Annotated in this window: 114 protein-coding genes, 6 tRNA genes and 2 riboswitches (1 of these 122 only partly in view); of the genes, 34 read left to right on the forward strand and 86 right to left on the reverse strand. The window is 47.6% G+C overall.

Translation table 11 applies throughout. The features are described 5' to 3' along the window. The first annotated feature begins 23 nt into the window (after nt 1-23). Together MHI14_RS23580 and MHI14_RS23585 are read left to right on the forward strand one after the other, a co-directional pair. Nucleotides 24-785: a threonine/serine exporter family protein gene (locus MHI14_RS23580; RefSeq protein ID WP_091035078.1), complete on the forward strand. Its 762-nt coding sequence runs from the start codon at nt 24-26 to the stop codon at nt 783-785. An 18-nt stretch (nt 786-803) separates the two neighbouring features. Next, nucleotides 804-1,262 carry a threonine/serine exporter family protein gene (locus MHI14_RS23585; protein ID WP_036610676.1) on the forward strand — a complete coding sequence of 153 codons (459 nt, stop codon included), beginning with the start codon at nt 804-806 and terminating at the stop codon, nt 1,260-1,262. A 130-nt stretch (nt 1,263-1,392) separates the two neighbouring features. Here MHI14_RS23585 and MHI14_RS23590 read toward each other — a convergent pair whose 3' ends face one another. The 10 genes from MHI14_RS23590 to MHI14_RS23635 form a co-directional block, all read right to left on the reverse strand. After that, nucleotides 1,393-1,944 (reverse strand): DUF2569 domain-containing protein, encoded by a 552-nt coding sequence (locus MHI14_RS23590; RefSeq protein WP_091033454.1) that lies wholly within the window; start codon nt 1,942-1,944, stop codon nt 1,393-1,395. A gap of 112 nt (nt 1,945-2,056) precedes the next feature. Continuing rightward, nucleotides 2,057-3,898 (reverse strand): transglycosylase domain-containing protein, encoded by a 1,842-nt coding sequence (locus MHI14_RS23595; protein ID WP_341131356.1) that lies wholly within the window; start codon nt 3,896-3,898, stop codon nt 2,057-2,059. 20 nt (nt 3,899-3,918) lie between these two features. Continuing rightward, nucleotides 3,919-4,659 (reverse strand): HAMP domain-containing protein, encoded by a 741-nt coding sequence (locus MHI14_RS23600; RefSeq protein WP_341131357.1) that lies wholly within the window; start codon nt 4,657-4,659, stop codon nt 3,919-3,921. 99 nt (nt 4,660-4,758) lie between these two features. Then, nucleotides 4,759-5,892, reverse strand: coding sequence for a sensor histidine kinase (locus tag MHI14_RS23605; protein WP_341131358.1), 1,134 nt, complete (start codon nt 5,890-5,892; stop codon nt 4,759-4,761). A 55-nt stretch (nt 5,893-5,947) separates the two neighbouring features. Continuing rightward, nucleotides 5,948-6,682 carry a response regulator transcription factor gene (locus tag MHI14_RS23610; RefSeq protein WP_341131748.1) on the reverse strand — a complete coding sequence of 245 codons (735 nt, stop codon included), beginning with the start codon at nt 6,680-6,682 and terminating at the stop codon, nt 5,948-5,950. Then, nucleotides 6,679-7,635 (reverse strand): aminoglycoside phosphotransferase family protein, encoded by a 957-nt coding sequence (locus MHI14_RS23615; protein WP_341131359.1) that lies wholly within the window; start codon nt 7,633-7,635, stop codon nt 6,679-6,681. Before MHI14_RS23615 ends, MHI14_RS23610 begins: the two co-directional genes overlap by 4 nt. 106 nt (nt 7,636-7,741) lie before the next feature. Further along, the gene (locus MHI14_RS23620) at nt 7,742-8,200 is read right to left on the reverse strand and encodes a DinB family protein (RefSeq protein ID WP_091033466.1); all 459 of its coding nucleotides are present in this window, start codon (nt 8,198-8,200) and stop codon (nt 7,742-7,744) included. A 362-nt stretch (nt 8,201-8,562) separates the two neighbouring features. Continuing rightward, nucleotides 8,563-9,504, reverse strand: coding sequence for a DUF1963 domain-containing protein (locus MHI14_RS23625; RefSeq protein WP_091033469.1), 942 nt, complete (start codon nt 9,502-9,504; stop codon nt 8,563-8,565). A 341-nt stretch (nt 9,505-9,845) separates the two neighbouring features. Beyond that, nucleotides 9,846-11,135, reverse strand: coding sequence for an ammonium transporter (locus MHI14_RS23630; protein WP_341131360.1), 1,290 nt, complete (start codon nt 11,133-11,135; stop codon nt 9,846-9,848). Further along, nucleotides 11,132-11,551 carry a hypothetical protein gene (locus MHI14_RS23635; protein ID WP_341131361.1) on the reverse strand — a complete coding sequence of 140 codons (420 nt, stop codon included), beginning with the start codon at nt 11,549-11,551 and terminating at the stop codon, nt 11,132-11,134. Before MHI14_RS23635 ends, MHI14_RS23630 begins: the two co-directional genes overlap by 4 nt. Before the next feature lie 287 nt (nt 11,552-11,838). Here MHI14_RS23635 and MHI14_RS23640 point away from each other — a divergent pair, with 287 nt between their 5' ends. Further along, nucleotides 11,839-12,330: a DinB family protein gene (locus MHI14_RS23640; protein WP_091033474.1), complete on the forward strand. Its 492-nt coding sequence runs from the start codon at nt 11,839-11,841 to the stop codon at nt 12,328-12,330. Between the two features lie 114 nt (nt 12,331-12,444). On the opposite strand, the gene MHI14_RS23645 is transcribed toward MHI14_RS23640, so the two are convergent. Both MHI14_RS23645 and MHI14_RS23650 read right to left on the reverse strand, forming a co-directional pair. Further along, a complete protein-coding gene (locus MHI14_RS23645) occupies nt 12,445-12,948 on the reverse strand; it encodes a GNAT family N-acetyltransferase (protein WP_289391572.1) in 504 nt (167 codons plus the stop codon). 107 nt (nt 12,949-13,055) lie between these two features. After that, entirely contained in the window at nt 13,056-14,156 is a 1,101-nt protein-coding gene (locus MHI14_RS23650; protein WP_341131362.1) for a peptidoglycan DD-metalloendopeptidase family protein, read from the reverse strand. Between the two features lie 220 nt (nt 14,157-14,376). Between MHI14_RS23650 and MHI14_RS23655 the strand changes: the two genes are divergently transcribed. From MHI14_RS23655 to thrS, 3 genes are all read left to right on the forward strand, one after another. After that, complete coding sequence (locus MHI14_RS23655) at nt 14,377-15,138, forward strand: response regulator transcription factor (RefSeq protein WP_341131363.1); 762 nt, start codon at nt 14,377-14,379, stop codon at nt 15,136-15,138. After that, entirely contained in the window at nt 15,135-16,895 is a 1,761-nt protein-coding gene (locus MHI14_RS23660) for a sensor histidine kinase (RefSeq protein WP_341131364.1), read from the forward strand. The genes MHI14_RS23655 and MHI14_RS23660 overlap by 4 nt, the downstream gene beginning before the upstream one ends. A gap of 472 nt (nt 16,896-17,367) precedes the next feature. Next, nucleotides 17,368-19,368, forward strand: a complete 2,001-nt coding sequence (gene thrS, locus MHI14_RS23665) for a threonine--tRNA ligase (RefSeq protein WP_341131365.1) — start codon at nt 17,368-17,370, stop codon at nt 19,366-19,368. Between the two features lie 47 nt (nt 19,369-19,415). On the opposite strand, the gene MHI14_RS23670 is transcribed toward thrS, so the two are convergent. Beyond that, on the reverse strand, nt 19,416-20,279 hold the full coding sequence (locus MHI14_RS23670) for an SDR family oxidoreductase (RefSeq protein ID WP_091033492.1): 864 nt from the start codon (nt 20,277-20,279) through the stop codon (nt 19,416-19,418). A 104-nt stretch (nt 20,280-20,383) separates the two neighbouring features. Between MHI14_RS23670 and MHI14_RS23675 the strand changes: the two genes are divergently transcribed. Together MHI14_RS23675 and MHI14_RS23680 are read left to right on the forward strand one after the other, a co-directional pair. After that, nucleotides 20,384-20,926: a hypothetical protein gene (locus tag MHI14_RS23675; protein ID WP_133386809.1), complete on the forward strand. Its 543-nt coding sequence runs from the start codon at nt 20,384-20,386 to the stop codon at nt 20,924-20,926. Between the two features lie 56 nt (nt 20,927-20,982). Beyond that, nucleotides 20,983-21,714 (forward strand): MBL fold metallo-hydrolase, encoded by a 732-nt coding sequence (locus tag MHI14_RS23680; protein WP_339312780.1) that lies wholly within the window; start codon nt 20,983-20,985, stop codon nt 21,712-21,714. Nucleotides 21,715-22,488: 774 nt separating this feature from the next. Here the strand turns inward: MHI14_RS23680 and MHI14_RS23685 are convergent. Further along, the gene (locus MHI14_RS23685; RefSeq protein ID WP_341131366.1) at nt 22,489-23,700 is read right to left on the reverse strand and encodes a PQQ-dependent sugar dehydrogenase; all 1,212 of its coding nucleotides are present in this window, start codon (nt 23,698-23,700) and stop codon (nt 22,489-22,491) included. Nucleotides 23,701-23,961: 261 nt separating this feature from the next. On the opposite strand from MHI14_RS23685, the gene MHI14_RS23690 reads away from it, so the two are divergent. After that, nucleotides 23,962-25,050: a M24 family metallopeptidase gene (locus MHI14_RS23690; protein ID WP_091015224.1), complete on the forward strand. Its 1,089-nt coding sequence runs from the start codon at nt 23,962-23,964 to the stop codon at nt 25,048-25,050. A gap of 246 nt (nt 25,051-25,296) precedes the next feature. Here MHI14_RS23690 and MHI14_RS23695 read toward each other — a convergent pair whose 3' ends face one another. The 3 genes from MHI14_RS23695 to MHI14_RS23705 all read right to left on the reverse strand — a co-directional run bounded on the left by MHI14_RS23695 (nt 25,297) and on the right by MHI14_RS23705 (nt 28,311). Then, nucleotides 25,297-25,650: a hypothetical protein gene (locus tag MHI14_RS23695; RefSeq protein ID WP_249911471.1), complete on the reverse strand. Its 354-nt coding sequence runs from the start codon at nt 25,648-25,650 to the stop codon at nt 25,297-25,299. Nucleotides 25,651-25,853: 203 nt separating this feature from the next. Continuing rightward, nucleotides 25,854-26,537, reverse strand: coding sequence for a queuosine precursor transporter (locus tag MHI14_RS23700; protein ID WP_341131367.1), 684 nt, complete (start codon nt 26,535-26,537; stop codon nt 25,854-25,856). Nucleotides 26,538-26,913: 376 nt separating this feature from the next. Next, nucleotides 26,914-28,311 carry an L-cystine transporter gene (locus MHI14_RS23705; RefSeq protein ID WP_091033512.1) on the reverse strand — a complete coding sequence of 466 codons (1,398 nt, stop codon included), beginning with the start codon at nt 28,309-28,311 and terminating at the stop codon, nt 26,914-26,916. 352 nt (nt 28,312-28,663) lie between these two features. Here MHI14_RS23705 and MHI14_RS23710 point away from each other — a divergent pair, with 352 nt between their 5' ends. Further along, nucleotides 28,664-30,364: a methyl-accepting chemotaxis protein gene (locus MHI14_RS23710; RefSeq protein ID WP_341131368.1), complete on the forward strand. Its 1,701-nt coding sequence runs from the start codon at nt 28,664-28,666 to the stop codon at nt 30,362-30,364. Between the two features lie 126 nt (nt 30,365-30,490). On the opposite strand, the gene MHI14_RS23715 is transcribed toward MHI14_RS23710, so the two are convergent. The 11 genes from MHI14_RS23715 to cobD form a co-directional block, all read right to left on the reverse strand. Next, the gene (locus MHI14_RS23715) at nt 30,491-32,035 is read right to left on the reverse strand and encodes a cobyric acid synthase (RefSeq protein ID WP_341131749.1); all 1,545 of its coding nucleotides are present in this window, start codon (nt 32,033-32,035) and stop codon (nt 30,491-30,493) included. Between the two features lie 126 nt (nt 32,036-32,161). Then, nucleotides 32,162-33,052, reverse strand: coding sequence for an adenosylcobinamide-GDP ribazoletransferase (cobS, locus tag MHI14_RS23720; RefSeq protein WP_289391559.1), 891 nt, complete (start codon nt 33,050-33,052; stop codon nt 32,162-32,164). Next, nucleotides 33,049-33,609 (reverse strand): bifunctional adenosylcobinamide kinase/adenosylcobinamide-phosphate guanylyltransferase, encoded by a 561-nt coding sequence (gene cobU, locus MHI14_RS23725; RefSeq protein ID WP_289391558.1) that lies wholly within the window; start codon nt 33,607-33,609, stop codon nt 33,049-33,051. Before cobU ends, cobS begins: the two co-directional genes overlap by 4 nt. Continuing rightward, entirely contained in the window at nt 33,606-34,727 is a 1,122-nt protein-coding gene (gene cobT / locus MHI14_RS23730) for a nicotinate-nucleotide--dimethylbenzimidazole phosphoribosyltransferase (RefSeq protein ID WP_341131369.1), read from the reverse strand. Before cobT ends, cobU begins: the two co-directional genes overlap by 4 nt. Nucleotides 34,728-34,771: 44 nt before the next feature. After that, on the reverse strand, nt 34,772-35,584 hold the full coding sequence (locus MHI14_RS23735; protein ID WP_341131370.1) for an ABC transporter ATP-binding protein: 813 nt from the start codon (nt 35,582-35,584) through the stop codon (nt 34,772-34,774). Continuing rightward, nucleotides 35,581-36,627: a FecCD family ABC transporter permease gene (locus MHI14_RS23740; RefSeq protein WP_133386799.1), complete on the reverse strand. Its 1,047-nt coding sequence runs from the start codon at nt 36,625-36,627 to the stop codon at nt 35,581-35,583. The genes MHI14_RS23735 and MHI14_RS23740 overlap by 4 nt, the downstream gene beginning before the upstream one ends. Next, the gene (locus MHI14_RS23745; protein WP_074094019.1) at nt 36,624-37,622 is read right to left on the reverse strand and encodes an ABC transporter substrate-binding protein; all 999 of its coding nucleotides are present in this window, start codon (nt 37,620-37,622) and stop codon (nt 36,624-36,626) included. Before MHI14_RS23745 ends, MHI14_RS23740 begins: the two co-directional genes overlap by 4 nt. 409 nt (nt 37,623-38,031) lie before the next feature. Beyond that, nucleotides 38,032-38,181, reverse strand: a riboswitch (cobalamin riboswitch). Between the two features lie 146 nt (nt 38,182-38,327). Then, nucleotides 38,328-39,014 carry a histidine phosphatase family protein gene (locus tag MHI14_RS23750; protein WP_341131371.1) on the reverse strand — a complete coding sequence of 229 codons (687 nt, stop codon included), beginning with the start codon at nt 39,012-39,014 and terminating at the stop codon, nt 38,328-38,330. After that, nucleotides 39,005-39,985, reverse strand: a complete 981-nt coding sequence (gene cbiB, locus MHI14_RS23755; protein ID WP_341131750.1) for an adenosylcobinamide-phosphate synthase CbiB — start codon at nt 39,983-39,985, stop codon at nt 39,005-39,007. The genes MHI14_RS23750 and cbiB overlap by 10 nt, the downstream gene beginning before the upstream one ends. 44 nt (nt 39,986-40,029) lie before the next feature. Next, nucleotides 40,030-40,860: an adenosylcobinamide amidohydrolase gene (locus MHI14_RS23760; protein WP_341131372.1), complete on the reverse strand. Its 831-nt coding sequence runs from the start codon at nt 40,858-40,860 to the stop codon at nt 40,030-40,032. Continuing rightward, on the reverse strand, nt 40,857-42,047 hold the full coding sequence (cobD, locus tag MHI14_RS23765) for a threonine-phosphate decarboxylase CobD (RefSeq protein WP_341131373.1): 1,191 nt from the start codon (nt 42,045-42,047) through the stop codon (nt 40,857-40,859). The genes MHI14_RS23760 and cobD overlap by 4 nt, the downstream gene beginning before the upstream one ends. A gap of 189 nt (nt 42,048-42,236) precedes the next feature. On the opposite strand from cobD, the gene MHI14_RS23770 reads away from it, so the two are divergent. Further along, nucleotides 42,237-43,241: a lipoate--protein ligase gene (locus MHI14_RS23770; protein WP_341131374.1), complete on the forward strand. Its 1,005-nt coding sequence runs from the start codon at nt 42,237-42,239 to the stop codon at nt 43,239-43,241. Nucleotides 43,242-43,493: 252 nt separating this feature from the next. Further along, nucleotides 43,494-44,297 (forward strand): Cof-type HAD-IIB family hydrolase, encoded by an 804-nt coding sequence (locus MHI14_RS23775; protein ID WP_062833159.1) that lies wholly within the window; start codon nt 43,494-43,496, stop codon nt 44,295-44,297. A 210-nt stretch (nt 44,298-44,507) separates the two neighbouring features. Here MHI14_RS23775 and MHI14_RS23780 read toward each other — a convergent pair whose 3' ends face one another. Continuing rightward, complete coding sequence (locus MHI14_RS23780; RefSeq protein WP_341131375.1) at nt 44,508-46,034, reverse strand: NAD(P)/FAD-dependent oxidoreductase; 1,527 nt, start codon at nt 46,032-46,034, stop codon at nt 44,508-44,510. Between the two features lie 156 nt (nt 46,035-46,190). On the opposite strand from MHI14_RS23780, the gene MHI14_RS23785 reads away from it, so the two are divergent. After that, a complete protein-coding gene (locus tag MHI14_RS23785) occupies nt 46,191-46,760 on the forward strand; it encodes a TetR/AcrR family transcriptional regulator (protein WP_091033555.1) in 570 nt (189 codons plus the stop codon). A 64-nt stretch (nt 46,761-46,824) separates the two neighbouring features. Here the strand turns inward: MHI14_RS23785 and MHI14_RS23790 are convergent, their stop codons facing one another. After that, nucleotides 46,825-47,763, reverse strand: a complete 939-nt coding sequence (locus MHI14_RS23790) for a DMT family transporter (RefSeq protein ID WP_341131376.1) — start codon at nt 47,761-47,763, stop codon at nt 46,825-46,827. A gap of 120 nt (nt 47,764-47,883) precedes the next feature. On the opposite strand from MHI14_RS23790, the gene MHI14_RS23795 reads away from it, so the two are divergent. After that, the gene (locus tag MHI14_RS23795) at nt 47,884-49,305 is read left to right on the forward strand and encodes an aminotransferase-like domain-containing protein (protein WP_341131377.1); all 1,422 of its coding nucleotides are present in this window, start codon (nt 47,884-47,886) and stop codon (nt 49,303-49,305) included. A gap of 140 nt (nt 49,306-49,445) precedes the next feature. On the opposite strand, the gene MHI14_RS23800 is transcribed toward MHI14_RS23795, so the two are convergent. From MHI14_RS23800 to cysT, 11 genes are all read right to left on the reverse strand, one after another. Beyond that, nucleotides 49,446-50,072 (reverse strand): ABC-2 transporter permease, encoded by a 627-nt coding sequence (locus MHI14_RS23800; RefSeq protein WP_249911480.1) that lies wholly within the window; start codon nt 50,070-50,072, stop codon nt 49,446-49,448. Beyond that, nucleotides 50,065-50,931, reverse strand: a complete 867-nt coding sequence (locus MHI14_RS23805; protein WP_249911481.1) for an ABC transporter ATP-binding protein — start codon at nt 50,929-50,931, stop codon at nt 50,065-50,067. The genes MHI14_RS23800 and MHI14_RS23805 overlap by 8 nt, the downstream gene beginning before the upstream one ends. Nucleotides 50,932-50,936: 5 nt before the next feature. Further along, nucleotides 50,937-51,311 carry a GntR family transcriptional regulator gene (locus tag MHI14_RS23810; RefSeq protein WP_249911847.1) on the reverse strand — a complete coding sequence of 125 codons (375 nt, stop codon included), beginning with the start codon at nt 51,309-51,311 and terminating at the stop codon, nt 50,937-50,939. A gap of 229 nt (nt 51,312-51,540) precedes the next feature. After that, entirely contained in the window at nt 51,541-52,122 is a 582-nt protein-coding gene (gene clpP / locus MHI14_RS23815; protein ID WP_289391545.1) for an ATP-dependent Clp endopeptidase proteolytic subunit ClpP, read from the reverse strand. A gap of 18 nt (nt 52,123-52,140) precedes the next feature. Then, nucleotides 52,141-53,013 carry an RNA polymerase sigma factor gene (locus MHI14_RS23820; RefSeq protein ID WP_339308911.1) on the reverse strand — a complete coding sequence of 291 codons (873 nt, stop codon included), beginning with the start codon at nt 53,011-53,013 and terminating at the stop codon, nt 52,141-52,143. 117 nt (nt 53,014-53,130) lie between these two features. After that, entirely contained in the window at nt 53,131-53,940 is an 810-nt protein-coding gene (locus MHI14_RS23825) for an MBL fold metallo-hydrolase (RefSeq protein WP_133386789.1), read from the reverse strand. 285 nt (nt 53,941-54,225) lie between these two features. Continuing rightward, nucleotides 54,226-54,672 carry a hypothetical protein gene (locus MHI14_RS23830; RefSeq protein ID WP_091033569.1) on the reverse strand — a complete coding sequence of 149 codons (447 nt, stop codon included), beginning with the start codon at nt 54,670-54,672 and terminating at the stop codon, nt 54,226-54,228. A gap of 157 nt (nt 54,673-54,829) precedes the next feature. After that, nucleotides 54,830-55,894: a sulfate ABC transporter substrate-binding protein gene (locus tag MHI14_RS23835; protein WP_289391542.1), complete on the reverse strand. Its 1,065-nt coding sequence runs from the start codon at nt 55,892-55,894 to the stop codon at nt 54,830-54,832. Nucleotides 55,895-55,919: 25 nt separating this feature from the next. Continuing rightward, entirely contained in the window at nt 55,920-56,984 is a 1,065-nt protein-coding gene (locus MHI14_RS23840; RefSeq protein ID WP_036610770.1) for a sulfate/molybdate ABC transporter ATP-binding protein, read from the reverse strand. A 1-nt stretch (nt 56,985) separates the two neighbouring features. Further along, a complete protein-coding gene (locus tag MHI14_RS23845; protein WP_017689977.1) occupies nt 56,986-57,783 on the reverse strand; it encodes a sulfate ABC transporter permease subunit in 798 nt (265 codons plus the stop codon). Beyond that, on the reverse strand, nt 57,780-58,595 hold the full coding sequence (gene cysT / locus MHI14_RS23850) for a sulfate ABC transporter permease subunit CysT (protein ID WP_017689978.1): 816 nt from the start codon (nt 58,593-58,595) through the stop codon (nt 57,780-57,782). Before cysT ends, MHI14_RS23845 begins: the two co-directional genes overlap by 4 nt. 346 nt (nt 58,596-58,941) lie before the next feature. Between cysT and MHI14_RS23855 the strand changes: the two genes are divergently transcribed. Beyond that, nucleotides 58,942-59,343: a secondary thiamine-phosphate synthase enzyme YjbQ gene (locus tag MHI14_RS23855; RefSeq protein WP_341131378.1), complete on the forward strand. Its 402-nt coding sequence runs from the start codon at nt 58,942-58,944 to the stop codon at nt 59,341-59,343. 189 nt (nt 59,344-59,532) lie between these two features. On the opposite strand, the gene MHI14_RS23860 is transcribed toward MHI14_RS23855, so the two are convergent. The 5 genes from MHI14_RS23860 to tkt all read right to left on the reverse strand — a co-directional run bounded on the left by MHI14_RS23860 (nt 59,533) and on the right by tkt (nt 65,272). Then, the gene (locus MHI14_RS23860) at nt 59,533-60,135 is read right to left on the reverse strand and encodes a TetR/AcrR family transcriptional regulator (RefSeq protein ID WP_133386786.1); all 603 of its coding nucleotides are present in this window, start codon (nt 60,133-60,135) and stop codon (nt 59,533-59,535) included. Nucleotides 60,136-60,140: 5 nt separating this feature from the next. Further along, nucleotides 60,141-60,773, reverse strand: coding sequence for a YigZ family protein (locus MHI14_RS23865; RefSeq protein WP_036669098.1), 633 nt, complete (start codon nt 60,771-60,773; stop codon nt 60,141-60,143). A 176-nt stretch (nt 60,774-60,949) separates the two neighbouring features. Next, nucleotides 60,950-62,305: a glucose-6-phosphate isomerase gene (locus tag MHI14_RS23870; protein ID WP_017689982.1), complete on the reverse strand. Its 1,356-nt coding sequence runs from the start codon at nt 62,303-62,305 to the stop codon at nt 60,950-60,952. Between the two features lie 236 nt (nt 62,306-62,541). Further along, nucleotides 62,542-62,859, reverse strand: a complete 318-nt coding sequence (gene ppnP, locus MHI14_RS23875; protein WP_017689983.1) for a pyrimidine/purine nucleoside phosphorylase — start codon at nt 62,857-62,859, stop codon at nt 62,542-62,544. 370 nt (nt 62,860-63,229) lie between these two features. Further along, nucleotides 63,230-65,272: a transketolase gene (gene tkt, locus MHI14_RS23880; RefSeq protein ID WP_036610788.1), complete on the reverse strand. Its 2,043-nt coding sequence runs from the start codon at nt 65,270-65,272 to the stop codon at nt 63,230-63,232. A 434-nt stretch (nt 65,273-65,706) separates the two neighbouring features. Between tkt and MHI14_RS23885 the strand changes: the two genes are divergently transcribed. Next, nucleotides 65,707-66,186 carry a hypothetical protein gene (locus tag MHI14_RS23885; protein WP_341131379.1) on the forward strand — a complete coding sequence of 160 codons (480 nt, stop codon included), beginning with the start codon at nt 65,707-65,709 and terminating at the stop codon, nt 66,184-66,186. A gap of 74 nt (nt 66,187-66,260) precedes the next feature. On the opposite strand, the gene purU is transcribed toward MHI14_RS23885, so the two are convergent. Further along, nucleotides 66,261-67,154: a formyltetrahydrofolate deformylase gene (purU, locus tag MHI14_RS23890; protein WP_076209449.1), complete on the reverse strand. Its 894-nt coding sequence runs from the start codon at nt 67,152-67,154 to the stop codon at nt 66,261-66,263. A gap of 42 nt (nt 67,155-67,196) precedes the next feature. Next, on the reverse strand, nt 67,197-68,303 hold the full coding sequence (locus MHI14_RS23895) for a deoxyribonuclease IV (RefSeq protein WP_341131380.1): 1,107 nt from the start codon (nt 68,301-68,303) through the stop codon (nt 67,197-67,199). A 169-nt stretch (nt 68,304-68,472) separates the two neighbouring features. Here MHI14_RS23895 and MHI14_RS23900 point away from each other — a divergent pair, with 169 nt between their 5' ends. Next, nucleotides 68,473-68,940 carry a DUF2621 domain-containing protein gene (locus MHI14_RS23900; protein ID WP_176872741.1) on the forward strand — a complete coding sequence of 156 codons (468 nt, stop codon included), beginning with the start codon at nt 68,473-68,475 and terminating at the stop codon, nt 68,938-68,940. Between the two features lie 157 nt (nt 68,941-69,097). Next, the gene (locus MHI14_RS23905; protein ID WP_249911488.1) at nt 69,098-70,009 is read left to right on the forward strand and encodes a TIGR01777 family oxidoreductase; all 912 of its coding nucleotides are present in this window, start codon (nt 69,098-69,100) and stop codon (nt 70,007-70,009) included. Nucleotides 70,010-70,021: 12 nt separating this feature from the next. Here MHI14_RS23905 and MHI14_RS23910 read toward each other — a convergent pair whose 3' ends face one another. From MHI14_RS23910 to MHI14_RS23985, 16 genes are all read right to left on the reverse strand, one after another. Then, nucleotides 70,022-71,794 carry a DUF6382 domain-containing protein gene (locus tag MHI14_RS23910; protein ID WP_341131381.1) on the reverse strand — a complete coding sequence of 591 codons (1,773 nt, stop codon included), beginning with the start codon at nt 71,792-71,794 and terminating at the stop codon, nt 70,022-70,024. Between the two features lie 338 nt (nt 71,795-72,132). Beyond that, complete coding sequence (locus tag MHI14_RS23915; RefSeq protein WP_091033592.1) at nt 72,133-72,648, reverse strand: A24 family peptidase; 516 nt, start codon at nt 72,646-72,648, stop codon at nt 72,133-72,135. 11 nt (nt 72,649-72,659) lie between these two features. Further along, nucleotides 72,660-73,691, reverse strand: a complete 1,032-nt coding sequence (locus MHI14_RS23920; protein ID WP_091035091.1) for a hypothetical protein — start codon at nt 73,689-73,691, stop codon at nt 72,660-72,662. Between the two features lie 29 nt (nt 73,692-73,720). Then, a complete protein-coding gene (locus MHI14_RS23925; protein WP_341131383.1) occupies nt 73,721-75,838 on the reverse strand; it encodes a hypothetical protein in 2,118 nt (705 codons plus the stop codon). Nucleotides 75,839-75,929: 91 nt separating this feature from the next. Beyond that, complete coding sequence (locus MHI14_RS23930; protein WP_341131384.1) at nt 75,930-76,604, reverse strand: TadE/TadG family type IV pilus assembly protein; 675 nt, start codon at nt 76,602-76,604, stop codon at nt 75,930-75,932. Continuing rightward, a complete protein-coding gene (locus MHI14_RS23935; protein WP_091033599.1) occupies nt 76,588-76,776 on the reverse strand; it encodes a Flp1 family type IVb pilin in 189 nt (62 codons plus the stop codon). Before MHI14_RS23935 ends, MHI14_RS23930 begins: the two co-directional genes overlap by 17 nt. Nucleotides 76,777-76,787: 11 nt before the next feature. After that, on the reverse strand, nt 76,788-77,657 hold the full coding sequence (locus MHI14_RS23940) for a type II secretion system F family protein (protein WP_091033600.1): 870 nt from the start codon (nt 77,655-77,657) through the stop codon (nt 76,788-76,790). Nucleotides 77,658-77,669: 12 nt separating this feature from the next. Further along, nucleotides 77,670-78,413 (reverse strand): type II secretion system F family protein, encoded by a 744-nt coding sequence (locus MHI14_RS23945; RefSeq protein ID WP_341131751.1) that lies wholly within the window; start codon nt 78,411-78,413, stop codon nt 77,670-77,672. Between the two features lie 40 nt (nt 78,414-78,453). Beyond that, complete coding sequence (locus tag MHI14_RS23950) at nt 78,454-79,758, reverse strand: CpaF family protein (protein ID WP_341131752.1); 1,305 nt, start codon at nt 79,756-79,758, stop codon at nt 78,454-78,456. Next, the gene (locus tag MHI14_RS23955) at nt 79,755-80,972 is read right to left on the reverse strand and encodes a nucleotide-binding protein (RefSeq protein WP_341131385.1); all 1,218 of its coding nucleotides are present in this window, start codon (nt 80,970-80,972) and stop codon (nt 79,755-79,757) included. Before MHI14_RS23955 ends, MHI14_RS23950 begins: the two co-directional genes overlap by 4 nt. Nucleotides 80,973-81,134: 162 nt before the next feature. After that, the gene (locus MHI14_RS23960; protein ID WP_091033607.1) at nt 81,135-81,518 is read right to left on the reverse strand and encodes a VOC family protein; all 384 of its coding nucleotides are present in this window, start codon (nt 81,516-81,518) and stop codon (nt 81,135-81,137) included. Nucleotides 81,519-81,662: 144 nt separating this feature from the next. Continuing rightward, nucleotides 81,663-82,526, reverse strand: a complete 864-nt coding sequence (locus MHI14_RS23965; RefSeq protein ID WP_091033609.1) for a DUF6612 family protein — start codon at nt 82,524-82,526, stop codon at nt 81,663-81,665. Between the two features lie 67 nt (nt 82,527-82,593). After that, nucleotides 82,594-83,016, reverse strand: coding sequence for a thiol-disulfide oxidoreductase DCC family protein (locus MHI14_RS23970; RefSeq protein ID WP_091033612.1), 423 nt, complete (start codon nt 83,014-83,016; stop codon nt 82,594-82,596). A 188-nt stretch (nt 83,017-83,204) separates the two neighbouring features. After that, entirely contained in the window at nt 83,205-83,483 is a 279-nt protein-coding gene (locus MHI14_RS23975) for a hypothetical protein (protein WP_017690003.1), read from the reverse strand. A 99-nt stretch (nt 83,484-83,582) separates the two neighbouring features. Beyond that, complete coding sequence (locus MHI14_RS23980; protein WP_036610816.1) at nt 83,583-83,828, reverse strand: zinc ribbon domain-containing protein; 246 nt, start codon at nt 83,826-83,828, stop codon at nt 83,583-83,585. Between the two features lie 213 nt (nt 83,829-84,041). After that, entirely contained in the window at nt 84,042-84,461 is a 420-nt protein-coding gene (locus MHI14_RS23985; RefSeq protein WP_036610819.1) for an organic hydroperoxide resistance protein, read from the reverse strand. Between the two features lie 399 nt (nt 84,462-84,860). On the opposite strand from MHI14_RS23985, the gene MHI14_RS23990 reads away from it, so the two are divergent. Continuing rightward, nucleotides 84,861-86,156, forward strand: coding sequence for an Nramp family divalent metal transporter (locus MHI14_RS23990; protein ID WP_341131753.1), 1,296 nt, complete (start codon nt 84,861-84,863; stop codon nt 86,154-86,156). Nucleotides 86,157-86,293: 137 nt separating this feature from the next. Here MHI14_RS23990 and MHI14_RS23995 read toward each other — a convergent pair whose 3' ends face one another. Both MHI14_RS23995 and MHI14_RS24000 read right to left on the reverse strand, forming a co-directional pair. After that, nucleotides 86,294-86,977: an HAD family hydrolase gene (locus tag MHI14_RS23995; RefSeq protein ID WP_165980370.1), complete on the reverse strand. Its 684-nt coding sequence runs from the start codon at nt 86,975-86,977 to the stop codon at nt 86,294-86,296. A 192-nt stretch (nt 86,978-87,169) separates the two neighbouring features. Further along, nucleotides 87,170-87,565 carry a hypothetical protein gene (locus MHI14_RS24000; RefSeq protein WP_017690008.1) on the reverse strand — a complete coding sequence of 132 codons (396 nt, stop codon included), beginning with the start codon at nt 87,563-87,565 and terminating at the stop codon, nt 87,170-87,172. Between the two features lie 118 nt (nt 87,566-87,683). Further along, nucleotides 87,684-87,859: riboswitch (cyclic di-AMP (ydaO/yuaA leader) on the reverse strand. A 370-nt stretch (nt 87,860-88,229) separates the two neighbouring features. Here MHI14_RS24000 and MHI14_RS24005 point away from each other — a divergent pair. Next, on the forward strand, nt 88,230-88,709 hold the full coding sequence (locus MHI14_RS24005) for a glutathione peroxidase (protein ID WP_091033621.1): 480 nt from the start codon (nt 88,230-88,232) through the stop codon (nt 88,707-88,709). Between the two features lie 146 nt (nt 88,710-88,855). On the opposite strand, the gene MHI14_RS24010 is transcribed toward MHI14_RS24005, so the two are convergent. Continuing rightward, nucleotides 88,856-88,938, reverse strand: a tRNA-Leu gene (locus tag MHI14_RS24010). A 426-nt stretch (nt 88,939-89,364) separates the two neighbouring features. Here MHI14_RS24010 and MHI14_RS24015 point away from each other — a divergent pair. The 3 genes from MHI14_RS24015 (at nt 89,365) to MHI14_RS24025 (ending at nt 91,199) form a co-directional block, all read left to right on the forward strand. Next, nucleotides 89,365-90,066 (forward strand): urease accessory protein UreF, encoded by a 702-nt coding sequence (locus tag MHI14_RS24015; protein ID WP_162158974.1) that lies wholly within the window; start codon nt 89,365-89,367, stop codon nt 90,064-90,066. Between the two features lie 266 nt (nt 90,067-90,332). After that, nucleotides 90,333-90,536 carry a hypothetical protein gene (locus tag MHI14_RS24020; protein ID WP_017690011.1) on the forward strand — a complete coding sequence of 68 codons (204 nt, stop codon included), beginning with the start codon at nt 90,333-90,335 and terminating at the stop codon, nt 90,534-90,536. Nucleotides 90,537-90,563: 27 nt separating this feature from the next. Then, entirely contained in the window at nt 90,564-91,199 is a 636-nt protein-coding gene (locus MHI14_RS24025) for a hypothetical protein (RefSeq protein ID WP_341131386.1), read from the forward strand. Between the two features lie 30 nt (nt 91,200-91,229). Here the strand turns inward: MHI14_RS24025 and urtE are convergent, their stop codons facing one another. The 5 genes from urtE to urtA all read right to left on the reverse strand — a co-directional run bounded on the left by urtE (nt 91,230) and on the right by urtA (nt 96,126). Next, nucleotides 91,230-91,925 carry an urea ABC transporter ATP-binding subunit UrtE gene (gene urtE, locus MHI14_RS24030; protein ID WP_341131387.1) on the reverse strand — a complete coding sequence of 232 codons (696 nt, stop codon included), beginning with the start codon at nt 91,923-91,925 and terminating at the stop codon, nt 91,230-91,232. Beyond that, entirely contained in the window at nt 91,903-92,712 is an 810-nt protein-coding gene (gene urtD, locus MHI14_RS24035; RefSeq protein ID WP_341131388.1) for an urea ABC transporter ATP-binding protein UrtD, read from the reverse strand. Before urtD ends, urtE begins: the two co-directional genes overlap by 23 nt. After that, nucleotides 92,675-93,766: an urea ABC transporter permease subunit UrtC gene (gene urtC / locus MHI14_RS24040; RefSeq protein ID WP_341131389.1), complete on the reverse strand. Its 1,092-nt coding sequence runs from the start codon at nt 93,764-93,766 to the stop codon at nt 92,675-92,677. The genes urtD and urtC overlap by 38 nt, the downstream gene beginning before the upstream one ends. A 21-nt stretch (nt 93,767-93,787) precedes the next feature. Next, nucleotides 93,788-94,693 carry an urea ABC transporter permease subunit UrtB gene (gene urtB, locus MHI14_RS24045; RefSeq protein ID WP_341131390.1) on the reverse strand — a complete coding sequence of 302 codons (906 nt, stop codon included), beginning with the start codon at nt 94,691-94,693 and terminating at the stop codon, nt 93,788-93,790. A gap of 182 nt (nt 94,694-94,875) precedes the next feature. Next, a complete protein-coding gene (gene urtA / locus MHI14_RS24050; RefSeq protein ID WP_341131391.1) occupies nt 94,876-96,126 on the reverse strand; it encodes an urea ABC transporter substrate-binding protein in 1,251 nt (416 codons plus the stop codon). A 261-nt stretch (nt 96,127-96,387) separates the two neighbouring features. On the opposite strand from urtA, the gene MHI14_RS24055 reads away from it, so the two are divergent. From MHI14_RS24055 to MHI14_RS24080, 6 genes are read left to right on the forward strand one after another with little or no spacing between them, the layout of a single operon-like run. Then, the gene (locus tag MHI14_RS24055) at nt 96,388-96,690 is read left to right on the forward strand and encodes an urease subunit gamma (protein WP_076209470.1); all 303 of its coding nucleotides are present in this window, start codon (nt 96,388-96,390) and stop codon (nt 96,688-96,690) included. A 17-nt stretch (nt 96,691-96,707) separates the two neighbouring features. Beyond that, a complete protein-coding gene (locus MHI14_RS24060) occupies nt 96,708-97,097 on the forward strand; it encodes an urease subunit beta (protein WP_091033638.1) in 390 nt (129 codons plus the stop codon). Continuing rightward, the gene (gene ureC / locus MHI14_RS24065) at nt 97,094-98,812 is read left to right on the forward strand and encodes an urease subunit alpha (protein WP_341131392.1); all 1,719 of its coding nucleotides are present in this window, start codon (nt 97,094-97,096) and stop codon (nt 98,810-98,812) included. Before MHI14_RS24060 ends, ureC begins: the two co-directional genes overlap by 4 nt. Nucleotides 98,813-98,848: 36 nt before the next feature. Next, nucleotides 98,849-99,541, forward strand: a complete 693-nt coding sequence (locus tag MHI14_RS24070; RefSeq protein WP_165980369.1) for an urease accessory protein UreF — start codon at nt 98,849-98,851, stop codon at nt 99,539-99,541. Between the two features lie 33 nt (nt 99,542-99,574). Further along, on the forward strand, nt 99,575-100,294 hold the full coding sequence (gene ureG, locus MHI14_RS24075) for an urease accessory protein UreG (RefSeq protein ID WP_017690021.1): 720 nt from the start codon (nt 99,575-99,577) through the stop codon (nt 100,292-100,294). Then, nucleotides 100,269-101,171, forward strand: a complete 903-nt coding sequence (locus MHI14_RS24080; RefSeq protein ID WP_341131393.1) for an urease accessory protein UreD — start codon at nt 100,269-100,271, stop codon at nt 101,169-101,171. The genes ureG and MHI14_RS24080 overlap by 26 nt, the downstream gene beginning before the upstream one ends. A gap of 112 nt (nt 101,172-101,283) precedes the next feature. On the opposite strand, the gene MHI14_RS24085 is transcribed toward MHI14_RS24080, so the two are convergent. The 4 genes from MHI14_RS24085 to MHI14_RS24100 form a co-directional block, all read right to left on the reverse strand. Next, nucleotides 101,284-101,709 (reverse strand): helix-turn-helix domain-containing protein, encoded by a 426-nt coding sequence (locus tag MHI14_RS24085; RefSeq protein WP_036610863.1) that lies wholly within the window; start codon nt 101,707-101,709, stop codon nt 101,284-101,286. Between the two features lie 169 nt (nt 101,710-101,878). Further along, nucleotides 101,879-101,961: transfer RNA gene (locus tag MHI14_RS24090), tRNA-Leu, on the reverse strand. A 17-nt stretch (nt 101,962-101,978) separates the two neighbouring features. After that, nucleotides 101,979-102,054 (reverse strand) — tRNA-Lys (locus MHI14_RS24095). A 106-nt stretch (nt 102,055-102,160) separates the two neighbouring features. Next, nucleotides 102,161-102,232, reverse strand: a tRNA-Glu gene (locus MHI14_RS24100). Between the two features lie 313 nt (nt 102,233-102,545). Here MHI14_RS24100 and MHI14_RS24105 point away from each other — a divergent pair. Continuing rightward, nucleotides 102,546-103,322 (forward strand): DeoR/GlpR family DNA-binding transcription regulator, encoded by a 777-nt coding sequence (locus MHI14_RS24105; RefSeq protein WP_076251528.1) that lies wholly within the window; start codon nt 102,546-102,548, stop codon nt 103,320-103,322. A gap of 4 nt (nt 103,323-103,326) precedes the next feature. Further along, nucleotides 103,327-104,223, forward strand: coding sequence for a Cof-type HAD-IIB family hydrolase (locus tag MHI14_RS24110; protein WP_249911500.1), 897 nt, complete (start codon nt 103,327-103,329; stop codon nt 104,221-104,223). Nucleotides 104,224-104,287: 64 nt separating this feature from the next. On the opposite strand, the gene MHI14_RS24115 is transcribed toward MHI14_RS24110, so the two are convergent. Then, nucleotides 104,288-104,959, reverse strand: coding sequence for an MgtC/SapB family protein (locus MHI14_RS24115; protein ID WP_341131394.1), 672 nt, complete (start codon nt 104,957-104,959; stop codon nt 104,288-104,290). 93 nt (nt 104,960-105,052) lie between these two features. Beyond that, the gene (locus tag MHI14_RS24120; protein ID WP_341131395.1) at nt 105,053-105,712 is read right to left on the reverse strand and encodes a flavin reductase family protein; all 660 of its coding nucleotides are present in this window, start codon (nt 105,710-105,712) and stop codon (nt 105,053-105,055) included. A gap of 107 nt (nt 105,713-105,819) precedes the next feature. On the opposite strand from MHI14_RS24120, the gene MHI14_RS24125 reads away from it, so the two are divergent. Beyond that, complete coding sequence (locus MHI14_RS24125) at nt 105,820-106,518, forward strand: ArsR/SmtB family transcription factor (protein WP_341131396.1); 699 nt, start codon at nt 105,820-105,822, stop codon at nt 106,516-106,518. Between the two features lie 222 nt (nt 106,519-106,740). Here MHI14_RS24125 and MHI14_RS24130 read toward each other — a convergent pair. From MHI14_RS24130 to MHI14_RS24140, 3 genes are all read right to left on the reverse strand, one after another. Then, nucleotides 106,741-106,829: transfer RNA gene (locus MHI14_RS24130), tRNA-Ser, on the reverse strand. 6 nt (nt 106,830-106,835) lie between these two features. Continuing rightward, a tRNA-Asn gene (locus MHI14_RS24135) sits at nt 106,836-106,911 on the reverse strand. Nucleotides 106,912-107,004: 93 nt separating this feature from the next. Further along, nucleotides 107,005-107,466 carry a SprT family protein gene (locus tag MHI14_RS24140; protein ID WP_036669054.1) on the reverse strand — a complete coding sequence of 154 codons (462 nt, stop codon included), beginning with the start codon at nt 107,464-107,466 and terminating at the stop codon, nt 107,005-107,007. A 118-nt stretch (nt 107,467-107,584) separates the two neighbouring features. Here MHI14_RS24140 and MHI14_RS24145 point away from each other — a divergent pair, with 118 nt between their 5' ends. Then, nucleotides 107,585-107,941: a hydrolase/acyltransferase gene (locus tag MHI14_RS24145; RefSeq protein WP_341131397.1), complete on the forward strand. Its 357-nt coding sequence runs from the start codon at nt 107,585-107,587 to the stop codon at nt 107,939-107,941. A 184-nt stretch (nt 107,942-108,125) separates the two neighbouring features. Beyond that, the gene (cmpA, locus tag MHI14_RS24150; protein WP_017690033.1) at nt 108,126-108,269 is read left to right on the forward strand and encodes a cortex morphogenetic protein CmpA; all 144 of its coding nucleotides are present in this window, start codon (nt 108,126-108,128) and stop codon (nt 108,267-108,269) included. Nucleotides 108,270-108,449: 180 nt separating this feature from the next. Here cmpA and MHI14_RS24155 read toward each other — a convergent pair whose 3' ends face one another. The 5 genes from MHI14_RS24155 to alr all read right to left on the reverse strand — a co-directional run. Then, nucleotides 108,450-110,672, reverse strand: a complete 2,223-nt coding sequence (locus tag MHI14_RS24155; protein ID WP_341131398.1) for a Tex family protein — start codon at nt 110,670-110,672, stop codon at nt 108,450-108,452. A gap of 538 nt (nt 110,673-111,210) precedes the next feature. Beyond that, a complete protein-coding gene (locus MHI14_RS24160; protein ID WP_341131399.1) occupies nt 111,211-113,400 on the reverse strand; it encodes an alpha-galactosidase in 2,190 nt (729 codons plus the stop codon). A 235-nt stretch (nt 113,401-113,635) separates the two neighbouring features. Then, nucleotides 113,636-113,986, reverse strand: coding sequence for a type II toxin-antitoxin system PemK/MazF family toxin (locus MHI14_RS24165; RefSeq protein WP_024630714.1), 351 nt, complete (start codon nt 113,984-113,986; stop codon nt 113,636-113,638). Between the two features lie 3 nt (nt 113,987-113,989). Beyond that, nucleotides 113,990-114,271, reverse strand: a complete 282-nt coding sequence (locus tag MHI14_RS24170) for a CopG family ribbon-helix-helix protein (RefSeq protein WP_017690037.1) — start codon at nt 114,269-114,271, stop codon at nt 113,990-113,992. Nucleotides 114,272-114,531: 260 nt separating this feature from the next. After that, on the reverse strand, nt 114,532-115,343 hold the 3' portion of the coding sequence (alr, locus tag MHI14_RS24175) for an alanine racemase (protein WP_133386767.1). It continues 376 nt past the right edge of the window; only the last 812 of its 1,188 coding nucleotides appear in the window; its start codon lies off the right edge, out of view; the stop codon is at nt 114,532-114,534.

Genomic DNA, 115,343 nt, shown 5'->3' on the forward strand with positions numbered 1-115,343 from the left:
CCGTATCACAAGCCGAGACGGGTATGATTGGCAGCAACCCTACTGAACAATCCCGCGTGATTGCAATCTGTCTGCTCGCAGGCAAAATCATGCTGCAAAGCGGTGGTGAAACCTACCGTGTGGAAGATACGATGAAACGTATGGCGGCTGCGCTGGGTTTACCCCATTCACACAGTTACGTTGTTCCGACAGGCATCTTTTTCTCTGTTGATGCAACCGAACCTGCCAAGCTGATTCGTATCTCCGAGCGTACGACGGATTTGGACAAGGTGTCCGAGGTGAATGCGGTCTCCCGCCGCATCGGACAAGGTGATCTATCCGCTCAGGAAGCCCATGATCTGTTGGTACAGATCGAAGGCAAGCCCTCCTCCTATTCAACGGCTGTGCAGCTTACGGCCGCGGCGTTATCCAGTGGTTGTTTTACCATTATGTTTGGCGGAGGTTGGAGCGACTTTCTTCCGGCGCTGATCTGTGGGGGCATAGGTTATGCAGCCGTTATTGCCTTTCACCGGTTGGTGCGGGTTAAATTCTTTGCCGAGCTTACGGCATCCTTTGTTATTGGCTTACTTGCTTTTCTCCTGATCTATATGGGAGTGGGTCATGAACGGGACAAAATAATTATTGGTTCGGTTATGCCGCTGGTTCCGGGGCTGCTGATTACCAATGCTGTACGCGACCTGATGGCCGGACATCTCGTATCCGGATTATCCAAGGGAGCCGAGGCATTTCTGACTGCTTTTGCCATAGGTACCGGCATTGCAGTTGTATTTTCACTTTTTATGTAAGACGGAGGAATGCAGGATATGCTCCATTTTATTGAACAAGCCTTAACCAGTTTTGTCGCTTCAGCCGCGTTTGGGATCATCTTCAATGCACCAAGGCGCATGCTGCTCCACGGTGGATTTGTCGGCATGATTGGCTGGATTATCTATATCGTGCTTGAATATGCAGCGGATGCGGTTCCTGCTACACTTGCAGCGACCATAGCCGTAGGTGTCATCAGCCAGGTATTCTCTCGCATGTTTCGCGCACCCGTCATCATCTTTAGCGTCGCAGGCATCATCCCTCTCGTTCCTGGTGGACTGGCGTATAATGCGATGCGAAGTTTTGTGCAAAATGACTACAGTGCCGCTATGGAGATGGCCGCCAAGGCACTCATGTTATCCGGCGCCATTGCCGTAGGCCTGGTGTTATCCGAGGTATTAAACCAGATGATACGCCGAATTCCCGCCTCACTTCGGGCAAAATCATCATCGAAATGATCGTAGTTCTCAATATATTCAACACGTGGAAGGCCCGTTAGGCATACAGGATGAAATCTTGTATACTAACGGGCCTTCCTTATCGCTTTTCATAGAGCATTATAGAGCAGCAGATCAATCAATATTCTGTTTATTTCACAAACGTATTCTTCACACGTACCGACTTCAGGAAATATGGAATGAAGATACAGCACGTCAGAATGGATCGTACAATCAACTGAAAAGCCGGAGTTGCATCAAGCACATGCTGTTCTCTTGGGATTTCATTGCGCGCAATCAGAATCCACGTCACGATGCTTATGATCACATTCATCAGGTACATCACCATCATCATACGTGGAAACTGTCTCTTCCGTTTATATAAAAGAATGAGATTCACGATAACGATCATCAATAGAATGGTACTGCTTATGAAACCAAACCACAGGAGTGGACGGATCATCTCTCTGTAAATCTGAGGATCGACACCACGGCCTGCTTCCCATCTGGCAGGGTCCATGATAACATTCACCTGCGATACATCCGAGATGAGAAACACCAGCGCAAGCCAAAGACTGATCTGGATTAAAATAAGCCATCCGCCCAATCCGGAGATACCAGGCCGTTCCGGTCTGATACCGGTTTTGGGTTGCAGCGAGTTCATATCCGTATCTGTATCCGAGTTACTGTATTTATAGTTCATTTCATCCTCCTTTTACGATAGATAAGATACATATTATATATTAGAAGCTATATGCTGTGTTATCCAAAAGAAGGAAAGAACCGTCTGGACTCCGTTCTCTCTCTCTTGCATTCTATTGGGTAGCACGTCTCATCACTGTTGCGAACAACTCCGCTGCAACACCACTTCCTGACCTCATATAATGTTCTGTATCTGTATGATCAAATCCCATCCAAACCGCCGCAGTCCAGTTACTCGTATAGCCCACAAACCACAGATCCCGATTGCCCTCTCTTCCCACACCAGGTAATGCAGCCTGTGTTGTTCCCGTTTTCCCTGCTACCTTGTGCTGACCGAGTTGTGCACGGCTTCCCGTCCCCTGACTGACTACATTTTGCAGCATTCTGGTCATGGCATTCGCCGTACTGTAGGAGATTACCTGCTTATTTTCCAACTTATGAGCAAATATTGTCCGTCCTTGCGAATCTGTAATCTCGCGTATCAGATGGGCTGTATTCAACTTGCCATTATTCGCAAACACCGTGTAGGCCTGAGCCATCTTCATTGGAGACACCCCCTGATACACACCGCCCAGAGCAACCGAGAGATTCATATCCTCTTTCCCCAGTTCAATACCAAGTCTTGCCGCAAATTGATGTGCATAGTTCAGTCCTGTCTCATGAAGCAACCATACGGCTGGGGCATTGATGGACTTTTGCAGGGCTTGGGACATGGCAATTGAACCACTGTAACGCCCACCGAGATTGGAAGGTTGATAGCTGCCATATTGCATGCGTTTATCCGGTAGTATGCTCTCTGGCTTGAACTTCCCCGACTCCAACGCAGGGCCATATGCAATAATCGGTTTAAAAGAAGAGCCTGGCTGCCTTGCATCCATAATCGCCCGGTTGATGCCCCCTTTTAAGGGATTACGTCCACCCATCATCGCTTTCACTTCACCGTTGTGCTGGTCGATAATAACCATACTTGCCTGGACCAGCTCGTCTTGGTGATCATCGGGGAATCGGGTAGTATCTGCAAATGTTTCTTCCATCGCCAGTTGTGCCTGCTGGTCTAGCCCGGTTTGAATAACCCAGCCTGCCGCTTGAATCTCTACTTCACTCTTGCCTGTGAGCCGAGAAGCCTCCTGAATCACAGCATCCACCGCAGACACATACGAGGGTTCGCTCAAGCCCGGTGTAGCTGTTACGCTCAACACAGTATCAGGCGGCGTGTAATCGACGTCACGGGCTTGGAGCATCTGCTTTCGTGTAATTAGTCCCTGTTCATGCATTAGTCCAAGGATAACGGCACGTCTTTGTTTGGAAAGTTCAGGATGATCTACTGGATTGTATATGGATGGACCTTTAGGCATTCCCGCCAATGTAGCAATCTGCCATAGTTCTAACTGATGCATATCCTTAATTCCAAAATACCGCCTGGCTGCCGCTTTTACACCATACTGCTGGCGTCCCATGTAGATCTGATTCAGATACATTTCCAGAATTTCATCCTTGCTGTACTTCTTCTCCAGGGCCATCGCAATCGATATCTCATTCACCTTTCGACTCAACGTTTTATCCCCATTCAAATACAGATTTCTTGCCAGTTGCTGTGTAATGGAGCTTCCTCCCTGACTCAAATTCATATGTATAATGTCTTGCACAATGGCCCTGCCGAGTCCGATGAAATCCAGTCCATCATGGTTGTAGAAACGTCGATCTTCTGTAGCCAAAAAAGCCATCTTTAATAAATCCGGCATGGCGTTCAGATCAGCATATTCGGAATACCCTTTGGTCTGCGTATGCAACCTCGAAATTTCGGTCCCCTCTGCATTCGTAATAATGGTTGAGGAGGCCACCTGCATGGCCTCAGGACGATTGCGAAGCAATCCTTCGCCATAAGTAATCAGATAGAGATAGAAAAAGGCCAAGATCAAAACGACAACCACTGCTCCATCAAATACGTGATACATCCATCGCTTGCCCCTGTGCTTCAACATTCAGGCTCCTTGTGTACCTGTTCCATTGAAACTCCGCGTTCCTGTCCATTCCGTTGTGTAATCTCTAGAGCATGTTGAAGCAGCAATGTCTGTTCATATGCCAACTTGGCCCAATGCTGAACTTCCACCTCATTCTGACAGCGCCCTTGGATGATCTCATCCAGAGAAGATTCAATACCGTAGAGAGTAAGTTTTATCGGCAAGTCAACCTGTGTAGAAGTAGTTTGAGCGTTCTCCTTGTCTTCTTCCACATGTTGCTGAAGTCCGGGTTGCTCATGCTTAATAGAAGCTCCCTGTATCTCTCTTTTCTCCTGTTTCGGTTCTGATCTGCTCCGCCCTTCCTCATGCAGGAGAATAGCAATCCTATTCAGATTGGCAGCAATTTGTCGTAGTTCACCACCACTTAGAACATCAATTCTTCCAGGATTGTGGCCCAATGCAAGTTCGGCTGTTCCACGCGCAAGTTGACTGAGATCTTCCGCAATCTTCTGGGATCGAATCCAGAAAAAGATCGCAAACACGGCTCCACCAATGAAGATGAAGAACGGCTTTGTTCCAATATGGTTGATTCCCCAGTTCATCATACGCGTTATCCATGCTGTATCAGGAAGGACGTGGTGATGCGCAAATCGCAGCACGTGATAAACGACAAAAAGGAGCGCTGCGCTCAGTAACGCGCTTGCTCCTCCAATGTATATGTATCTTAGTCTTACAGTACTGAATCGGGACTTCATATTCGGTATCCTCCTCTATACAACAATAGGGTAATAGAGGTAGCATACCGAATATTTCTTAATGAGAAAGTAGTTAACTTCTTACCAAATTCTTAATTATTACGCCTCTGAGTAATTACTTGGCGGAGCAGCAGTTACAGGGAATCGGGTGACAAAATCCGTTCTGCCATTTTCACTGTAGACAACGATACTTCCTCGATGTAATTCAATCATCGATTTGGCAATCGCCAGGCCAAGACCCGTACCTCCCGTTTCACGGGAACGCGATTTATCCACACGATAGAATCGATCAAATAGATGTGGCAGATCTTGTGCCGGAATCGGTTCACCATAATTACTGATGCGGACTACAGCCTCTTTACCTTCAAGGGCCAGCCCAATCTCCATTAGTTTACCCTGCGAACCATACCGAATGGCATTGCTGAACAGATTCTCATATGCTCGTACAAGCTCCCCCGGAGCAGCTTGTATCCATAGTGGATCTTGCCCGCCGATGATCTTGTAGGTCATGCCAGCATCCTCCAGCATGGGAGTAAACTCTTCAGCCAGCTGCATCAGAAACGAATTCAGGTTCAACGCTTGCAGAGATAACGGAAGACTCCCGCCACTCACACGCGTATATTCGAACAAGTCATCGATTAACTTACGAAGGGTCAAGGATTTCTCATAGGCAATGCTAACGTAATAGCGCATCTCAATCTCATCCTGGTAGCGATCCTTCTCGATGTACTCCAGAAATCCCAGAATAGAAGTGAGTGGTGTTCTCAGATCATGTGATATCCCCGTAATCAGATCGTTTTTGGCAGCGACCGCACTACGCTCTTCCTGAAGCGATAACTGCAATTGTTCAGCCATCTGATTAATGCTTGCAGCAACCACTCCGAATTCATCCGAGGTCTTCACTTCGATGCGATGGGATAACTCTCCTTTGGCAACTTCCTGAATTCCCGCCGTAATTTCATCCAGAACCCGCATCACCTTACGAGAGAACAGGAAAAAAAACAGCACAAAACCAAGCACGCCCACCACAATCATCAAAGGCACCGAACCGATATTATTCACCAACCACCTGATCCCTTGGGCCGGAATGGAATAATCCGGATACGCCTGAGCTTCCAGGATGGTCTGCCCCACCTGGCTGCCCCCGTACAAAATAACTGCAGTTAATATGCCGCTCAGCAGAAATGCATAGATAAATTTCCAACGGACTGTATTAATCAACTTTGAATTCATAGTAGGAACTCCCTGAATGTGTTCATGTCACATGACATCCTGTGGATGTACATGTTTATTGCGGTTTGATCATCTTGTAACCAACACCCCATACGGTCTGAATGAACTTGGGATGTTTGCTATCGAGTTCAATCTTCTCACGAATCTTGCGAATATGTACCATGACGGTATTATTCGACTCCATGAATTCTTCCTTCCAGACCTGACGATAGATCTGTTCCATACTGAGTACTGAACCTTGGTGGCGAGCCAGTAATTCAAGAACAGCAAATTCACGCGGAGTCAGACGAACCGGCTGCTCATCAACCCAAACTTCATGTGTATCTGTATTAATGACTAGATCATCAATAACCCACTCGTGCTCTTTGTTCTCCCGACCTTCATTGAAGGTATGATACCTGCGCAGCTGGGATTTCACCCGTGCGACAAGTTCAAGCGGGTTAAATGGTTTGGTCACATAATCATCAGCACCGATGCTTAGCCCTGTGATTTTATCCATATCCATACTTTTGGCGGACAGCATGATAATCGGCATTTTCTGCTCTTCCCGAATTTTCATACAAGCTTCGATTCCGTCCATATTTGGCATCATAACATCTAGAATAATGAGATCGATCGACTCTTTTTTCAATTGTTCCAGTGCTTCAAGCCCATCATTCGCGGTGAGAATCCGATAACCCTCGTTGCCAAAATAAATTTCCATCAGTTTAATAATCTCCTGCTCATCATCCACAAGCAGAATGGTTGCTGGCTGTGCCACGGCATTATTCCTTTCCCTTCCATAATTCATGATCTGTTCAAAGTATACCACCGAGGGATGAAACTGCGAAAATCATCGTGATCTTCACGGACACGTTCGATCTTGGTCATCATCTCATGTGTCTCTTCCGGCTTCACCTGCTGAATCCACACCACAGAAGACACCAGCGCCATAGCCGTATACAGTGAATACAATCTCCAGAATAACTCATCCGGTTCATTGCCATCGAAATAGCCCTGAATCTGACCTATGGAATATGGAATACTGATCTCCGAAGCAAACAAACCCAGCTTCAAAAATTCATGGATGGGATCCCCTTGATCATAACGATTAAAATCAATCACTCCTGCGAGTTTATCCTGCTTAATGACAAGATTGCTCGGGTGAAAGTCATCATGCTGAAATCCATCTGGACGATTTTTCATCCAACCGAGATGGTCTGCAATAAACGTTAGAATAGCCTGATCCTCATTCATCACGATCGGGCACTGTTTATAGCGCTCCATGTAACGTTGATGCTTGGTGCTCTTGCGTATGTACCATGATTCGGTCTGTTCCTCCATCGGCAACTGGTGAATCAGCTGTAGCTGCGCTCCTGCTTCAAAGCCAACCGCCCACTGTTGCTGTTCACTCAGTTGAGGCAGTCTCTCGGAAGCATCTTCGCCTTCAATGTAGCTAAGAATCATATATTCGTTCTTCTCATCCAATCTACCTGTGCCCAACGTTGAAGGACACAGTACACCTAATTGTTGCATGCTCTTCAAACATTGATATTCCCTTTGCTTCATCCATTCCTCAGCAACATCATATACCCTCACCAACACATGGCCTTGGTCAGGGACAAACATTTTGAATTTAGCATCCGCTGAATAACCCTTCATAACGGGTTCAATCCGTGTAGCCTTATCAAGTTCAGGAATCTGTTTTAACCTGTCAATCAACGTATTGTCCATCGATGCATTCCATGTATTATGTCGTTCCATACCAGGATCCTCCGTTATTTCACGTATAACGTGTAGTATCGTCGGTCTACTACCACTTTATCCCATGATGTTTCCTATAACATGCTTATATGTATTCTATCTGTTTCTATTTAAAAAGTACTGATTCGGGTTCTTTGCCCGTTAGGGTCAGCATCGTATACAATTGTCCTCTGTGATGATATACATGCCCCATAATCTCAAGTAACCACTCCAGCCGACTATAGGAAGCTCCCCAGTACGAATCCGTCACATGTAATAACTCTTCCGTGTTAAACTGCCTGTACCGTTGGTATAGATACATCTGGTTATCAATTAAAGCCTGCTTGATCTCATCGAGCGAATGCACCTGGTTCTCTGCATAGAATTGAGCCATCTCTTCCTCCGTTGCACCTTCGGAAATATAAACATCCGCTCGGCAGATCACAGACAGATGGGCTAGTAATTCTCCAACAGGCCGTTTACCTTCAATTGGAGTCAAAGCCAAATCTTCTTCCGACAACTGATCACATATATCAATCAACGATGTTACAGCCACGTCAATATGTTTGAACGCAGATTGAATCAACAGATACACTTCCTTTTTATCCCATTATACAGAACATATGATCGGTTATCAACCAAGATATCCCTCCCTAATATATACCCCAAATCTATATAAATTGAACAAAACATTTACACAAAACGTAGAAGACAGAAAGGACCTGAAGAAGCAACGCGTTCGCCTTTATCCCCGGATTTCCCCTTTATAAAAGGAATCAAAAAAATCTGGGGATAACAGCGATCGGAAGGTTGTTCTGTCATCGGAGTGTGCAGTGTAAATATTCTTTAGTTCAATTTATATAAACATCTACGAACAAAAAAGTCCTTCCTCCTTCTTATAGACGGGATTCAGGACATTTTGTTGCCTATTTGATTTCAAATCTTTGCTCAACTTGAGTATAACGAACAATACGTATGCTCGAATCGTCCAGCCTCCAAGTCAGACTTGCGAATGAAAAATTGTAATTCCCCGCAATCCCACCATTGGAAACCAATAGCATCATGTGTATCTATCTTTAACAGCAGCAGCGTATCGGATAGTTCCTGCCATGTCCGATCCTCATCACCGCCGTAATGCTTGGTCAGCTTCTTCTCACACTCCTGCTCATTATAATCATACTCTTCTCCCAGTGCGATCTGTAATAAGGCACGATGCTCGGCATCTGGATGCTGCCCGTCAGGATATCCAAACATACCACCCCAATTCAGCATACTCGGATGATTCCAGCTCGACTCGAATTCAAGGTATCGGTCATACAGACTCACTTCCGCTTCGGCCTCATCGCTCTCAAGCTGAGACGGCGAGAGCTCATTCAGCGCGTTGACGTCAATATATGCATATGTAGGAAACTCAAGATTAGGCAGTACAGTCACCGAATGTGCAACAAACGGGGCTCCATCCAGCGCGGTATCTCCCTCAGGCTCTCGCCTTATCAGGTTATGAGAACTCGGCTCAAAAATCACACGATGTTCAATGGGACAAGCAGATTCATCCGTGCCAACGAAAAAGTATAACATGCCACGTTCAGGCAAAGTCCCGCGCCCATCATTCGGCGTATACGGCGACAAATCCACCAGGTTCAGTTGGGCCAGGAAAGTCATTGGAATTCCTTCTTGTGTTACGGGCCATTCCATGCGACTCGGCAAATCCGGATGTCCACCCACACGTGAGTTTCCTGTTCTGCGATATTCGTCCAGTGTGGATACATCGAGGCGAATTCCCCAGCGGCTTGAAGATAACAACAGATCGGCAGCAACTCCCAAACCATATTCCTCAAGTGTTTTACGGGCTTTTCTGGTCAGACGTTCACATTGTTCTGGCTTAATCATATAGATCCTCCCCTTTTGACAATACACCTATGCTGAGACATATTCAGGTTCACACCTGTATATTCTTCCGCCCAGACGTCTTTCCCTGCTTCTGTATAAATTGAACTTAAGAATATTTTACACTTACCACTCCGATGACAGAACAACCTTCCGATCGCTGTTATCCCCAGAATTTTTTTGATTCACCTTTGCAAAGGTAAAAATCCGGGGATAAAGGCGAACTCTTTGTTTCTTCAGGTTCTTTCTGTCCTCTACGTTCTCGTGTAAATGTGTATTTCAATTTATATAGAAAAAAGAGACTGACATTCCTTGTCAGTCTACTTCTTTATCCTATATTGCATTTAACGATTCGGATCAGAGGACTTTTCCTGGTAAGCACGCATATGCTCCTCACCGTCCAGGAATTCATGGGCCTGATGGGCTGCCATCACACCATGATAGCTGATATCCAGACCCAGATCTTCCTCTTCTTCTGTCGAACGTACAGGCACAATTTTGCCAATCAACTTTAACCCGATCCAGGTCATGGCGAATCCCCAGATAACCAGAGCTGTAAGGCCAAGTGCCTGAACACCCAGCAACCTCCAGCCGCCACCCATGAATAATCCACCATCCGTGGCAAACAGACCTACAGCAATCGTGCCCCACATCCCTGATGCGGCATGCACCGGGAAAGCACCAACTGGATCATCAATCTGCCGACGGTCCAGCCAGTTGGTGGCAGCCATCATCAATAAGCCGGATACTGCCCCAATGAATATCGCTGCTACATCGCCAACAAAAGCACAGCCTGCCGTAATGCCGACCAGTCCCGCAAGCGAACCGTTAATGACCGAGGGTGCATCTGAACGATTGAAGCGGAATAACGTATACAGTAACGTAACCGCACCACCCGAAGCCGCAGATAACATCGTGACAATCGCAATGTGACCAATTCTTACATCCGTCGCGCTGAGTGTGCTCCCAGCATTGAAGCCAAACCAGCCGAACCATAACAGAAATGCACCTACAGATGCCAGTGGCAGATTGCTCGGGAGTGCGATGGCACTTACGCCAAGTGGCGTGTACTTCCCTTTACGCGGACCAATGATAATCGCAGCAGCCAGTGCCGAGAATCCGCCGAGTGCATGGATGACAGCCGAACCGGCAAAGTCCTGCATCCCCAGCTGACTAAGCCAGCCGCCGCCCCATGCCCAGTGTCCACCAATTGGATAGATGATCGCCGTCATCAATATGATATACAACAGGTAGGCACGGAAGTTGATCCGCTCTGCTACCGCTCCTGAAACGATGGAAATAACGGCAATGGTAAAGGCAGCCTGGAACAACCAGAATGTCTCCAGAGATACCGGTACGTCCAGATGAGACAAATCCCCATTCAGGAAAAATCCCGTTACTCCCGCAAAACCGCCAACGTCCGAACCATACATCAGTCCAAAACCGATGGCATAGAACAGTAACGTTCCAATCGTAATGTCAGCAAATACCTTCATAATAATGTTCACACTATTTTTATAACGCACAAAGCCAGCCTCGAGCAGGGCGAAACCACCCTCCATCAATAAAATCATCGCTGCACTCAGTACGACCCAGACCGTATCAATCCCGGTGCCTAACGTCTCCAAAGTCATGCTTGTACATCCTCCGTTTCACTAAGCTGTCTGAGCTCACGGATTGTATCGGGCGCAAGCTCAATCTCGTCCCGCTCAATGCTGTCCGGATGCTTAATTCGTTCTTGGATCTGATCCAATTCACGTATGCGTCTGCGAATCTGTTCCATCTTGCGAAAACGTTCCTTCACCTGCACCATATACTCCACCGCCTGATGATGGGATGCTGGACGTCCCGCAAACCATTTGCGTACGGGCGACAACGATTGATAAGCGATCTCTTCCGCTCGACGCTTTTGTTCGAACTGTTCGATCTTCTGCTTGAGCGTTTGGATCTCATTTTCTTTTTTGACCTTCAGCCGTTCGATAAGGTACAATAAATCGGACGATGATATTTGCAATGCTGTATGGTGATACACCTCGTCGATTACTAACATATCATGTCAGGACTCCTTACATATCAAGTTACTTGTACCGATTATAGTTTGCCGGGGTCTGCCCGTCAATCTTTTTTTGGACTTGAGATGGATTGAAACGAACCGTTCATTAGAGAACGACTTTTTTTATTGGGCACAAATTACATCTAACAAGGCTAATCTTACCTATGATTCGCATTCATTCTTTCCATTCTTTAGGCTTATAGGATAAGCATCCATATTTGGGGTAATGAACATACACAGACTGCCCGCATCACAGAACCCATATATAAGGAGAGGATTATACGATGTTTACTCGTAATGACGATATACGCAACCAAATCTGGGAAGCCGTCTCGGGACTCGAAGAAGAACAATTGAACCAAAAACCTTCACCCGCGCAATGGAGTATTATGCAAGTACTACGTCATCTGAACCTGATGGAAAATGTAATTGGAAAACAAGCCCGCCTGGCTCTCGAAAAGGAACAGACGGTGTCTGTGGACAAAAAACCATATGAATTATCGTTGGACCGCAGCCGCTCCGTCGAGGCACCACCCCATCTTCAGCCTCCAGCAGCGCCTGAAGCACTTGCAGATGTACGCGGTGATCTTGACGAATCTCACCAAGCGTTAAACAACTTTGCATTGGATCATGATCCTGACCTGCTGCGCAGCAAGTCCTTTCCTCATCCCGTATTTGGTGAGATGGATCTTACCCAATGGATTGACTTTACAAGTTATCATGAGGAACGTCATCTGGGACAGATTCAAGAGATTAAACATCAGCTTGGCGTGTAAGCACAACCTACACTTTCACATAGCGACGAATATAGTTGAACGACAAAAAACCTCCAATCCTATCATTTAGGTTGGAGGTTTTCAATGTTCTTATCTCACGAACAAGAACGACACTTATATTTTTTTGCCCAAAATCGCCAGATCTCTATTCACACCATCCAACACGGCCACTTCGGGATAATAACCCCACTGTTCAAAACCATGCTTGCGCAATAACCCCAGACTCGGTTCGTTATGCCCGAAAACAAATCCGAGAATGGTCGTAATCCCAAGTGCAGGACATGCTGCAAATACCGTTTCGAGCAAACGTCCACCAGCCCCAATTCCGCGGCATTGCTGATCCACGTATACACTGACTTCCACCGTTCCATTATACGCAGGACGTCCATAGAATGAACTGAGACTCGCCCAAGCGACCACCTGTCCTGCCTGCTTCATCACCCAAAGCGGACGATGTTCCGGTGTATGTTCCTCAAACCAAGGCAAACGTTGCTCCACCGTCACCGGCTCCAAATCGGCTGTTGCCATACGGCCCTCAATGGTAGAATTATAAATTTCCACAATCCTCGGCAAGTCCTCCAGGCGCGCATATTCAATCTGCACATCTTCCAGTTTCATCGCTATTCCTCCATCATTCCAGATCGTTCTATTATCATAGAGGATATTATAACGGAGAAGAGAAGTTTTCGTCACCTCTAACATTCTGACAGAGAATTACTCCATCATTACTCTGGAAGTCCCTGTATTGTGTTCCCACGAGTTAACTGCTGACTCTGGTCTGCCCAACGAATGTTAATTGAGCGAGATGTGAACAGATCCGGGCCATCCGACACCTGGAAATGCAGATGAGCTTCACTGGAGTTCCCCGAATTACCAAGCTCACCGATAGGGTCTCCCTGCTTGAGCTTATCTCCTTTTTTGACCGAAACACTGCCTTCCTTGATGTGTCCCGTGATGCTGTATTCACTGTTGCCATGGTCGATCACCACATAGTTACCCGCCGGCTCTTCTGGATTCATCACACCCGGTACATTGTCCGGTATATCGTTCTTGATATCGACGACAGTACCATCGGCAGCTGCATAGAGTGGTTCACCAAAAGCATAATAGTTTTCGTTTGCCGTTGCATCACCATGATAACTGGATTGTTCTTTGGTCCGTACGATATCCAGTGCATAACGCTGCGTTTCGTGCTCATAATGATAGTTTGACAAGGCATTATTGCCTCCCCAGAATACGTACCATTCCCCCTTCATCGGCAATTGAAATTCCGTTTTGGTGAATTTGGCATCGTTGTCCTCATAAGCTTGCAGCGGTTGGATCAAGAGGCCTTCAATTTGATTTTCTTCGGAAAAATAGGCTCGAATCCCTTTGGTCCCAGTCTGATCCTTCCAGGCAACCTCGGTTAATTGATTCATTTTGGCGTCTACCACTTGCTCCCACGATTCAACACCCTCCAGAAAAGGATCAGCGGTCGTTTTGAACTGTTCAAGCGTTAACGTCCCCTTAAACTCGGGAGAGAACTGATTATAGATTGCATCCTTTGAACCGTTCATCAACGTATCTATGAAATTGTCCGGTGTAACCATCGCGCTCACCTCTGAACTTGAGTTCTGCTCCTGATTAGAGTTCTCGCTCGTTTCATTATTGGATGCCTGTTCGGCTGACTGCTGCTCTGCCTGGTCGGAAGTAATGGAATTGCTGTTGCCGCAAGCAGACAATATCACGCAAGCTCCAAGGGTAATCGCAAGCACCTTCCAGCCCTTTCTATGCTGTAATTTTGAATGTGTATGATGTTCTGATTTCAGATGACCTTCTCTGTTCATTCTCAACATCCCTTCTGTTAATCGTTATACTTTCCAGTTAAGTGTACAGAATGAGTCTTATCCTTCGTCTAACCCCATCTTACATGTAGTTAAACTTGCAACACCTTTTGAGGCTGTATAATTAAGATTCCGTTAAGATAGCTCATACGCTATACAGCCTTCTTGGATGGTATGATTAGCAATACACACAACGGAAGGATCAGGAGGTCATTTTTAAACTATGGATAACGTCTCATTACTGCTTGTGGATGATGAACAGGCCATTCTGCATATGCTCAAAACCGTTCTGCTCAAAGAGCAGTTTCTCGATATTGATACCGTTACAACAGGCGAAGCTGCCATTGAGGCATGCAACAACAAGACCTATCAATGCATCGTGCTCGACATCATGCTTCCTGGCAAAAGCGGACTGGAAATCTGTCCTTTTCTACGGCAGGTTACCGATGCGCCAATCCTGTTTCTGACGGCCAAAACAACCGATTATGACAAATTAACCGGATTCGCCGTTGGTGGCGACGATTATGTGGTCAAACCCTTTAATCCTCTGGAAGTCGTTGCTCGAATTAAATCATTGCTTAAGCGTTATTTACCTTCTAAAACCGCAGCGATCTCGGAACCCTTCCCATCCAACGTAAATACGTCATCTCCCAGCATGCCGGAAGGCGTGTACGACTTTGGACGATTCCAGGTGCTGGAATGGGCTGGTGAGCTTCGGGTTGAAGGAGAATCCGTATCCTGTCCGGCACTTGTGTTTCAACTACTGCTCTTTTTCTGCAAGCATCCCAATCGAATCTTCACCAAATCAGATCTATATGAACGGGTCTGGGGCTCTGAATCCATTAGTGATGACAATACCGTGATGGTTCATATTCACCGCATTCGGGAGCGCATTGAAGCCGATCCTTCCAATCCGGTGTTTCTCGTCAACGTCCGGGGTCTGGGTTACAAACTGATTCAGCCGGAACATGTGTCACGCCCATGAGTATTCGTCGCAGGTTAATGACCCGGTTTATCGGGATGCTTGCCGGTGCAGTCGTTCTGATCATCCTGCTTGGGTCTGTAGCCACCTACTGGGTTGTGCAAAAGGTAAATGAAGTGAATCTGGTGGATGATTTTGCTGTTAATGGTCTGGACCAATTGATTAATACAGCAGAGATTCTGCCAGATAATACGATCCAATATGACCCCGAATTGCTGAAACAAGTGGATAAAAATCAAGGCTGGCTCCAGGTTCTGGATGAACAAGGTTACGCCATTGATGAATATCACACACCTGCCGATGTTCCTACTCACTATAAACCGGGGGAATTGATTGCATACTGGGAAAGCCAGAAGCCGTTCCCTTATCAGATTGTCATGCTGATCCGGGAGAAAAACGGGAAGGAATTCACCTTGTTATATGGTGAGAGTAACCCGGCCAAGTCCTTAATGAATAAGATTCGTTCAGACCTTGCTTTCACCAACGGGAAGCTTGATCTTCAGCCCGACCAACAGGAGGCCCTCCGTGCCGCCAATGCTTATCTTCAAGTATTGGACGCGTCAGGAAGCGAACTCTCCTCCTATAACAAACCGGCCATGGGCGTACCTAGCGAATACACCATTCAGGAACTCGTTCTGCAAGTTCGCTATCCGAGTCGATCAGGTATGTCTGTTGCCACGTGGTACGACGAACAGAATGAAACTACCTGGCTGATTAGCATACCTAGTGATCCATTGGCGACCGGAAACCAAAACCCCTACAGTTTTATTCTGGAACCGGCATTGGTTGTATTGATTGTGTCCATCATCATTTTGCTCATTTTGCTTGCCTTCTGGTATGCCAACCGATTTGGCTCACCCATGCTGCATATGCTCCAATGGTTACAGCGTCTGGAACGAGGACATTACGAGGAACCTACCGGAGCCTTTGGAGTGCCTCGCAGTCAGCGTCGTAACGGAAAGTGGAAGCGAAAATACAACGTGTATGCTGAAGTGCTTCGCTCCATGCAGGCCTTGTCTCACACTTTGAAGCAAGATGAAGAACTTCGGAAACAGACCGATTCTCTGCGGGAGGAGTGGATTGCTGGCATAACACATGACCTGAAGACCCCCCTCTCCTCCATTCAGGGATATGCTCATATGCTTGAGGCAGATAAGTATAGCTGGACGGCGGAAGAAGTCAGGGAATTCGCAGGCATAATGCTTGATAAGTCCATGTATATGGACAGGCTTGTCAACGACCTTGCCATGACCTATCGATTACGCAGTGGAGGATATCAACCTGTGGTGGAAGAGACTGACGTAAATACGTTGCTCCGTGATCTGATCCAGCGCGCTGAACGGAATCCGGCATACGGGGAAGGTCGCATCCTATTCCAACCTTCTGAAGTGCCAGTGTATGGCCTTGTCCATATTCCGTCGTTTGAACGAATTGTGGATAATCTGACCGCCAATGCCCTTCTGCATAATCCGCCCGAGTCCATCCTGGTTGTCAGTGTGCATTCTGGTACGCAGGCAGATGAATTCAGCATTCAGTTTGCCGATAATGGAAGAGGCATGGACCCCGAGACGGTATGGAAGTTATTTGAACGATACTATCGCGGTACAGATACAGGTACATCGGATGTTGGATCAGGGCTGGGCATGGCGGTAACCAAAGGTTTGATCGAAGCCATGAATGGTCGTATTGAGGTACAGTCCACCCCTGGTGAAGGAACGATCATTTGCTTAATATGGGATGGGCCGTCCAAAACCAATTAAAATGTTCCGCTTGACCTTTCCATTTTCAGTCTATATAATCGACACTCAATAACACCTGTTCCAATATATTGATATTGAATGCAACACATTTCAGGATAACTTCAATGAGTTGATCTAACATATTTGGCGATGACCAGAGACATGATTTCGTTTGCGTGCTGCCCAGAGAGAGAGGGGATTGGTGAAACCTTCTTCAGCGAACGGACCGGAATTACCCCTCTGCAGCCGTGACCTCGAACCTCATCATTTCGAACCTCTCTAGGATGTTCGGCTTGTTGCCAGTAGAGTTCACCGCCTGATCCCCGATAACGGATTCCAATGAGGGTTATGATGTTTTCTGTTCCGGCGGCTGGCCGAGAGCAGGGTGCACCATAACCAAAATTAGGGTGGAACCACGAGCCAAGCGCACTCGTCCCTTTTCCGGGACGGGTGTTTTTTGCGCTTTCATTTTAAGAAATGGAGAGTGGTTCACATGAGCAAACAAGAAAAAAGTAACTCAGCAAGCAACAATTCAGGTAACGAAATAAACAGCCAAGCAAATGATCTACAACCATCCAGTCAATCCATTGAGGTCCGTCTGCAAGGTGGCATGGTACGTTCTTACGAAGCAGGCATCACTGTAGGTGCGGTTGCCTCATCTATCAGCACAAGCCTGGGAAAACAGGCCATTGGCGGTATTGTAGATGGCCAAAATGTCGATCTCGATTGGGTGCTCAAGCAAGATTGCGAACTTGTTATCGTTACTTTGGACAGCGCGGAAGGTCTGTATCGTTATCGTCACAGCGCAGCACATGTGCTGGCACAGGCGCTTAAACGCATCTACGGTGCAGAGCAAGTGAAACTGGGTATCGGCCCAGTCATTGAAGATGGATTCTATTACGATGTTGATCTGGAGCATGCCTTGTCCATCAGTGATCTGGCTGCCATCGAGCGGGAAATGAACAGAATCATTCAGGAGAATCATAAGATCAGTCGCCGGGTCGTTAACCGGGAGGAAGCCCTCCGTATCTTCGGAGAGATCCAGGACCCCTACAAGCTTGAACTCATTCAGGATTTGCCAGAGGATGCCGAACTTTCAATCTATGATCAAGGAGAGTTTTTCGATCTGTGTCGCGGTCCCCATCTTCCATCCACTGGTCGGATCAAAGCGTTTAAGCTGCTGAATGTGGCTGGTGCGTACTGGCGGGGGAACTCGGATAATAAGATGCTGCAACGCATCTACGGCACTGCTTTCCCGAACAAAGCACAGCTGGATGAACATCTGCACATGCTCGAAGAAGCGAAGAAACGGGATCACCGTAAACTTGGCAAAGAGCTTGAACTGTTCATGTTCTCCGAAGAAGCGCCCGGCATGCCCTTTTATCTGCCTAAAGGCATGACTGTTCGCACTGAACTGGAGCAGTTCTCCCGTGAGCTGCAGTTACAGGAAGGTTATCAGGAAGTTCGGACTCCTCTCATGATGAACAACCGACTGTGGGAGCAATCCGGCCATTGGGAGCATTACAAGGACAACATGTATTTCTCGGAAGTGGACGATGCCACTTTTGCACTGAAACCGATGAACTGTCCTGGGCACATGCTGATCTTCAAAAACACACTCCATTCCTACCGCGAATTGCCGATTCGCATGATGGAATTTGGTCAGGTTCACCGTCATGAATTCTCAGGTGCCCTGAACGGCATGATGCGTGTGCGGACATTCTGCCAGGATGATGCTCATCTCTACGTCATGCCAGAGCAGATCGAGGACGAGATTAATCAGGCGATCTCACTGATCGGACGTATGTACGATATCTTTGGGTTCGAATATAAGATCGAATTGTCCACTCGTCCGGAAGATTCCATGGGATCGGAAGAACTGTGGGATCAGGCGGAACGTGCATTGCAAAATGTACTAGATCGCCGGGGCGTGGAGTATCGCATTAACGAAGGAGACGGTGCCTTTTATGGACCGAAAATTGACTTTCATATCCTCGATGCGTTGAAGCGCAGCTGGCAGTGCGGAACAATCCAGCTTGATTTTCAAATGCCGGAGAAGTTCGACCTCACTTACATTGGCGAGGATAGCCTGAAACACCGTCCGGTCGTGATTCACCGTGCCATCTACGGTTCCATTGATCGTTTCATCGGCATCCTGACTGAGCACTATGCGGGAGCGTTCCCACTCTGGCTCGCACCTGTGCAAGTGAAGCTGCTGCCTGTATCAGATCATTACGCAGACTACGCACTCCAAGTACAGAGCCAGCTCCGAGCTGCGGGCATTCGGGTAGAAACAGATCTGCGTAGCGAAAAGCTCGGGTACAAAATCCGTGAAGCCCAGATGGAAAAAGTGCCTTATTCGCTCGTACTTGGAGAGAATGAGAAAAATGCCTCATCCGCCTCTGTCCGTGCATACGGTCAGGGAGATCAAGGCATCCAACGCATTGAAGCTGTTATTGAAATGATCCAACAGGCTGTGAAGGCAAAAGTATAAAAGAAGTAACGACCCTATCTATTGGTCACTTATCAGCTTGTGCTGAATTACAACTTCTCATCAGGTTTCAGCCCAACTTGTTCTTCGCTCCATATCCAGAAACGCTCAGCTGAAGCATCATCAACGGCATGTTTCTTCAGCTGCTGCTCTTTCTGTTGATAGAAGTAACGCCCGGTGATGCCGACAACTTCAGGGCTTGTGGCCAGATAAACAGCCGTTCGCGCTCCTTCTTCAGGGGACAAAAAGAATGGAAGCTTGCCCACAAACGCCATAATGCGTGTGCCAAATCCAGTATTGCGATCTACGCCAATACTCGTTCCCACCGCACCAGGGTGTAGACAGTTCACCGTGACAGATGTACCTGACAGTTTGCGGGCCAGCGCACGAGTGAACAACACGTTAGCCAATTTGGATTGGGCGTAGCTTTTGATCGGATTATAACCTTTGTGCAGATGTGGATCTTCGAAGTGGATTTTGCCGGCCTTGTAAGCACCTGACGAAACGTTCACAACCCGTCCCTGCTTCGCAGCTTTCAGAGGTTCTATCAAAAGTAAGGTCAACAGGAAATGCCCCAGATGGTTAATACCGATACTTTGTTCGAACCCGTCTGAGGTTTCCTTCCGCTTGACCATCACCACCCCCGCATTATTAACCAGAACGTCAAGGCGATCATGACGCTCGCGGAATGTGCGGGCAAACTGGCGTATACTTTCGAGTGAACCCAGGTCACACAGCATCAATTCAATCGCAGAAGAGCCGGACTGACGCACAGCTTCCTGAAGAGCCTCCTGTCCGCGCTTCTCACTGCGGCACGCCATGATTACGTGATATCCTTGTCTTGCAAGTTCAATGGTGGTTGCCAACCCCATACCTGAGTTAGCTCCTGTTACAATTGCTGTCTGATTGGACATGAGGTACTTCCCTTCTGAACCTGAGGTTCCGAAATTAGAGGCGCAACGACGGACAATATGAGATAATGATAGGATCACATCTCGGTTTCCATGGGAGGACAAGTATGCTGACCAAAGAAGATTTTAAAAAAGTTAAAAAACAAGCCAAACTTGAAATCGCACTACTCGAACAGGAATATCAGGAAATCTTGCAGAACGTTGATTCTACGCTGTATGAAAAATACGGTATTTTGGACAAAGAAGAAACACGTGAGCTCACCCGAAAACGCAAAAACCGAAGATATGCTTCACTGGTCATCGAACTATGCGCCATTATTGAACAAATGTTACATCAACTGTACAAAGACGTATATCAGAAAAAGTTTAATTCGACCCAGCTGATGAAAACTCCTGCCTACCGTGCACGCTCCAATATGGAGATTATTCAGTCCGAACTCAGTAAAGAGTTCATTGCTCTGGAATCCGAAAAGGAACACTTCGCTGAAGCCCTTAGCCTGGTGTTTCAGACGAGGAACAAACTTGTTCATGATAACTTCTCGTTTGTCTCCATCGTTAAGGACGGCAGTAATGAAGAAGAAACGTTCGAAACATTACTCCATACGGTAAAAAAATATAGAAAACACTTAAAATATAATCGCCCTGAATAACAACAATCATCGCTAAAAAAGAAAAGGAGGTGTACCGGACTACGGTCCGGATCACCATGAGCCATCCAACAACTTCAATTACTGTGCTAAATCTTCAGATTCCTACACCTTCCGGGAACAGCCCCATATTCCCCGTCATGCTTCGTGATTTAGATGGCGTTACCTTGGTGGATACCGGCATGATTGGACAATTTGCAGAACTTCAATCCGCATTGGAACATGAGGGTGTACAGCTCTCGGACGTCAAACGTGTGATTATTACCCATCAGGACATTGATCATATCGGTAACCTGGGCGCTCTGCTGGATGCCATCCCCGATCTGGAAATCTGGGCACATGCCGATGAGATTCCATATCTAACAGGTGAGAAACCTTTGATCAAATTCACGCCTGAACGTCGTGCGCTGTTGCCCGCGCCCGTTTTGGCACTGGCAGATCAACTGCTCTTGCAGCTGCCTGAAGTGAACATCAGCAGAACTCTGTCGGACGGAGACTTATTACCCCTTCAAGGAGGTACACAGGTCATTCATACACCGGGACATACGCCAGGCCACATCTGCCTGTATTTCGGAGAGCAGCAATTCCTGCTCGCTGCCGATGAACTTCGTGTGGTCGATGATGAACTGGTTGGCCCAGCGCCACCCGCGACACCGGACATGCCGGAAGCGCTGCGAAGCCTGAAGAAACTGACCAACCTTAAGCTCAATAAGGTTCTCTGTTATCACGGTGGAGAGTACACGAATGATCCCGCTCAGCGCATTGCCACACTTGTGGAGAGCGCAGAGTAGGTAAAGAACGCGGAGCTGTGAATGCTTTGGGAACGATAACGCATCCTCTTAACGCCGTTTCTCTTCGTGCAGCATTGTGCGTTGTAGCTCATTCAAGGTGAGGATGAAACATACATTACAATCAAGGAGCTGTCCCATAAGTCATGAATTTGACGGGGACAGCTCCTTTAATTAATTAACCACGCACTTCTACCACTCTACTGCACTGGTGTTGACCGTATGCTAGCTCCTATTGCACACGCTATGCATACAGTATGCACGCAGTATCTTATATTGAACTACGACATGTGCACAGTATCTTTCCCTGCCCGGTTGGCAAATCAATTCACCGGAAAATCCGTAACGTAAGTGCCTACTTCTTCACAGAGTTTCACCTTTAATGAATTAGGCACAGTCTAAACGCTATAGTTGTTTTGTAACGAATCTCAGACACCCTATACGCAGTATTTTGAGTATCAGTATTTTCTAACGAACTCCAGATACCTTAGTTACTCATTTCATTGGTTTTTCGGCAGGTTTCTAGTGAATTTTGGCGATATAACGTGACTGAGGTTCGTTATATACTATGAACGCCACCAAACCTCTATTTAAGGTGCGTCAGGTTCGTTAGAGAAATTTTATTTAGAGCGATTCAGATTCAGGGCACTTCAGGGCTTTGGCTCAAGATAAGCGGCAACCGTTCGTTTTAAACTTACTCCATCCACTACCTTACGGCGAGACGAGTTCGGTTCGACGCTTTCCTGTAACACTGATTTTATCTCCTTTGACCCCGACTTAGCTCTCCGGAGTAAGTACAATCAGCTTGTCATCTCCATCACGTGGCGATCCTCGTCCATCCCGATTGTTCGTAAGCACATACAACTTTCCGTCCTCGCCAGCACTCACATTGCGAATTCGACCCCATTCATCTTCGAAGATGGGTTCCACCTTCTCCACCTGTGTGCCATCTTCCGAAAGAGTAACCTTCAGCAACTGCTCTCCACGCAGATTTGCAGCAATCAGCGATCCGGCCCATGGTCCTTCTTCAACAAAAGCTACACCGGACGGCGCCCATGTATCATTCCCACTATGTGCGAGCGGAGCCTGATATGCGCCATTGTCATCGTTGTCTCCCTCCACCTCAGGCCAGCCATAATTCTCACCAGCTACAATCCGGTTAATCTCATCATGATTACGCTGACCATGCTCAGTGGCATAGAGATAACCGTTGTCCGGGTTCCAGGCCAGTCCCTGTGCGTTGCGGTGTCCCATACTGTACACAGGTGAATTCGGCCATGGGTTGTCTGTAGGGATCGATCCGTCGAGACTAATCCGCAATATTTTACCCCCAAGGCTATCTTCGTTCTGTGATAGTTCCGGTTCATACCGCTCACCTGTCGTGATATAGAGCAACTTGTCCGGGCCAATCTTGATCCGCCCACCGTTATGATTTGTCCCGCCTGGAATGTTACCAAGCAGCTCTTGATCTATAACGGCTTTGCCATCATTCACCTTGAGGCGTAACACCCGATTGGCAATGTCGTCGCCTTCCAGATAGGAGTGGTATGCATACAAGTAACCGTTCTCCTCAAAGTCCGGATCAGCTTCAAGACCCAACAGACCTCCTTCGCCTTCTTCATTAAACGGAGCTGAGAATTCAATCAGTGGTTCAGGGGCCAGTTTTCCATCCTCAATGATCCGAATCGCACCAGGGCGTTCCGTTACAAACATCCGACCATCAGGCACACTCACAATCTCCCATGGTGCATTCAATCCTTCAACCAGAACAGAAGCCTGATACGGAATAACCGTCTCTCCCTGCGCCCCACTCTCATTTCCACTTGCACCGGTATTGCCTCCATTGGCTGTCTGTCCCTGACCTGTTCCCTGTCCCTGAGACGTCTGCTCTGTTCCTCCCGTAGAGGGTTCGCCTGAAGAACATGACGCTGTTAACAGTGCCACACTTAATAATGAAGCATACAGCGGAGCGTTTACTCGATTATTCATGATTACATCTCCCTTCGTATATCGTTCTTTTGTATAAATAACTAAGCCAAGATTCAACGTATTGTTAACGTATTACTATCTATAGTTGTGGTGTTATTATTCATGTGTAAAGCGGTTTCGCCCTGTATTACCCTTCATAACAGCCGCTTAAACCGAGAATTCAAGGGATTCCGAGGATATGAAATCACCCCAGTTTGGAATTCCATCATAATCTTTTATAATAGAAGGATAGTATGAATGGAAAGGTGGACAACTACACTTATGAATCAAAACCCTTTATCTCGTCTTGAAGCCGATCTGTCCGGGCAAGGATTGGACGCCATGCTGATCACAGATCCAAAACATATCTACTATTTAACTGGATTTGCAAGCAATCCGCATGAACGTTTCCTCGGTCTGGTTCTTGCACGTGGCGAAGAACCCTTATTGATTGTACCCGCACTGGACGCTGAAGCTGCCGCAGCCGCTTCCTCGGTATCCAACATTGCCACTCACACGGATACAGATAATCCATACGCTTTGTTTGATCGTTATCAGGGGCGCTTGGGCCGAGTAGGTCTCGAAAAAGAATACGTGACAGTCGCACGTTATGAGCAACTGACCGCCGCGCTGGGTGCTGCCAGCTTTGAAGATGTTGGCCCCCTGCTTCGCACATTACGTGTAAAAAAAACACCTGATGAGGTAGCCCGCATTCGCCACGCTATTCATCTAATTGAAGAAACTCTTCGTCAAGGCCTCTCTCATGTTCGCACAGGCGTAACCGAGATCGAACTTGTCGCCGAGATGGAGTATCAGATGAAAAAGCTGGGTGCTGACGGCCCTTCCTTTGATACCATGGTGCTCACGGGACCCAAAACAGGTCTGCCACACGGTACACCGGGTGAACGGAAACTGCAACATGGTGACCTGTTGATGTTTGACATGGGTGTGTATGCTGGAGGATATGCCTCGGATATCACACGTACATTCGCCTTTGGTGACATCTCACCTGAACTCAAAACCATCTATAACACTGTGCTCGCAGCGAACGAAGCTGCTATCCAAATCGTGAAACCAGGCATCACCTGCGCCGAAGTGGATCGTGCAGCACGCCAGGTCACGGAAGAAGCGGGATACGGCGAACGTTTTATGCATAGAGTAGGCCATGGATTGGGTATTGACGTGCATGAGTATCCTTCTCTCCATGGAGAGAATATGGACATCCTGAATGAAGGTACCGTATTCACGATTGAACCAGGCATCTATACCGCAGCAGGCGGCGTCCGCATCGAGGATGATGTAATTGTGACCGAGACTGGTGTGGAAGTTCTGACGACATATCCAAAAGAACTGCAAATCCTTACCGACTAATTCAATTGGATCTATGTCAAAAATAGCCCAGATACATCAATGCTTAGCCGATATTATGTATCATGAACTAAACTGCACGCAACTGTGCTGAACTGTATCTTCAATAATATAAAGTACACACGCGAACGCAAAAATCCCGCAAATCCATGAATATCATGGGTTGCGGGATTTTAATTAATACAAAGCATATCCTAAATTACTCCGTCTGCATTCTACGTAATCTTATTCCTGCTCACTCATTTACCATTAGTCAAACTCATGCGTGATATCCTGCCAAGACTCTAGCTGTGGCAACTGTTGCTTCCCCCAGTAATCCAGAAACCATTGAATAATCCCAGTTGTATCTGTTGTGCTGTAGCTGTAATGCAGGAAACCGTCCTCGCCTTCCTGCAAACGAATCTCCGCCACCATTTGCCCTGGTTCCTCAAGCGCAGCAGCCTGCATATACATACTTCCCTCCACCAGCTCCGAAGGTTTAAGTACTACGTATTCATGCAATTCCAGATTGGAGATCAACTCCACCAATAATGAGGCATTAATGTTATCATTCTCGTAGGTTGTGCCATTGCTTTCCAGTGTATAACGCAGTGTAGAGTACATGTGCGATTCCCCTTTGGTTGAAATCATCGTTGGCTAATGATACACGCTCATAACGACAGGTCGTTTATATTATAACTTTTTCATAAAAATGTAAAAAGGATTTTTCTTGTTTCGGGTCTTTTCTATGAAAAAAACCCTTGCAGAGTCCGAATTACAATGGACTGCGCAGAGGGTAATTTTAAGTGATACTCTTTGAATATTCTCTAAGCTTCATCCTTAAACTTAAAGCTGCGTGCAACATACAGAAACGGCGTTCCGACTGCAGTTAATACAAATTTGATAATATACGTAGTCAGGAAGATTTCCAGCCAAACATCCCAAGGATAGATGAACGCAAATGCGATCGTGCAGAACACCAGTGTATCCACGAATGAACTGATGATCGAACTACCGTTGGTGCGTATCCACAACTGATTGCGCCCTGGGGCCACCTTGCGCAGCCAGGAGTATAATCGAACATCCAGGAACTGACTGATGAAGTACGCCGTCAGACTTCCGAGTGCCAGACGTGGCAGCAGACCGAACAACTTCGCCATGGATTCCTGTGCAAAGTCCGTTGGTGCCGGGTCAAAGAACAACACCATCTGCATCAGAACCGTCGTCATGATGAGCGTGAAGAATCCGAACCATACGGCTTTGCGTGCCTCACCTGGTCCATATTTCTCATTGAGCAGATCACTGGTCAGATACATGCTGACATACATCGTGTTGCCTAACGTCAGTACGATACCCATGATATCTATCGTTTTGGTCACCTGAATGTTGGCTATAACCGTAGCCACACCAATCCAGGCATAGAGACCTTTTTTACCGAACAAGCGGTAACACAACAGGAAAAATCCATAAGTTACGAGAACAAAAACTGCTCCCCACCCTAAGTTAAACATAAATACATACACTGCCTTCCTAGTTTTGATTACGCGGGATGGTTACGAACCGCGGTTTGGCTCAGGGCCAAAACATGAATACTCTATCACATTTCTCGTCCCATGAACAGAACTAAATAACCCCGAGTCTGCCTGAGTGACTACGATCCCTGCTATATTCCTCCCGTGTCCTCTCGACCATACGACTGTTTTTGTACTTCCTTGCCTTACACCGTGTATCGAAAAAGAAGACGGCTTCACACACCGTGCACAGCATAGTTTGATTTCCGCAAAAAAAAAACCGCCCTCCAGATTCCTCCGAAGGACGGCTTTTCTCACTTGATTTGAAGACGGCTCTAGCTATCTTAATGTGAGCTTCTATCTAATCCATTCTGTATTAAGCCTGAGCCGCAGAATCCAGCTCACGGCTCTGATCGTTAAACGTGTCCCGATCGTTTTCCTTCAAAATTCTGCTCGTCACGAGTCCTGATGTCATTGACCCGTTCACGTTAAGCGCTGTACGACCCATGTCGATCAGCGGCTCCACGGAAATGAGCAGTCCAACCAGAGCCACAGGCAGATTCATGGTGGACAATACGATCAGGGAAGCGAAGGTTGCCCCGCCGCCAACGCCAGCCACACCAAACGAACTGATCATGACTACGAGGATCAAAGTCACAATGAAGTCCCAGCTCAGCGGGTCGATGCCGACCGTCGGAGCAATCATTACCGCCAGCATGGCCGGATAGATCCCGGCGCAGCCGTTTTGCCCAATCGTAGCCCCAAAGCTTGCAGACAGGTTCGCAATACCGTCCGATACGCCGAGTTTCTTCGTCTGTGTCTCCACATTCAGCGGGATCGCCGCTGCACTTGAACGGGACGTAAAGGCAAATACCAGTGTTGGCAGCACCTTCTTCAAATACGTAACCGGGTTGAAGCCGGACAGAGAGATAATAATCAGATGAATAATAAACATGATCGCCAGCGCGATATAAGACGCAATCACGAATTTGATGAGCTTTAATATCTCTTCCGCATTCGTTGTCGCCGTTACCTTTGTAATCAGTGCTAAAATCCCGTAAGGCGTAAGCCTCAGCACCAGTGTAACAATTCGCATAACCACCGCATATACCGCATTAACCATACCGCGGAACGTCTCCGCCTGCTGAGGTTTTTTGCGATCCAGTCCAAGTACGGCTACACCGATAAACGCGGAGAAGATAACCACCGCCAGTGTGGATGTACGACGTTCTCCTGTCATATCTGCAAATGGATTCGAAGGAATGAATTCCAGCACTTGCTGCGGGATGGTCTGATCCTTCACATCAACAAGCCGTTCCTCCACCTTCTGAATCTGCGCATTCTCCCGGTCTCCTCCTTGAATCTCAATGGAAGTCAGGTTGAAGCCCAGACTGGTCACAATGCTGACCCCGGCAGCAATGGCTGTGGTGATCAACAGAATGGCAATAATGGAAACACTCATCTTGCCGAGATTTTGCTTGCCCTTCAGATTCATAATGGCCGAGATGATCGACACCATGATCAATGGGATCACGACCATTTGCAACAAACGAACATATCCTGAACCGACCAGATTGAACCAATCGACTGATTTCGTAACTACATCAGAACCTGATGTGTACACCAATTGGAGAATAACCCCGTAAACAACCCCCAGTCCCAGACCCGCAAATACGCGTTTCGTAAAGGAGATATGTTTTTTCTGCATCCAGTAGAGGATGCCAAGTAAGGCAAGCATAACCACTACATTCAATATGACTAGAAAAGTATCCATTTCTTTAAATCCTCCTCAGGCATGTGTGTAACCGGAACATATCCGGTTTTCTCTTCTATCTTTTGTACTTCCAACAAAGACATTTTACAATATACCATATAACAAACTATTCTGGTAGGTATTAATTGATATTATGTAATATGCATGTAACAGATTCATGTATTTCTGAAAAAAATACACCAAATCGTGAAAATTGTTCTATTCAACCTCCGGTTAATTTTGTAATATAGGTATATCCGCTTATTCCCAAGTTTTCTCAACGTTTAATTTAGGTCTTTCTTCATTGGTAGATAGGTCTTATGATTACGGAAAAGCGACAATGTTAATGAACTTGACGTGAAAGGATGATCATATGTTTCGTAATCGCACCGTCGCCGGTAAAATCAGAGGCACCTTATTCCTCGTTCTGCTGGTTGCTTCCCTGTTGTTCAGTATTAGTTTTTACGCCGTATCGATGAATATTATTCAAAGCTACGTGCTGCCGCAGTTTGACAAAGTCCTAAACACGTCCATTCAGGATATATACAAGAATACTTCAGCATCCAAAATCCTACAGGTACAGAGTGGCGGAGCCGGTTCTGAAGGTGCTGCCATGACCGTGGAATCGTATCTGGCAGATAAAGCAAAAGAACATAATCTGGATGCTGCTTACGTTGTTGCTATTCAAGATGGCTCAGCCAAAGTCGTTGTGGCCAACCCTTCCTCAAACATGAAAGCGCAGGATGAGATCAGTGTAGAACCCGCAATGAATGCAGCTATTGAGAACAAAGAGATGGTAATCAGTGAGGTCTACTCCGATTCCTTTGGTGTACATAAAGCAGCCTTTATCCCCATTGCAGGAAGTAACATGATTATGGCTGTGAGCATGGATGCCCAGTTCATTCAAGACAAGATTACCCAGATTTTCTGGTTATGTCTTGGGATTACAGCATTAGTGTTTGTGCTCGGCTGGCTTATCTCCACTAGTATGATCAAAAGAGTTACCAAACCGATCATCAAGCTCGTCCAACATAGCAAACAAATATCCCAAGGTGATCTGACCGCTGAACTAGAGATCAAAGGTAAAGATGAAATTGCCCAGCTTGCCGCAAGCTTCCAGACGATGACGCATAACCTGAAAGAAATGATTAGCCGTGCCTTGTCCACGTCCAATGAAGTTGTATCAGGCTCCAATGACCTGCTTCAGCGGGTTGAATCGATGTCTGGTATGGTTCGAAACTCCAGCCGCTCCGCAGAAGATGCAGAAAAAGGCAGCATCAGCATTGCGTCAAGCGCATCCGAGAACGCCAGAGCTATGGAAGAAATTACGCAAGGTATTATGCATATTGCTTCTTCTTCCGCTGAAGTGTCTGACCAGATTGGTGAAGCAGCCAACGAGGCAGTTAACGGTAACCGACTGGCTCAGAATGCCATTGAGCAGATGGAGCGTGTAGGCCAGACAGCAAGCGAATCGTTGCGTTATGTCGAAACTATGAATGAACGTTCGGTAGCCATCGGCACCATTGTTGCTTCCATTTTTGAAATCACCAAACAGATTAACATGCTGTCACTCAACGCCTCCATTGAAGCAGCACGTGCCGGAGAGCATGGCCGCGGATTCGCTGTTGTTGCTGGAGAAGTTCGCAAACTTGCCGAGCAATCCAAGACAGCCACCGAAGAAATTTCGGATTATCTGGGTACCATTCGTGAAGATGCTGAGCGCTCGGTTGATGCAATGAACCGTGTAACCCGGGAGATTGGTTCAGGCACAACTGTTGTTCAACAAGCAGGCTCAGCCTTCCAGCAACTGAATGAATTGATTCAGAACGTGAATCTGACCATTCAGACCGTCTCTGCTTCTACACAACAAGTATCCGCTGGTGCTGAAGAAGTGAGTGCATCCGTTGAAGAAACGGCACAGATTACGACCAAATCCCGTGAAAGTATGCTACAGATTGCTTCAACAGCAGATCTTCAGCTCAGCGAGATGGATTCACATTCGAATACAGTTCGTCATCTGCATGAACAAGCTGTAGAGCTGCAATCCGCTATGAAAAATTTCAAAATAAACTAACAGGTTAACCATTAACCTATCATCACCTGTTTTAAACTTCATTTAATCATAGGATATACAATACCCCCATGCCGCTAACATGCCGTTTTTAGAGAACGGTTTGTCGGACATGGGGGTATTGTTGTTTCACTCGGGTGCCTGAACACCCATAATCTCGTACACATGCTTCATATCCAATGCCGAACGCAACGATTCGGCTACCCGATCAAACTCCATCTCCTTACGCTCATGCGCACTATATGTCTCCTTAAGTGGAGCCAGTCCTTTTCCTGCACGCAAGGCATTTAGCCACGAACGTCGGAATTGATCACTTTCAAACAATCCATGCAGGTAGGTTCCCCACACACCGCCATCTACAGAGCCCCAGCCTTCTTGGAAAGGTTGACCACCTGGATGTGAGATTTCAAACAACGCGGTTACACGTTCAGGCTCGTGGCACTCCGTAACGCCCATATGAATCTCATATCCATTCACAGGTAATGAAGCCTCTGTTACATCTTGCTCACCATACAGACGAATCGGGTTATTAGGCTGCACCCGTCCGGAAGCTCTGACGGTCTGCTTTTCCTGAAGAAACGTTGTCGATAGCGGGAGCCAGCCAAGCCCTTTTGCTTCCTGAATCTGATCCGCCTCCACAGCAAAGGGGTCCTTCAGATGTCTTCCAAGCATCTGGTATCCACCACATATCCCTACGAGCTGAACGTTATCACGTTCGGTCTGACTGGCAATCGCCTGCTCCAGCCCAGACTCACGCAGATATGCCAGGTCACCTATGGTATCCTTCGTACCCGGTAGAAGAATGGCATCAGGACTGCCCAATTCCTCTGGCGAGGTCACGTAACGCACATTCACATCCGGTTCACGGGAAAGTGCGTCAAAGTCTGTAAAGTTGGAGATTCGCGGATATCGGATCACCGCCAGATCCAGCTCGGTTTTGCCGGATTTCCCATGACGCATGGAGTCCAGCACCACTGAATCCTCTGCTTCAATCTGAATATCTCTTATGTAAGGCAATACACCTAATACTGGAATGCCTGTCCGTTCTTCGAGCCAGTCGAGTCCCGGCTGCAACAGGGACAGATCACCGCGGAACTTGTTGATAATGAACCCTTTGACTCGCGCCACCTCATGGGGTTCCAGCAGCTCCAGCGTACCTACAATGGAAGCAAACACTCCGCCCCGATCAATATCGGAGATCAGAATCACCGGCGCATCGGCCCAGCCTGCCAGATTCATGTTGACGATATCCCGGTCCTTCAGATTGATCTCGGCCGGACTGCCCGCTCCTTCCATCAGCACAATATCATAGGTATCCCGTAGCCGATTCAACGCATCCATCACCGTCTGCTTTGCTTCAGGCAGAAACTTCTGGCGATAATCTGATGCACTCATCTGGGCAAAAGGTACACCATGTACCACGATCTGCGAATGCATGTCCCGCACCGGCTTGATCAGGATTGGATTCATATCGGTTGTCGCCTCAATACCGCAGGCCTCGGCCTGTGCTCCCTGAGCCCGACCAATCTCCTTGCCATCTTCCGTCACATAGGAATTCAGTGCCATGTTCTGTGATTTAAACGGGGCTGGCTTGAAACCATCCTGCTTAAAAATCCGGCACAATGCCGTTGTGATGACACTTTTGCCTACATCAGAAGCCGTTCCTTGCAGCATCAGTACCGCCGCTGGTTGTGATGGCCTATCTTCCACGCTCTCTCCCCCTGTCTCCGTGTTATATCCAGATCACCTTGCTCCCAACCTCATGCGTAACACTTTCTATACTGCTTCTTACTTCAAAAGTTACAGCCAGAACAGTCCTTGAAGCACGCTCAGCACGGTCAACAAAGCCGCCTCCAGCAGCTCATTCATGGCACCATACGTATCCCCGGTTAAACCGCCGAGCCGTTCACTGATCCGGGCAGCCACGAATCGGCCGATATAATAACACGCCACAGGCAGTATAATAACTGCCGTCACCGGGTATAGCCACCATGGCAGTGTTCCCAGCCCACTCACCATCGCATCTGCAATCCCCATATCCGGCTTGAAAAGCCACACCGCGGCAAACGTAACCGCCCCTGCGATCAGGGTCAGCCCCACGGCTGAGCTGCGTGCACGCTGGACTTCCTTCCGCTCACCGAGACCTTTGAACAATACCGCAAGTCCATCATCTCCGCGTGCATTCGGCCAGGCCGACATTGCATACACCATGAACCAACGGCTCCAGATCATGGGCAGGATCAGCAGCGCACCGTACACCCAGTGGCCCTGGGCAATAAAATCGGCGATCAGCGCCGCTTTCATCATGAGCAGCAGCACACAGGCAATTACTCCCATGGCCCCGACACGGCTGTCCTTCATAATCTCCAGCATTCGTTCACGGGTACGATAACTGAGCAAACCATCCGCCGTATCCATCCATCCGTCAAGATGGAGCCCTCCGGTGAGCCATACCCATAACGTCAAAGTTAGGATGGCAGCCGGAAATGCGGGAAGCACTGCACCACTTAAGGCTCCCAAGAGCCAGACACACAGACCAATTGCAGCACCGACCAGCGGGTAAAAGACTACACTTTCCCGCAGCAGCGGCGGGACAAAATCGATTTGCATTTTGACAGGGAAACGGGACAAAAATTGAAAAGCGGCGGCCGCCGCATGTTTGCGCTGAGGAGCAGGCGTGCCCTCCTTCATAAGCGGTACTCCTTGCTTTTTAGTTCAATCGCAATGCCCACGGTCACCAGAAATACTTCACCACATATCGCTGCAATGCGCTGATTCAGTACACCGGCCAAATCCCGATATTTCCTGCCAAGGGCATATTCCGGTACGATCCCGTCCCCCACTTCATTCGTAACCAGAACAAGTAAACCGGGATAGGTTCGAATCGCTTCAACCAGCTCGTCCAAATGTCCCTGTAACACCTGCTTCTCGTCATGCTCATGCGCTAACAGAACATTTGTCAGCCACAGCGTCAGGCAATCCACCAGAACGGTGGGTGCAGAAGTCCCTGTATGCCCTTCACCCATGCGGCTTATCAAAGCAGGCAGATGTATCGGCTCTTCCGTTGTATGCCACAGATACCCCGATGCCTCGCGCTGATGCTGATGCATGGCGATACGCTCACGCATTTCATCATCGTAGGCCTGAGCTGTCGCCACATACCAGGCCTCCGAGGAACGTTGCATGCAGAGACGCTCGGCAAAGGAACTTTTGCCACTGCGTGCGCCGCCTGTCACCAGTACGCTCATCGGGAACTCTCTCCTTGCAGGGATGAATCAACCGACGCAGCAGAGTCCGAAGCATGGCTTGCCCCGTCCGAGACACCCGCGCTTGCAAAGGTTGCCATCTCGTTCAGAATGAGACATGCTGCGTCAATCAGATGAAGACTAAGTACACCGCCTGTGCCTTCACCCAGACGCATGTCCAGATCCAGCATCGATTTCAGGTCCAGTTCACGCAGCAGCGCTCCATGCCCATTTTCATGTGAAGTATGAGAAGCGATCATATAAGCCGTACTCAGAGGTGCAAGTTGTCTTGCAACCAGCGCTGCCGCGGTAGAGATGAACCCGTCTACAACGACCGGACACCGATGAGCAGCTGCTGCGAGGATAACCCCCGTGAGTCCAGCAATCTCCAGTCCACCCACCTTGCACAGAACATCCAGTGCATCATCCGGGTTCGGTGCGTTTACAATAAGCGCCTGGCTGACTACAGCAGCCTTGCGCTGCAAGCCTGCATCATCAATCCCTGTACCTCTCCCCACAGCGGCAGCTGGTGCAACTCCGGTTAACGCGCTCATTACCGCAGCACTTGCAGTTGTGTTGCCAATTCCCATCTCCCCGGTGACAAACAGCTGTGTTCCCTTCGCCACCTCTGCCGATACAACTTCGGCTCCTGCAAGGATAGCCCGAACTGCCTCATCCCGGGTCATCGCTGCCCCTCGGGCCATGTTGGCCGTGCCTTTGCGAATTTTGCGGGAGAGCAGGTCCGGATGTTCAAGATCGGCATTCACCCCGATATCCACACAGATCACATCAGCTCCGGCGTGACGTGCAAGCACATTCACCGCAGCACCTCCAGCGAGGAAATTCAGGACCATCTGCGGGGTCACTTCAGCAGGAAAGGCACTGATGCCTTCTTCCACTACGCCGTGATCTGCGGCCATGACAATGACCGCCCTGTGATCAAAACGCGGACGTGCATTGCCCGTCATGCCTGCCAAACGGATCACCAGCTCTTCCAATTTGCCCAGACTCCCCGGCGGCTTCGTCAACGAATCCACATGCGCAGAGGTTTCTGCCGCCACTTCCTGGTCAGGAGCAGTAATCTTACTTATTAAATGCTCCAACACCTGTTCATTATTCATACAACCAGCACTTCCTTCATCAAAATATGGTTGCCCCGCTTCATTTAATCGATGTCCCGCCGCAGCAGCAGTTGAGGTATGGCATGGTCGGGATGGGAGACAATCGCGGGTTTGACGCGAAATATATCCTGGATATTCTCATCGTTGATCAACGTATGAGGTGTGCCCTTTCCAACCGCCATACCCTCACGGAGCGCCAGAATGTGATCGCAAAATAACGCGGCCAGATTCAAATCATGCAGCACAGCCACAATTGTAATGTTATTTCTCTGTCGCCATGCCGATAATAATTCCATGAATTGCAATTGATATTTAATATCCAGAAACGTGGTCGGCTCGTCCAGCAGCAGTAACCGCGGCTCCTGAGCCATAACTTTGGCTAGTGCGACTCGCTGCCGTTGCCCGCCGCTGAGTGCATCCAGCGGTCTGTCCGCCAGCTCTGTCAATCCTAGATCTTCAAGCACCTTGTCCACTACAAGTGCCCCATCACCCGTTTCCCGCCCCAGCCAGTTCTGGTATGGATATCTCCCCATCTCCACCACGTCTCGCACGGGATAGGAGATGGCTGGCAAGCCATCCTGCTGCAATACAGCGATCATGCGCGACAGATCCTTACGGCTGTAAGAGCCGATGTCTCGACCATCGATACGAATCTGACCTTCGTTTAACTGTTCCGTTCCGGCAATTAGCTGGATCAGGGTGGACTTGCCACTGCCGTTTGGTCCGACAACTCCCCACCAGTCACCTTCGCCAACATGCCAGTCTACATTGCGCAGGGCCTGATGATTGCCATATGACTTCCCTGCTCCCTTAATGGAGATAAGTGAAGTCGAGTTGGAACTGGTACTGGAATTCATGGCATCATCCCCTTCTGCAACTTTTTGTTCCGGTGCAGCAGGTAAGCAAAGAACGGAGCACCAACAAAGGCGGTGACAACACCGAGCGGAATTTCAGTTGGCGCCAGCAACGACCTTGCTATGGTATCTGCCCACACCATGAAGATCGCTCCACCAATGGCAGACAAAGGTACCAGCAGTCGGTAATCCGGTCCCACCACCAGCCGCAACATATGCGGGATCACCAATCCAACGAATCCGATGACACCTGATACTGAGACAGCCCCTGCGGTCAGCAGAGTGCCAACTGCCAGCACGGACAGCTTGAGTCTGTCCACTCCGATCCCGATATGTGCCGCTTGACGTTCTCCCAGCGCAAGCACATTCAACGAGCGTGCGCGGCTCCAGAGAAAGACCAGCCCTAATAGAAAATACGGGAAAAGGATGGCCGTATACGACCACCCACGCAGAGCCAGACTTCCCATCGTCCAGTATATAATTTCATTAATCGTCTGTTTCGACATGGTCGACAGGAAGGAAACAACTGCGCCCAGGAAACTTTGCATGACCACACCAGCGAGAATGAGGCTGTGTGTAGGTATTTTACGCCCTTCACGAGCCAGTGCCATAACAAACCATAACGTGATTACACCCGTCAAAAACGCCACCAGTGGTAACGTCCAGATTCCGATCAGTGCATACTGCAATCCGAAGAAAATCAGGAAAGCAGCCCCCACCGACGCACCGGATGATACGCCCAAGGTGAACGGGTCTGCCAGCGGGTTCCGAAGAACCCCCTGGAATCCCGCACCGGCAATCGCCAACGATGCGCCCACGAGCACGGCAAGCAGTACACGTGGGAATCTGACTTTCCAGATAATCTGTTCGGCTGCCTTATTCCAATCCGGTGTAATCCAGTCGCCCACCCAGGGGATTTTGTGAATCAGGATACCTGCAATATCCCGGATCGGCAAAGCTACTGAACCAATGCCCGTGCAGATGAGCACGGTGAGCACCAGCAGCACCATGCCCGTCGTTCCGAACAGGATCAGCTTTTTACTCATTGGAACAAGTCAGGGTAGATCGCTTTGGCTACTTCTTTCAACCCTTGAGTTACCCGTGGACCCGGACGACTCAACAGGTTGGCATCCAGGCCAATAACCGCGTCATTTTTTACAGCCGTAATTTGATCCCAGCCGCTGCGCGCCTTGATGATCTGATCCAGTGTTTTGGAGTTTTCATCAATTACATCGTTGGCATACAGGATCACATCCGGATTGGAGGCAATCACGTTCTCTTCATTGATTTCATACCAACCCTCTTTGTCCGAAGCAATATTGCTGCCACCGGCTACAGTGATGAGTTCATCCATAAATTCGCCTTTACCCACAGTCCAGCCTGGGGAGAATTCAACGTATACTTTTTTCTTATCTTCCGGTTTAACTGCCTTCACTGCTTCCGTTACATCCGTAACGTCCTGTTTCATCTGAGTGATGATTTCTTGTGCTTTTTCCTGATGATCGGTGATTTTACCGAAGGTTTCGATATTATTCATCACATCGTCAATGGATTTAGGATCCGTTTTAAAAATGGTAATGCCCAGTTCACGCAGTTTCTTCACCGCATCCTCACTCATGGAGATACCTGTGAAGACAATGTCGGCTTCAGCTGCAATAATGGACTCTTCATTGGGCTTGGTGATACCGCCCATTTTAGCTTTGGTTGTTGCTGCTTCCGGATAATCGTCATAGTCGGATACACCAACGATCTGATCGTCCAATCCAAGGGCAAACAGGGATTCCGTCTCAGCCGGAGACACGGATACAATTTTGGCCGGTGCCTTTTCAAAGGTGAACGATTCACCCGTTGCATCCGTAACGGTAAGTGGATATTGTGTTTTGAGGTCCGTCTGAGCCTGGCCTTGGGACTGCTCCTGTGCCGGTTGCTGTGAAGTACCTGTGCCCTCGTTTGTTGTTGCATTGCCACATCCGGCCAAAGCCAGTGCAAGTGCCGCTGCACTTAACAGGGACGCTACGCTTTTCCAATTCTTGAAATTCATTCTGTTATTCTCCCCTTCTCTATTTGTACTATTTTCTTGCATCGTGCTCGAACTCTTATTCCCCATGTCTTGGTGTTCCTGTGTAAGGTTTGAACTGCAACATTTACACGCTAACGGAGAGTGCAGAACCAATCTGAAGAAACGAAGTGTTCGCCTTTATCACCAGATTTTCCATTTCAAAAAGGGAATCAAAAAATCTGGGGATAACAGCGATCGGAAGATGGTACTGCAATCGGAGTGACCTCGTGTAAAATTGGTCTCGGTTCATCTTACATGACAATAAAAAATCCCCAATCCATGGACAAGGATCAGGGATGACGTCTCGCATATGGCGATCTGTACATGTTCAACCAAGGGTTGTCCATGCGCATAGAATAGCCCGAAACGCTGTCCTTTCCTCGAAGGAACACCGGTTTGTACGTCCAGGGCAGGTAACCTGACTTACAGGAATCATCCTGTTTTACAGTGGCGGGACCGTGCCGGATTTGCACCGGCTTCCCCATTTCACCCTTGTGTGTTTCGTGACTCGTACTAATCTGCCATGAAAACAGCCTTCACACGCGGGACCCTTGGTCGCTGATATGGTAAACCATTGCAGTGTAATTTCTGCATGTTGCATACTCGTTCAGGCTTCACAACCTGAAGCGTATCTGTACCATGCTGAAGTCACACTTCTGTTGTGATTATAGGGTATATTGTACATCCTTACAACCCGATTGGCGGAAAAGTCATTCTGCTGCCAAACCACTCATTCCCCTGTTGTTCAAGCTGAACCTGAATCGCCTGTCCCGGTACGACATGTGTATCCCAGAACCCAAGCCCGGCAATCAGACGGGACAAGGCATATCGGATGACACCACCATGCGTAACCACAACTATGGTTGGCACTTGACCCTCATTAACGTGCGTCGAAGGACGGCCCTCCAATAACATCTCTTGGAGAAAGGAGTCCAACCGTCCGGTAAACTCCTGCCACGATTCCCCCTCAGGCGGAGTGACCTCCTGCGGGGCATCTATCCAGTTTCGGTACACAGAATTATCCTTGAGCTGCTCATACGTCAGCCCTTCCCACTGTCCAAAATCATTCTCGCGCAGGCGTGAGTCGAACTTCACCTGTCCGCTGGCATCAGGAAGAATCTGTTCCAGCGTCTGCCGGCAGCGAAGCAGATCACTGCAATATACCTCGTGCCACGAAACACGGCTCAATTGTTCATGAAGCGGAGCCAGTTCTTCTTTGGCATTTGGCAGCAGACCGATGTCGGTATGCCCCAGGTATCTTTTTTCCACATTCCACAGCGTTGTCCCGTGACGGATCCACAGAATGTTTCGTTTCAGTGAGCCGGGTTGATCCGTATGTACTTCACTGCCTGCATTCCCTTTATTTACGGCCATAACAGCGTCCCTCCTGCCAGCCACACGCCCAACGTTATGAACACGCATAGTACCACAAAAGCACCTGCCGACCAGAACATCAGACGTGATGTTTGCACAATATCTTCGGCTTCCATCGGCCTTGTGGCCTCGCCCATGTAGGCACGAAATGAAGCAACTCCGTGATACACGTTATGTCCGCCAAGCCGGATGCCCAGTGCTCCAGCCACCGCAGATTCGGGAAAACCGCTATTCGGACTTGGATGCAGTCTTGCATCCCGTGTGACCATGCGTGCTGCTCCTTTGGCGTCCAGCTTCATGACCCAGGCACCCACGATTAACAGAATTGCGGTCAGCCGGGCAGGTATCCAGTTCACCACATCATCCAGACGGGCCGAGGCCCAGCCAAGATGCAGATACTTGTCATTTTTATATCCGACCATGGAATCCAGCGTGTTGACGGCCCGATAAGCCATAGCTAGTGGAGCGCCTCCAATGAGTGCATAGAATAACGGCGATACAATGGCATCAACGATATTTTCAGCAACCGTCTCCACCGTTCCCCGCACAACCTCCGGTTCATCCAGATGCGCCGTATCACGTCCAACAATCATGCCCAGTGAAGTTCTGGCCGCTGGCCAATCCTGCTGCTTCAGATGACGATACACTTCCATACCTGCATCCTTCAGCCCTTTTGAAGCAATGGTCGTTGCAATGAGCACCACTTCAGCTGCCGCTGCAATGACAGGATGAATCAGCCCAAGCACATATACGAGTCCCCAGGTGATGGCAAAAGAACCCCCTGCAATCACAATCGGGAACAACAGCCCTGCTCTCTTCAGCCCCGAATCTGTGCGTACACGCGAGCGAATGACACGCTCCAACGCTGAGATGCCTTTTCCCATGCCAATCACCGGGTGGGGAATCCAGCGCGGATCTCCGATACATCGGTCCAACAGGTACGCCAGTATAATAATCCAGGCTCCCGCCATGCCTGTCCAGAACGGCCAAGTCCATAGATGCTCCACGTCAAAAGTCATTTGTACCTGATCCTCTCTTTCCATAACAGTCCGGCCTGAAGGCTCTCCGTCACCGTGTCGTATACCAATCTGCCAATCGCCGCCCCTGCCGTAGTTGCTGTCCCGGCATAAGTGATCATTGGCGGAGGTTCTTCCACTGCCTGACGTACCGCCAACACAATGGCATCGGTTGTGGTGCCGGTGGCGGGCAACCCGTTCTCCGAATCCAGAACACCCGCATCCGCCAGCGCGGCCGCTTTGGCTTCCACCGCCGTCTGTACCGCATTCACCATCGCCCCGGTGGTCATGCGTCCATTCAACCAGAGCATGATGTTAATTGTACCCGGGACATAGGGGTGAATCGTTAGATTCCGTGCTGAAGGAGCAGAGCGCTCCCTGCCGGAAGACATCTTCTTATTTCCCGCCGTATCAAATACCGTTCTCTCCGACCCCGCACGTGCTGCATTCGATACACCCGCAGTGGTGCAGCACAGAAGACCAAATTCATCACTTGTATATTCCTGAATGGAGGTATGCTCCAGCCTTACGGCCGTCAATAATCCGGCACATTGATCCCGCGGCTCATGCCATTCGTTCAGTGCTTGTTCGATATCACGCGGCGGATCATCACAGCGGTAATGCCTGTCCACATAGATGTTAAATATGCGATCCAGTTCAAGCATCCCACCGCCATATACCGCACTCGACAGCGCTTGGGCAGCCCTTGAGCTCTGTGCTTTGATATGTCGTTCATATGCGGATATGTTCAGTCCGGGCCAGGAAGAGGAAGCATATTCATTCTCGCCTGTTTCTCCATTCGCAAAGTAGTTATAAAACGGGAGTGTCACGACCGCCTCCCTCCCTGTGCCTGTTCCGAATCTTTCGTCTGCTCCTGCTGACTTGATTCATGAATGGAGGACTGATCGACATTTGGATATCCCTTGGTTTCCAGCACGCCGCCCAGCACTTTGAGTAATGTAGCATTGGCGTCTGCATCCTTGACTGCAAAACGTACATGACCTTCGTCAAGCCCCGGATACATGGCACAGCTGCGAATCAGGATGCCCCTTCGGCCCAGCGCCTCCTGCATTGATGCTGCTGTCCAAGGGGCCGGCACACGTACCAAAATAAAATTCGCCTCTCCCGGTGTCACCGCACATCCGTACGCCTTCAGTCCTTCGATGAGACGCTCCCGTTCCCGCGTGATCTGTGCTATGGTCTCCTGTTCGTACCGTTCTCCGCTGCGCAGACAGGCTTCCCCTGCCATGAGCGCCAGACCGTTGACACTCCAGGTCACCTGTTTCTTCGTCATCGCCTGAATGTATTCGGCACGGCCCAAAGCATATCCGAGACGCAAGCCCGGAATGGCATAAAACTTCGTCATCGAGCGAATGATGATCACATTTGGATAGTCATTCAGATGTGCTGCCAGGGACTGGCGCCGGGCTACCGGAATAAAATCCATAAATGCCTCATCAATAACGATTACAGTTCCCGTTTCTTCCGCTTTGCTGGCAAGCCTTTGCAATACCTCAAGCGGATATTGTACACCGTTTGGATTGTTGGGCTGGCCAAGGAAGAGCAAGTCTACCTTTTCCATGAGCTGCTCGATCTCCTCGGGTTCCGCTCGCCACGCCAGCTCTTCTCTGCCCTCCGTATGCACAACCTCGGCACCGAATTGTCGTGCCAACGCGCGGTACTCCGAGAATCCAGGTTCCACCGTACCCACCTTGCGCGGGGCAAGCCCCAGCAGAATGAGCGCCATACTTTCGGCTGCACCGTTGCCCACAGAAATCTGCTCCTGCATCACACCAAGACGCTCGCTCAGCAGTGCTTTGAATCCCCGATGCCCCGGATCGGGATACCGAATCACCGACTGTAATCCTTGCTGTATAGCCTCCAGCACCCCTCTGGGCGGACCGAGCGGATTAATGTTGGCACTGAAATCCAGAAAATCAGCAGCTTCCCTCCCAAATCGTGACGCAGCCGTCTCCACGTCCCCGCCATGTCCGAACACTTCGATATAACCGGTCATTCTTCCGTCATCCTTTCTGTATGTCCTTTTTATTATGGATGGCACGGGAGGTGTGGGTCAATCCTGTTTTCTTTGTGTCCCAACCATAATTCGTTTACAATAGAAGAGGAATTTCGGTTCCTTTTGATATACAAGGTTCACTACATAAGGGACTAGCAATCCCTCACATACATTAATGGAGGAATGACCATGCTGTTTGTAGACAACCAGGGCATTACAGATCCTTCTGTAAACCTTGCCATTGAGGAGTACATTCTGAAACATCTGCCGATGGAGGATGACAGCTATCTGCTGTTCTACATCAACCGTCCGTCGATCATCATCGGAAAACATCAAAATACGATTGAAGAAATTAATATCGAGTACGTTCAGGATAACGGTGTGCAGGTGGTTCGTCGTCTTTCGGGAGGCGGAGCGGTATATCACGATCTGGGCAACCTGAATTTCAGTTTTATTACAGCGGATGACGGTCAATCCTTCCACAATTTCCGCAAGTTCACCCAGCCTGTGGTTGAAGCTTTGCATGAGCTTGGTGTAAATGCCGAGTTGACCGGGCGTAATGATCTGCAAGTCGGCGAAAAGAAAATTTCGGGCAACGCTCAGTTTTCCACACGTGGGCGCATGTTCAGTCATGGCACATTGATGTTTGATCTGAATCTGGAGCATGTTCAGGCTTCCCTGAACGTCAATCCCGAGAAGTTCAAATCCAAGAGCACCAAGTCCGTGCGCAGCCGGGTCGCCAACATACGTGATCTGATTGACACCAACCTGACGATTGAGCAGTTCCGTGATGAGCTGTTACGTCATATTTTCAGAATGGAGCCACAGGACGTCCCGCAATACAAGCTGACTGACAAGGACTGGGACAAAATCAAGGAAATCTCCGCTGAGCGTTATAATAACTGGGACTGGAACTATGGCTTGTCTCCGGAAAGCAATGTGAAGCACACTCGCAAATTCCCTGTTGGCATCATCGATCTGCGCATGAACATCAAGGATGGACGCATCGAAGATATCAAAATCTTTGGCGACTTCTTCGGTGTAGGCGATGTGGCGGATATCGAAGATATGCTGCGCGGCAAGCGGTATGAGGAATCCGAGGTGCGTACTGCACTTGAGGGCCTGGATGTAAAACATTACTTCGGCAACCTTGAGCTGGAAGAGTTTATCGGCCTTGTTTTCCTAGAAGAGTAGGTATATAAGTTCAACCCAAGAATGTTTACACCTGCCACTCCGATGACAGAATAACCTTCCGATCGCTGTTATCCCCAGATTTTTTTGATTCCCTTCTTCAAAGGGAAAATCCGGTGATAAAGGCGAACGCTCCGCTTCTTCAGGTTTTTTCTGTCCTCTCCGTTCTCGTGTAAAACGTTTAGTTGAACTGATATAGATTAAGTCGGGTATAGATACCAGATAGATACAGATAAAAAAAGGAGAGAAACACAGATGACCTACAAATTGATTGCAATCGACATTGATGACACACTGATCAACGACAACAAGGAAGTAACCCCTGCTACACAGACTGCACTGGAACAAGCAGTTGCCCATGGTGTAACTGTAACGCTGGCGACTGGACGTGCTTATGCTTCCGCACAAGCGCTTGCTCGTCAAACCGGACTTAACGTGCCGATCATTACGTATCAAGGCGCATTGGTGAAAAACCTGCTGGACGAAAAAGTCCTCTATGAGCGTTACGTTCCACAGGAAGCTTCCCGCAAATTGTATGATTACTGCCTGGAGAACAATCTCCACCTTCAAACTTACATTGACGACAAGTTGTATGCGCGTGAGGAAAACGACAAGCTGCGTGATTATGCCAAATTAAACGGCACCCAATATTACATCGAATCTGATTTCATCAAAGTGATCGAACAAAAAACACCAAAGCTGCTTATTATTGATGAGCCTGACTACTTGGATAAGGTTGCCGTTGACCTGCGTGAATTGCTCGGACCTCAAGTGCATATCACGAAGTCCAAACCTTACTTCCTGGAAATCATGCACAATGAAGGAACTAAAGGCCACGCCCTGACCTTCCTGGCTGACCATTTCGGTCACCAGCTCAGCGAGTGTATTGCCATCGGCGACTCCTGGAACGACCATGAGATGCTCGAAGTTGCTGGTCTTGGTGTAGCGATGGGGAATGCCATTCCTGCGCTGAAAGAGCTGGCGGACTACATTACGGCAAGTAATAACGAAGACGGCGTAAAAGAGGTTATTGAGAAGTTTGTGCTGAACGCAGAGTAATTAAAATCAACGAACAGCCCAGTCGGCGAATTTCGCCGTGCAGGGCTGTTTTTTTGATTTTAAAAATATGTTCATTATCCTATTTAAACGATTATATTAGGTATATTTCTCTCTTATTTTTAATGTTTTGAGATTACAATGCTAGCTATGAAATTTAAAATTATCCGTTTCATGTTTTGCCTACTTTCACGCACCACGATTCATTGTCTCTTACTTGCTCATGGCATGCTGGAAAGACTCCAACAGTTTCTTGATTTGCCCATCAAATTCCAGTTGAAATGACGGAATGATCTCATCTATTCTTTGCTGGAACAGCTCGGGATCTTGGACACCAAGCTCTGCCCTTAACTCCATTTCTTCTTCGGAACCATTGTCGTTCAGGATCATGTTCAGGATTTCACCTTTAAAGTATTCACTTGGAGGAAGGATTAGAGCATTCATCAGGAACTGAGTAAAAAAGAGATGTTTATTATGTTCCTGACTTGCCTTTTTCATCGCCTGCTTAGTAAACAAGTTTATATATTTCTGAGCAAACGCAACCCCTCTCATTCGGGAAGGCCCTACATGTTCGACCCCTTTCCAGCGCAGATCGGCCACAGAACTAAGCCACCAGGCCGGTTCAATCGCCTGCTGCATACGAAGCAGCACTTGGCGCTCAAACTGCGGCTCAGGATGTATTCGTTGCTCATCCAAACATTTTCCTATGGTCTCCGCTTCAATTGCAGCGACCGTCATGCCTTGGCCATGGATCGGATCGAAGCTGCAAAATGCATCGCCAAGGACGAGTAATCCGGAGGGCCAATTCTCCATCAGTTCAAAATGTTGACGGACAGACTCGGAAATACGGTATCCCCGCGGCCCTTGAAAAGGCTCCAACTGGTCTGCCAATGCTACGATTTCATCCGAAGCAAACAGATGTTTGATTTGCTCTTGAAACTCATCCGGATGAGTTGGAGGATATTCATCTCCTCCTGCGTTGAACAGTAATAGTCCAGCGATATCATTCTCAATGCGCCACAACATGCCTGCACGAGTTCCTTGCACAGGATCGGACTCTGTTATCACCGTTCCCCAGTCATTTTGAATAGAGGATGGTATCTTATAATAGCGGGTGCTGTAACCAAGCGACACCTTCAGCACTTCCGGCTCAGGCACGGACAACCCTATCTGTTCAAGCCATCTGATCAATTTGGAAGAACGTCCCGCGGCATCAATAACCATATCTGCTGCAAGCATTGCTTCCCGATTATCCCGACCTCTTTCTTTGGTATACACGCCTGTAATCGAACGCTGATCTTCTGATGCCATTAACCCGGTAACTTCCGTACTCGTTAAGAAGCTTATATGATCTATGCTCTGGACTCGCTGACGCAATACCCATTCCAGCAGGGCTCTGCTGCTCGATGCAATTTTGAATGAGGAAGCAGCATTCGCTTTATTGACTAAAGTACCGTAGCGATTGGCAATCACAATTTTCTCTTCATGTGAAGGAATGGCACCAAGCGAGACCAATTCATCATTGTATCCGGGAAAGTAATGTTCCAGAATGAGTCCGCCGCGCGGTAATACACGATGTGGATGAAAGGATTGAGGCACACCCTGCCGATTCGCCGGCTCAGAAGGTAATTCATCTCGCTCAATGATACATACCTCATCATAATAATCAGATAACATCCTTGCAGTGATTAACCCTGCAATACCTGCCCCAATTACCACAGCTTTTTTCATATCGGACATCGCCACTTCATCCTCTCTAATCCATCATATTTTATCTACACTTGTAGCCCTATCAAAAAATTACTTATAATACCAATATACACTTGGAATCTCGCATCAAGTAAGAATCAATATCAGGATACTATATAGCTAAACTACAATAAGGAAATGATGTAGATGAAAATGATTGATAAAAAGGTGGATTTGAGAGTTACCCGAACTCATAAATTGTTAACGATGGCGCTTCTCGATCTGTTATGTGAGAAAGGCCAGCTATTCAGCAACATCACAATTAATGAAATATGTGACAAAGCTATGGTTCACCGAACAACGTTTTACAAACATTTTAAGGATAAATTTGCTCTACTGTCCTCCACCCTAACTTGGGTCCTTCGGGATTATTTACACATCAATGTAGAAGATCGGTTACAGCAGCCTTTGCAAAGCGTATCTAAAATTCTGTTCGGAAATGTACTGGAGACTATCGTGCAGAACCAGCAGAAGGATGAGGGGTTTAACAACTTTTTCATACATTATATCGGAGAGATATTCAGACGAGATTTTCTGGAATTGAAGAGAAGAGGTAAACAATTTTCACTTCCCATAGAACTTGTAGCCGAGTTTCACTCGGGGGTGATTCGTTTACTTGTGACGTGGTGGATACAACATTTCGAAGAAAATGTTACGGCAGAACAGATGGATGAATATTACTACCTGCTGGTTAACGAGAACATCATGATGGAATAACAAACAGCTCAACCTAAAATCAAGGGCTGATTTTGAGCTTGAGCTGCATACCTTCAAACTTTACCTATTTTAAAACAGATTCGGAAGCCTGCACTGTCATCCTCGAACGACTTCTTTTCTTCAACCAGCCGCTCACCTTCTCATTCATCGCCAGCAGACCTGAAACGACAAGCACTACACCGATCCATGTAATCCAGCTGACATGCTCACCGTAGACTACAGCACCAAGCCCTACCGCAATGGGTGGTGAAATGTATAACCATGTTGCTGGAAACAATGGGTTGGTACGCGACATAATCCAATAGAACAGACTATGCCCCACCATGGAGCCGATGACAGTCAGATAGATCACCGACGAGACGGCAGGCACCCAGTCCAGAGCAGACATATTCCACGATTCCGTTCCGGCTGAGAGCAGGGATAACAGCAATCCCCCATACATCATCTGCACCGCATTAATTGCTACAGGACTAGCCTCCTTGAACTGATGAATGACCTTTTTGGAGTACAATGCACCTGCTGAATAACAAACTTCCCCCACCAGTACCGCGATACAACCCCACATGAATAAAGAACCTGCACCAAGCGATACACCTGGCAGCACAACCAGAACCACACCGGTGAACCCGATCAAACAGCCTGTAATCATACGGCCAGATGTTTTTTGTCGTAACAACGCCGTCTGCATCAACATAATCATCAGCGGCCCTGTCGCTGACAGAATGGCACCCACACCTGAGCTCACATGCTGTTCAGCCCAATATAATGTGGCAAAGGTGCCGAAGGTCAGCCCCGCTCCCGTTAACAACATCTCCTTGCGGAACAGGAGTGACCAGCTCACTTTGCCCTTCATCCACATCCATGCAAACATCAGCGCTCCCGCGATTACAAATCGCAATCCGGCTGACAGAAAAGGCGGCATGCCTGCCTCTACTCCAATTTTAATAGCCAGAAATGTTGTACCGAAAATAAGACACATGACCGTAAATGCAATCCCCACCATGATAACCACTCCTTTGTCTGTTCTTCATCATATCTCATGGTCTACAGAACAGAATGAACAAAACAGAACAGTTGTCGCCTATTAGCTGTTACAATAGAGTTCAAAAGGAGTGTGAGCCGGGTGGGCAGAACCATGATGATGACAGATAACAGCCTGAAACTATATGAGCAAGTAATCCATTATCTCGTTGTACGTATAGAAGCGGGAGAGTGGGCCGAACATGAAAAGCTGCCATCTGTACGAAGCCTGTCCGAGCTACTCGGCGTACATCGTCTGACTGTTTTCAAAGCCTATCAGGAGTTAAAAGAACGTGGGAATGTTTATGTGAAGGATAAGTCCGGCTATTATGTCAGTCCAGCAACTCCATTCTCAGTAACAGATCAGGCGGATGATCCCGCCGTGTCTGCCTGGCTGCATTGGGACTCCCTCGCACGTGTACAGTCGCTTGAAGCCGAATTCCAGTTTTCCAAATCACTGATTGATCCCGCCCTGCTTCCCAATCGGTATTGGGGAGAACTGATGCGTGATCTGCTGGATCAATATCCACGTCTGCTCGGAACGTACTCCACGATTCAGGGAGATTTGGAATTGCGTAATGCGCTGGCAAGCCATCTTACAACCAAGGAACGCTTCTATCTCTCCGCAGACGAGGTGTTAATTACATCGGGTGCCCAGCAAGCGATCGACGTCATCTCGCGGACGCTGGTTAAGCCCGGAGATCGGGTATTGATGGAACGGCCTACGTATGGACCGGCAATGGAGATTTTCCGCAAACAAGGTGCCCGGCTTGTCTTCACCGACATTCATCCCGAGGGTTATGATCTGGAGCAGATCGAACATCTGATGAAGAGTGAGAAGCCGCGCCTCTTTTATATGACACCGACCTTTCAGAATCCAACCGGCATGAATGTTCCAGTAGAACAGCGCAAGCAGCTACCTGAACTTGCAGAACAGTATGGTTGTTTTCTGCTCGAAGACGATAGCACCTATGATATCTATTTTAAGGAGAAACCTCCTGCACCCATCTTCACCTACGACACCACAGGACACACCCTGTACATTCGCAGTTACAGCAAGTATGTTGCACCCGGGCTACGGATTGCAGCCATCATATGCCGTCAGCGTTTCATGCCAGGACTACAGGCTGTAAAATCACTGACAGATAACGGATCGCCCCTTCTGAACCAGAAGCTTTTTCTCCGTTATTTTCAGTCAGAACGTATGCATCAGCATCTGTCCAAGCTACGGACCGCCATCCAGCTACGGATGGAAGTGATGGAACAATATCTGCTGGAAACGGACTGGACGTGGACCCTGCCGGAGGGCGGACTCAACTTTTGGGTGGAGCTTCCTGAGGGTGTGGATACCGGAAGACTGCTTCACCGATGCATGGAACAATCCGTCGCCTTTGTACCTGGAACCGTATTTGATTCTTCGGATGATTCAGCCAGTCGCAAGCTGCGCCTTTCGTTCTCTTATGCACATGAGCAGCAGATTCGGGAAGGGATGAGCAGGCTTATTACGCTGGCCAAAGAAATATAAGGTTTGGATTTCCTAGAACAGAAGCCACTCCGAAAACTTTCAAGTGCAATTTGCCGCTGGCCCCGCTACATCAAAAAAAGTCGCCTTGTGGCGACTTTACTTTTGGTGTTCTATATTCTCTACCTGCACCCGCTCTGTGCTTAAAGGTCTTTTCTTGCAAACAGGCGGATCGTAATAAGATAAGACGCTACAAACAAACCTATTATGCCTACAGAAACCAATGCCATTGTCGTTGTGGTAATCATGCCGTTCTCGTTGGCCATACTCATGAGGTACGCAACGGGTTGCGCCAGTATAATCATACAGACCATGAATATCGCATTGATGATGCCTGCCCCTTTTTTGCTAAGTCCGTAGAATAGAGGCATGTATATGGAGACTAGCACAAGCACCATGCCTACGGAAATGGCAATATCCATAAGTGAATAATTCGGTTTGTTCAGTTCAGGATAATTCAGGTTCACAAGCTCGTGAATTCCGTACGACGCGAGCACCCCGAAAAATGTATAGACTATAGCAGAGAGGTACTTGGCTTTCACAATCTGTTTGCGGCTAACCGGGAGCGTGACCAGGAAATTATGATTATGGTTCTTGATATCAATCATAGTTGCCAGCATGACCGAACCAAAGGCTGTGTAGATGCCTACAAAATACATTGACATTTCACTCTTTGGTATAAATGCAAGACTAAACACCACCAGGTATAATCCAATCGTCCATAGTGAACTTTTCAGTACAATGAAGTCTTTACGAAGTAGGTTAAGCATATTTGCGTCCTCCCTTCGCCGTAAAATAAATGAGGTCTTCCAACGTGGGTCTTTGTAAAAGAGCAAACCTGCCAAATAACTGTTCGGCCTCTGCTTTATGATCCGACAATGCTTCAAAACCAACGGCTGTCTCGCGTATTCCGATGAAATGTTTCCGAATGTCGGAATCAAGCAGACTCGTATCCCCTTTTACAATCGTATACCTTTCCAGCACATCATCTTTGGCTTCATTAAACACCAGTTTTCCTTGATGAATAAACGTAATGTAGTCTGCAATACGTTCCAGATCGGTCGTAATATGTGTCGAGAAAATAATGGACCTTGTTTCGTCCTGTATCATATCCGCAAGAAGATCGAGCAGTTCCCGCCTAAATACAGGGTCAAGCCCGGATGTTGGTTCATCCATAATTAGCAGATCTGCTTCATGCGACAAAGCTACGGCGAGAGAATACTTGATCTTCATGCCTTTGGACAGATCCTGGATTTTCTTTTTGGGAGACAGTTCGAACTGATCCAAATAGTCATTGAACGCTTTATTATCCCATTTGGTGTAAAAAGGAGCGATCATTTGTGTCATCTCCCGGATCGTTAGATGCTCATAATAAAAGCATTCATCGGACACAATGCCAAGGCGCTGCTTGATGTCAACTTCCTGATTGGGCATCTCACTGCCCAATGTCTTGAGGCTCCCCTTATCGGGATGGATCAGACCCGTGATCATTTTGATCAAAGTACTCTTTCCCGCCCCATTTGGACCAATAAGTCCCGTGATATATCCTTTTTTCACATCAAGAGATACATTATCTACTTTAAATAAGGGATACGTTTTGGTTACATTACGTAATTCGATAGCGTTCATTATGCTTATTCCTCCTCAACCAACAATGTAAGATGATGGATTACATCCTGTGAACTCATGCCCAGTTCTCTGCTCTCACGAATCACTTCGAGCATCTTCTCTTCCAATTGTTTCATCCGCCGTTCTCGAATAAAGTTCTGATTGGCTCCGGATACAAAGCTCCCTTTTCCTACAACTGAATCGATCAGTTTCTCCTTCTCCAGCTCTTCATAGACACGTTTAGTTGTAATAACACTGACTTGCAGATCCTTGGCGAGCTGCCGAATGGAGGGGAGACTATCTCCAGCAACCAATTCTCCGCTCAAGATGCTCTGTCTGATCTGAGTTAAAATCTGCATATAGATCGGATCGCTCGAAGCGTTCGATATTAAAATGTTAATCTTTCCTCACCTCATTGATGTTAAATAGTTTTCAGTAGGTATAGTGTATATATATAATATACACACTATACCTACCGATGGTCAATCCTTATTTCAGATTGTTCTCATTCTGAATCATTCCATAGACGTGGACTGGCTAATCTGGACGACAAAAAAAGAGGACGTCAGTTTCCTGTTCGTCCTCTTGATTAATCAAGCCCGAAAGGTCACATGACCTTCCGGGATACTGTTATGAGCTGGATATGACCTTATCCACCAATCCATATTCGACTGCTTCAGCAGCGGACAGGAAATAATCTCGATCCGAGTCCTTCTCAATTCGCTCAATCGACTGCCCTGTATGGTCGGCTAACAGCTTGTTAAGGCGCTGACGATGCTGAATGATGCGGTTAGCATGAATCAACATATCCGACGCCTGCCCCCGCGTACCGCCATGTGGCTGATGGATCATGATCTCACTGTTGGGCAGCGCCATACGTTTGCCTTTGGTTCCACCCACCAGTAATATCGTACCAAAGCTTGCCGCCATACCTGTACAGATCGTGGAGATATCCGGCTTAACAAATTGCATCGTGTCATAGATCGAAAATCCCGCGGTCACCGACCCACCAGGGCTGTTGATGTACATCTGGATGTCCTTCTCCGGGTCCTCTGCAGTCAAAAACAATAACTGGGCCACGATGGCATTTGCCATCTGATCCTCAATCTCTCCGGACACCATAATGATCCGGTCTTTGAGCAAACGTGAATAAATATCATAACTCCGCTCTCCGCGAGCGGTTTGTTCCACTACATACGGCACTACATTCATATGTGTCGCCTCCTCGGTTTAGGCAACCATGTTGACCGTGTACCCGCCTCCATACGACATCGAGTTCATACCAGAAGTGGAGTACCCGTACATCATTGGCTGCATGGATGGAGACGGCAAAGTCTGCTGCAAAATCGTCCCCGCCACAGCCATCGGATCATCCGAACGATTCAGGCACAGATCAATGATTTGAGCTGTATCTCCATTACGAAATGCCAGCAGATAACTGCGCAGTTCCTCCCGATTGTCCACCACTGTGCCCTCCTCATACTGCAATTCACCGTCTGATTGTTTCAACCTGTGCCTCACTTCAGCTATGGCAGAGCGGGCTCGACTTAATGCCGCTTTCACAGCGCCTTCTGTCGTATCCAACATTTCCGCAGTCTCTGCCGCCTTGTAACCCATTAATTCACGTAATACATATATCACTCGCTGCCACGGTGGTAGCTCATTTATTAAGAGTTGAACGGCAGACTCCAATTCCTCGAATCGCCTTTCCTCCTCCATCTCGTGCAGGAGCGGCTTCAAGCTATCCAGTTTATAGGCTAATCTCTCCCGCTGGCGTAAGATATCAATCCAGCTGTTGCGTGCAATACGGATCAGATAAGCTTCCCAGTTTATATCTTTATTCATCCCATAAGTTCCAACTACACTCGACGACAACACTTTGAGACAGGTCTCCTGAACCAGATCCTCCGTGTCTGGAACTGATTTCGTCAGAGATAAACAATACGCATACAACGAACCCATCAGATCGGGTAGTACGGTATGGATGCTTTGGTTCAATTGATTTTTTCTGTCGTTGCCATTGAATTCAATATCGAATTTATCTTGTTTACCATCATCATGTGGTCTGTTGATTCTGCAATCCACGGACTTCACAAAGGCCATCTTGGGGGCCCCCCTTTGCTGGTTCCTGATTGATTTTGACTTACACTATGTAAACGAAGAACCCCTTGTAAAGGATACGCTCTTCTGAATTTATTTTATTACGCTGGTTAAGTTGGGTTACGCATTCGTTTCCAGCTTTAATGTTCCAAGCGGCACCTTCATCCCGGTAAGGGCAATCGTAATACCTTGATCCAGATTATAATTCTGCCTTACATCTACGTCATGAGACATATGTGTAAAATAAGTATGACCCGGCTTCAGTTCCCACAGCAGCTCCTGCGCTTCACGCATATCGTACACGGAACGTGTTGAGAATTCCGCAAGCTCATGCACAAAGCTTGTTCCAAGCACCAGCATATCCAGTCCGTGCAATGGCTCTTTCTCGGCGTCTTTCAGGTCAATAGCATCTGAACAGTACGCCCAGCTATACCCGTCTCGATCCAGTCGATATGCGTACGAATATCCGTTATGTCCATGGCATACTTTCCAGGAATGCACCTTCCAGCCGCCGAGTTCAATATCATCATCCGTTTCCAGAAAGTCCATATGACGACCCAACCAGGGAAACTGTCCCTGAATGGTGGCAATTACTTCACGTGGTGCATACAAACGCCCCTTTACACCCAACCAGCGGCACGCATCCGCCCATTCCGGCAATCCTCCAATATGGTCAAAATGGGCATGCGTAATGAGCAGCGTATGCACCATACGCAATCCCTGATCCTCCATCTGTGATCTCCAGTCTGGTCCGCAGTCAATCATGAACTGTTCACTCGCACCATCCCCAACACCACCGTCAATCAGAACAGAAGAGCGTTTCCGTTTATTTTCTCCCGTAAGCCTTGCCTCTGTACATACGTCGCAATCACAATACACACGTGGAACGCCCATCGCATCGCCAGTGCCCAGAAATGTTAGCTGATTCAATCCGCATTCCCCCTGAATTAATGATATGTAAATTGTAATCGTCCACCCCTGTTTTTGCAAAAAAAAGACCATCCCGCTGCAGTTCTACACTGCAATTCGGGACAGTCCGTGGTCTGACTGTTCACCGTCAGACTTTAATTCCATGCTTCGCTCCATTCGGGAGCTTCCGCTCATCCACATCTGGTGCGCCCTCGTATAGCTGGGTCGCCAATATGAAGAGCAGGCCTTACCTTTTTTCACAGGCCATGACCGACTGAATCGAGTCACATTAACCCAACGCTGGAACTATACCAGTGCTCGCAGCTTCAAGGTCAGTTCCTGACCCGCAGGTACATCCTTCGATTCTGTAATGACCCAGTTCGATGCAAGCCGCTTCGCCAGCACCTCTGCCTGCTCCGGTTTCAACTGTAATCCGGTTACTATTCCTTCACCCACCGTGAAGTCTTTCTCTGGCTGCACCTTAAAGGCCTTCTCCAACCAGATTCCGAGTCCACCACGCGTGTTAAAGGTAATCCGGTAGCCGTCTTTCACTGCTGCCTCCAGATTTTCACCATGCTCGTCCGCATACGAGAAAAATTCGTTATATCGGTATTCCTCTTCAGACACGGCGTCAAAAGCGGAAACGTCTTTGGCTTGAATGGCTTTTAATATTTCTTCCTCAGGCATCCCCTTACCGCGGGCTTGCTCCAGTCGAATTGCTGTACTTTGGGATAATTTGATCTCTGCATTCATCCAACTCACACCTTCCTGCTAGTACTATGTAACAATCATGATTCAGTATACCTCTATTATAACCTTTTGGCAGTAAAAAACCTCCATCTCTACTTCCATTGAAATGAAGGTTTAGTATCCATATGCTCGGTTACCTGTTCGATTACATCAGCTATGCTCATATTCCCGCAAGCACCTGATACCACACGCCGCGTTTGGAGTACAACGTACTGCGTACCTCATCCCATCCACCCAGATAGTTGATATCAAATAATCCTTCAGGCGTTGGGAATGTGGACTCGGTCTGTGCAAATACATCCGGATCTACTGAACGAAAACCATGCTTGGCAAAAATGCGCTGTGCTTCTGGTGTACGCAGATATGCGACAAAAGCTTCCGCCAATTCACGATTCCCATGTTTATCGGCATATTTATTCACCACAACTGCCGGGTTCTCAATCAGGATCGTATTTTTCGGAATGACGATGTCATAATCTACACCTTTAGCGATCCGGGCAAGCAATTCATTTTCATACGTGACGATTACATCACCGACACCATACTCGAATGCCGCCATCGAAGAACGCCCACTCTTGTCCAATGATTCAACGTTGCGATGTACCTGTTCGAGAAAATCCTTGGCTGCGGCAGGATCTTTCTTCCCCTCTTGTTCCTCCGACAGTTTTAATCCAGCACCGTAAATGGCATTAATGTCCCATTGTGCGCCCCCGGATGTCTTTGGATTAGGGTAGAGTACCTTCACTCCCGGCTTGGTCAAATCCTGAAAATCATGAATTCCGAGCGGGTTGCCTGCTCTTGTGCCCAGAACAACAATCGAACGGGTGATCATGCCCTCATTAGGGGTCTGTTTCCAATCGGAGCTAACCAGATCGGCTTTGACCAGCTTCTCGATATCACTCTCCATCGCGAGCAAGGCCACATCAGCCTCGAATCCACCAACGATGGCTCTTGCCTGTGTACCCGAAGCTTCATAGGATTCCTGGAAGTTAATTGTCTGTCCGGTTTTTGCCTTCCACTCCTCTTGGAACTTGGGCAGCAATTCGCCTACAGCGTCTTTTGCTACACTATAAGCACCAATCACCAGCGTAGTGGATGAATCGTTACTAGAGGGCTCGTTCTGTTCGCTTGCCCCCTCCTGCTTGCTGCACCCAGCGGTCATGCAGACGAGCAGAAGCATGAGGGCAACATATAAGAGTATGGCTTTCTTCTTCCTCGTCTGCATGGGCAGCCCCTTTCTTCCACTTGATCTAAATCATCACCGGCATCGGATCTTCCTTCAGTCGGTTCTCAACCACCCAACTGTTGGAGTCATTGAACAGATATGCACGGTGTACAAGGACTCGAATTTGTTGACCGATCTCCAATGTCGTTTTTTCCAGGGAACGATATGTGATTAACTTATGACCCTGTACGTCCACCTCTACCATCCATTCACTGCCCCGGAAATGAAGATGTTTGACTGTACCTTTTTCCGTTGCAGACAACATGGTGAACTCATTTTTCAAGCCGATCTCAATATACTCCGGTCGAATAAGCGCTTTGGTATGTTCACCCTCGACAGCATGTTCGAATCCTTTCAGCTGGGAAGCATCCTCCACAACCGTAGACTCCCCGATAAAGGTAGCGACAAACGGTGTCTGCGGGTTTTTGTAGATATCCCAAGGTGTGCCCTTCTGTTCCAGACGACCTTGACTGATAATCATAATCTCGTCCGCCACTTCAATCGCTTCATCCTGGTCATGCGTTACAAAAATCGAAGTGATTCCTACCCGTTCGATTAGCTCCCGCAACCATGAACGCAGTTCCTGACGGATCTTGGCATCAATGGCAGCGAACGGTTCATCCAGCAATAACAGCTGGGGCTCCGGGGCGAGCGCTCTGGCAAAAGCCACACGCTGACGCTGCCCACCAGAAAGCTGATGCGGATAGCGCTGTTCGAAACCTTTTAACCCAGTCAATTCAACCAGTTCCATAACCCGATCACGGATCTGGGCTTTTGGGGTCTTCTTGACCTTGAGTCCAAAGGCGATATTCTCAAATACCGTCATATGTTTGAACAAGGCATAGTTCTGGAATACAAATCCGATGCCCCGCTCCTGTGGAGGCAGATGGTTCACGACTTTTCCGTGAAAGCGAATCTCTCCGGAACCCGGATTCTCCAGACCCGCGAGCATCCGCAGAATGGACGTCTTCCCGCCTCCGCTGGGTCCAAGCAGACCGATCAGATGGCCTTTGGCAATATCGAATGAGACATCTTTTACCGCATGAAAATCACCGAAATGTTTGTTCAGATCACGGACTTCTACATGCATATCAATGCACTTCCTTTCGCTTCTTGGCCCATTCCATCATGAGCAGCAGCCCGACGGAGAAGGTGACCAGCACCAATGCCACACCATTTGCGGCAGCTACATTAAAATTCTCAACATCCTGATACACCAGGGTTGTTGCGGTCTGCGTTTTGTTCATAATATTACCGGATACAACCAGCACTGCACCGAATTCCCCAAGCGAGCGCGCAACCGTCAAGACTAGACCATACACTACCGCCCAGCGGATCGAAGGCCATGTCACACTCCAGAACGTTCTCCAGCCGTAGGCGCCAAGTGTAGATGCGGCCTCCTCTTGCTGAGAACCGAGTTCCTGGAGGACAGGCATAACCTCTCTGACCATAAGTGGAAAGGTAACAAATAACGTTGCGATCACCATACCTGGGAAAGCATAGACCACATTGAATCCAATCCCTTCAAAAAAAGCGCCCATAATGCTGTTAGGTCCCAACATCAACACAATCATCAAGCCGCCAATGACAGGAGATACGGCATAAGGCAGGTCTACAATGCTGTTCAGCAGCCCTTTTATCCGTTCACTCAGCCATCCGGCACGAACCAGATACAGAGCCATCATGATGCCAAACAATGTATTTAACAGGGTGACCACCAGGACAACCAGTCCGGTCATCATCAAAGCGTGTAACGCCTCAGGGCGCATCAGCCCTTTCAGGAATCCACCTGCCCCATCTTCAAATGCGCCAATAAAAATACGGCCAAGCGGGATGATCAACAGTACAATAAATACCGCAAACGTCAGTCCGATTAAGAGTCGTCTCATCGTCTTCTCCCCCGCATCTGCACCAGATTGATCAGCCAGAGGATCAGGAAGGAGAGCGTCAGGAGCAACACGGATACAGCAGCGGCTCCCGTTGGATTATCACTTTCAATCTCCCCGTAGATAAATACGGAAGCGGTCAGTGTTCTTCCTGGAATGTTACCAGCCACCAGCACAACAGCCCCGAATTCAGCCAGTCCTCTGGAGAAAGCGAGCATCCCTCCACTGATCATGCCAGGTGCCATGGACGGCAGAATAACCTGCATGAACGTGCGAGCCTTGGATGCCCCCATCGTGTACGAGGCCTCTTCCTCGGAAGGATCGATTTCTTCCAGCAAAGGCTGCACTGCGCGGATAACAAACGGAAACGTGACAAAGGTCATCGCGATAACAATGGCGGGCTGATGAAACACAATCTCAAATCCCATGGATTCAGCCAGTTTCCCGATGGCACTGACCGGACCCAAAAGCAGCATAATCATCAAGCCGCCCACCGCTGTTGGCAGTGCAAACGGGAGATCAACCAGACTGTTAAGAAACGATCGGCCCACAAAGCGATACCTTGTCAACACCCAGGCGATCATCGTGCCCAAAACCACATTAATTAGCGTGGCAATGACGGCCAGTCGAATGGTCAGCAGTACGGCTTTCCACGCGATGGGGTCCATAATGCTCTGAACAAAGTTGCTCCATCCTTCGGAGAAGGAATTGACGTACACACCGATGATTGGAAGTACAATAAGTACGATAAAATATAACAATACGGTACTGCGAAATCCCCAAGTCCATCCCTTATGACGAAGAACGGTATTCATTGCTGCGTTCCCTCCCAGCCTCCGGCTTTAGCTCCGGTCGGCAGTCTTCCTGGCTTCAATACGACATTTTTCCTAAGTTGGATGATATTGCTTTAATATTATTCCCATTAGTCTACTTGGTTTTGCTTTCTGATACTTTACCAGTTTGCAGTGCTAATCGTCAATGCTTTTATTGAATATAATTGGGCCACATCTGAGATGGATTAATAAAATCACTTCCGGTTATTTCTGTCCTCTCCGTTATCATGCGATTTGCTTTTTTCACCTTGCATATGTGGTTTGTTTGGTATGTAGTGGTTAAGATACAATCGAGGGTAAGAACAGAGATGATAAGGAGTGATCTAACATGTTATATACGAAGAATATATCCACTTCCACACGAGATGAAATGAAGGATATCACATGGGACGTAAAGCAGGTTGTCCAGAGTAGCGGGGTGCAGAATGGGACGGTGCTCATCTACTGTCCACATACGACGGCAGGTATTGCCATCAACGAAAATGCAGACCCGGATGTAAAACATGATGTCTTGTTACGCCTTGACGAAGTGTACCCTTGGGAGCATCCCGCGTATCGACATGCCGAAGGCAATACAGCCTCTCACCTCAAATCCATTACAACAGGGCCATCACAGACAGTTATTATTCACGAAGGCAGACTGCTGCTTGGCCGCTGGCAAGGCATTTACTTTTGCGAATTCGATGGACCACGTGAGCGGGAATATTTTCTCAAAATCATGGAAGGTTAGTTGGGTCCAATAGACCTGCCACCTACTCATTCATTTTTGCAAACACAAACAGGCGGTCCACCCTCATTCCGGGTCGGAGCCGCCTGACTTGGTCTGCTGCGCATATTAACTTTCGCGAGATAACGTTATAAAGAATTAAAGTTATGACAAATCACCGCCCTGAAGTGTAGGGGTGCAACAATAGCGCCATTATTGGACGCCAGGCTGCTGACCCAGATTGCGGCACAGCACTTTGACATGAGACAGCGCAGACGATTCAATCTCCTCAAACGTTAAACGGTCCTGAATGTAATAAGAAATGAATCCGTGCATAGCCAAAAATAGCGTACGCGGTACCCTTTGAATGTCCTCTTCCGTACAGTTCTCTTCATTCATATACTGCCTTATAATCGATGCAAACAACTCGAAGCAACGTCCCTGTTCGGTACGACAATAAGACAACAGTTCTTCGTCCCTGATCATAAACATGATTTCGTATTGGTATGGATTCTCCAGACCAAAGCGAATAAACTCCATCATAATGTGCTCTACCTTGCTCACATCATCACGGACTGGCCTGACCATGGCTTGCAGCAGCAAATGCCCCAGATGATTAAAATCTTCAACCACGATGGCATAGAACAGCTCTGCCTTTTCCTTAAAGTGATAATACAGCGACCCATGACTATAGCCCAGATGCTGGCCGATGCTTCGCATCGAAATGGCGCGGTATCCTTTGGTAATAAAAAGGTGCCTCGCCGCCTCCAGTATCCGCTCCCTCGACAACTCCTGTTCGACTGCTCTTCTAGCCATATATTTTATTCCCCTTCAATAAAATAAAGCCGCTGTCCCTCCGTGATCCGGGATTGCCCTTGCGTCAAATCCGTGATCCAGGCTATAAAAGCCTCGGTTTCACTATCCGGCGGAAGACAAGTCAACGTAACCTTATCGGTGAATCCAGTTTCACCTGTACGGACTTCCCGGCTTCTTAACTCATTTTCCACTTTTCCCAGCCACGTATAATCCAGTTCAACAAACACTTCACGATGCAGCACGTTGGTAATGGCTTCTCCGGCTTCAATGGCTGCTACAGCTCCATCCGTATAAGCACGAATTAACCCGCCAGCTCCAAGCATAATTCCCCCGAAGTATCGCGTAACCACAATTGCCACATTTTTTAATTTCTGATTTTTGATCACTTCAAGAATGGGTTTCCCTGCTGTTCCACTGGGTTCACCGTCATCGGATTGCTTCTGGATTTCGTCTCGCTCCCCAATCATGTATGCAGAGCAGTTGTGAGTCGCATTCCAATGTTTTTTCTTGATCTCATCGATGAAGGCAACAGCCTCTTCCTCTGTCGTGACCGGCATAATATGACCGATAAATCGCGACTTCTTGATTACAATTTCCAGATTGCCCGGTCCTCGAACCGTGCGATAACGTTCAATCATCCTAAATCCAACTTTCTGATCTTTTCCTGAGTCCATTTTACAAGAAAGCAGTTCACCGCGCGAACGCGGACGAACTGCCCTGGTTATCTATATCCGGGAACCCTGCATCTTAAACGAACAGTGATTCCCGGTTAGATTTACATTACCTTATTCAACTATATGAGCAGACCGATGAATTATTCGGAAAGTCTCGCTTCGAGCGCTGCTTTCTCTTCTTCAAAGCCTGGTTTGCCCAGCAATGCGAACATATTTTTCTTGTAAGCTTCCACGCCTGGTTGGTCAAATGGATTGACACCCAGCAGGTAGCCACTGATACCGCATGCTTTTTCAAAGAAGTATACCAGATATCCGAAAGAATATGGAGTCATATCTGGAATGTTCACAATCAGGTTTGGTACTTGACCATCTGTATGTGCAAGCAGTGTTCCTTGGAACGCTTTTTTGTTAACAAAGTCCATGGTTTTTCCTTCAAGGAAGTTCAAACCATCCAGATCGTCCGGATCGGATTTGATTGAGATATGCTCAGCAACTTCAGTAACCTGGATAACAGTTTCGAAGATGTTCCGGCTACCTTCCTGGATGAATTGACCCATGGAGTGCAAGTCTGTAGAGAAATCAACAGATGCAGGATAGATCCCTTTGTAGTCTTTACCTTCACTCTCTCCAAACAGTTGTTTCCACCACTCGGACACGAAGTGCAGTGAAGGCTCATAGTTTACAAGGATCTCCGTGCCTTTGCCTTTGCGATACAATGCGTTACGAACTGCAGCATATTGATATGCTTCATTCTCAGCTACGTTTGGGTTGCTGTATTCTTTGGATGCGTCAGCCGCACCTTGCATCATTTCTTCGATGCTGATACCAGCTGCTGCGATTGGCAGCAAACCTACAGCTGTCAGAACGGAGTAACGTCCACCTACATCATCAGGGATAATGAAAGATTCGTATCCTTCTGCATTTGCGAGTTCTTTCAGTGCACCGCGCGCTTTGTCTGTTGTAGCATAGATGCGTTTGCGAGCTTCTTCTTTACCATATTTCTCTTCCAGTGCTGCACGGAAGATACGGAATGCAATAGCCGGCTCAGTTGTTGTACCGGATTTGGAGATAACGTTGACGGAGAAATCTTTGCCTTCAACCAGGTCCAGCAAATGAGTTACATATGTGGAGCTGATATTGTTTCCTGCAAAATAGATTTCAGGCGTTTTGCGTTTGTCTTTTGGCAGATTGTTATAGAAAGAGTGAGTCAGCATTTCAATCGCTGCACGTGCACCCAGGTATGATCCACCGATACCGATAACGATCAGTACTTCGGAGTCGCTTTGGATTTTGGCAGCCGCTTTTTGAATGCGAGCGAACTCTTCTTTGTCATAAGCCGTTGGCAGGTCAATCCAGCCCAGATAATCGGAGCCTGTTCCTGTTCCGTTGTGAAGCTGCTCGTGAGCCAGACGAATCGGTTCTGCAAAATAATCCACTTCGTGCTGATTTACAAATTGCAATGCCGTGCTATAGTCAAATGTCACTTTTTTTGCCATGATCTCAAAAACCTCCTGATTTCGATTATATTGCGTGTTCAAACTTTGTAATCAAAAGCGGACTTTTTGAACAACCTCTTATATTATGTCCGTATTCCATTCTAAACAACTTGCCTTAAGGATACTTCAAATCCACGGGGCTGACAAGCTTGCAGCTCGAACTTTGTCGTTAGAATTCAAGAAGTAAAAAGGGTAAACCGAATCCGCAGGTTGCGGTTCTGCTTACCCTTCTTATGTTATTCCGCCGGGTACGAGCAGACGTAGTCAGTAACGCTGCGTATCTCCAGTTTAAATTTGGATTCGGCAGGCACGTGGAACGTAGCTTGACCTTGAATCTCTTGCCACTCTTCTTCTCCGGGAAGCAATACTTTCAGATCTCCGGACAGAATCTCCATAATTTCACGAGAATCCGTACCGAACTCATAACTGCCTGGAAGCATGATGCCCAGAGTCACTTTGCTGCCATCCCCCAAAATAACTGTTCTGCTGGTTACTTGACCATCATAATAAATGTTGGCCTCTTTCACTACACTGACTTGATCGAATTGTGACATGCGTACCCGCTCCCCTGAAGTTAATGAAAACAAAAGGCAAAACAGATCAGGGCGATAACGCTTCACCGCCCCTGTTCTGCGGAAATAACTTGCTGCCATGGATCAGGACAGCATGATGCCCTCCCAACCATAGCAGCGTTTATGAAGCTAATTGCGTGTTCAAAAAGTCAGGTTTTCAGTACCGAGAAGATGGGATGAAGCTAGAAATGGAGTAGCGGAGCGTAGGAGAAAACTACGTGAGCAACTACAATGTTTCCGAAGGAAACATACTCCGTAAGCATATTCTTATTCGGCTGAATCCCATATTCGACGCTGATGATGCCGTGAGGCATCCTTCGTAATCAAAAGCAGACTTTTTGAACAACCTCTATTACAGCAATGCTTTTACGCGGCTAACCACGTTATCCACTGTAAAGCCATACTCTTGGATAACACGGTCGCCAGGCGCGGAAGCACCAAATGTGCTGATTCCGAGAATGTCACCTTGATCTCCAACATATTTCTCCCAGCCCATTGGATAAGCCATTTCAATTGCAAGACGAGCTTTAACATCCGGAAGAAGAACGGACTCTTTATAAGCTTTGTCTTGTTTCTCGAACAGATCCCAGCTTGGCATGCTGATTACGCGAACTTGGATGCCTTGTTCTGCAAGTGCTGCTTGAGCTTTAACAGCCAATTGCACTTCAGAACCTGTAGCGATGATTTGTGCTACCGCTTTGCCATCTTTTGCATCAGAGACAACATAAGCACCACGTTTCACGTTCTCACGCGAACCTTCAACGGTACCTTCAAGGATCGGCAGGTTTTGACGAGTGAGTACGAGTGCAACCGGGTTGCTCTTGTTCTCAAGCGCGTAAGCCCAAGCAGCCGAAGTTTCATTACCGTCAGCCGGACGAATAACCGTCAGGTTAGGAATGATACGCAGGGATGCCAATTGCTCGATCGGTTCGTGCGTAGGACCGTCTTCACCAACAGCGATACTGTCGTGAGTCAGAACATACGTTACAGGCAATCCCATCAGGGCAGCCAGACGAACAGCCGGACGCAAGTAATCGGTAAATACGAAGAACGTACCTCCGAATACTTTCACACCGCTGTGCAGTGCCATACCGTTCATTGCTCCAGCCATACCGAATTCACGGATACCGAAGTAGATGTTACGGCCGGAGTAATCTTCAGGTGTGAAGTTCTCCAGGTTGTTCAAGTGAGTCATTGTGGAGCTTTCCAAGTCAGCAGATCCACCTGTCAGTTGTGGCACGTTGTGCGCCAGACCGTTCAGAGCGTTACCGGATGCTACACGAGTGGAAAGAGCTTTGTCTGTTGCTGCATATTTAGGAAGATCACGGTCCCAACCTTCTGGAAGGTCGCCGTTAATCGCTGTTTCGAATTGAGCTGCCAGCTCAGGGAAAGCTTTTTTGTACTCGGCAAATTTCTCGTCCCACGCTTTGTTAGCAGAGATACCACGATCTTTCACTTGTGCAAAGTGATCGCGAACTTCAGCTGGTACGTGGAAGTTTTCTTCGTAAACCCATTTGTAATACTCTTTAGTCAATTTGGCTTCGTCTGCACCCAGTGGAGATCCGTGAGTACCGCCGTGGCCGCCTTTACCTTGTTTGTTCGGGCTACCATAACCGATAACCGTTTTAACTTCGATCAGTGTAGGACGCAGTGTATCTGCTTGACCTTCCTGAATTGCTTTTTCGATTGCAGGCAGATCGTTACCATCTTCAACCCGCAGCACTTGCCAGCCATAAGCTTCAAAACGCTTCGCGATGCTTTCGGAAGAAGACAGATCCAATTTACCATCCAACGTGATGTCATTGGAGTCAAACAACATGATCAGTTTGCCCAGGTGCAAACGTCCAGCCAGGGAAGCTGATTCATGAGATACGCCTTCCATCAAGTCACCATCACCACAGATTGCGTAAGTGTAGTGGTCAACTACGTTGAATTTGTCTTTATTGTATGTTGCGCCCAGTTGAGCTTCAGCCATCGCCATACCTACAGCCATTGCAATACCTTGACCCAGTGGGCCGGTAGTTGCATCAACACCTGCAGTATGTCCGAATTCCGGGTGACCCGGAGTTTTGCTTCCCCATTGACGGAACTGTTTCAGTTCTTCCATTGGAAGATCATATCCGCTCAGGTGCAGCAAGCTGTACAGCAACATGGAGCCATGTCCTGCAGACAGGACAAAACGGTCCCGGTTAACCCAAGTTGGGTGGTCCGGGTTATGAGTCATCGTTTTTGCAAAAAGTTGGTACCCCATTGGAGCGGAGCCCATAGGCATACCCGGATGTCCGGAATTTGCCTTCTCAATTGCATCAATCGCCAAAGTACGTACGGTCGTAATCGACAGGTTGTCGATTGTAGTGTTCTCGTCCTTTTGAATCGCTTCGTTCTTGTCAGTCATGGTTTGTCCTCCTCATGTCTTTAGATAAGTCGGGTGCGCAAGCGAATCCCTCTCATCATACAAGCAAACCGAATTTCACAATAAGTGAATCCGCTTGAGTGTTTCATTTTGACTTATTCACTTTTGTATTGTATCACTTGGCGTGAAGCTTTTCCATAACCTTCTTTGAGAAGTTCATGAAAAATCGGTTGTTTGTGATGAATAATCCTTGGCCAATCAAGCAAAAATCGTACTTTAAAAGGTACTAAATTCCAAAAGCAGACTTAAGGAGCCTCGCAAATCCATCGCATGAAGTATAACCTTTAACCTGAAAACCATGCATATTTTAGATATTCATCCTCAATTCACATATAATGTTCCTTAATATGGATTTGAAAATCGGGCTGTGGTTTACTTTTCAGATGTCCATGCGTCAATCATAGGAGGTCGCGATCATGCCAGATCCTGCTGCTCACCCATCAACATCGGTAAAACACTCATTACCCTGGTTATCCGGTATTTTAACGGGGATTCTATCCGGAGTTGTCCTGGGATTTTTCCTCAAAATGATTCAGGCCAACACAGGCGAACAAGTATATACCCTGCTGTTGAATATTGATTTTGTGCCTGGTCTTCCACCAACCTTACCCGAATTTATTGAATTTACTTTGCATCTCATCGTATCCGTTATCATCGGCATCTTCTATGTGTGGTGGATACGACATTCAGGCCGCCCAATGATCAAAGGAATTATACTTGGTTCAGTCTCGTCCCTGCTCTATATCCCACTCTCTCAATTGTCATCACGTGTGCCAGACCTGTACGATGTTTTTGCCATCCTCTATTGGATTGCAGGACATCTGCTATTTGGTATTATGCTTGGCTTGTGCGGAAAGTATATCAACACAACAAAAAAAGCGACTCCCGTTTCGTAAACGAATTGGGGTCGCTTTTTGGATAATCTATTACGTGGTTCCGAATCAACCTTGCACAGTATTAAAGCGTGAGCTTAAAATACAACGGTTTTATTTTCGTGAACAAGAACGCGGTCTTCAACATGCCATTTCACGGCACGTGCAAGCACAACACGCTCAATGGTACGTCCAATACGCTTCAGCTCGGTTACATCGTCCCCGTGGCTTACACGCTGCACGTCCTGTTCGATAATTGGTCCGCCATCCAGTTCTTCCGTAACATAGTGCGCTGTCGCACCGATAATTTTGACACCGCGGTTGTACGCCTGCGCATACGGTTTACCACCAACGAAGGCTGGCAGGAACGAATGGTGAATATTAATGATTCGATTGCGGTAATGCTCAATGAACATCGGAGAGATAATCTGCATGTAACGAGCCAGAATGATCACATCCACATCGTTGCCGATGACGTCCAGTTGACGCTGTTCGGCTTCTTTCTTCGTGTCTGCTGTAACTGGGATATGATGATATGGAATGCCAAATGATTCTACATAGTCCTTCATGTCCAGATGGTTGCTGACCACAAGAGCAATATCAGCATCTAGGTCGCCAGCCTGCCATTGCCACAACAATTCAACCAGACAGTGATCTTCTTTGGATACAAAGATAGCCAATTTCTTCTTGCGGCTAACCGCAGATAGCGTCCATTCCATTTGGAAACGGCTTGCTACTTCTTCAAAATCAGCTTCCAGTTTCGGCAAATTGACCAACAATTGCGGAAGATCAAACTCAATCCGCATAAAGAACATGCCGCCAGCAGGGTCCATTGTATACTGGTCCGACTGAACAATGTTTGCACCATGCTGGTGCAGGAAGTGAGAGACGGCAGCTACAATTCCTGGACCATCCGGACAGGAAATAAGCATGCGCGCACGATCGGCGCGGTTTTTAGAATCAGGGCGTACTTGTTTAGCGTGGATCTCCATCGGGTTATTCTTCCTCCTTCAATTAAGCCATGACCTGCGGGATTAACCCGCAAGCCATGCAATCAAGCGATGATTCAGTTGTTCTTCATTCAAATGCGGGAACAATGCAGCTTCAGTCACCATGTCATAGAGGCGTTCCAGCGGTTCGCGCGGATCTGCCTTTTTGGCTTTGGCATCATTTTTGAGCAACGTCCACACATCCAGAATATACGAACGAGACTCAATCTCTTTACCTTTGAAAAAGTGTTGCAACTGTTCTACTTCTGTCAGGAAATCCTGGCCGAATCGACCGGCAACATCCCCACGAAGCAGGGCAATCTCCACCTCATACATTGGACGCTGGGTCTTGGCCTCTTTACCAATCCAAGGTGTCTCAAGAATAAATGGACGTCCTTGAAGCTTCTCATGGTTGACGATGCGGTTAATCGCCTCAAACCCGATCCAGCCAGAGCCAATTGGTGTATGACGGTCCTTGTGCGCACCCATAGCATTCTTACTATCATTAATATGCATTACAGCAATGCGGTCAAGTCCTACCGTGCGATCGAATTGTTCCAGTACACCGTCAAAATCATTAACGATATCATATCCGGCATCATGAATGTGACATGTATCCATACACACAGTGAGGCGCTCGTTATACGTTACTTTCTCGATGATCTGGGCGATCTCTTCGAAACTACGCCCCATCTCCGTACCTTTGCCAGCCATGGTCTCCAGAGCGATGTTCACATCTGTCTCTTTCACACCCTCCAGCACTTCATTCAAACCTTCTGCGATCCGTCCGATCCCATAGTGGGCATCTTTATCTGTAAAAGCGCCAGGATGTAATACGATGTTTTTCACAGCAATGGCATGTGTACGACGAATCTCTTCCTGAAGGAAATCTACAGCGAGTCTATACGTGTTGTCTTTGTATGAGCCAAGATTAATAATGTACGGTGCATGGACAACGATATCTTCCATTCCACCCTCTTGCATGGCAAGTTTGCCTTCTTCAATATACATGGATTCAATTGGCTTGCGACGTGTATTCTGTGGCGCACCCGTATATATCATAAACGAACTGGAACCGTACGAAGACGCTTCCTTCGTTGCACTCAATAATCCCTTGTCCGAAAAGGACACGTGGGAGCCGATTTTCAGCATTATTGATCCCCCTTAATCTGAATTATCCCTTATTCTAACGCGATTATCGAAATAAATCTAGAAATGCGCTATAATTCGGGATAGAGGCTATTTTTTACAGCTAATATGTGGAACATGGGTAGGCGGAATCCGTCTTTCCGTGAAATCAATGAACCGAGGTGACTCCGCAATGATTTTCGACTCCTACGCGATGATACTGACCAGTAGTTCCCCCAGCAATTGGTTTATGAATACAATCGCATTCTGGACTTTTTTATTGCTTGGCAGCATGTGTATCGGTGGATTCTTCATGATGCGCAAGTTTTTGAAAGTGCTACCAAAAGCGGACGGAAAGTCCAAGCTGGATTGGCAGAATTATTGGGTTGAAGCCAGCCGTCACTTGTGGACAGATGAAGCCAAAGCTTTTTTGGATCAACTTGTGGAGCCTGTGCCCGGGCCATTTCGTGACATAGCCAAACATTCCATTGCTGCAGAGATCGGTAAGATTGCAGTTGAAGACAACGCCACGGAAGTATCGAGAGATCATTGTATCAAAGGATACATCATTGCCACACCGAAGCGGGATAATAAGTTTTTGGTAAAGTTTTTGGAGAAAAACAAAATCGATTATTCCCCTTATCAACATTTGATTAAATAAAATAAAAGATGAGTTAAGTGGCATATAAATTGGGTTAATTAGATACAGATATGCTCCGTCAGGTAAGTTGTTCCCAACAGGCATTGCTTACCTTACGGGGCTGTTTGTCGATCCAACGGTATATCAGCGCAGTGAAAATACAGAGAGGATGTTTGATATGAAAATTGCCATTTGTGGAGGTACCGGATTTGTGGGAGGAGCACTTGTAGATTACTGGCTGCAAGCCGGGCACCATGTGAAAGTTATTACACGAAAACTGCCTGACTTGCATAATCCAAGTAAAAATCTTACATATATATCGTGGGAACAAGTCGAAGAACAACCTCACTTGCTGGAAGGTATGGATGCTCTCGTTAACCTTGCCGGAGAAACGCTGAATCAACGTTGGACAACCAAGGCGAAGCTGGAGATTGTTGAATCCAGAGTAACAACCGTAGCACGGGTAGCCCGATTGGTGGAATCTCTGGAACAAAAGCCGGAAGTGGTCGTTCAAGCTTCTGCCATGGCCATCTATGGAACCTCCCCTAATGAAACCTTTGACGAGAGTAGTCCGCAAAAATCCATGAACTTCCCGTCCCGGGTCTCGGAACAATGGGAAGTTGCTGCAGATGCAATCAAAGATGTAAGACTCGTTAAAATCCGGGTGAGTTTGGTGCTTGGACATAAAAGAGGTGCTTTTCCATTGATGAAACTCCCTTATATGCTGGGTGTTGGTGGCAAGATCGGCAGTGGCAAGCAATGGACTAGCTGGATTCACATTATGGATATCGTAAGACTCATTGATTTTAGCATTCAAAATAAACAAGTGTCAGGTCCGGTCAATGCTTCCTCACCGAACCCTGTCACCAATGATGAATTCGGTCGTACGGTCGGTAAAGTGTATCATCGCCCTCACTGGTTCCCCGTACCCAGCTTCTTAATTAAAACCTTAGTTGGTGAACTATCCGTTGTTCTGCTTCAGGGGCAGAGAGTCATTCCGCAAAAAGCACTCGACCACGGATTCCAATTCACTTTCCCTACCTTAACCCAGGCACTGGAAGATCTGAAGCACCGCGGCTTATCTGACTGATTGAACTATGTCTTATCCAACCGACCGATAAGTGTAGACTGATTCCGCAAGTGTAAATGTGTCTCCATCCGCCAATGGATATTCCTTATACGGAGCAAGAATATTGCCCTGAAGAATGGTGCCATTGACGGAACCCAGATCCTTAATCACATAGCCCGATTTGTTCCGGCTCAATTCCACATGAGCACGGGACACGCCGGTCGCTGTGTCCACCCACTGAACCATGTCTGCTGATCTTCCGATGACAAAAGATGCTCCTTGCACATCCATCCGTTCATGTTGGTCACCGGTGCCAGATCTTCGTTCAAGATAATAAGACGCCATCACCGGTCCTGCCCCTGTAACATTACCTCCACTCAGATTCTGCAAATTCACGGTTGCTTCCGCAACTGCATCATGTCGAATTAGCTCTGAAGTTGAAGCTACCGTCTCCACATGGTGCTGAACGAACGGTGGTTCGGAGTGTTCAGGTGTCATATGCAAATTTTGAAAACGGGAATGCTCGCCACCACCTTCTGAGGCGGATGCAACCGTTTGGTTTATGCGTTCCGCTGACCTTTCAGCTGTATTCCAGCGCCAACTCTCCTGAAATTGTTCCTCTTCATCTTCCATTTGCTTGCCTTTGTTCTTACCTAAATTGAATGAAAAAGACCGCTTATTCTCTGCGTCATTATGAGGACTTCCCTTGCGCTTCCACGTCCATCCTGCTACACCAAGCAAGCCAAGGCTTAGTACCATGCACAGGATCATCTGCGTCTGTCCCGGTTGCTCCATGTATATAAATCTCCATACCAATGCCATGGCAACCATGCAGCCCAGTATGATATAGGTCACTTTGGAAGATCCGGACTTCTCCTCCGCGTCCATATCAACACGCTCTAGCGAATCATACGGGTTACTTCGTCCCTTATCCATGCTGTTTGAGCTCTCAAATGAAGATAGCTCAGGCGAGCGCCTGCCTGGAAAGGTTCGAGATCTCACCGGAATGTCTTCCACCTCGGATTCACTCGTTTTTTGCGGCTGACGAAAATTTAATTGCGGCTCCACAGCAGCATTATGAACGGGAGCACTGGGTTGATATGGTCGAGAATTACCAGTGGCTTGCCTGCTCTCTCGCTCAGAAATCGACGAATGAAGATCACCTCTTGAATCATTGGGTGTTTCCAAAGTTCTGGATGAGAGAAATGCTGCGACTCCTCCATTCTCTTGCTCGTCAGCATATAACTCCAGCAGAAGCTCTCGCAACTGTCTGATATCCCAACGTTCATTGTCACATAACTGCAGAACACGCTGAATGCCTTCTCCTTGCAGTTCCTGCACCTGGGCCATCAGCCTGATCACAAGCTCACGGAATTGCTGCGGCGTTGGATCAACTTCAACCGTATCCATGATTGGTACATAGACCATTCCAAGCTCACCCTGTTCAAATGAACCGTTGATGAACAAGTACTCTTCCTGGATCAATAATTTACGAGGCTCCAACATATACTGTCGGCATTCCATGAAGGCATCGGCTAGTTGGAACAACAGACCATACAGAACACGCAACTTGATTTTGCTTGACTTTAACATCTGGGATAACATTTTGTACCCTGATATGTCGTACTGCAAAGTTACATTTCGATCGACTTCCCGAATATGAACAGGGAGAAGTCGAGGAATCTGATTGGAGGACAACATCCCCATTTGTACCCGGCTCAATTCCTCCATTCGTAACCCGTCTTCTTTTTCCAAAACCATGAACGCTCCGCCGTTACGAATAAAATCTCTCGTTAATCCATACATGCCAATCCTCTCTTTCCATTGCTATATAGGATCAACTAAAGAAAGTTACACTGGGTACTTCGATGACGGAACAACCTTCCGATCGCTGTTATCCCCAGATTTCTCGATTCCCTTTGTAAAGGGGAAAATCCGGGGATAAAGGCGAAGCATATGCTTCCGATGCAGCTTTCTTTCAGAAAGCTTTTAGCTCCGCTTCTTCAGGTTTTTTTCCGTCCTCTCCGTTCTCGTGTAAAAAGTTTAGTTGATATAAGTTGAGTTACAATACACCACACTCTTCCACTCCAATCGCAGTGCTATCTTCGATCACTGTTATCCTAACGTTTTCCAGACTCCTGATATCAAGGGAAAAGTCCTGAGACAAGGACCGTGATAAATCCAGGTAACACCGCCAGCATAAATGGAAACTTCAATGTCTTCTCTTTATTTACCAGCTTGAGCGAACCGAGCATGAAAAAACCTGCAAGACTACTTGCCATGCCTCGAATCCGTTTCGCTGAATCTTTACGGAATAGAAGTATTACTAGACCAATTGCGCCCGCGTACAAAACGGAGTAAATAATGACATGAATGCCAAAAGCAAGCCCCGTCCATGCGCCAATCCCACCAAACAATTTCACATCTCCTGCCCCTACGGCTCCAATCGCATACATCAGAAACAAAATACCAAAACCTGCTGCAAATCCAGCCGCTGAAAACAAGAAACCATCCCAACCGCCCCATATGATATGGGCCAATACGCCTGCAACAGTCACAGGTAAAGTCAATCGATTTGGAATTTTCATGGAACGAATATCTGTAATAAAAGCTGCAATGACGTATATGCCACAGGCAATGTAAAACCACTCCACCTCCATCATCCCCTTCCTTATTTTCTGGAGGCTACCGTAAACGTAGTCTCCGTCTTGGCACCGTCCCCTGTCTCGACAACAAAACTCCATGTTCCTTCTGTTGTCCGAGTACCAACAAACCAGTTCCATTCAATAATTCCATTCTCATCTGCGGTGGCCCAGCCAATGTGCTTCGCAGAACTTTCACCTGACTTGTAAAATATCGTTAAGTTGGCTGTCGCTCCTGGTTCTACCTTCACCTTAATCGTTGCATTATTGCCTATGTAAGCCGGGTCAGGCTTCGACAGTACCGTTGCTGAACCCGCAGTATCCCCGTCTCCTGCGCTGCCATCTGACCCTTCTCCGGTATCTCCAATCCATATCCGTTCTGCCGCAGCAGCCTGAATCCGAAGCGGTTTACTGAGAAAGGGGACTTTTATCGGCAATTCATAACTCAGTTCAAGTCGGAAATAAGGATTTGTTTTGTTTTTAAGATCAGGTATGGAAACACCGTTCACATGCACACGTTCCATATCCAGTAGAGTTGGCTCGATAAATGGTTGCAGCAGCGGTTTGACCATCGGATCAAGCACCGTTTCCAAGACGGATGTCTTGATCTCCTGTAGTGGTTGTTCACCACTGGCCGCCGCTGAACGTACCCAATCACTTAATGGCTCGGGTAGAGAAGAAGCATAACCTTCTGCCCATTCCGTCAGAGACAACTCCGGTATCTTCCAACCCCCTCCAGAGCCCTCACCACCTGCAGAATCAGAAGGTGTGAAGGCAAGGGAAACCGGATATATTTTCGTTGATAACTGCTTCACCGCTTCCCCTGCTGTGCTCTGTAACGCTGTGGAGATTAGAGTCATTTGCACAATGAAGATGAGAAACATGATAAAGAACAGAAAAACAGGTAACACCAGTGAAGCTTCCAGAACCATGCTTCCCTGTTCCTTTTTCGGAGAACATATCTGCTTATTCAGAGACTTCAATCGTTGCAATCTGATTATTCTTGTTAAACGAATCTGCAATTGTGCGCTTTCTTTTTCGTAATGTTGCTGCTTATCCATAATCCCTCCACCGAAACGATCCTGATCATTCAATAGGAATAATCCGCCTTCCGCTCAATGAAAAATCGCCCATCTTCAACCTGATCCGCACTACCCATAACTGCACCTATGCTTCTAACCACCCCTGGTAAAAACCACAGCTTGATGCTGCTGCGCATGTTACCCGAAGCATACGTCTGTTTCTCATCTGGATTCACACCAGTATTCAATCGAATTAGCGCCAGCATTCTGGATATTTTGCGTTCATTGTTACTATGCATCAATAGGAACAATCGGAGATGGTCCCTGTACGTCAGTTTGACTTTGATATACTTGGACAATTCCACACTGCCCTCTTTTGCTAGTTTCACCATATCCGCGATGGCGTTTGTAATCCCGTATAAGATTGCCGCCGATAAAACCAGAAGTGGGTTCCCAAGCTTGCTATGCTCAATTAACCCTTCGGCCGTCCGAATAGCCAGCCGCAAACCAAATATCTCCGCATATGCCGCAGCGATGTTACCCGAAGGATTATGAAACCCGTAAACGATATACTCCAGTTCCTGATTCTCCAGTTTGAAGACATCACCAGCATCTCCACCACCTTCAGTCCAGGTAAATAACTGACCAAAATCCATGGAGTTGAAATAGGCTAAAGCATATTCATTCTGAAATAATTCGTCACCAAGACTGTCCAGCAGACCGGACATCCCGCCAAACAAACTGTCCATTCTCTTCATGGCATCGCCACCAGAGTCATAAGGATCTCCAGCAATCTCTGCCTTTTTGGCTTCCTCACGACTAGCCTCGTTAAAAGCAATATTAGCGTTGTAATATTCCTCCAACTGTTTGAAAGCGTCCATGGAACCCGAACTTCCATTCTGAATCTGCGACAAGATTCGTTTGACTTCCTTCAATTTCCCTTTGGATTCTTTATCATTCGCTTTGCGTTGGGCATCCGACCCACGACCACTTTCCAGCTGCTGCTTACTTTGGAGGATGAGATTGGCAGGACCGCTACGTACATAGGTGTCCATATATCGTTCCGTAACCTGACTTGCCTGTCTGACCGCTGGTTTAATCGGAACACCGCTCATGGCCGTGACGCTGCGAAGCTGTGTATTCAACTCCATGTTGTCTCTTCTGACGTTAGAGAAGTCCGTATTCTGGGAAACAACCCGTGCCTTCAACTGATCAAATAGGCTATCTGCCCTCACAAGCTCCGAAGCAAGAGAACGTGTACTTTTGGCTTCAGTGCCTGATCCAGTAGATGCAGGACTCGTCCCAGGAAGATTCGAGTTGCCCACATTGTCGTAGCTGGCATTCTGCGAACGGTTCTCCCCCTCCGCGATTACACGTTTCATTTCCTCATTGATCTTGCGTGCTTCTTCGATCTTGGACTGTGCTTCCTCCAGCTTTGTTTGATGGGCCTGTAACGCCGGTTGTATGATCATGCTGATGCCTGTCACCACATTACCAACACCCGTCCGATAACGAGCCAGTTCCAATATGTATTGTTGCTCTCTGAATGGCAATCCCTCATCCGCCTGTTTCTTGTTAAGATAATCTGCATAACGTGCTGCTGCCTCGGCAGCTGTCTCTGGTGTTTCTTCCAACATTTCTTCATAGATGGCTTGTGAAGGAGGGTCCATGATTAATTTTGGAAGATTCTTCAGCTTCTCCGCGGATTCCGTCTGATTGGCAATGGCTTCGTCCAGTAGTTCTTCACGTTTGTCATATAACTTCTGTAATTTTTTCAGCAAGTCTACCGTGTGCGCGGCTTCCTTCATCTCGTCTGATATCGGTTTGAACCGATTGATCACTTCAAGGGTAAAATCAACCGGAGCCCGATACTTCATGTCCTCCTGAATCTGGCGATTAAATATATCGTATCTGCCCAGTTCACGCTCCATGCTCAGCGAAGTTGTATCCCACTGGATATCCAGAATGGGAAATCCATCTTTTACAGCTGAAGGCTTCACGCTATCATTCAACACTTTAGCCATAATTGCATCCCCACTGCTGTCCCCATACCCGAATAAACCATACTCCCGGAGTGATGTGTCATAGGCTGACATGACGGATCTCATCGCAGCATGAGTCATGCGTTCGGTCTGCACCTTGAATGCCGCTATACGAGCGTAATCAATAAATATTGCTACAAACATATAAACTCCGGCCAATATTAATATTAAAAAAAGGGTTACGGCTCCCGACTCACCGTCTTTTTTTCTAAACAGCTCCGCCCTCCTCCTTTTCTCACTTTTTGCTTTTGCCAAAATGCTGCACAACCTGTCCGGCTTCTGCCGCTGTACTGGTCGCCGCACCGCCTTTGCCTTTAAACTTGGCTGCGTAATAACGGACCAAATCTACCGTTCGAATGAATTCAACCGGTTCAACAACTGCGGACGATCCTTGAGTGAGGACACGGTTGCCTGAATCGAACAAAAAAGAAGGAAGAGGCAAAGAAATTACTTGTTCCAGCTTGGTTGTTACTTTCCGCTGAATCAGAGAATTCTGATACTCAATCGTTCCTTTCATGGCCGATGGCATATGTTGCACCGCTTGTGCTAATTTCTGTTCCGAGAGATTGCCGCCTTCACCAGCGGGTATAGAAACGCTAACCTGATTATCAGCTCCCGCCCAGCCAAACAGCGCTCCAAGCATACGATCATCCGTCAGTCTCCAGTACAGATTGTCATGTTCTCCAGCAACATATTCACCTGTCATCGCCTGTTTGTGGCTGTTGTCCCAGCTATAGGCTGCACGTTCGGAAGCTGCATAGGCATGTTGATTCAGGAATGTCTTTTGATACATGTACATGGTGAAAAAGAGCAATAACACAAGAATAAACAGCACGACAGGAAAGATCAGGGAGGCTTCAACGGTGAAGCTCCCTTCTTCCTTTTTGAACTTGTTATTCGAAGAATTCATTACTTTTATTACTCACATTAGTTAACAGTCTTTCTACCAATTTTTTAATTTGGTCTTTAAAAATCAAAGCAATAATGATAATAACCCCGATAATCAGAATCAGCTCCAACGTGCCGAGTCCGTCCTCTTCCTCCCAAAACGCGTTTACCTTGTTTTTCAATACTTCCATCATCCCAATTCCTCCTACATATTCATCATCATAAAAGCAGGTGCCCCGATCATGACCACAATCGTAAAAAAGATCAGTACCATCGGAAACACCAGTTTGGAAGAAGCCTGTTCTCCCTTCGCCCGACTGACAGCCTTGCGTTTCTCCCACAACACATGTGACAGATCCCGCAGCGCCAATACAAAGTCACCTCCCCCACGCCGGAAATTCAGCAGCACCGTTGTCGTAAAAATCGTAACTTCCTGTACACCGCAACGGCGGCTGAACTGTTCAAATGATTGTTGAAACGAATAACCATTATTCCAATCTCCCACCGTCTTTCTGAGTTCGTTGTACAACGGATGATTCCGTTCCCCCTGGCTTGTCACACAGTGAACGATGGCACGTTGTACGGTCTCCCCTGCGCCAACCAGCAGTACAATTCGGTTCAGCAGCTCAGGCAGTTCCATAAGAATATCCTGGTCTCTTCGCTGCACCTTTGTATTGAGGTCTTTGTAGAGCGCAAAAGGCAACGCTGCACCGAGCACGAGCCCACCCGCCATACCTCCGATGCCCATATCTCCAACGAGTGATAACAGGCAGCCCACCAGCAGCATGAGCCATGTGTAGGTCAACATTTCGGCGCAATACAGCATCGTTTTCTCTCCACTGTGCTGTATGCCATACATTTTCTGAATGGCATGTTGCATTCGAAACATGAGCACTGGCAATCTGCGTCCAATCTCAAACTTGTCCAATATAAACAGGAAGGGACCATGCAATTTTTTCAGTCGTAATCCTTCCATATCCAGCTTGCGCAGATGCCGGTAGGTCTGCCCCCGGGTTCGATCCAGCACCAGCCATCCCGCTCCGAGCATCCCTGCGACTATAACGGGAAGCAGCATCGTTTCAGCTCCTTATACTTTGATATCCATAATGCGATTAATCCACAGATAACAGCAGGCGAGTACTGCCAATGCACCACTTGAGATGATGTACCCCATCCCGCTATATAATGGCTCCATAAAGTCCTTAGCAGTCAGATTGAGGAATATCAGAAAAATAAATGGAGCGGCAAACATCACCTTTGATTCGAACTTTTTCTGCGATACCGCGACCATAATATCCTGCTGAATGTCCAGCTTCTCACCAATCACCGCAGAGGTACGACGCACAACCTCAACCAGATCCCCGCCAGTTCGTTTGCAAGTAATGAACACATCTGCAAAGTTCGTAATATCCTCAATCTGTGCCCGATCCGAGAAATCCTGTAGTGCCTCTTCTATTGGTTGTCCATACTCCATCCGTGTCCGCAATATCGTGAACTCACGAATCAGATCGGTATCCGCTTCCGGGTTCAACATCCGCAGATCCTCCACGGATTCCTTGAATCCATTTTCCACCGATTTTCCTGCGGCCAGTGCCGAAGATAATGCATATAACGCTTGCTTAAAATGTAAACTGAGCGTCATTCTTTTTCGTTCCAACAGCACGCTAGTCCAATGTTTTGGCACCCATATGCAACCCGCAGCCAGAATCGCTCCAGCCAACCAGTGATGGTAAAACAGAATTCCGATGCCAAAAAACAGCAGACCACTAATCAGCAGACAGACCATTCGTTGTCTCCGGGAAAGCGTATATACGGTGTAATCCGTCAACATCTGTCTGGCTTCACCCAACAGTAATCACCTTCCAATGGCTTTAATTCACGTTGTTATCTGATGAATCTATTTCAACACTATATTGTTCTATGTATTCATCCAGCCATTCCCCGAGCCCAGCCATCTGAATTTTATCCACCTGATTCAACTTTCCAACCTGTACTAACCCGCCAATAATTTTGCCTTCACGCTCTTCTTGTTCATGGAAACGAAACAGTGGATTCAGCATAACCTCACCGTCCTGCATGCCAATCACTTCACTAATCTCTGTCACCCGCCGTGAACGGTCTCGTAGCCGGGACAGATGTACAAATATATCGATCGCCGAACTAATCTGCTGCCTTACAACCGCAATGGGAAGATCTGCACCGCTAAGTACCATCGTTTCGAGTCTGCTAATCATGTCAGAGATGGTATTCGCATGCCCTGTAGACAAAGATCCATCATGGCCAGTGTTCATGGCCTGTAACATATCCAGCGCTTCTGCGCCCCTTACCTCACCAATCACAATCCGGTTTGGACGCATCCGTAAGGAAGATTTGATCAGATCCCGAATAGATATCTGTCCCTTGCCTTCGGTGTTTGCATTCCGCGTCTCCAGTGATACCAGATTTGGTACCGTAACAATCTGTAGTTCAGCCGAATCCTCAATCGTTATAATTCGCTCATCGGCAGGGATAAACTGCGATAAGGCGTTCAGAAAGGTCGTTTTTCCCGATCCGGTCCCACCTCCAATGAAGATGTTGTATTTGCTCCGCACCAACTGCTGCAATAATTCTGCCGCTTCTTCATGCAGGGCTCCCTTTTCAATCAGATCGGACATCTTCATCGGTTCACTGGGGAATTTACGAATCGTCATCGTGGGACCTTTCAAGGCAATAGGGGGCAGCACGATATTGACCCGCGAACCATCCTTTAAACGGGCATCTACGATTGGAGAAGACTCATTCACAATCCGGTTTACCCCGGACACAATCATCTGGATGATATCCTCGAGCCGTTCCCTGGACTCAAATTCAAGGGTGATCTGGCTGACTTCACCTTCCTGCTCCACAAAAATCTCCTTGTGACTATTGATCATAATTTCCGTAATATCGGGATGATCCACAAGTGGCTGCAAAATATCCAATCCACGAAAGGAGTCAAACAATCGCTGTACCAGCGTATGCCGCTCTCCTGAGGTCAGATTATCCAGCTTCGGGTCAGACAGAACTTTGCGTTCTATCCCCTGCCACAGTTCATCATCTCCTGCGGAAGAGGTTAAATCGAGGCCAGCCCTGACTTCCCTGCGCATCATCTGAAACTGTTCTTCACGATCCAGTATTCTATTGGATGAATCCGTCATAGTGCCCACCGATCCTGCTTCTGAATTCGTCCCGTCTGCTTCAATTCTTCTTCGCCATCTTGTACCAGCATGGCACATAATCTCTTCACTTCACGTTGGAAGATCGGAGAACTAAGCATGACTTCCTCCTGACTGAGTTGCTTCCAAGAAGGGATATAGGGCAACACTGCATCCAGATGCAGATCAGGGCGTGGGAGTGCATTGACGACATTGTCCCGATATTTGTTAACCACAAAGCGTGAACGCTCCGATATACTTTCGTATAGATCTGGTTTCGTACGCTCAGCATGCTGTAACCATTGTCCCCATCGATGCATGGCAGATATATCATCCTCAACCAACCAGACAAATGCATCTGCTGCATCCAGTACCCCTTCACTGCGCCCATCCCAATCGGAATCCCCATCCAGAATCAACACGTCATATTGTCCACAATCCGTTAAATAACGAAGCAGATTCGACGTATCCTCACGAGTCATTTGCAACAGTTCTTTCCGATTCGATAATGGCCAGAACACATCGGATCTCAGCGCTTCATGCCGGACCACATATCCATCTACGCCCTTCGATTGCGCCTGTAACTGCTTGCCGGATTCCTTTCTGCCCACCTTCAGATCGTATAACAGGCGTGACAATCCCGTCTCCGCATCCGGGTGACGCTGCCCACTTCTAATTAGTCCCTTTTCCAGAAACGGGAGCGTGCTGTCCAGCGTCTCCAGATTAAGATAGAGAACAGCATATCCCGCAAGTCCCAATTGCTTCGCCATATGCAGGGCTACTGCCGTTTTGCCACTTCCACCCGAAGCGGATACTACACCGATGGAGAGAGTCTCTTGCCCCGAATGGTGAACCTTCTTACGGCGTGGCTGTCGGCAAGCATGCATCACAGCATCCAGCAAAGCAGGCAAGGGTTGATATTTCATCAGCCGCTTGGCCTCATCCACCTCTTCCATCCCTTCACTAAGCATTAGCCAAGGTACACCTGATCCTTCTCCCCCGTTATTCAGCCAGTCATTCAGAAATTCCGGTTCCGCAATAACCAGATCTGGTAATTCCCGACCTTCTTTCTCATTCATATGATCCCTGAACGAATCCCCTTGGGAGAATGCCGTGAAACGCACATGGAGACCCGACGAATTTCCCTGTACATAATCAAGCCAGGCGCTAATGTAATCTCTATCTTTTGAAACCAGAACTACCTTCAGTACAATCAAATTTTCCTTCCCTCCCTGTCAAAAAGCACAAAAAAAGCACCGTCCAATAACCGCATGAATATGCAGTATATGGACGGTGCTTCCGTCACGTGCTATGAATGTATGGATAATATAGCATACAATTTCTGGGGGAGCAAGGGATTTATTCTAACCCATTTCTCCTTAAGAGTTGTACGGTGAATCGAACTCAATAATGTTACGGTCCGGATCAAGTACAAAAATCTGTGCGAATCCAGCCACACTATCAGGTCTCGCTTCGTACTCAATTCCCTGCTGTTCCAACCAGGCTATAGTCCCTGAATAACTGGTCACCCAGATCGCAAAGTGGCCGTCTGTTGTATCAATTCCAGCCTCGCGTAACGTGTGACCGTCAGGGTGCTGTAACAAATGAAGTTGCTGGCTACCGATGGCATACCATGTACCTGTGGAGCGGAAAGGCGGGCGTTCAATCTCCTGCATTCCCAGTAACCCCGAATAGAATTTCTTCGCGATTTCCAGATCACGTACAGCCAGACTAACATGGTGGATGTGTGCATATTCGATCATCTTTTATATCCCCTCTCTACTTCAATATGACTATACTATAACACCTTCAACCCTGACCATAATCTCCGCTAAACAGAAAAACACCCCTGATTCTAATCTGGTAAACCTCTCGGCTCACACAAATCTAGTTCAGAGGTGCCTGTTTTATTTTGCGCTATCCAATGCTTCTTGTGGAATCTTGATCTCTTCCACTTGATCCTGGTTGGAGAACGTACTGGTCATCTTCATGTCCATCGTCATTTTCTGTCCATTCTGTTCCATCTCCATGACCATGGTTACGTCCGTACTTGCAGGCAAATAGGTTTCTTTGTTGATCATATATTTCATCTTCATGCTGGTGATATTCATCTGATCAAGCATGGCTTGCATCTGGGCATCCGATCCGTTCTGCTCCATTACGGCTTTGGCCAGTTCCTTTACATTATCACCGGATACGTCAGCGTTAATCACATAATTGTCGCCTTCTTCGGTCACTTTAGTATCTTCTTCAATCTTTTTGAATTGCTCCAATTCACCTTCGGGATTCATGCTTGCTTTCATCTGCTCTATCAGTTCCTTGGTTTGAGCTTCAGGAATCGCAACCCATTGATCCCCAACTTGAGAGTAGATTTTATCCGAAGTGATATACTGCTTCACGTTCTGAGCTTCCTGTCCCGACATTTCCATTTTCATCTCTTGATAGATCATCATTGGATCTTTGATAATATCCATCTTGAGCGATGTTTTAACCTGTTGATCCTGCGACTGTTCACCAGCATCCAGTTTCAGATTCTGATCAATGTTTGCTTCAGTTGTGAAGCTTTTCATTTCTTTGGTTGCTGCATTGGTTTTGGTAATCAATTCGTCCAAGGTAGGGATCTTTGTTTCCTGCTCCGCAGGTGTATTACCCTCGTTAGATGTTTCGTTGTTAGTCGCTGGCGGCGTTGCGGTATTATCTGTATCGTTACCGCATGCTGCCAAGCTCACTGCTAATAATGCCCCGATAAATAATGTAGTCCACTTCTTCAAGTTGTTGTCCTCCCAAAATAGATATGATCTGTAGTCATTACCCAATTATTTCCGTTATTAATCACACTCACAAAAATCGATCTTTGATCTCTGGGGTAGGCAACATGCACGCTTCATCCTTGCCAAACCAGCGATAACGGTTGCGAGCAACCAAGTTATAGACTGCATTACGAATAAATTTCGGTACAATAATGAACACATATAACAACGGATAAGGAAACTTCAGACCTTTCGCCAATCGCAGCGCGGCGGTTGAACGTGTATAGTATTTTCCATTTTCGATCAGAACAAAGGTGTCCATACTGTCTGTCGACAGATTGCCCTTCTCCAGCAGTTCCTTGGCTACATCTGATTGGAGCGAAGCAAAATGATATTTCCCTTCCGGGTCACGCTTGATAATCCATTTGGTTAAGCCCTGGCAGAAGTGACAGACACCATCCACCAGTACGATCGGATGTCCCTGATGCACATCTGTTTGATTTGCTGTCATATTGGCTGCCTCCTATTGTTGCGGTTAGAGTAACTTACCCAATCTGGGCCTTCTTGTTGACTAATTCTAAATTTATTTCTAGAGGTAGTTCAAAAAGACTGAAAACCGCTCTTTTTGAACACGCATTTATTGGAAATATAAAGAAAAAGAGCGCAGGCATTGTGCCCGCGCTCGTATCTGTCCGACAATTACTCCGTAACTGCCTTTTCCATCCATTGGTCATCGATCATCTGTTGATGCAGGTCACTTGCCCACTGGTCCATACATTTGCAAATGAAATCTTTGCGACATACTGGACAAGGCGTTTTCTGCAAACGACTGATATTGGTCATCTTCCATTCCGGGGAACGGGAGTAGAATACACGGCATTTTGTACCGTCTACCAAATTCATTTTAAATTCGTACAATCCGTCTTCCTTGTTACCATAAGCTAATTCTAAATCTGCAATACGCGGTCTATAAGACATGGATATCACCTGTTTAATTCAAATTTGGTTCATGCAATGACACTACTCAGTACTAAGTTATATTAAAGAAAATTCAGTTCAATGTCAACTCGCGCATGTCTACCCGCCAAACAGAATATCCAGAATAGTCCCTACCTGCCCCTGTTTTTTCCCTTTCAAGACATCCGGATCAAATACTTCAACATACCCGCAGGAAGCACAAGCCACGAACAGGTAGTGATTATGCTGTATATCAAACATCTTGCTCAGGCCTGCTCCTGACATGGAGACTTCCTTAATGTTACAATCCGTGCCCCTGCATTTCGTACACACAAATCGCCGCTCGATCATCTCTTCAATACTCATCTTCGTTCCCCCTTTATGGAATGTGTAGCATGAAGTGGGAGTGCAATTATGTAAAATAGTACGCGATCTGGCATCTAATCTCCTGCATCATGTCCATATATTATAATCAACACAAAACCCTGCCGATTGCCAGCAGGGCTTTGTAGTCGAACATCAGGTATCTGGGACGATACCCTGCTCTATATGTTCCCTTTACTTGCCGGGAGTCAAATCTTAGACTACGTTTAAAACAACATCAATGTTGCCACGTGTCGCTTTGGAATACGGACAGAAATCATGCGCCTTGCGGGCCAATTCCTCTGCTTGACTATGATCTACACCAGGCATGCTAACGTCCAGACGAACAGACAGCTGGAAACCGTCATCCGCAGGGTCTTTACCAATGGATACGTTACTTGTAACGACCACATCCTCCAATTTCACACCTGCTTTGCGTGCTACATTGGCAAGGGCACTTTCATAACATGCTCCATATCCAGCGGCAAAAAGCTGCTCAGGGTTAGTACCTTCACCACCGGAGCCACCAAGCTCTTTTGGCATTTTCAGATCATGCTTGAGTACGCCATCCGAAGAAGTCACGGAACCTGTACGTCCACCTTTAACTGTCGCTACTGCTGTATATAAAGCTTCCATTAAGAATCTCTCCCTTATCCATATAGTTTTTACTGCCTTCCTTTCAATTTAAACTTCTGGCTCATTTTGAAACGCAATTTTGTATCTTTATCAGCTTTTACAACTTTATTATTTTCATGCATTTCAATGCGATGGCTGTATTTTCCCTATGTTTGGGTAATATACGAAGGGGCATCTGAAAGCTGCAACCGAAATTTTGTGCTGATACATAAAAGTTGCACTAGACAAAAACAATTGAAGGAGTACAATGTAACAATAAACATAAAAATTTAGATATATCATGAGCGGTTTGTCCCGCATCAATATCTCAAAATCAATAATTCAAAGTCAGGTGATTATCGTATGAGTAAAAAAAATCCGTTCAACGCTCCTTCAAGAGAATCATTGTCTACTGCGGGCATGGCCCCTTCACTTGGAGAAGCACATAGTTCAATGAAAGTTCCGCAGAATGCTGCATGGTGGAAGAAATTCCTCGCCTTTGTAGGCCCAGGATACCTTGTTGCCGTAGGTTACATGGACCCCGGGAACTGGGCAACAGATATCGCAGGCGGCTCGCAGTTCGGGTATACCTTGTTATCCGTTATCCTGTTATCGAACCTGATGGCCGTTGTCCTTCAGTCGCTGGCTGGCAAGCTCGGCATCGTCACTGGACGGGATCTGGCTCAAGCCTGTCGTGAACGATTCAGCATGCCTGTTGTCATGATGTTATGGATTCTGTGTGAGCTTGCCATTGCAGCTACCGATCTGGCTGAGGTCATAGGTTCTGCCATCGCATTAAAGCTGTTATTTAACATCCCCATGTTATACGGCGTTATCATCACCGCAGTTGATGTACTCCTGATTCTTGTGCTGCAAAACAAAGGCTTCCGCGCTTTGGAAACTCTCGTCATTGTGCTCATGGCAACCATTGCCCTCTGCTTCGGTATTGACCTGTTTCTGGCGAAACCGGATATGGGCGGTGTGCTCCACGGTTTTGTGCCAAATGTCGAGATTCTGCAAAACCCGGCCATGCTCTATATTGCCATTGGTATTATCGGAGCAACCGTGATGCCGCATAATCTGTATCTGCATTCTTCCATTGTGCAGACCCGTCAGATCGAACAGACACCACAGGGCAAAAAAGAAGCCATTCGGTACTCGACCATGGATTCTACAATCGCGCTGACACTGGCCCTGTTCATCAATGCAGCCATCCTGATTGTATCTGCTGCTGTATTCCACAGTGCTGGTATGACACAGGTTGCCGAGATCGCAGATGCGTACCATCTGCTGACACCTCTATTGGGTACTACGGTTGCAAGTATTCTGTTCGGTGTGGCGCTGTTAGCATCAGGTCAGAACTCCACCCTTACAGGTACACTCGCTGGGCAGATCGTTATGGAAGGTTTCCTGAACATTCGAATTCCGGCTTGGCTGCGCAGACTGGTCACACGTCTGATCGCCATCATCCCGGCGGTAATTGTCACAGCCATTGCAGGAGAACATGGCACAGAAGAACTGCTCATTTTGAGCCAGGTCGTGCTGTCTCTTCAATTACCCTTTGCTGTAATTCCCCTGGTGATGTTCACGAGTGATAAAAAAAGCATGGGTTCATTCGCCAACAAATTGTGGCTCAAAATCATCTCATGGGTCATTGCCGCGATTATCGTTGTGCTGAATGTATATCTGATCATTCAGACGATTCGGTTATTCTAATCTCGTTCTTATCGACTAAATACTAAAAAGGCTGATCAACTGCGGTATTCTATACCCAAGTTGATCAGCCTTTATTGTTGCAATACAGCAACATGTTTCCTTTTATAGTAAAACGCTAAACTCTAATAAACAATTATCTAATCCTGATTGGGCACCAGTAATGGCAGGAGTTCATCCAATGAATTAACAGTCCAATCCGCACGTTCGTCATCCGATCGGTCTGGCTGGAATCTTCCGTAACCCTGCATAATTCGAATTGTACGCATGCCCAGCTTCCGAGCAGGTATAATGTCGTTATCGATCCGATCGCCGATCATGACGGCTTCCTCCGGTTCACAACCGGCCTGCTTCAAGGCCACAGCGTATAACTCAGGGTCTGGCTTGGACACTCCTTCTTCAGCCGAACACGCCAGAACATCAACATACTTCCGCAAGCCGTAGCTCTCCAGTCTTTCTTCCGTTCCAGGACTCTGATTGGCAATAATGCCAATACGATAATACCGTGACAACTGCTGAAGAACGGAATCCGCTGAAGGAAAAGGACGTTCAAGATCTTTTTGAAATTTCAGCTTGTCCTGAATCTGTTTCTGGTGTCCCTCGTCTTCAACGAATGTGCGAATCGCCACTCTCATAGGCCATTGCTCATATTTTCGGTAACAGTTCGCGAACAGTTCGCGTACCGCCTCAATCTTTACCGGATATCCCAAAGCACAGGCTTCACGGACGAACTGTCCGATAATATCATCAACCGGCTCCCATTCATCCACCAGCGTATCTCCAACATCAAAAAACAACCATTTCAATCCACCTACATCCGGCACGCCAATTCCTCCTTGTAAGCCACAGGTGATTCCTGATCCAAATCTAAAAGTTCGTGTTCAAAAAGTCTTGATCTACCTTTAAAACCATAAAAAAGAAGACTCACCATCATGCATGAGTCTCCTCAAATTCCGTTTATCGATACATTCAATTATAACAGGCACCTTACACCTGAGCAATCACAAGCTATGGCATTACCCATTGAGGAGAAAGCCAACTTCCCCATTGAGCGAATATACAATCCGGTCTGCGCCCATGCCCCGATAGATGCCCTTAGGATGACTCTGCTCTGTAATGACGCACAGGGATTTCGATGTCCATGAACGGCAGATCTGTAAATAACGACAGGTCAGATTCAGGCTGTTCTCGAAAATAAACACGTTGCCTACGCTGCCCTGCGGCAAAAACCATTTTTGAGCTGCAGCCGTATTCATGCGAATGACATGTTCTACTCCGATTCTACGGAGTCTGCGCTCTTCCCCTGCACTGTTGGTTAGAACGGCAAACGGCATTTTTTTGTACATCAGCAATTTGATAAATTTGCGTCCTGCTTCATTTGGAGCAGTCACTAAGATCATCTCAGTATCCATCATTCGTTCCTCCCTTGGCGTGAAAAGACAACAAAAAAGAAGCGTGGGGGACCAAGGCCTCCCGAACGCTTCTTAAAGAACCCATGGCGAAAACGCCATGAACCAGCGTACGGCTTGTTGCCTCTCCCTTTAACGCTTACGAGGTTAGCTGACGGATTCGGGCGCGAGAGTCGCCCTATTTCCGGCTGTCACCGGAAAATTCACCCCATGAATGCCTACTGTCCTGGACAGCGCATTCTGTTGGTTCCCCCGTTTCCCACTCATCAATGAATGGAAACTCAGCGATTAAAACATCGTTCGTATATCTTAAAATAAGATCGAGCGATATTATCGTTTGTTTCGTTTTTCAGGTACAGTTTAGTTTAAATTGAAATTACGTTATGAATCATACACCCGCGCCATGTCGGTGTAAAGTCCGCACAGATCACCGAATCGACAGATTTTCGGCAATACTCACATATAATAGCGCTTACAACAAGGTCATACTCTATCCATCTCTTTAAATCTATCTAATTCTCACTCTGACGAAAATCACTACGCATTTCATTCACGCATTCTGCACAACTTGCCTCTTTTGATTCATTTAACACCATATTAGTTTTGCATTATTTAATTGTAACCAATATAATAAGAGGTATCAGATGATATCATGGAGGCGATTTAGATGACAGTCTACGATTACAAAGTGAATACCCTTCGCGGTCAAGAAGTTGAAATGTCCGACTACCGTGACAAAGTGTTACTGATTGTGAATACGGCAAGCTCATGCGGCCTTACACCTCAATTCAAAGGTCTGCAAGAATTGCAAGACAAGTTCAAGGATGCGCCATTTGAAGTCCTTGGTTTTCCAAGCAACCAGTTTGCCCAGGAAAAAGGATCTTCCGACGATATCGCCGAGTTCTGTCAGATGAATTATGGCGTGAGCTTCCCTATGTTTGAGAAAATTGATGTGAACGGCTCAAGCGCTCACCCTCTATTCCAGCACCTTAGCACAGAAGCTCCTGGCCTGCTCGGCTCCAAAGCAATCAAATGGAATTTCACCAAATTCCTTGTGGATCAGAACGGACAGGTAATTAAACGTTATGCTCCCAAAACAACACCGGACAAGATTGAAGAAGATATCAAGAACTTGCTGCAAAAATAATACATTGGCCACCCGTAGCCGGAAGGTAGAGCAGCATTGCCCCGGTAATGGATGGCCTTTTTATCAACTTTGATGTCAAACTGTTCAAAAAGACAAAAAAAGAAGCCTTCCATTAATGGAAAGCTTCTTTTTAATCGTTCATATGATGCGGTCGAGAGGACTCGAACCTCCACGGGCATACGCCCACTACCCCCTCAAGATAGCGTGTCTGCCATTCCACCACGACCGCATGTCGTAAATAATCGGCAACAGAATTGATTATACCGGGTTCAGAACCAAAAGTAAAGTATTTTTTAATACTTCTTTTTCAGCTAGGCATTTTCATCAAAAATCGCATAATCTCGTCATCTTTACCCATGAACTGCATACATTAGATTTGATCCCCTCCTTTCCGGATTGAGCTGATCTTATTGATTCATTTATATCTAGTCCTCCCTGCACTTCGCAGATATTTAACCTTATATGTTATATAAAATAACACGAATATTTGAATCACAGATTTAATCCATTAAATTTCACGGATACTATTGACAAAAAGCGGACATTTATGGGATGATAACTATCATATAATTCGGATTTTCAAACATAAAGCAAACAAAAAGGAATATAAATGTCACTTTAAGTGACATTTAACGAACACAGGAGGCGAATGATTGTGAACCGTGGGAATAAGCTGCTCGATTATGTCAAACTGCTTGATTCCTCTATTCAGGTTGGAGGGTTCACCCATTCCTTCGGCATGGATATCCATATCAGGGAGGGTACCATTCGTAATGCTGAAGATCTCGAATCATTCATGCGTTGTCAGTTGCATCCGAGCATCGTTCGTCTAGAAGGTATGGCCATCAAAGGCATCTATACCGCAGCAGATCACAAGGATACATGGCGGATAGCTCTAATCGACAAGCTCGTCCATGTTCAGCGAACCCCTGGAGATCTCAGAGAACAAGCTGCCGCCATGGGTAAACGATTGATCAGACTTGCACGCGCTCTGCACCCCTGGATTGAATTCAGCCAGCTCGAACAGATCTTTGCCAAATACGATTCGGTTGGCTGCCTCTCCACTGTTCACGCCTGGATTAACCACCACCTCGACATCCCGGTCGAGGAGGCGGTCCTTGGTTACCTGCATTCAGCCATGAATGCCTGCATAACCGAAGCCTCCAAAGTCATTCCCCTGAACAACGATACAACCAAGGATCTGATGGTCCGCCTGGCCACAGATCTGGAGAATGAATGGAAGACCGTCAGCGCCTCGGCTGCGGATGGACTGGCACAGCCAACCTCGATGTCCATGAAATCATTTTTCCCCAGTTTCCATATGCTTGGAGCTGGACTTCATGCCTACAGGGCCTAATCCTCTTCCTCCTCATACCTGCTCCCCTTTATTCAGACAAACTAAAAAACACGCGGCAACCTCCTTGCCGACGTGTTTTTTGTCATTTTATTTGTTTTATTTACGTATTTACGCCATTTTTCATCACAAAATACACTTTTTTCCGTCTTTTTTAATTGTTAGATGACGAATTTACGTATATAATGAAACATACAGCTCGCATTTCTATATATTTTACATGAAGAAAGGGCGGCTGAATACTACATTCTAACCAGGGGTGAACCCTTTTGAACAAGAAAAAACCAGTTACACCGTTCGGATGGGCCATCAAACGACGGCTAACCGAACTTCAAGTGGACCAGAAGACCTTTTGTGAACAGCATGGCATCCCACCCTATCGTTTATCCAATCTTATTCACGGCACACGCAAAGCAACCCGATTCAGGCACCTGGTCGCTGATATTTTGGATATTCCAGATGAACTGAGATAAGATTTCTGCCAAAGGAGGGTCCCATCCATGAGACATGTTACATCCGATCTGGAGAGGCTGTCGTTCCAGTCCATACGTCACCAGCTCATCATCGTTGATCACAATTGGATTATCCAAAGTTGTAACCGTGCCTGGCAACAGGGACTCGGTCAATGCTCACCATCCCCGGATACACACAGTAATCATAGACATTACCTGCATCTGACGGAAGCCTGGGCAAAACGAGGCAAGAACGCTAACATGGCACTTGTCGCACAGAATTTGAAAGAACGCGGAATACCCTTTAATCGAAATCATACATATGACATCTGCGTGTATACTGTATACAACGAAAAGAGGTGGTTTCGTGTAGAAATCACCCCTCTATCTTATGCAAATTCAATTCAGGATACCGATCTCGCTTTGATTGCACACATGGATATTACCGAACAGAGAAAGACAGAACACCAATTGAAGAAGGCATTGTCTGAAGTGCGCACATTGCGCGGACTGCTGCCTATTTGCGCCGTCTGCAAACAAATCAAGGACGAAGGGGAACACTGGAACTCCGTTGAGAGTTATCTGGAGAAGCATACCCACGCCGAATTCACCCATGACATCTGTCCGGAATGCATCCGGCGGTTATATCCCAAATACTCGAATATCCTGGACAAGCGTTCCTGAAACCTTTCTCCACTCGCCGACTAGCTACAACTATACGGAGAGATGATGTTCAAACTGCGACATATCCAGTTCTTGCGGTGTCCCATGCAGGGTTATGGTTCCTTTGTCCATGATATAGATGTAATCTGCGGCACTTCGTACAAAATCGATACTCTGCTCTACCAGCAGAACCGAGAGGTTCCCCTTTGCCTTGAGCTGCAAAATAACCTGCCGAATGTCCTCCACGATAGAAGGCTGGATGCCTTCTGTCGGCTCATCAAGGAGCAACAACCCCGGACGCGAAGCCAATGCCCGGGCGAATGCCAACTGTTGCTGCTGTCCACCACTCAGATCCCCGCCCTGCCGTCCATACATCGTCGCAAGCACTGGAAACATCGCCAGCACATCCTCCGGGAACGTTTTTACTCCCGGCGCACTTGTCTCCAGACCAAGCAATAAGTTTTCTTTCACCGTAAGCTGCGGGAAAATTTCCCGCCCCTGCGGTACATAACCAATCCCTGCCCTTGCCCGCTTGGCTGTGTCCAAGGTGGATAACTCCTGATTTTGCCACTGAACACTGCCCTTACGTGTTTTGAGAAGCCCCATTAATGTTTTCATCAACGTCGTTTTACCTACACCGTTACGGCCCATCAGACACACCACCTGCCCAGGCTGTACGTCCAGGCTCACACCCCGAAGCACATTGCTTTCCCCGTAGCCGGATTCAATTCGTTGCAGCGACAGCATGGTCATCCCTCCTTTTGCCCAGATACACTTCTGCCACTTTCGGATCCGCCTGCACTTCCGCCATCGTACCTTCCTTCAACAATTTGCCTTCATGCATCACGGTCACCTTGGCTGCAAACTCTCGCACAAACTCCATATCATGCTCCACCACCACAACCGAGCGCTCACGCGCAATTTCTTGCAGAAGTCGTCCGGTCTTGTGTGTCTCTTCATCCGTCATGCCCGCCGCTGGTTCGTCCAGCAACAACACACGAGGCTCCTGCAAGAGCAACATACCGATCTCCAGCCACTGCTTCTCCCCGTGGGATAATGCTCCTGCACGGGCGTTAATGCGGTCTTGCAGAGCAATCTGGAGAGTAACATGCTCCATGGCAGCACTCATTTTTCCATATCGACGAATACCGATGGCCTGTAGAGGAGAACGGCGAGTCTCCGCCGCCAGCGTCAGATTCTCCTGTACCGTCAGACCCGCGAAGATCGATGGCGCCTGGAATTTGCGTCCCACCCCTTTGCGAACAATCTGGTGCTCCTTCAGTCTTGTTAATTCCGTACCATCCGCCATCTTTACCGAGCCGGACATCGGTTTGGTTTTGCCACATATCACATCCAGCATCGTGGTTTTCCCCGCACCATTCGGTCCAATCAGAAAATGCAGGTCATGTTCATGCAGCTTCAGATTCATGCCTTTGACAGCAACGAACCCACCAAAGGCCACCGTAATGCCCTCGGCTACTAACACCGCTAATTCCTCAGTAGACTTTAGGTTTTTCCCGAGTGACTTGGACATGCGCACTCTCTCCTCTCCGCTTCAGCAAGCGAACGACATGACGATATACACCTACAATACCGTTTGGCATGAACAAAACTACCGTTACAAAGAGCCCACCAATGACGAACAGCCACCCTTCGGGATAAGCCTCACTTATGCCTGTTTTGGCTGCATTCAGCACCACCGCTCCGATGACCGCTCCAATAAGCGTACCGCGACCACCCAATGCAACCCACAGGACCATCTCAATGGAAGGCACAATCCCCATCATCGATGGCGAGATAATACCCACCTGAAGAACAAACAACATGCCCGCGATGCCTGCAAGCGCACCGGAAAAAGCAAAAGCCAGCGTTTTATATCCTGCCGGATCATATCCGAGGAATCGCACCCGATTCTCTCCATCACGCGCAGCTTCTAGCACTTGACCAAACCGACTGTTCACCATTCGACGACAGAGCACATAAGCGATCACCAGAACAGCAAGCGTTATATAGTAGAGAACAATTGTTGTTCCTGCGGAATGAAGTGTGAAACCAAAGATCGAATTATATCCGGTAATGCCATTTGTCCCACCCGTCCATTCCTGTTTACCAACAAAGAGTGTTACCGTAATAAGAACCAAGGCTTGAGTCAGGATGGTAAAATATACACCGGTGATCCGGTTACGGAACGTAAACCACCCCAGGGCAAAGGCGAGCAATGCCGGAAGGGCTATCCCCAATAACAGCGCCACCGGGAAAGAACGAAACGGCTCCCAGAACCATGGCAGACCACTGAGACCACTCCATCCCATGAAGTCAGGAAGTGTTGCTCCACTGGCCTGAAGCTTCAGATACATCGCCATCGCGTATCCACCCAGACCAAAGAACACCCCATGCCCAAGACTCAACACACCGCCATAACCCCAGATCAGATCGAGACCAATGGCCAGGATCGCCAGCGCCAAAAACTTGGCTAACAGACTCAGACGAAACTCCGTGGAGATTAGTGGAACAAGACACATCATGATGAGTACAACCGCCCAGATAATCCTCATTTTCAGACTGCCAGTCTTGAGTAATGCCGACATGAACTAACCCCCTTCTTCACGTTAATCGAGACTCCGTGTGCGAATTGCGACCAAGCCACGTGGTTTCCATTGCAGGAAAGCAACGATACATACAAACACAAGCACCTTGCCAATGGAGGCCGAGGTATAGGTTTCGAACAGCGTGTTGAACATACCAATCCCCAGTGCACCGCACACGGTTCCGACCAATTTCCCTACGCCGCCCAGGACAACCACCATGAAAGCATCCACAATATAATACGTACCAAGTGAAGGACCAATCGGACCAATGAGTGTTAACGCACAACCAGCGATTCCGGCGATTCCGGAACCAATGGCAAAGGTCATGCCATCTACCCGCCGGGTCGAAATTCCCAAACAGCCCGCCATGCTCCGATTCTGCATCACAGCCCTCATTCGTCTTCCGGATGAGGTTCGATAGATATAGAGATACATACACAGCAGCACAACCGCAACCAATGCGATAATGAAAATTCGCTTGTATGGAAATACAATGCCATCCGAGATCGCCAATCCCCCATTGAGCCAGGCCGGACTGGATACTCCTACATTTGGCGCTCCGAATATCGTACGGGCCAGTTGTTGCAGCATCATGCCTACACCCCATGTCGCAAGCAGACTGTCCAGCGGCCTGCCATATAGATGCCTGATCAACACCACTTCAAGCAACCAGCCAATCAGAGCAGCTACAATGAACGCAATCGGTAGAGCCACAACAAAGTAGGCACCAAACCACGCCGCTGGAGCATAGGACATGAACAGATTTTGTGTTACATACGTTGCATATGCACCGATCATGATCAGTTCACCGTGAGCCATATTGATGACATTCATCAGCCCAAACGTTACTGCAAGCCCCAATGCAATCAACAACAGAATTGAACTGATACTCAGACCGTTGAACATCTGCAGGATAAACATATCCATCGCTATCCCCTCCTCCATACCGTGACTCTCGATATTTCACATGACTTCAATTAGCGGCAACAACATTTCCCACACCGCAGTAACGCTTTACCGCGATACGGTGAGAGGATGTGTTGTCACACCCTCGTTTATGTTTCGGCTGCTTTGAAGCGAGTTACCTGTTTTATTGCGAGGTTTCTATGTTATTTAGCGCTGAGGGAAGCTCCCCATTCATACGTTTTCAGATAAGGGTCCGGCTTGACAGGCTCACCAGAATTCCACAATTCCTTGAACTGCCCATCTTCCTGCACCTCACCGATCCGTACGGTTTTGTAGATATGCTGATTCTCTCCATCCACGGTTACCTTACCTTCCGGGGCATCAAACTCCAGACCCTTGGCAGCTGCCTTCACCTTCTCTACGTCGGTTGATCCTGCTTTTTCCACCGCCGCCTTCCAGAGATAAACCGCCACATATCCCGCTTCAATCGGATCAGCTGTCACTCGATCAGCACCGTATTTTTCTTTATACTTGGCAACAAATGTTGCATTCTCAGGTGTATCCGTTGTCTGATAATAATTCCACGAAGCCAGATGTCCCTTCAATACATCTGCGCCGATGCCACGGATTTCTTCCTCCGCCACACTCACCGAGAGGGTTGTCATCTGATCCGAGGAGATTCCGGCATCCTTCAATTGTTTGAAGAAGGCCACATTGCTATCTCCGTTCAGCGTATTGTATACAATATCCGGCTTCGCAGCTTTGATTTTGCTAATGATGGTACTATAATCGGTATGGCCCAGCGGTGTGTACTCCTCACCCACTACTTCGCCGCCTTCTGCTGCGAGTTGTGCCTTAATGACCTGATTGGCCGTTTTTGGGAATACATAATCTGAACCGAGCAGATAAAACGTCTTGCCCCTGTTCTCCAGTAACCAAGTTACAGATGGAACGATCTGCTGATTCGTTGTTGCTCCTGTATAAAAAATATTTGGCGACGATTCCAATCCCTCATATTGCACCGGGTAAAACAATAAACCTTTGTTCTGTTCAAACACTGGGAGCATAGCCTTCCGACTTGCAGAGGTCCATCCACCAAATACAGCAGCTACCTTATCCTGTTGCAGTAACTTCCCAGCCTTCTCCGCAAAAGTAGGCCAATCCGAAGCGCCATCCTCAACTACCGGCTCGATCTGTTTACCCAAAACTCCGCCCGCGGCGTTGATCTCTTCAATAGCAAGCATCTCGGCATCTTTAACAGATACCTCACTGATCGCCATCGTTCCGCTGAGAGAGTGAAGAATGCCAACTTTAATCGTATCACCGGATGCAGCCGGCTCTCCTGTACCACCTGAACCCGAAGCTTCAGGCGGCGCAGTGCCCTCCACACACCCTGTCATCACAATGACCACACCGAGCAAAATACTCCATAACTTGACCGACCTCTTCTTCAATAGCCTACACTCCCTTTTTTTAGTCTATTGACGAACATTAAGGTCATTTGCGTCCGAAATGTTCGTTGATCCAAATTATGGAGGGTTACACTCTTCATGTCAATATAGCTTACATAATTTTATTTCATGCCTACTCGTTTCATGCATACTGCTAATATGCCTTGAAGCTTATTGACAAAGGATCCACCCTGTGTGAGTATATTTAACATATAACATGATCCATGAACATATCAGACATTATAAGCGAAAGGTCGGATTGCCTTGCACTGGACTGAGCAGGAAAAGGAAAAACTCCTGATTACCGTGGCCGCTAACCTCGCCCGTGAACGAAGAGCACGCGGACTCAAGTTGAATGTCCCCGAAGCCATCGCCTTGTTGACCTCCGAACTGATGGAACGAGCACGGGATGGAATGAGTGTTGCCGAATTAATGAGATACGGAGGCACCATCCTGACACGTGAAGACTGTATGGATGGTGTTCCCGATATGATTCCTGAAGTACAGGTAGAAGCCACATTTCCTGACGGTACAAAACTGGTTACCGTACATGAACCTATACGCTGAGAAAGGCAGGAGAAACCATGATTCCTGGTGAATACCGTTTGAAGCCAGATGACGACATCATCTGTCATCCGGATCGTTTAACCCTACGACTCATTGTCCTTAACCGCGGCGACCGCCCCGTCCAGGTCGGCTCTCACGTTCACTTCTATGAAGTTAATGCAGCACTGGACTTTGATCGCACCTCAGCTTTTGGACATCGCCTGCATATTCCGGCAGGCACCGCAGTCCGCTTCGAACCCGGTGAAGAGAAACCTGTTGAACTCACGACCTTTGGCGGCAAACGTCAGATTCACGGGTTCAACGGATTAACCGAAGGCTCTGCGGATCAAGCCCCTGATCCACAGAAACTGGAGACATTCCTGAAGACGTTCTCCCCTCCCATACAAGATGGAGGTGAACCTTCATGAAACGAATGAGCCGTGAACAGTACGCGTCGATGTTTGGACCGACAACCGGTGATGCCGTAAGACTTGCGGATACCGAACTATGGGCAGAGATTGAACATGATTATGCCGTATACGGAGATGAGAGCAAATTCGGGGGCGGCAAGGTTATCCGCGACGGGATGGGCCAGTCTACGACTGCTTTGCGAAGTGACGGCACTCCTGATACTGTTATCACCAACGCTATCATTATCGATCATTGGGGCATTGTAAAAGCGGATATCGGCATTCGGGATGATCACATCTGCGCCATTGGCAAATCCGGTAACCCGGATACAATGGATGGCGTTCATCCCGCTCTGGTCATCGGTGCTTCCACCGAAATCATCGCTGGTGAAGGCATGATTGTAACTGCTGGCGGCATTGATACCCATATTCATTTCATCTGCCCACAGCAGATTCAGACTGCATTATCCTCCGGGGTCACGACCATGATCGGCGGCGGAACAGGACCCGCAACAGGAACCAAAGCCACCACCTGCACACCAGGAGCCTGGCACATCCACCGGATGTTAGAATCGGCAGAGGCTTTTCCCATGAACATCGGTTACCTTGGCAAAGGCAACAGTTCCAGTACCGCACCTTTAATCGAACAGATTGAAGCGGGTGTAATCGGCCTGAAGCTGCATGAAGATTGGGGCACTACCCCGAGCGCTATCGATGCCTGCCTGACTGCCGCCGGGGAACATGATGTTCAAGTCGCTATCCATACCGATACACTGAACGAAACCGGATTTCTCGAAAATACCCTGGCTGCAATCAACGGCCGGACGATCCACACGTACCATACGGAAGGCGCTGGTGGCGGACACGCACCGGATATTATCCGGGCCGCTGGGGAGTCCTACGTTATCCCCTCATCAACCAACCCAACACGACCGTACACACGCAACACTGTAGAAGAGCATCTCGATATGTTGATGGTGTGTCATCACCTCGACCCTTCCATCCCGGAAGATGTCGCTTTTGCGGATTCGCGGATTCGTCCCGAAACCATCGCAGCCGAAGACATTTTGCATGATCTTGGCGTGTTCAGCATCATTAGTTCCGATTCTCAAGCCATGGGCCGAGTGGGCGAAGTCATTATCCGCACCTGGCAGACAGCCGACAAAATGAAAAAACAGCGTGGTAAACTTGAGCTCAACCCGAATTCCCCCTCCGATAACGATCGGATCAAGCGATATGTCGCCAAGTACACCATCAATCCAGCTATCGCACACGGAATCGGTCATCTCGTCGGTTCGGTGGAAGTTGGAAAGCTGGCAGATCTAATCATATGGAAACCAGCTTACTTCGGAGTTAAACCCGAGATTGTCATCAAGGGTGGCATGATTACATTTGCCCAGATGGGCGATCCCAATGCGTCCATCCCGACACCTCAGCCCGTATTTGGCAGACCCATGTTCGGAGCTTATGGTAGAGCCATTGCCAGCGGATCGATCACCTTTGTCTCCCAAGCCGCAGCAGAAGCAGGGATCAAAGAGTCATTGGGCCTGAAGAAACGGGTTGAACCCGTCAAGGGCTGTCGCTCGGTCAGCAAAAAAGACATGATTCATAACGACGTCACCCCTGTCATTGAAGTCGATCCCGAAACCTATGAGGTGCGCGCCGACGGCGAGCTTCTCACCTGTGAACCCGCAGACGAGTTGCCTATGGCACAGCGGTACTTTATGTTTTGATAGGAATACGGATTAGCTGATAAGGGGGCACTCATGATGAACAGTGGCACAAAGCTACTCCGTTATGTTCAGCTGCTGGATTCAGCCCTGCCCATCGGTGGTTTCTCCCATTCCTTCGGTCTGGAAGCTTACACACATGATGGCACCGTGCAAAATACCGCGCAGCTTGAACAGTTTATTCGCAGCCAGCTTCATTCCAGTCTTGTACGACTAGATGGTCTTGCCATCAAAGGCGTCTATCAGGCGATAAAACAGCAAGATGCCGCTCTACTTGCCCTGTATGACAAACGTGTCCACGCCCAGCGCTCCCCTCGGGAACTCAGGGAAAGCGGCCACAAAATGGGAAAGCGACTGCTCAAGCTGGCCCGTTCACTCTATCCATGGATGGACTTTTCCCTAATTGATGAGGCTATCCGGGAACATGGCGCGTATTGTGGCATCACGACCATTCACGGTTATATCAACTATCAATTGGAGATTGAATTGGATGAAGCCGTTACCGGGCATCTGTATACCTCAGTGAACGCTTATGTGAATAGCGCACTTCGCCTGCTGCCCATCGGACAAACCGAAGCGCAGATGTTGATTCAAAAACTGCTTGATGATATCGAAGCGGAATGGGCTCTCATTCGGGGAAATGACCCCGAAGATATGCACAGCTTCGGAATCGCCCAGGAAATCTACGCCATGCGGCATGAGACCTTACCCGCGCGGCTGTTTATGTCTTAACTACAACTTTTATCTAACTTAGGAGGAATTGTTATGTGTGGAGGAGCTAATCATACGCATCATCCGGAGTGGGAACGTAAGGCATTTGATCGGAGTCGTCCGATGCGAATTGGAATTGGCGGACCGGTAGGTTCAGGTAAAACAGCCCTTGTGGAGAAGCTGTCCAAGGCACTGCGTACACGTTATAGCCTTGCTGTCATCACGAATGACATTTATACCAAGGAAGATGCCGAAATCTTGCTGCGTCAGAATGCACTGGCACCAGAGCGCATTATCGGCGTAGAGACAGGCGGATGCCCGCACACGGCTATTCGTGAGGATGCCTCAATGAATTTCGAAGCAGTTGACGAGTTGATTGAACGCTTCCCGGATCTGCAACTGATCTTCATCGAGAGCGGCGGCGACAATCTCTCTGCTGCATTCAGTCCGGAACTCGCTGATGTGTTCATCTACATTATCGACGTTGCCCAAGGGGAGAAACTTCCTCGCAAAGGCGGTCCTGGCATCACGCGTTCAGATCTGTTGTTAATCAACAAAACCGACCTTGCCCCTTACGTTGGAGCAAGCCTGGAAGTTATGAAAAATGATACCGAGCGGGTACGCGAAGGCCGCCCTTATGTCATGTCTAATCTAATGAGCGGTGAAGGTGTATCCGAGATTGTCCACTGGCTCGAACATCAATATATGGATGACGATGCTTCCGCTGCACATCTGCATTCACACAGCCATGAACATGGCACTCACTCGCATTAATTCATCTTCTGTCCCCACGGGGACAGAGCTAAATGGGAAAGAAAGTGCAGGTGCGCCCGTCACACGCCGCAGCGAGCTTCGGGCTACCTTTGCCTTTCAAGGCGACCGAACTGTCATGACTGATCGTTATTACAGCGCACCACTCCGGTTTAGCCGATCCTTTCGACCTCCCGGAGGCGGAACCGAATTATGTGTGTACACGTCCGACGTCTCGCCCGGAGTCCTTAACGGGGATCACTATCATTCCGAGTGGGAATTAGGTGAAGGCACCCATGTCATGCTGAGCAGCACATCTGCTACCAGACTTCATCCTACACCTTCCATTCCCTCATCTGTTAATCATCACTTTCGGTTGGGAAAGGGGGCCACGCTGGAATACTTCCCTGAATGCGTCATTCCCTTCAAAGGAAGTTCTTCTTCGCTCGCTGTAACCTTTGAGCTGGAAGAAAGGGCAATCCTGGCCTATGCAGATATCTGGTCTGCCGGACGGATTCATCGGGGAGAAGCTTTCCAATTCGAGCGTTACCGTAGCTTGACGGAGATATGGCAAGGTGAACAACTGGCTGTCTGGGATCGATTCGGACTCGAACCGGATACCGATGATCCCAAACACTCCGCGTCTCTCCTTCACTATACCCATACCGCTGCGTTGTGGATGATCGCACCGGGGCTTGGTACTGCGGAGTTGGAGCAAGTCAGATCCGCGCTGCCACCAGATGGACGGATGCTCGCAGGTGCAAGTTTGCTGGCAACCGGAGGCATCGGCGTTCGACTCCTTGGCATGGCAGCTTGGGAGCTTCAGGAGCAGTGTCTTCAGATCTGGAACACACTCCGCCCCCATCTGCTGGGCAAAGAAACTCTTGTCTTCCGAAAATAAGGGCTTGAAGCATGCATGGTTAATACAAAAAAACCTCTGAACTGTCTCCGAGTGTGTTCGGATTAGTCCAGAGGTTTTTGAACATTCAGTCTATGGATGCTGCTCATATCACTTAAGCTTCGTTTTCCTCAGAATCGTTCTCTGATTTGTTCTCAGGTTTGTAGCGATAGTCGCCTGCATCCTTGCTTTCCTTGGATTTGCGGTAACGGGTAAACTCAATATATTCGCTGATAAAAGACTGTTCCACAGTCGATAATTCACTTTCTTGGCAATTCAATTGCCGCAAAACGTCAAAAAAATAATCCTCCCGTTTTTCCCGAACCATCGCTTCCTTCGATGGACGTCCAATCATGAGCCAGTCGAGGCTCACATCAAAAAACGAAGCAATCTCAATTAATTTATTCGTACTCGGAATAGACTTGCCACGTTTCCAATCACCCAGATTGCCTGTGCTAATCTTCAGCTGTTGGCAGAAAGCCTTCTTGGTCATTCCTCGTTCGGCAATCAGGTGTTCAATTCGCTCATAGATCGACTGCATACAAGAACCGCCTTCCAACCGTAATAATCAACTCATCTGCTTGAATTATACCACATTATTCCTGAATGCTCAGCCTTTATATGCCTGGAACAGGATGATGCATATCGTATAACACAAAGATAGACTCCCATGAATGATCATAGAAGTCTATCTTATATTGTTGCTGTGATGCGGTCGAGAGGACTCGAACCTCCACGGGTATACACCCACTACCCCCTCAAGATAGCGTGTCTGCCATTCCACCACGACCGCATATTAAATTGTAAAAATGGTGAGCCATGAAGGGCTCGAACCTTCGACACCCTGATTAAAAGTCAGGTGCTCTACCAACTGAGCTAATGGCTCTTGCTGTAAACTTCACCGGATGTGCCATGCTTCATTCTTGTCTATAAGAGCAATGACTTTGAGGATTACTCATCGAAAATGTAGATCTCATGAGGTGGTGAAGATATGACCCGTAGGGGATTCGAACCCCTGTTACCTCCGTGAAAGGGAGGTGTCTTAACCCCTTGACCAACGGGCCTTAATAACAAGTTGTCTTTCTTGGCGACAAGAATGAGTATACCACAGGACAATTTGAACTTGCAATACTTTTTTTAAAATTTATTTTTCAAGCGTTTTTGTCTTTGGCACACGGCTCTTCAGATCCCTAATATTAGCCATCTCCCCATTCATGCCAGTGTCATCCCCGTGCAGGAACAATGTTAACCATTCATTAAAACACTTATAAAAACTTACGTTCACTTATAATATTGCAAATCACATTAAGAATACTTATAATTAAAGTATCAGTATAAGTATAAGTACGGTCATCCATACACTCGGAGGTGACATGTTTGTTTCAAGAAGAACGAATGCAGCTCATTGTTGAACATCTACGCAAACACAATCGCATCTCAGCCGATGATATTGTCGCCTTGTTTGATGTATCACGGGATACTGCACGCAGGGATCTGATTAAGCTTGAGGAACAGGATGCCATTATCCGAACACGTGGCGGCGCGATTCTCCCCCCTCCTCCGCAAGAATTCAGATCCTACAAAGACCGTTTACTCGATGTATCTGAGGAAAAGAGGGCCATCGGCAAACTCGCTGCGGCTATTGTAAGGCAAGGCGAGATCATTATTCTGGACTCTTCCACGACTGTGCAGGCCTGTGCCGAGAACTTAGACGGCAAATCCTGTACCGTCATTACTAATTCGATTCATTCCGCTGATCTTCTCTCCAATCACACTGCTGTCCAGATTCGTTTGCTCGGAGGCAAAGTAGATAAGGAACAACGTTATGTCTACGGTACCTCTGTTATTGAGACCCTCTCCCACTATTATGTAGATAAAGCCTTTATCGGTATTGGCGGTATCACCATGGATGGCTTCAGCGCTTCCGAAGAGGAAGGGAAAATTAAACACCAAATGATGAAAGCTGCCAAGAAGGTTGTTGTTCTTGCAGATCAATCCAAGTTTGATAGACGTTATGGTTATCGTTTTGCCGACTGGTCATTGGTGGATGTATTGATTACGGATCAATGGCCAACCAAAGAATGGCTTGTTTTTCTAGCCGAACAACAGGTTGAGATTCTCATTCCTGAACCAACAGATGATAAGGAGTTGTAAATATATGAAATTATTTGCCACAGATTTAGATGGAACTTTGTTGAACAGAGATAGCCAGATTAGCCCGGAGAACGCCGCAGCCATCCAAAAGGCCCAGCAATCCGGTATGAAGGTTACCATTGCTACAGGACGTGTCTATTCCGATGTTGTGACCATCAGCCGCGAAGGCGGAATCAAAACCCCAATTATCGGCTCTAACGGAGCGACAATTCATGATGCAGACGGTGAACGTTTATTCCATCTTCCGCTTGAGCGTGATACAGCAGCTTCCGTCATGCAGTGGCTGGAAGATCATGATGTCTATTATGAGGCTTCAACGCAACAAGGCATCTATGCCCCGCGTAGCAGTCATGAGACCTTGCTCGCCGAGATGGAACGTGTTCTTGGTTCGAACCCTGGTGAGGACATTGCACGCATGATTCGCTCCATCAAGAAACACTATGACAAAAAAGACTATCACCGCGTAAACAGCCATCTGGAAATTCCGGCAGAAGCCTACGTCTATAATATTATGGCCTTCTCCATGAATCCGGACAAAGTAAAGACAGGACGAGAATACTTCGCATCCCGATCCGATGTCGCCATGGTTGTATCCTTTGAGCATAACTTCGAAATGCAGCACCCGGACGTATCCAAAGGTAATGCCCTCACCAAACTGGCGGCTCACCTGAACATCTCCATGGAAGATACAGTAGCGATCGGTGATAACTTCAACGATGTCTCCATGTTAAAAATGGCAGGACTCGGCATCGCCATGGGTAATGGCGAACCCGAAATTCAGGCATTAGCCAAAGCCATAACGCTGACCAATGTGGAGCACGGTGTTGCCCATGCCATCGAGTGCCTGCTTGAAGGTAAACCGGTGTCCCGTCCAGAAACGATTGTCGGAGAAGGTCAGTAATTGAACCCATACTGAATTAAGCACTGAACCTGCATGGCCGCCTGTTGAGCCATGCAGGTTCGCTTCATTTTAACTCCGCAGATCGAACGTGAGGCACGTCCTGTAACAAAATAATCAGTTGCTCGCCCCGGTATGAACCCGGCAGTTGCAACGTGAACTCAAGTACAGTCTCTTCCACGGAGTCTGTGCTTGTTTGCTGTTCAGTCTTAAATCCGATGACCGAGATCTTCTCCTGTCCCAGCAGTGCCAAAACAGTCTTCAGGGCCTCTCCCTCATTTTGCAGATGGATGGTTAACGTCTCTGTTCGGCCGGATACCAGCCAGCGTGTGGGTCTATGCAGTAACATCTGTGCCACGACAATAAGCAGTGTCACGCCTGCACCCGTCCAATACAGACCTGAACCCACAGCAAGTCCCATGCCTGCCGTAGCCCATATGCCAGCCGCTGTGGTCAATCCCCTGACCGTGTGACGCTGTGTGAAGATCATGCCCGCTCCAATGAACCCCACACCACTAACGACTTGTGCAGCGATCCTTGAAGGATCAAGAGACAGATTGTCCCAGCCAGCCTGATCCTGGAATCCGTATTTGGACACAATCATCATCAGGGCAGCACCGACAGCGACCACAAAATGAGTACGAATTCCCGCCTCTTTCATTCGATTCTTGCGCTCATATCCGATTAGCACACCACATATTCCAGCTATGAGTACACGCATCAAATATTCCACTTCCATGCACATCACCTCTTTCATTATGTATATGCTTACATTAGTCTATCTTTACTATTACCCAATCTTTACATGACTAATAAAGAACTTCCGTCCAGGTCAATTCTCTGCCCGGAAATTTTCCCCTTGTCTCTCTCCCAATCCGTAATAATGTCTGAAATTATATATCAGCGGATGCCATTCCTCTGGATTAATCTTGTTCGGTCCAGATATTAGCCTTGTGTGCGCGTGCACCTTTAACGCTTTCACTTCGACAATCGCCATGAACGGTGTATGTTCGGGAATACGAATGTTTTGTACTGCCGCTTCAATCTGGAGCGGACATTCAACTATTTTATCTGGAGCCACCTGAACCGAGCATTCAGATGTCAGTCCAGCTACAGTGAATTTATCATGACAATATTCATAGCCCATCTGCCGTTTATCCTCAGGAACCGGGGTAACTCCCGTATAACGACCCAATGCCTCAACCTGTCTCCACATGGTCGCATCTGGCAGATTAATCACGCACTCAGGGTGTCGACTCAGATTTTCATAGGCTTTGCCCTGTATACCTAGACCAAGAACCAAACAATCCCCCAGCGCCCAAGATGAGGATAATGGTGACAGGTTGGTTGACCCATCCTCATTTAATGTGCTTAGCAGCAATACAGGCGTACCATAATATAAAATACTGGGATTAATCGTTTCATGTTGAATCACTGCTGGACTCTCGGACAACTGCCCTGTAGCAAAGTCCTGTTTCGTTATCTTTTTCATCCTGTATCTCTCCTGTTCCAATTCCAATGATTTATAAGCTCAATCTGACCGATATGGGACGATACAACTGGATTGTAATACAGTAATAGTTCAGATATGATCGAAGTATGAATGTATATCCGAATATTACTGTTATTGCGTCGTTAATCGCTGATCCAAGCCGCGCTATTTTTCTGTCATCCTTACTGGATGGCCGGGCGTTGCCCGCAGGTGAGCTTGCTCATATGGCAAGTGTCACTCCCCAGACGGCAAGCAGCCATCTAGCTAAACTCGTAGCGGGAGGATTACTTGAAGTTGAACAACAAGGACGCCATCGATACTACCGTCTTGCAAACAAAGAAATTGCTAATCTGATTGAAACGATCGCCAGTATTGCTCCGCCTGTTCAGATCCGCTCTCTCAAACAATCCGATCAGCTTCAACAACTGAGTTATGCACGGACCTGTTATGGTCATCTGGCCGGAAAATTGGGAATCTCGCTCTGTGAAGCCTTAGTACAGAAGGGTTATCTTTCAGAGCCCGAAGAGGCACATAGCAAGGATTATCAAGTTACAGAGAAAGGAATACAGTGGTTCACTACGTTTGGAATTAAACTTCAGATGCAGCCAGGATCACGCCGGGCCATCGCTCGCAAATGTCTGGATTGGAGCGAACGCCGTCATCATCTCTCAGGTATGCTTGGGGAACAACTCAGACATCGATTATCAGAACTGGACTGGATTCGTCAAAAAACAGGAAGTCGCTCTGTCGAAGTGACGGAAGCAGGCAAGAAAGGTTTATACGAGGTGTTGAGCATTTCACTTTAAGCAGAAGCGTATACAAGGGATAAGCAAAGATGAATAAACGTAAAAAATCCCCTTCACACTGATCGTTAACCGGTCTAATGTGAAGAGGATTTTTTGGTGAATCAGAACGGAGAGAGAGGGATACTCTCACTTCGTTCGAGACTGCGAAGTATTGCTAACGAAGCTTATGCTCCGACGAACCTTTAGGGTTCTCATCCCTTTGCAGAGAAGTTTAATTCAGAACGGAGAGAGAGGGATTCGAACCCTCGCACCGCTTACGCAGTCTAACCCCTTAGCAGAGGGTCCCCTTATAGCCACTTGGGTATCTCTCCAAGAAATGGCTCCCCGAACAGGGCTCGAACCTGTGACAACTCGATTAACAGTCGAGTGCTCTACCAACTGAGCTATCAGGGAAAATTAACTTGAATAAGATTAATTTATCATGATTAATAATCCAAGTCAACATCCCTACCATCACTTTCTTTAATACATTGAATGATACACACATCAGATATTCTGAAGGCCCAGTTTTCCCGCGCAACGACCACAACGGTAACGCTTCGGATCTATTTTCCGCTTGCGCAAATATTCCGTACCACAGCTCTTGCACACCAGCTTATAACGATATGGCAGCGGCTTTCTGCCTTTACCGTCAGGAAGTGATTGGCAGTAACGCGAGCCGCCTACCTTCTGCAATAAAGCCTTGAATTCCGGGTCACGATGCTGATAGCCGCGCCCACGAATATGCAGATGATAGTGACACAGCTCATGTTTGATGATTTTCTCAACCTCATCTCGCCCATAGGCTTCGAGTTGATGCGGATTGATCTCAATCCGGTGACTTTTGAGCATATAACGCCCACCCGTCGTGGTCAGGCGACTGTTAAACAACGCTTCATGGGTGAACGGTACTCCGAAATGATCCAGTGATACCTGTTCAATCCATTGTTGCAATTCCTCATTTTCCATCGGTATCTCTCCTTGCACCCCCTCGGAGCATTTGTTTTTCCGGCATAATACTTGAATTTTAACCGTTTCGTAGGCTACACTGTCAAGTAGAATGTATGAGGGGAGATTATTACTCGTTATGCCTACAATGCGCTATGTCATCCTGCAGCAGGAACAACAATTGCAGTTCGTGGAAATGCCGGCAGATTACGCCTATCAACTCAGTGCGCTCAACCTGCGCCTGCACAAGGAAATTGATAAACTCACTGCAGCAGATGTGCCTGTCCTGCCTTGGGCGATCGCCGAATGTGACAGCCTCGATCTCCTAAACGAAAATCTTACTATCATCGGCGGCCTTGATTATATCAATTCGCTTGAAGAATCTTTTGCAGCACTACGTGAAAGCCATTATCCTTTGATTTCTCTGCTTACCGAAATCCGGGCTCTTCAGGCCCAATTGGAACAATGGTATGAAGAAGAGATGGAAGCTCTCTAATTGAACGCAGGTATCATTTTATAATGATGAGAACAAAAAGCACATTTCCCTGAATTGGGATTTGTGCTTTTTTTTGAGTCAACGAGACATTGATTTGCCGGAGGCCTCCACTTATCCCGCACAGTCCAGGCTATTGCCACATATGCTAACGTACAGATGAATTATGCAAGAGGAGGAGATACCCTTGCCTCAATGGCTTTGCAATCAACTGATGCGTGCATTTCACAAAAAGGACAGCCGGCAAATCAAGTTGCTGAACGAATGCTGGTTCTTTTATCGTAACAAACCAGCAAATGGCACACCACGCAGCGCGGAGAACGAACTTTAAGAGGTTGTTCATAAAAGTCTGCATTGGATTACGAAGGATGGCCTTTTGAACACGTACTTTAAGAAAATGCACATATTGCCCACCGTACTTACTAGAGGAATTAGGACGGACAACGGGACTATTCCTGTCGACAACAAACAGCCTTCCTGGTTAGGGAAGGCTGTTCTCCAATCCTACTATTTAAGAAGACTGTTGCGCAGAAGCAGGCTTTTTCATCGTAAGGCCGACACGGCCTTTTTTGGTATCCACATTCATAACCCAGACCGTTACATTATCTCCGACAGATACAACATCCATCGGATGTTTAACATACCCGTTGCTGAGCTGTGAGATATGGACAAGCCCATCACTCTTGATCCCAATATCAACAAAGGCACCAAAATCAATAACATTCCGAACTGTACCTTGCAGCTCCATGCCTTCCACCAGATCCTCAATTTTCAATACATCTGTACGGAAGATTGGCAACGGCATTTCTTCACGCGGGTCACGCCCCGGACGCTGCAAGCTGTCCAGAATGTCACGCAATGTAGGCACACCTACGTCCAGTTTCACGGCCAATTGTTCTGGCTGTTGCTCTGACAGTAATATCGATAGTTCCTTGCTGCCCAGCTTGTCCAGTGAAACCTGAAGCTCCTTGAACAGCTGATCCACTACCTTGTAAGACTCAGGGTGAATAGGTGTACGGTCCAGCGGGTTCTCGCCCTCACCAATACGCATAAATCCTACGCACTGCTCATAGGTTTTGGCACCCAGACGTGGCACCTTCTGAAGCTGACGGCGGTTCGTAAACCGGCCATTTTCTTCACGGTACTTCACGATGTTTTTGGCAATCGTAGCGTTAACTCCGGCAACATATGACAGCAACGAAGGTGATGCCGTATTCACGTCCACACCCACATGGTTAACTGCGGATTCCACGACAGCCTTCAGGCTTTCTTCCAGAACCTTCTGGGATACGTCATGCTGATATTGACCCACGCCAATGGCTTTTGGATCAATCTTAACCAACTCCGCCAGCGGGTCTTGTACCCGACGAGCAATGGAAGCTGCACTGCGCTCCGCAACATCCAGATCAGGGAATTCTTCCTGGGCCAGCTTGGATGCAGAATATACACTCGCGCCTGCTTCGTTAACAATCAGATACACAAGACTTTCATCACCGTTCTCCTGAATGATCTCGGCAACAAATTGCTCCGTTTCACGGGATCCGGTACCATTACCAATGACGATCAGTCCGATATCATATTGCTTGATCATGCGATGGAATACTTCCGCAGCTTCACGTTTCTTGTTGTGTGGTGGCGTTGGGTAGGTCACAGCCACTTCCAGCATCTTGCCCGTATCATCTACTACAGCCAGTTTACAACCCGTACGATAGGCAGGATCGACACCCAGCACACGTTTGCCATGAATCGGCGGTTGAAGCAACAGATTACGCAGATTGGCCGAGAATACCGATATGGCCTGGTTTTCACCTTTTTCCGTGAGCTCTCCACGAACTTCGCGCTCGATGGAAGGCGCAATCAACCGCTTGTATGCATCTTCAATCACATCACGCAGGATATCCTGCACGGCAGAAGCACCACGAATGATCTGTCCTTCCATATGGCGATGGGCCGGTTCTGCCTGTACGTCCAGGCCGACTTTCAGAATACTCTCACGTTCACCGCGATTAATCGCGAGAATACGGTGTGGAGGCATCTTTTTGGCTAATTCGCGGTAATCATAATAATTCTCGTACACGGACTCCTCTTGAGCATCCTTCGCTTCCGAAGTCAGCATGCCGTGATCCAAGGTGTACCGACGAATCCAGGCACGAATGGCAGCATCGTCTGCGATGTTCTCCGCGAGAATGTCTTTGGCTCCCTGAAGCGCAGCCTCCGCATCTTCTACACCCAGTTCAGCATTGATATATTTCGCAGCTTCCTGGAGTGCATCTCCTTGTTTCGGTTGACCCCAGATCCATACAGCAAGGGGCTCAAGACCTTTTTCCTTAGCCACACTGGCACGTGTTTTCCGCTTCTGACGGAACGGACGATACAAGTCTTCCACTTCCTGCAGCTTCACAGCTTGGGTAATGGAGTTCTTCAGTTCTCCGGTCAGCTTGCCCTGTTCCTCTATAATACGGATGACTTCCAATTTGCGATCCTCAAGATTGCGCAGATAAACAATGCGTTCTTCAATCGATCGCAGCTGGTTCTCATCCAGCTCTCCAGTCATTTCTTTACGGTAGCGGGCGATAAATGGAATCGTATTGCCTTCGTCCAGAAGCTCCGACGTTGTGCGGACCTGCTTCAAGGACAGTGACAGTTCCTTGGCTACCTGTTTGATGATTCGTTCATGGCGTTCTGCCTTTATTGTTTCTTCATTGGGTTCCAGAACCGTTTCCTGTTCAGACAAAATAAATCCCTCTTTCCTTCCTGAATCGTTCGTTACAATCATTTCAGGGCAGCTTTGCTGCTGTAATTACAGTATAGTTGAACCATTTGTTTCTTCCACTCTACCCTATATTATCACAGAATCACGTCCAGATTTCCATCAATCCGCAAGCATACAAGTTCTGACAGAATCATGTTATCCTCCAGCCTTCCCCATTACGGCAAAAAAAGACCGAAAAACGTCAATACGACGCTCCTCGGTCCTCCCTTTTTTTAAAACTTTAAATAAAATAGCAATCTAATAAGTGAAACTGCTCATTTACACGATAACGGAGAGGACAGAAAAAACCTGAAAAAGCGAAGCTACAAGCTTTCTGCAGAAAGCTACTTCGAAAGCATACACTCGTCTAAAAGCTTTCTGAAAGAAAGCTACATCGGAAGCATACGCTATCTCCGGATTTCCCTTTGAGAAAAGGGAATCGAAAAATCTGGGGATAACAGCGATTGGAAGGTTGTTCTGTCATCGTAGTATCCGTGTAAATAAAATGTAGTTCACTTATCTAGATGCGTTCAAACCGGAACAGTTCGCTCAGATAGTCTCCTGATGTGCTGCCTACCGAAATACCGCCATACATCAAGGCATCGCCGGTAAAGGTCTCCGATCCGCCTTTCAGACGGTAATCCGCATTAGGGTCCAATCCTTTCAGCTTCAGGCGCTGAAGTGGCGCATTAGGCTCAGAGAGCACGCGGAAGTAGAAAACCACGGCTTCGCTTCCGTCCGGTGCAATAAACATCCACGCTGTCTCATTGCCTTCAAACGGACTGAGCAAGCGACGGAATGTTCCATATTGAACTGTTCCACGGATCTCCTTGTACAGCTCTACCTGTGCTTTCACGATCTCGTTCTCTTCCTCAGTGAATTTCGTCAGGTCCAGCTCGTACCCGAAGTTGCCCGACATCGCAACATGTCCCCGAATCTCAAGCGAAGTGATCCGGTTCACCTGATGATTTGGTACAGCTGAGATATGCGATCCCATGGAACTCACCGGGTACACAAGACTGGTACCGTACTGAATCCGCAGACGGGATATAGCATCCGTGTTATCACTTGTCCACGTCTGTGGCATGTAATACAGCATACCTGGATCGAAGCGACCACCACCACCTGAACAACTCTCGAACAGAATATTCGGGAACGCCGAAGTGATTCGTTCCATGACGTCATACAATCCCAACATGTAACGATGCGCGGTCTCACGCTGTCTATCTGCCGGAAGCAACGCGGAACCCACTTCCGTCATATTCCGGTTCATATCCCATTTCACATAAGTAATTGGTGCAGAACCAAGTACGTCTGTTAACATGCGCACGATCTCATCACGTACATCCTGACGAGAGAAATCGAGTACCAATTGTTGACGTCCTTCTGTCCGGCGACGATCAGGCACATGCAGACACCAGTCTGGGTGCGCACGATACAGCTCACTGTCTGGTGAGATCATCTCAGGCTCAAACCACAATCCGAACTGCATGTCCAGACCTGTTACCCGGTTAGCCAGATCATCCAGTCCCTGTGGCAATTTGTTCTTATCTACAATCCAGTCGCCCAGCGAGGAGTTGTCACTGTCCCGGTGTCCAAACCAGCCATCATCCAAAACAAACAGCTCAATACCCAGCTTCTGTCCAGCACGAGCGATCTGTTCAATCTTATCTGCATTGAATCCAAAGTAGGTTGCTTCCCAATTATTGACCAGAACCGGACGTTCCGCATTACGGAACTTACCACGCGCAAGACGCTCCCGATACAATTCGTGGTAGGACTGTGACATGCCGTCCAAACCTGCAGCCGAGTACACCATAACCGTCTCAGGTGTCTGGAACGCTTCCTGTGGCTCCAACTTCCAGCTGAACTCAAACGGGTTGATCCCGAGCGATACACGGGTGGTGTGGAACTGATCCACTTCAGCCTGTGCGGTGAAGCTGCCACTATAAACGAGACTGAATCCGTAAACTTCACCTTGGTCTTCATCCGTGCCTGGTGTCATCAGCGCAATAAAGGGATTCTGCTGGTGACTGCTTGAACCGCGACGGCTCTCAATCCCTTGAAGGCCTGACGCAAGCGGTCTGCGAACGATATCACGTTCCCGTGTCCATGCACCTGACAATTGCAACAATTCATAATCCGCATGCGGGAAATCAACAGAAGAACTGAGCGCACGCACCACATTCACTGAGGTAGCGCTCTCATTAACGATACGCATGGAGCGTGTAATCGCATTAAATGCCGTAAAGGCTGTATAAGAAAGCTCTATTTTGATACCAGCGACGCGGTCTTCCAACTCAATAACCAGTGTCTCTGCTTCGTCATCGGATTCAACATATGTTGCTGGCAATCCAGTAAGCGCTGTCTTTCCTTTGACCAATCGATGGCCTGTATACGTAAACTCCGAAACCGTTGAGCCATTCTCAAGTTCCAATTGGATTGCAGGATTACGAAAATCACTCGTGCCATACACTGGTAATTCTACTGGCAACGTATCGAACGAGATTGTACGATCCTCTGGTACCGGGTTCGGACTGAAAGATGCTCGTTCTGTACGAACATGCAACCAGCTCAGATCGGTGTCACGTAATTTTTTGCCATAATACAAATGCACCAAATATCCTGAAGGCAGTACCTGAAATACGTAACTGGCCTCACGGGTCTGTAAATGAAATTGAAGTTTCTCCTGATTGATGTAAATGCTCATATGTCTCCTCCACCTCTATATATAGGTCTTTCCGGTAAACGGTTTCTCAGGTTTCATTATAACGAAAAGATCGCCAATGTTCTACGCTTTCATCAAGCTTTAATCAAAAGAGCGCATAACAGCCCGAAGGTTGTCATACGCTCTTTTGGTTACAGTCTGAATTCAGTGTGTTCCCTTACAGGAACATCCATTGCCAACGGACGGCAGAGCAGCGTACAAGACACTGGTTGCTGCCTTAAAAATCGATTAAACCAAGGCTGATCTGTAAGGCTTCGTTGACCAGTTTCATGGTCTCCTCGTCCAGATGGGTAATCTTGTCAGTCAGCCTCTGTTTATCAATCGTCCGTATTTGTTCGAGCAAAATAACCGAGTCCCGGTCAAAGCCGTGTGCCGCCGCATCAATTTCAACATGCGTTGGCAGCTTTGCCTTCTGGATTTGGGCGGTGATAGCCGCCACAATACAAGTTGGACTGAACCGGTTGCCGATATCATTCTGGATCACCAGAACCGGCCTGACTCCACCTTGCTCGGAACCGACAACGGGAGAAAGATCCGCAAAAAAAACGTCACCACGTTTTACGATCAATGTCTACACCCCGCTAACTAAGCGGTCCAGAGTGCTGTCCGCATCTTCCTCCGCATGAAAGGCTTCGGATGCCATGGTCAGATTAATTTTTGCCATCTCCATGTACCCTCGCTGCATCGTTTCACGGATGTAACGTTTCTTACGCTCCGTTAAATACAGCTTCATAGCCTGCCTAATCAATTCGCTGCGGTTGGAATTCTCCAGCGCTACGATGCCATCCACTTCCTGCAAAAGATAATCAGGTAAACTGATCATGATCCGCTTGGTGTTCTGCAAGTTGGCCACCTTTCTTCCACCCCCACAAACCTTTCGCCATTGTGAACCAGTATTACGTTTTTCCAGAACTTTTATACAAAGGAATATATATGCCCCGAGTATATCAAGTATGCTGTACTCCATTATAAACACGGGGAACAATATTCGTACAGACCAAACATCTCAATTCAGGAATTAAATCCTTACCGTCATACATAATTCGAGATGCTCCGACAGTTTTCCTTCTGTTCTGAAAAAAAGTTTATTGGGAATGACGTCCAGTTTACCTGTCAGGATGTCAAAAGTGGATTAATTTTGGCGACTACTGCTCCCCCGCGGGTATATACCCGCGGAATGCGGTGCGCCATCATGCAGATCACTTCATAAGCAATCGTACCGAGCTGGGATGCCACCTCGTCTGCGGTTATTACGCCACCAGACTGATGACCGATGAGGACAACCTCTTCGCCGACTTGAATTTCTTCCGCCTCTTCCGCGAAAGATTGTAACGACACCATACACTGATCCATGCAGATCGTACCGACGACAGGGACGCGGCGGCCGCGTACAAGCACTTGTGCTTTACCTGTCAGCATTCTGGAGAATCCGTCTGCATATCCGAGCGGCAGGGTCGCTATTCGTTCGTACCCTTGCGTAAAATAACGGGTTCCGTAACTGATCCCCCAATGGGGTGGCAGTGTTTTGACCAGAACCGCTTTTGTCTTCAGCGTCAATACCGGGGACAGCTTCACCACCTGATGATTCACCTCAGCCGAAGGATACAGTCCGTACAGGCTTATTCCCACACGTACCATGTCATAGGACAATTCCGGTGTATCAATGGCAGCGGCGCTGTTCGCCGTATGTATAATCGGGATGGAACATCCCTGATCCCTGAGCGCATGAACCACGCTTTGGAACCGTCTATACTGCTCCAGTGTATAGGTTTTGTCTTCTTCATCTGCTCTGGCAAAATGGGTAAACATGCCTTCCAGCATCACCTGATTGAGCGAAGCTACTTCCTGAATGAAAGCCAATGCCTCATCGCCAGGCAACAGACCTAATCGGCCCATGCCGCTGTCGATTTTAATATGAACCTTCA

The sequence above is a fragment of the Paenibacillus sp. FSL K6-2393 genome (genome assembly GCF_038002545.1).
Taxonomy (GTDB): Bacteria; Bacillota; Bacilli; order Paenibacillales; family Paenibacillaceae; genus Paenibacillus.

Coding starts and splice junctions, on each gene's coding strand:
- MHI14_RS23580 (WP_091035078.1), top strand. CDS start 24: ATGATTGGCAGCAACCCTACTGAACAATCCCGCGTGATTGCAATCTGT.
- MHI14_RS23585 (WP_036610676.1), top strand. CDS start 804: ATGCTCCATTTTATTGAACAAGCCTTAACCAGTTTTGTCGCTTCAGCC.
- MHI14_RS23590 (WP_091033454.1), bottom strand. CDS start 1,944: ATGAACTATAAATACAGTAACTCGGATACAGATACGGATATGAACTCG.
- MHI14_RS23595 (WP_341131356.1), bottom strand. CDS start 3,898: ATGTATCACGTATTTGATGGAGCAGTGGTTGTCGTTTTGATCTTGGCC.
- MHI14_RS23600 (WP_341131357.1), bottom strand. CDS start 4,659: ATGAAGTCCCGATTCAGTACTGTAAGACTAAGATACATATACATTGGA.
- MHI14_RS23605 (WP_341131358.1), bottom strand. CDS start 5,892: ATGAATTCAAAGTTGATTAATACAGTCCGTTGGAAATTTATCTATGCA.
- MHI14_RS23610 (WP_341131748.1), bottom strand. CDS start 6,682: ATGAATTATGGAAGGGAAAGGAATAATGCCGTGGCACAGCCAGCAACC.
- MHI14_RS23615 (WP_341131359.1), bottom strand. CDS start 7,635: ATGGAACGACATAATACATGGAATGCATCGATGGACAATACGTTGATT.
- MHI14_RS23625 (WP_091033469.1), bottom strand. CDS start 9,504: ATGATTAAGCCAGAACAATGTGAACGTCTGACCAGAAAAGCCCGTAAA.
- MHI14_RS23630 (WP_341131360.1), bottom strand. CDS start 11,135: ATGACTTTGGAGACGTTAGGCACCGGGATTGATACGGTCTGGGTCGTA.
- MHI14_RS23635 (WP_341131361.1), bottom strand. CDS start 11,551: ATGTTAGTAATCGACGAGGTGTATCACCATACAGCATTGCAAATATCA.
- MHI14_RS23640 (WP_091033474.1), top strand. CDS start 11,839: ATGTTTACTCGTAATGACGATATACGCAACCAAATCTGGGAAGCCGTC.
- MHI14_RS23645 (WP_289391572.1), bottom strand. CDS start 12,948: ATGAAACTGGAAGATGTGCAGATTGAATATGCGCGCCTGGAGGACTTG.
- MHI14_RS23650 (WP_341131362.1), bottom strand. CDS start 14,156: ATGAACAGAGAAGGTCATCTGAAATCAGAACATCATACACATTCAAAA.
- MHI14_RS23655 (WP_341131363.1), top strand. CDS start 14,377: ATGGATAACGTCTCATTACTGCTTGTGGATGATGAACAGGCCATTCTG.
- MHI14_RS23660 (WP_341131364.1), top strand. CDS start 15,135: ATGAGTATTCGTCGCAGGTTAATGACCCGGTTTATCGGGATGCTTGCC.
- thrS (WP_341131365.1), top strand. CDS start 17,368: ATGAGCAAACAAGAAAAAAGTAACTCAGCAAGCAACAATTCAGGTAAC.
- MHI14_RS23670 (WP_091033492.1), bottom strand. CDS start 20,279: ATGTCCAATCAGACAGCAATTGTAACAGGAGCTAACTCAGGTATGGGG.
- MHI14_RS23675 (WP_133386809.1), top strand. CDS start 20,384: ATGCTGACCAAAGAAGATTTTAAAAAAGTTAAAAAACAAGCCAAACTT.
- MHI14_RS23680 (WP_339312780.1), top strand. CDS start 20,983: ATGAGCCATCCAACAACTTCAATTACTGTGCTAAATCTTCAGATTCCT.
- MHI14_RS23685 (WP_341131366.1), bottom strand. CDS start 23,700: ATGAATAATCGAGTAAACGCTCCGCTGTATGCTTCATTATTAAGTGTG.
- MHI14_RS23690 (WP_091015224.1), top strand. CDS start 23,962: ATGAATCAAAACCCTTTATCTCGTCTTGAAGCCGATCTGTCCGGGCAA.
- MHI14_RS23695 (WP_249911471.1), bottom strand. CDS start 25,650: ATGTACTCTACACTGCGTTATACACTGGAAAGCAATGGCACAACCTAC.
- MHI14_RS23700 (WP_341131367.1), bottom strand. CDS start 26,537: ATGTTTAACTTAGGGTGGGGAGCAGTTTTTGTTCTCGTAACTTATGGA.
- MHI14_RS23705 (WP_091033512.1), bottom strand. CDS start 28,311: ATGGATACTTTTCTAGTCATATTGAATGTAGTGGTTATGCTTGCCTTA.
- MHI14_RS23710 (WP_341131368.1), top strand. CDS start 28,664: ATGTTTCGTAATCGCACCGTCGCCGGTAAAATCAGAGGCACCTTATTC.
- MHI14_RS23715 (WP_341131749.1), bottom strand. CDS start 32,035: ATGCTGCAAGGAACGGCTTCTGATGTAGGCAAAAGTGTCATCACAACG.
- cobS (WP_289391559.1), bottom strand. CDS start 33,052: ATGAAGGAGGGCACGCCTGCTCCTCAGCGCAAACATGCGGCGGCCGCC.
- cobU (WP_289391558.1), bottom strand. CDS start 33,609: ATGAGCGTACTGGTGACAGGCGGCGCACGCAGTGGCAAAAGTTCCTTT.
- cobT (WP_341131369.1), bottom strand. CDS start 34,727: ATGAATAATGAACAGGTGTTGGAGCATTTAATAAGTAAGATTACTGCT.
- MHI14_RS23735 (WP_341131370.1), bottom strand. CDS start 35,584: ATGAATTCCAGTACCAGTTCCAACTCGACTTCACTTATCTCCATTAAG.
- MHI14_RS23740 (WP_133386799.1), bottom strand. CDS start 36,627: ATGAGTAAAAAGCTGATCCTGTTCGGAACGACGGGCATGGTGCTGCTG.
- MHI14_RS23745 (WP_074094019.1), bottom strand. CDS start 37,622: ATGAATTTCAAGAATTGGAAAAGCGTAGCGTCCCTGTTAAGTGCAGCG.
- MHI14_RS23750 (WP_341131371.1), bottom strand. CDS start 39,014: ATGGCCGTAAATAAAGGGAATGCAGGCAGTGAAGTACATACGGATCAA.
- cbiB (WP_341131750.1), bottom strand. CDS start 39,985: ATGGCGGGAGCCTGGATTATTATACTGGCGTACCTGTTGGACCGATGT.
- cobD (WP_341131373.1), bottom strand. CDS start 42,047: ATGACCGGTTATATCGAAGTGTTCGGACATGGCGGGGACGTGGAGACG.
- MHI14_RS23770 (WP_341131374.1), top strand. CDS start 42,237: ATGCTGTTTGTAGACAACCAGGGCATTACAGATCCTTCTGTAAACCTT.
- MHI14_RS23775 (WP_062833159.1), top strand. CDS start 43,494: ATGACCTACAAATTGATTGCAATCGACATTGATGACACACTGATCAAC.
- MHI14_RS23780 (WP_341131375.1), bottom strand. CDS start 46,034: ATGTCCGATATGAAAAAAGCTGTGGTAATTGGGGCAGGTATTGCAGGG.
- MHI14_RS23785 (WP_091033555.1), top strand. CDS start 46,191: ATGAAAATGATTGATAAAAAGGTGGATTTGAGAGTTACCCGAACTCAT.
- MHI14_RS23790 (WP_341131376.1), bottom strand. CDS start 47,763: ATGGTGGGGATTGCATTTACGGTCATGTGTCTTATTTTCGGTACAACA.
- MHI14_RS23800 (WP_249911480.1), bottom strand. CDS start 50,072: ATGCTTAACCTACTTCGTAAAGACTTCATTGTACTGAAAAGTTCACTA.
- MHI14_RS23805 (WP_249911481.1), bottom strand. CDS start 50,931: ATGAACGCTATCGAATTACGTAATGTAACCAAAACGTATCCCTTATTT.
- clpP (WP_289391545.1), bottom strand. CDS start 52,122: ATGAATGTAGTGCCGTATGTAGTGGAACAAACCGCTCGCGGAGAGCGG.
- MHI14_RS23820 (WP_339308911.1), bottom strand. CDS start 53,013: ATGGCCTTTGTGAAGTCCGTGGATTGCAGAATCAACAGACCACATGAT.
- MHI14_RS23830 (WP_091033569.1), bottom strand. CDS start 54,672: ATGAATGCAGAGATCAAATTATCCCAAAGTACAGCAATTCGACTGGAG.
- MHI14_RS23835 (WP_289391542.1), bottom strand. CDS start 55,894: ATGCAGACGAGGAAGAAGAAAGCCATACTCTTATATGTTGCCCTCATG.
- MHI14_RS23840 (WP_036610770.1), bottom strand. CDS start 56,984: ATGCATGTAGAAGTCCGTGATCTGAACAAACATTTCGGTGATTTTCAT.
- MHI14_RS23845 (WP_017689977.1), bottom strand. CDS start 57,783: ATGAGACGACTCTTAATCGGACTGACGTTTGCGGTATTTATTGTACTG.
- cysT (WP_017689978.1), bottom strand. CDS start 58,595: ATGAATACCGTTCTTCGTCATAAGGGATGGACTTGGGGATTTCGCAGT.
- MHI14_RS23855 (WP_341131378.1), top strand. CDS start 58,942: ATGTTATATACGAAGAATATATCCACTTCCACACGAGATGAAATGAAG.
- MHI14_RS23860 (WP_133386786.1), bottom strand. CDS start 60,135: ATGGCTAGAAGAGCAGTCGAACAGGAGTTGTCGAGGGAGCGGATACTG.
- MHI14_RS23865 (WP_036669098.1), bottom strand. CDS start 60,773: ATGATTGAACGTTATCGCACGGTTCGAGGACCGGGCAATCTGGAAATT.
- MHI14_RS23870 (WP_017689982.1), bottom strand. CDS start 62,305: ATGGCAAAAAAAGTGACATTTGACTATAGCACGGCATTGCAATTTGTA.
- ppnP (WP_017689983.1), bottom strand. CDS start 62,859: ATGTCACAATTCGATCAAGTCAGTGTAGTGAAAGAGGCCAACATTTAT.
- tkt (WP_036610788.1), bottom strand. CDS start 65,272: ATGACTGACAAGAACGAAGCGATTCAAAAGGACGAGAACACTACAATC.
- MHI14_RS23885 (WP_341131379.1), top strand. CDS start 65,707: ATGCCAGATCCTGCTGCTCACCCATCAACATCGGTAAAACACTCATTA.
- purU (WP_076209449.1), bottom strand. CDS start 67,154: ATGGAGATCCACGCTAAACAAGTACGCCCTGATTCTAAAAACCGCGCC.
- MHI14_RS23895 (WP_341131380.1), bottom strand. CDS start 68,303: ATGCTGAAAATCGGCTCCCACGTGTCCTTTTCGGACAAGGGATTATTG.
- MHI14_RS23900 (WP_176872741.1), top strand. CDS start 68,473: ATGATTTTCGACTCCTACGCGATGATACTGACCAGTAGTTCCCCCAGC.
- MHI14_RS23905 (WP_249911488.1), top strand. CDS start 69,098: ATGAAAATTGCCATTTGTGGAGGTACCGGATTTGTGGGAGGAGCACTT.
- MHI14_RS23910 (WP_341131381.1), bottom strand. CDS start 71,794: ATGTATGGATTAACGAGAGATTTTATTCGTAACGGCGGAGCGTTCATG.
- MHI14_RS23915 (WP_091033592.1), bottom strand. CDS start 72,648: ATGGAGGTGGAGTGGTTTTACATTGCCTGTGGCATATACGTCATTGCA.
- MHI14_RS23920 (WP_091035091.1), bottom strand. CDS start 73,691: ATGGATAAGCAGCAACATTACGAAAAAGAAAGCGCACAATTGCAGATT.
- MHI14_RS23925 (WP_341131383.1), bottom strand. CDS start 75,838: ATGTTTGTAGCAATATTTATTGATTACGCTCGTATAGCGGCATTCAAG.
- MHI14_RS23930 (WP_341131384.1), bottom strand. CDS start 76,604: ATGAATTCTTCGAATAACAAGTTCAAAAAGGAAGAAGGGAGCTTCACC.
- MHI14_RS23935 (WP_091033599.1), bottom strand. CDS start 76,776: ATGATGGAAGTATTGAAAAACAAGGTAAACGCGTTTTGGGAGGAAGAG.
- MHI14_RS23940 (WP_091033600.1), bottom strand. CDS start 77,657: ATGCTGCTTCCCGTTATAGTCGCAGGGATGCTCGGAGCGGGATGGCTG.
- MHI14_RS23945 (WP_341131751.1), bottom strand. CDS start 78,413: ATGTTGACGGATTACACCGTATATACGCTTTCCCGGAGACAACGAATG.
- MHI14_RS23950 (WP_341131752.1), bottom strand. CDS start 79,758: ATGACGGATTCATCCAATAGAATACTGGATCGTGAAGAACAGTTTCAG.
- MHI14_RS23960 (WP_091033607.1), bottom strand. CDS start 81,518: ATGATCGAATATGCACACATCCACCATGTTAGTCTGGCTGTACGTGAT.
- MHI14_RS23970 (WP_091033612.1), bottom strand. CDS start 83,016: ATGACAGCAAATCAAACAGATGTGCATCAGGGACATCCGATCGTACTG.
- MHI14_RS23975 (WP_017690003.1), bottom strand. CDS start 83,483: ATGTCTTATAGACCGCGTATTGCAGATTTAGAATTAGCTTATGGTAAC.
- MHI14_RS23980 (WP_036610816.1), bottom strand. CDS start 83,828: ATGAGTATTGAAGAGATGATCGAGCGGCGATTTGTGTGTACGAAATGC.
- MHI14_RS23985 (WP_036610819.1), bottom strand. CDS start 84,461: ATGGAAGCTTTATATACAGCAGTAGCGACAGTTAAAGGTGGACGTACA.
- MHI14_RS23990 (WP_341131753.1), top strand. CDS start 84,861: ATGGCCCCTTCACTTGGAGAAGCACATAGTTCAATGAAAGTTCCGCAG.
- MHI14_RS24000 (WP_017690008.1), bottom strand. CDS start 87,565: ATGGATACTGAGATGATCTTAGTGACTGCTCCAAATGAAGCAGGACGC.
- MHI14_RS24005 (WP_091033621.1), top strand. CDS start 88,230: ATGACAGTCTACGATTACAAAGTGAATACCCTTCGCGGTCAAGAAGTT.
- MHI14_RS24025 (WP_341131386.1), top strand. CDS start 90,564: ATGAGACATGTTACATCCGATCTGGAGAGGCTGTCGTTCCAGTCCATA.
- urtE (WP_341131387.1), bottom strand. CDS start 91,925: ATGCTGTCGCTGCAACGAATTGAATCCGGCTACGGGGAAAGCAATGTG.
- urtD (WP_341131388.1), bottom strand. CDS start 92,712: ATGTCCAAGTCACTCGGGAAAAACCTAAAGTCTACTGAGGAATTAGCG.
- urtC (WP_341131389.1), bottom strand. CDS start 93,766: ATGTCGGCATTACTCAAGACTGGCAGTCTGAAAATGAGGATTATCTGG.
- urtB (WP_341131390.1), bottom strand. CDS start 94,693: ATGGATATGTTTATCCTGCAGATGTTCAACGGTCTGAGTATCAGTTCA.
- MHI14_RS24060 (WP_091033638.1), top strand. CDS start 96,708: ATGATTCCTGGTGAATACCGTTTGAAGCCAGATGACGACATCATCTGT.
- ureC (WP_341131392.1), top strand. CDS start 97,094: ATGAAACGAATGAGCCGTGAACAGTACGCGTCGATGTTTGGACCGACA.
- MHI14_RS24070 (WP_165980369.1), top strand. CDS start 98,849: ATGAACAGTGGCACAAAGCTACTCCGTTATGTTCAGCTGCTGGATTCA.
- ureG (WP_017690021.1), top strand. CDS start 99,575: ATGTGTGGAGGAGCTAATCATACGCATCATCCGGAGTGGGAACGTAAG.
- MHI14_RS24080 (WP_341131393.1), top strand. CDS start 100,269: ATGAACATGGCACTCACTCGCATTAATTCATCTTCTGTCCCCACGGGG.
- MHI14_RS24085 (WP_036610863.1), bottom strand. CDS start 101,709: ATGCAGTCGATCTATGAGCGAATTGAACACCTGATTGCCGAACGAGGA.
- MHI14_RS24110 (WP_249911500.1), top strand. CDS start 103,327: ATGAAATTATTTGCCACAGATTTAGATGGAACTTTGTTGAACAGAGAT.
- MHI14_RS24115 (WP_341131394.1), bottom strand. CDS start 104,959: ATGGAAGTGGAATATTTGATGCGTGTACTCATAGCTGGAATATGTGGT.
- MHI14_RS24120 (WP_341131395.1), bottom strand. CDS start 105,712: ATGAAAAAGATAACGAAACAGGACTTTGCTACAGGGCAGTTGTCCGAG.
- MHI14_RS24125 (WP_341131396.1), top strand. CDS start 105,820: ATGAATGTATATCCGAATATTACTGTTATTGCGTCGTTAATCGCTGAT.
- MHI14_RS24140 (WP_036669054.1), bottom strand. CDS start 107,466: ATGGAAAATGAGGAATTGCAACAATGGATTGAACAGGTATCACTGGAT.
- MHI14_RS24145 (WP_341131397.1), top strand. CDS start 107,585: ATGCCTACAATGCGCTATGTCATCCTGCAGCAGGAACAACAATTGCAG.
- MHI14_RS24160 (WP_341131399.1), bottom strand. CDS start 113,400: ATGAGCATTTACATCAATCAGGAGAAACTTCAATTTCATTTACAGACC.